We start from the raw sequence: 115343 nt of genomic DNA on the forward strand, positions 1-115343 counted from the left end.
GCGCCACCAGCCCGGCTTTGGCGCCCATTTCGATCGCCATGTTGCACAGGGTCATACGCCCTTCCATGCTCAATGCCTCGATCGCCTTGCCGCAGAATTCCACCACGTGGCCGGTGCCGCCGGCGCTGCCGGTTTTGCCGATCACCGCCAGCACGATGTCTTTGGCGGTAATGCCCTCGGCGGCGTCGCCGGTGACTTCAATCTTCATGGTCTTGGCGCGGCCCTGTTTCAGGGTCTGGGTCGCCAGCACGTGTTCCACTTCGGAGGTGCCGATGCCGAACGCCAACGAGCCAAAAGCGCCGTGGGTGGCGGTGTGCGAGTCGCCGCAGACGATGGTCATGCCCGGCAGCGTCATGCCTTGTTCAGGCCCAATTACGTGCACGATGCCCTGGAACGGGTGGTTCAGGTCATACAGCGAAACGCCGAATTCCGCGCAGTTCTTGATCAGCTCCTGCATCTGGATACGCGCCATTTCGCCGCTGGCGTTGATGTCTTTGGTCTGGGTCGACACGTTGTGATCCATGGTGGCGAAGGTTTTGCCGGGTTGGCGCACCTTGCGGCCCATGGCGCGCAGGCCGTCGAACGCCTGCGGCGAAGTGACTTCGTGCACCAGGTGACGGTCGATATACAGCAACGGCGTTTCGTTCGGTGCTTCGTGCACCACGTGGGCGTCGTACAGCTTCTGGTATAAGGTCTTGGCCATGTTATGCCCCCTGAGCTACAAAGCGGGCGATGATATCGCCCATTTCATCGGTGCTGACGGCTTTGCCGTCACCGGCCAGATCGGCGGTGCGGTAGCCCTGTTCCAACGCCTGGTTGATGGCGCGCTCCACGGCGTCGGCCGCTTCATCGGCGCCCAGGCTGTAACGCAGCAGCAGAGTGGCGGACAGGATCTGCGCAATCGGGTTGGCGATGCCTTTGCCGGCAATATCCGGCGCGGAACCGCCCGCCGGTTCGTACAGGCCGAAGCCTTGCTCATTCAGGCTGGCGGACGGCAGCATGCCCATCGAACCGGTGATCATCGCGCACTCGTCGGACAGGATGTCGCCGAACAGATTGGAGCACAGCAGCACGTCGAACTGGGACGGATCCTTGATCAACTGCATGGTGGCGTTGTCGATATACATGTGCGACAGCGACACGTCCGGGTAATCCCTGGCGACCTGATTGACCACTTCACGCCACAGAATGGAGCTTTGCAGCACGTTGGCCTTGTCGATCGACGTCACCTTGTGGCGGCGCTTGCGGGCGGATTCGAAGGCGATGCGCGCGATGCGCTCAATCTCGAAACGGTGGTATACCTCGGTGTCGAAGGCGCGCTCCTGCATGCCCTGGCCTTCACGGCCCTTCGGCTGGCCGAAGTAGATGCCGCCGGTCAATTCGCGCACGCACAGAATGTCGAAGCCGCGGGCGGCGATGTCGGCGCGCAGCGGGCAGAACGCCTCCAGCCCTTGATACAGGCGCGCCGGGCGCAGGTTGCTGAACAGTTTGAAGTGCTTGCGCAGCGGCAACAGCGCGCCGCGTTCCGGCTGCTCGGCCGGCGGCAGGTGTTCCCATTTCGGGCCGCCCACCGATCCGAACAGGATGGCGTCGGCCTGCTCGCAGCCGGCGACGGTCGCCGCCGGCAGCGGGCTGCCGTGGCGATCGATGGCGATGCCGCCGACGTCGTATTCGGCGGTGGTGATGCGAATGTCAAAGCGTTGACGCACCGCGTCCAACACTTTGCGCGCCTGAGCCATTACTTCCGGGCCGATGCCGTCTCCGGGCAAGACGGCAATGTGATAAGTCTTCGTCATGTTCACACCGTTTCCTGATTATTTTGATGTTTGTTTTGCTGCAGGCGCTGCTTTTCTTTTTCTACCTGCTGTGAGCGCCAAATATTGTTCAACACGTGCACCATCGCCTTGGCGGAGGATTCGACGATATCGGTCGCCAGACCCACGCCGTGGAAGCGGCGGCCGTTGTAAGAGACCACGATATCCACCTGGCCCAGCGCGTCGCGGCCATGGCCCTTGGCGGTCAACTGGTACTTCACCAGCTCGATCGGGTAGTCGGTGATGCGATTGATCGCCTGATAAACCGCATCGACCGGGCCGTTGCCGGTGGCGGCTTCGGCTTTCTCTTCGCCGCCGCAGATCAGTTTCACCGAGGCGGTGGCCATGATGCTGCTGCCGGACTGCACGCTGAAGTAACCCAGGCTGAAGTGCTCAGGCTCTTCCTGCTGTTTGTTGATGAAGGCCAGCGCCTCCAGATCGTAGTCGAACACCTGGCCCTTTTTGTCGGCCAGCTTCAGGAAGGCGGCGTACAGGGTATCCAGGTTGTAATCCTGCTCCTGGTAGCCCATCTCTTCCATGCGGTGTTTCACCGCTGCGCGGCCGGAGCGGGAGGTCAGGTTCAACTGCACATCCTTCAGGCCGATCGACTGCGGGGTCATGATTTCGTAGTTTTCGCGGTTCTTCAGCACGCCGTCCTGGTGAATGCCGGAGGAGTGGGCGAAGGCGTTGGAGCCGACGATCGCCTTGTTGGCCGGGATCGGCATGTTGCACAGCTGGCTGACGATCTGGCTGGTGCGGAAGATTTCCTGGTGGTTGATGTTGGTGTGCACGTTCATGATGTCCTGGCGCACTTTAATCGCCATGATCACTTCTTCCAGCGAACAGTTACCGGCGCGTTCACCAATGCCGTTCAGGGTGCCTTCCACCTGGCGGGCACCGGCCTGCACTGCGGCGATGGAGTTGCCGACCGCCATGCCCAAATCGTCGTGGCAGTGCACGGAGATGATGGCTTTGTCGATGTTCGGCACGCGGTCATACAGGGTAGTGATGATGCCGCCGAACTGGTTCGGGGTGGTGTAGCCGACGGTATCCGGGATATTGATGGTGGTAGCGCCGGCGTTGATGGCGGCTTCGACCACGCGACACAGATTGTCGATCGGCGTGCGGCCGGCGTCTTCACAGGAGAACTCCACGTCGCCGGTGTAGTTGCGGGCGCGTTTTACCGAGCGCACCGCCATCTCCAGCACTTCGTCGAACGAGCGCTTCAGCTTCGATTCGATGTGCAGGGTTGAGGTGGCCAGGAATACGTGGATGCGGAACGCTTCGGCGACGCGCAGCGCTTCGGCGGCCACGTCGATGTCTTTGTCCACGCAGCGGGCCAGGCCGCAGACGCGACTGTTTTTGATTTGGCGAGCGATGGTTTGCACCGACTCGAAGTCGCCCGGCGAAGAGACCGGGAAGCCGACTTCCATCACGTCAACGCCCATTCTTTCCAGCGCCAGCGCAATCTGAATCTTCTCTTTTACGCTCAGGCTGGCCTGCAGCGCCTGCTCGCCATCACGCAGCGTGGTATCGAAAATAATGACTTGTTGGCTCATCGGTGCATTCCTTATCGTGTTGATTTCACGCTAAGCGGGCAAAAAAAAACCCGCGCAGTAGCGCGGGTTTCTTATGGGTGATCGGCTGAGTCAGCTCCGAACGTCGTCCACAGGCATACCGCGCAAACAAGATGCGTTGAGTAGTAGGCCTAGTAGACGGTGAGTACGGATCATAAGGGTTCAGCTTCTCTTAAATTGGGTGTCTGCCTAATTTGATACGTGATTGGCCTGGCGATGTCAACACCTGATTGAATGCGGGGACAATGCATCAGCCCATTAACTAAACAGAGGATCATTCGGCAAAAAAACGACGCCTTAGAGAAAAAAATGGGGCCAGTTTGCGTGCTGCTTAGCATAAACGAATCGAATATATACTGCGCTAATTGCTTCTGGATTTCGTTGCGTTAAGATTTGTGATGAAAAAAGCAAGAGGGATTAATCACGGGGAGCAATAAAATAACATTTTCAATACAAATGGTTTAAATTTAACTCATATGAATAATTGATTGTTTTAGTCATAATATAACAAAATAATGCGTTTTTACACAAAGTGAGCGGTGTTTTTAGATGGTTTGATTGCTTATGATGTGTTTTTATAGTTTGTCTCATACAGTGCGGCGACGTTGTTCAATTGTATTAATCATTGTTGATACCTAATTATTAGTACTACCCAGGTGGCATTCTTCTCGCTGACGGGGAAAGCTGCTGACATGTATTCCATATACGACTTATATCGTGTAGATAACACGAGGTTTTTTATCGATTGATGACGGTAATGGCAGGATTTGTCGTGCAAAGATAAGACAATGCGGCGTTTCATTGTTTGTCGAGCATAAGGATTAGATTATTTACACAGGATTTAGTGGAGTGAAATATGGCTGAATATGATTCAGAAATCGCCATGGTCAAAGAGCCGGCGGACATCCATTTGCGCAGCGTCGATCTTAATTTACTGACGGTGTTTGACGCCGTGATGCAAATGCAAAATATTACGCGAGCCGCTAATTCGTTAGGGATGTCGCAGCCGGCGGTGAGCAACGCGGTAGCGCGCCTGAAGGTGATGTTCAACGACGAACTGTTCGTGCGCTGCGGCCGCGGGATCCAGCCCACCATGCGGGCCAGGCAGCTGTTCGGGCCGGTGCGGCAAGCGCTGCAGCTGGTGCAGAATGAGTTGCCGGGATCTGAGTTTGAGCCGCTGACCAGCACGCGAGCGTTCTCCCTGTCGCTGTGCAGCCCGCTCGATTTGCGTCTGGGCGCCGGGATAATCAATCACGTCAAACAGATAGCGCCGCAGCTTAACCTGCAAATAAAGTCATACATTAACAATAATATTGAACGTCAATTGCGTTATCAGGACGTGGAGTTTGTCATCGGCTACAGCCGTTTCGAGTCGGCGGAGTTTCGCAGCCTGGCGATGTTCGACGACGAATTAGTGCTGGCGGTTGCGCAGGCGCACCCGAGAATAGGCGAGGAGGTGACGCCGGAACACATGCTGGTCGAGCAGCATGCTGCGGTTTCCCTGGAAAGTTTTGGATCGTTCAGTAAACCTTTTTATTTAGACGAGCCGATGCTGCGCGCCGTGACGCAGCAGTGCACGGATCTTTACAGCGTGTTGAATATGGTGTCGCAAACGGAAATGGTAGCGATTGCGCCCGCCTGGTTGGTGCGACAGCAGACGGAGGCGTTGAAAATAAAGGCAGTTCCTTTATGTGGCAACGATAATAAAGCCACCTGCTACCTCTCCTGGCATGAATCCTCAGAGCGGGATAAAGGCCACCAGTGGATGAAATCTGTCCTGATTGAGGCGGGTAACCCAAAGTAAAGCGATAAAGATGGGAACCATATAAAGATAATATTCAACTGAGCGTTTTTTTCTCATGATAAAAACTAAGAACTATCTGCGTTTTTATTAAGATATTTCTTGGTTTTTCGGCGATAGAATAACTTATTCTCAGGATAAATTTGTTCATTTAGCGAAAACAATTAATATAAATTAATATTCTGATTTTTACTTTCCAGCTGGAATTTTAAACTAACTCGATGTGGCGGCCCGAACGGGCCGCGTTTTATGGCCGCCATCAAACCTTTTCCTTCCCGTTTTGTCCAACCCATGAAAGCGCGAAAGCCGGCCTGAGTTTTGGCTCACACTTCTACGCTGAAATCGCTTTTCCCCCTGCCTGAGAGTAGGTAGACTGCGCGGAAAAAAGTAAACACGTGTAAGCTGAGATGAGGGCCGCAAGGCATCGTTCAGGCTTAACTGTATGATTCATTTCAGGCTTAGAGCACTATGATCACTAATCTGCTGCAATACCATTTGATCCATCGTATACAGCATCAAATCACCCACCGAGCCGATCGCACAGCATTTCGCCAATGGTCGCCCAACGGCGAGTTTCAACTGACCTGGGGAGCGGCGGCTGCCCGCATTGATCGCATTGCTGCCGGGCTGCTGGCGCTGGGCGCCGAAGTGCAAGAACGTATCGGTATCTTCGCCAATAACACGGTGGCCTGGTCGTTGACCGATCTCGCGATCCTGCACCTGCGTGGCGTCAGCGTACCGCTCTATTCCACCAATACGCCGGCGCAGGCGGCCTTCGTCATCAACGACGCTGACATTCGCATCCTGTTCGTCGGCGAGCAGGCGCAGCTGGATGCCGCCATCGCACTGCGTGGCGTCTGCCCACAGCTGAGTTATATCATCGTGTTCGACGAGGGCGCCGATCTGCGCGGCTGCGAGATCGCACAACACCTGAGCGCCTTCGAGCGCGCTGCCGATCCGGCGGCTTTTATCGCTCAACGTCGGCAGCGCATTGAAGAGTGCGACCTGCAGGATCTCTTTACCCTGATCTATACCTCGGGCACCACCGGCGAACCGAAAGGGGTCATGCTGGACTACCGCAACCTGGCGGCGCAGCTCTACCTGCACGATGAGAGACTGACGGTCGGCGAAGAGGATGTGTCGCTCAGTTTCCTGCCGCTGTCGCACGTGTTCGAGCGTGCCTGGAGCTTCTTTGTCATGCATTCCGGCGCGCAGAATGTTTTCCTGCCGAACACCGACTGGGTACGGGAAGCGATGGGGCAGGTGCGGCCGACGTTAATGTGCGCGGTACCGCGTTTCTACGAGAAGATTTTCAGCGCGGTGCATGAAAAAGTGGCGCGTGCCCCTTGGCTGCGCCGTGCGCTGTTCCACTGGGCGATCGTCTGCGGGGAGCGCAAGTTCCTGCAAGAGCGGGCCGGCAAACCGTTGGGCAAACTGTTCGAACTCTCTCACCGCTGGGCCGACAAGCTGGTATTGAGCAAGCTGCGCGGCATTCTCGGTGGCCGGGTGCGTTTCTTGCCGGCGGCGGGCGCCAAGCTGGATGACAATGTGATCCTGTTTTTCCAGGCGATGGGCGTCAACATCAAGTACGGCTACGGCATGACCGAAACCTGTGCGACCGTGTCCTGCTGGGAAGAGGGGCATTTCCGCTTCGGCTCTATCGGTAAACCGCTGCCGGAGGTCGAGGTGCGCATCGGTGAAGAAAATGAAATTCAGGTGCGCGGGCCGATCGTGATGCGCGGCTATTTCAACAAACCGTTGGAAACCGCCGCGACCTTTACCGCCGACGGCTGGCTGAAAACCGGCGACGCCGGGGCGATCGATGAAGAGGGCAATCTGTTCATCACCGAGCGCCTGAAAGATTTGATGAAAACCTCCGGCGGCAAATACATAGCGCCGCAGATGCTGGAAGGCACGCTGGCGCAGGACCGCTTTATCGAGCAGGTGGCGATCATCGCCGATGCGCGCAAGTTCGTTTCCGCGCTGATCGTGCCGTGCTTTGAGTCGCTGGAAGAGTACGCGAAGTCAGTCAACCTGAAATACCAGGATCGCCTGGAGCTGCTGCGCAACGGCGAGATCCTCGCGATGTTCGAAAAGCGCCTGCGCGAGATGCAAAAGGAGCTGGCGCGTTTCGAGCAGGTGAAGAAGTTCACGCTGCTGCCGGCGGCTTTTTCCATGGAGTTGGGGGAGCTGACGCCCACGCTGAAGCTGCGCCGCAAAGTGATCCTGCAGCGCTATCAGCGCGAAATCGACTCGATGTACCAGGAACAGGCCTGACGCCGCCGCCGAGCCATGTGCCCGGCGAAAAAAACGGCATATCCATCACCTGATTTAGTTCTGTAATTTCCCTCCTGTTCGAAACAATGCCTAGCCCGACAACCCTGAGGCTAGCGCATTGTTTTTATAAAGCTGCGATCTCCAGCCGCTTGGCAATAACCCCGCCACCGTTAAGCCATTTTGCCGTTTGCCTGCCCCAAATTCTGACGTTATGTTAATTCGATAGCGACAACCCATAAAAACTTTGGGGCATTGCCCCGCAGCAGGCGCTACGTTCCGGCGCCAGAGAAGAATAAGCAAGCCTGGAGGCAAACCCATGGAGATGTTGTCAGGAGCCGAGATGGTCGTCCGATCGTTGATCGATCAGGGCGTTAAACATGTATTCGGCTACCCCGGCGGGGCGGTGCTCGATATCTACGACGCCCTGCATACGGTCGGAGGGATCGATCATATTCTGGTGCGCCACGAGCAAGGGGCGGTGCACATGGCCGACGGCTACGCGCGCGCCACCGGCGAAGTGGGCGTGGTGCTGGTGACCTCCGGCCCCGGTGCCACCAACGCCATTACCGGCATTGCCACCGCCTATATGGACTCGATCCCGATGGTCGTCCTGTCGGGGCAGGTGCCCAGCTCGCTGATCGGCTACGACGCCTTCCAGGAGTGCGATATGGTGGGGATTTCTCGGCCGGTGGTGAAACACAGTTTCCTGGTGAAACGTACCGAAGACATCCCGGCGGTGTTGAAGAAGGCCTTTTACCTGGCTTCCAGCGGCCGCCCCGGCCCGGTGGTGATCGATCTGCCGAAAGACATCGTCGGCCCGGCGGTACGGATGCCTTATGCCTATCCGCAGGACGTGAGCATGCGTTCCTACAACCCGACGGTGCAGGGCCACCGCGGGCAGATCAAACGCGCGCTGCAAACCATCCTGGCGGCCAAAAAGCCGGTGATGTACGTCGGCGGCGGCGCGATCAACGCCGGTTGCGAAACCGAACTGTTGGCGTTGGCGGAGCAGCTGAACCTGCCGGTGACCAGCAGCCTGATGGGACTGGGCGCTTTCCCCGGCACCCATCGCCAGAGTGTCGGTATGCTCGGCATGCACGGCACCTATGAAGCCAACAAAACCATGCACCATGCCGACGTGATCTTCGCCGTCGGCGTGCGTTTCGACGATCGCACTACCAACAATCTGGCCAAATACTGCCCGGACGCCACCGTGCTGCACATCGATATCGATCCGACCTCGATCTCCAAAACGGTGGACGCCGATATCCCGATCGTCGGCGATGCCAAACAGGTGCTGGTGCAGATGCTGGAGCTGCTGGCGCAGGACGAGAAAGCGCAGGATCACGATGCGCTGCGCGATTGGTGGCAGTCTATCGAGCAGTGGCGCGCCCGCGACTGCCTGGGCTACGACAAAAACAGCGGCACCATCAAGCCGCAGGCGGTGATTGAAACCCTGCATCGCCTGACCAAAGGCGACGCCTATGTGACCTCCGACGTGGGGCAGCACCAGATGTTCGCCGCGCTCTATTATCCGTTCGACAAACCGCGCCGTTGGATCAACTCCGGCGGCCTTGGCACCATGGGCTTCGGCCTGCCGGCGGCATTGGGCGTCAAGCTGGCGCTGCCGGAGGAAACCGTGGTGTGCGTGACCGGCGACGGCAGCATTCAGATGAATATTCAGGAGCTGTCCACTGCGCTGCAATATAACCTGCCGGTGGTGGTGGTGAACCTCAACAACCGCTATCTGGGCATGGTCAAGCAGTGGCAGGACATGATTTATTCCGGCCGTCATTCGCAGTCTTACATGGATTCGCTGCCGGACTTCGTCAAGCTGGCCGAGGCTTACGGCCATGTCGGCATCGCCATCCGCACGCCGGATGAGCTGGAAAGCAAGCTGGCGCAGGCGCTGGCGGAAAAAGAGCGGCTGGTGTTCGTCGACGTGACCGTCGATGAAACCGAACATGTCTACCCGATGCAGATCCGCGGCGGAAGCATGGACGAAATGTGGCTTAGCAAAACGGAGAGGACCTGATCATGCGCCGTATTTTATCTGTCTTGCTGGAAAACGAATCCGGCGCCCTGTCGCGCGTGGTGGGGTTGTTCTCCCAGCGCGGTTACAACATCGAGAGCCTGACGGTGGCGCCGACCGATGATCCGACGCTGTCGCGCATGACGATCCAGACCGTCGGCGACGAGAAAGTGCTGGAGCAGATTGAGAAGCAGTTGCACAAGCTGGTGGACGTGCTGCGCGTCAGCGAACTGGTGCAGGGCGCCCACGTCGAGCGAGAGATCATGCTGGTGAAGCTGCAGGCCAGCGGCTACGGCCGTGAAGAGGTGAAGCGCTGCGCCGACATTTTCCGCGGCCAGATCGTTGATGTGACGGCGACGCTGTATACGGTGCAGCTGGCCGGCACCAGCGACAAGCTCGACGCCTTCCTGAGCGCGGTGCGTGAAGTGGCGGAGATCGTGGAAGTGGCGCGTTCCGGCGTGGTCGGCGTGTCGCGCGGCGACAAAATCATGCGCTGAGCGCGATCTGGCGGCGAATAATCGGGGCGCGGCGTGGCTGCGCCCTTTGTTTTTCGGTATTTTTTGCCCGATTGCTGGCACCTTTCGGCAAAAGCGGTTGCTAGGCAGTGTTTTCTGCTGTTAGATCGCAGAGGCTGGATTGAATAACCGTACGGGATGCCATGGTTAATCCGAGCACAGCCTTCACTTCTATTTTCAGCGTCATTAAGGGGTTAATGTGAAACTGGATGAAATCGCGCGTCTCGCGGGCGTTTCGCGCACGACGGCCAGTTATGTCATCAACGGCAAGGCGAAGCAGTATCGTGTCAGCGATAAAACCGTCGAGAAAGTGATGGCCGTGGTCAGGGAGCATAACTATCACCCGAATGCCGTCGCGGCGGGGCTGCGCGCCGGGCGCACCCGTTCTATCGGCCTGGTGATCCCGGATCTGGAAAATACCAGCTATACCCGCATCGCCAACTACCTGGAGCGCCAGGCGCGCCAGCGGGGTTACCAATTGCTGATCGCCTGTTCCGAAGATCAGCCGGATAACGAAATGCGCTGCATTGAGCACCTGCTGCAGCGTCAGGTGGATGCCATTATCGTCTCCACCGCCTTGCCGCCGGAACATCCTTTCTATCAACGCTGGGCCAACGATCCGCTGCCGATCATCGCGCTGGACCGCGCGCTGGATCGCGAGCATTTCATCAGCGTTGTGGGCGCCGATCAGGAAGATGCCTTTGCGCTGGCGCAGGAGCTGCGCACCTTCCCGGCTGAATCGGTGCTGTATCTGGGCGCCTTGCCGGAGCTTTCGGTGAGCTTCCTGCGTGAGCAGGGCTTCCGTCAGGCCTGGCAAGAGGATCCCCGCCACGTCGATTACCTGTACGCCAACAGCTATGAACGCGAAGCCGCCGGCGCGCTGTTTGCCGAATGGCTGAAAACGCACCCGATGCCGCAGGCGCTGTTTACCACGTCGTTCTCTTTATTGCAGGGCGTGATGGACGTGACGCTGAAGCAACTCGGCCGCTTGCCGACCGATCTGGCGATCGCCACCTTCGGCGATCATGAACTGTTGGATTTCCTGGAGTGCCCGGTATTGGCGGTAGCGCAGCGCCATCGCGACGTGGCCGAGCGCGTGCTGGAACTGGTGCTGGCCAGCCTGGACGAACCGCGTAAACCCAAGCCGGGGCTGACGCGCATTCGCCGCAATCTGTTCCGCCGCGGCAGCCTGAGCCGCAAGTAGTTTGCCTGACAGGGGCCCGCGTTGGCGGGCTCCTGCTTTAGACGTAGTCCGCCACCCGGAACAGCCGCCGGCAGTATTCCAGGAAATAGCCATACACCACGCCCATCGCCATGGATACCAGCGCATTGCTGGTTACCGCCGCCAGCATTTGTTGGCCGTCGGCGCCTACGCTCCATAGAATGGCGGCATAAACCGGCGACTGGAAGCTGACGTAGGCCAGCAGATCGGCGAGGTTGCGCAGCAGGAACTGGCCGCGCGGGCAGCGGCGCGCCGTGCGGATAAACAGATCGCGATAGCGGCCGTAAGGCCAGGCGATCAGGATGTTGACCGGGATCGACAACAGGCGTGAAGAGAGGGATTGCTGGAAGCTCATGCCTGAGATCAACACTTCTATCGCCATGCCGGCGATAAAGCAATACACCACCAGTGCGAACGTATCGGCAGCGGCGCTACGCCAGTGAGTAGCGGGCGAAAGCATGTGTCACCCCTTATGGTTAAAACTCTGTTAAATCATTCGTTGTTGGATGTTAAGGCTGGTTTTTTGCCTTTTTTATAGTGTACTCATCTGGATTATGTTTTTTAACTAGGTTTATATTTTTATTTTTAACATTTGTTCGCTTTTTGTCCCGCAGAACAGAGGCGTAGGATGGAGCGGAGAGATTAAAATCGGCGTTTTTAAATAAATCGATTAAAAACATAAGGTTGCGATTTTTCGTTTTTGAAGGGGATTTTTTCCGGCAAAAATTGTGGAAATAAAGGTGTAAGAAAATGAAACCATAATTGTAAACAGGTATTTTGGGAATAATCTTACCAAGTTGATTTGAATCGAAATTACTTCTGCTCGTAATATCCGAGCCATTTATTTTTATCGCGGCCTCATCACGGCGGTGCAAATTGAAGTAAAATAGCGCCCGGTTTTACGGTGAATAACGATTGAGCGTTATTAACTCAAGGAGTTATGGCCTTATTCCGCGATCGGTTCGCCTGGCGCCGAGCCTTGGCGGGCGCGGCTCGCCAGCGGTTACCGCCCTGAGATTGCCGAGCTGAAAAATGAGACATGGCTTGCAGAAGGAAGTAATGAGTTAATTAATCGCCAGTTCGTCAGGTTTTTAATCAGATTCTTTACGCTTAGAAAATTCTCTCCGTTTATCATGGTGTTAATTTTTAATCGTCGAATAATCAGAGTTTCTTTCGCGAGTCAGCTCCCAAAATGACCAGAGAAATATTGCCAAAGCGCTGGCGCTCTGGCTTGACAAGGTTTTCATACCCTCCGTAAACTCCATTGTGTGGGAATTTGTGGGGTAAAGTGGTGAAAACGGTCACTAAGGGGTAGCTCAGGAATGTTCCGTGGAGCGACGATGGTCAACCTCGACAGCAAAGGGCGGCTCGCCGTACCTACCCGATATCGGGAATTGCTCAACGAGGAATCGCAAGGCCAAATGGTCTGTACCATTGACCTCCATCAGCCCTGTCTGCTGCTTTATCCTTTGCCCGAATGGGAAATTATTGAACAAAAATTATCACGTCTGTCGAGCATGAATCCCGCCGAGCGCCGCGTTCAGCGCCTGCTGTTGGGGCATGCCAGTGAGTGTCAGATGGATAGTGCCGGTCGTTTGCTGTTAGCCAGTACGCTGCGGCAACACGCCGGGCTCACGAAAGAAGTGATGCTGGTCGGTCAGTTCAACAAGTTTGAACTGTGGGATGAACAGACCTGGTATCAACAAGTCAAGGATGATATTGACGCTGAACAGTCGGCTCAGGAACCGTTGTCTGAGCGGCTACAGGACTTGTCGCTATAAGCATGTTGGAAAACTATAAACACACCACCGTCCTGCTGGACGAAGCCGTCAACGGCCTCAACATCCGCAGCAACGGCATATATATCGACGGTACTTTTGGTCGCGGTGGCCATTCTCGTCTGATTCTGTCCCAGCTGGGGCCGGAAGGGCGCTTGCTGGCGATTGACCGTGACCCTCAGGCGATTGCAGCCGCCAAATCTATTGAAGATCCTCGTTTTACCATCGTACACGGCCCATTTTCCGAGTTGTCGCACTATGTGCGGGAGCGCGAGCTGGTGGGCAAGATCGACGGCGTTCTGCTCGATCTGGGCGTTTCCTCGCCGCAGCTTGACGACGCGGAGCGCGGGTTCTCCTTTATGCGCGATGGCCCGCTGGACATGCGCATGGATCCGTCCACCGGCCTGTCTGCCGCGGAATGGCTGATGAAGGCCGAAGCGGACGACATCGCCTGGGTGCTGAAAACCTTTGGCGAGGAGCGTTTCGCCAAGCGCATCGCGCGCGCCATCGTGGAAAGAAACCGCGTGGAGCCGATGACGCGCACCAAAGAGCTGGCGGATCTGATCGCCGATGCCAGTCCGTTCCGGGAAAAGCACAAGCACCCGGCGACGCGCAGCTTCCAGGCGATCCGCATCTATATCAACAGCGAGCTGGAAGAGATCGAGCGTGCGCTCGACGGCGCGCTGGAAGTGCTGGCCCCACAGGGCCGTTTGTCGATAATCAGCTTCCACTCGCTGGAAGACCGCATCGTCAAACGCTTTATGCGTCACCATAGCCGCGGCGCCCAAGTGCCGGCCGGCATTCCGTTGACCGAAGAGCAGCTGCGCGGCATGGGCGGCCGGACGCTGAAAGCGCTGGGCAAAATGATGCCGTCGGAAGCGGAAGTGGCGGACAACCCGCGTGCGCGCAGCTCGGTGCTGCGTATTGCTGAGAGGATGCCCGCGTGATCGGCAACGAACGTCACGGTCTGGTTGGGGTCATTGGCGGCGATCTGCTGCGCAACGCCAAGATCCCCCTGATTTTACTGATTGCGTCACTGGTCTCCGCGATTTTCGTGGTGACTACCGCGCACCGCACCCGCCTGCTGACCGCCGAGCGCGAACAGCTGGTTCTGGAGCGCGATGCGCTGGACATCGAGTGGCGCAACCTGATTTTAGAAGAGAACGCCCTCGGCGATCACAGCCGGGTTGAACGTATCGCGACAGAAAAACTGCAGATGCAACACGTTGATCCATCGCAGGAAAATATCATCGTTAAACAATGAATGGTTTAACCGGAATAATGACACGGAGTAGAAAGGAAACGCATGAAAGCAGCGCGCCCCGGTAAGTTGAGACGCCAGGAAGATCAGGCCAGCTTTGTCAGCTGGCGTTTTGCGTTGCTGTGCGGCTGCATTTTGCTGGCGATGGTTGGCCTGATGTTGCGCGTCGCGTACCTGCAGGTCATCAACCCCGATCGTCTGGTGAAAGAAGGCGACATGCGTTCGCTGCGCGTGCAGGAAGTGCCGACCGCGCGCGGTATGATCAGCGATCGCGCCGGCCGTCCGTTGGCGGTCAGCGTGCCGGTGAATGCGGTGTGGGCCGATCCGAAAGAGCTGAACGAGCGCGGCGGCATCACGCTGGACAGCCGCTGGAAAGCGCTTTCCGATGCGCTGAACATCCCGCTGGACCAACTCTCCAACCGCATCAACGCCAACCCGAAAGGGCGCTTCGTTTATCTGGCGCGCCAGGTTAACCCGGCGATCGGCGACTACATCCACAAACTCAAGCTGCCGGGGATCTACCTGCGGCAGGAGTCGCGCCGTTACTATCCGGCGGGGCAGGTGACGTCGCACATCATCGGCGTGACCAACATCGACGGGCAAGGCATCGAAGGCGTAGAGAAGAGCTTCGACCGCTGGCTGACCGGGCAACCGGGCGAGAGAACGGTGCGTAAGGATCGTTTCGGCCGGGTGATCGAAGACATCTCCTCCGTCGACAGCCAGGCGGCGCACAACCTGGTGCTGAGCGTCGATGAGCGCCTGCAGGCGCTGGTGTATCGCGAGCTGAACAATGCGGTGGCGTTCAACAAGGCCGAATCGGGCACTGCGGTGCTGATCGATGTGAACACCGGCGAAGTGCTGGCGATGGCCAACAGCCCGTCTTACAACCCGAACAACATGGCCGGTACGCCGAAAGAAACCATGCGTAACCGCGCCATCACCGATATTTTTGAACCCGGTTCAACCGTGAAGCCAATGGTGGTGATGACCGCGCTGCAAAACGGCGTGGTGAGAGAAAACAGCGTGCTGAACACCATCCCGTATCGCATTCAGGGCCACGAGATCAAAGACGTGGCGCGGTACTCGGAGCTGTCATTGACCGGGATCTTGCAGAAGTCGAGTAACGTCGGTGTTTCAAAGCTGGCGTTAGCGATGCCGTCCTCAGCGTTAGTAGATACTTACTCTCGTTTTGGGCTGGGAAAAGCGACCAATTTGGGGCTGGTCGGAGAAAGCAGTGGCATATACCCAAAAAAACAACGGTGGTCTGACATAGAGAGGGCCACCTTCTCTTTCGGCTACGGGCTGATGGTAACTCCGTTACAGTTGGCGCGAGTCTATGCAACGATCGGCAGCCTGGGCGTGTATCGCCCATTGTCGATCACCAAGGTTGACCCTCCGGTCGCCGGCGAGCGCGTTTTCCCTGAACCTCTGGTGCGCACCGTGGTGCACATGATGGAAAGCGTGGCCTTGCCGGGCGGCGGCGGCGTAAAAGCCGCCATCAAGGGATACCGTATCGCCATCAAAACCGGTACCGCGAAAAAAGTGGGCCCGGACGGCAAATACGTCAACCGATACATCGCTTATACCGCCGGCGTCGCGCCGGCAAGTAACCCCCGTTTTGCCCTGGTGGTCGTCATCAACGACCCGCAGGGTGGGAAATACTATGGTGGCGCAATCTCCGCGCCGGTGTTCGGCGCCATCATGGGCGGCGTATTGCGCACCATGAACGTCGAGCCTGACGCGTTGCCCACCGGTGACAAAAGCGAATTAGTGATTAACAAGAAAGAGGGTTCAGGTGGCAGATCGTAATTTGCGCGACTTACTCGCCCCGTGGGTGCCGACGGCACCCGGGCGCGCGCTGCGGGAAATGACATTAGACAGCCGTGTGGCGGCTGCCGGGGATCTGTTTGTCGCCGTGGTCGGCCATCAAACGGATGGGCGCCGCTATATTCCGCAGGCCATCGCGCAGGGCGTCGCCGCTGTGATCGCCGAGGCTGACGGTCAGGCCGAAGACGGCGCCATCGTTGAGATGCACGGCGTGCCGGTGATCTACCTGAGCCAACTGAACCAGCGCCTTTCCGCGCTGGCCGGGCGTTTTTACCATCAGCCGGGCGAGCGCTTGCGCCTGGTCGGCGTGACCGGCACCAACGGCAAAACCACCACCACGCAGCTGCTGGCGCAGTGGAGCCAACTGCTGGGCGAAACCAGCGCGGTGATGGGCACCGTCGGCAACGGCCTGCTGGGCCAGGTGTGTCCGACCGAGAATACCACCGGTTCTGCGGTGGATGTTCAACACGTATTAAACGAGTTGGCGGAACAGGGCGCGACCTTCGCCGCCATGGAAGTTTCTTCCCACGGTTTGGTGCAACACCGGGTAGCGGCGCTGCCGTTCGCTGCGGCGGTCTTCACCAACCTGAGCCGCGATCACCTGGATTACCACGGTGATATGGCCAATTACGAAGCGGCCAAATGGTCGCTGTTCGCCGCCCACAACGTGGGGCAGGCGATCATCAACGCCGACGATGAAGTCGGTCAGCGCTGGCTCGGCAAATTGCCGGATGCGGTAGCGGTGACGATGCAGGACAACCTGCAGCCGGGCTGCCACGGCCGCTGGCTGAAAACCACGGCGGTCGACTATCACGACAACGGCGCGACTGTTCGTTTCAGCTCCAGCTGGGGCGACGGCGAGATCGAAAGCCGCCTGATGGGCGCGTTCAACGTCAGCAACCTGCTGTTGGCATTGGCGACGCTGCTGTCGTTGGGCTACCCGCTGGAGGCGCTGGTGGAAACCGGCAGCCGTCTGCAGCCGGTCTGCGGCCGCATGGAAGTGTTTAACGCGCCGGGCAAACCGACGGTAGTGGTGGATTACGCCCACACGCCGGATGCGCTGGAGAAAGCGCTGGAAGCCGCGCGTCTGCACTGCCAGGGGCAGCTGTGGTGTGTGTTCGGCTGCGGCGGCGATCGCGACAAGGGCAAGCGTCCGCTGATGGGCGGCATCGCCGAGCAGTTCGCCGATCGCGTGGTGATCACCGATGACAACCCGCGCACCGAAGAGCCGCGCGCGATTATCAACGACATCCTGACCGGATTGCTGGACGCCGGGCAGGCGCTGGTGATCCACGGCCGCGCCGAAGCGGTGACCAGCGCCATCATGCAGGCGCAGGAGCAGGATGTGGTGCTGGTGGCGGGCAAAGGCCACGAAGATTATCAGCTGGTGGGCAACCGCCGCCTGGATTACTCCGACCGCACGACGGTCGCCCGACTGCTGGGGGTGCTGGCATGATCCCTGTCTCTCTTCAGACACTGGCTGAGGTATTGAGCGCTGAACTGGTGGGCGCCGATTGCCAAATTGTCGAGGTGACGACAGACACCCGCAAGGTGACCGCCGGTTGCCTGTTTGTGGCGCTGAAAGGCGAGCGTTTCGACGCGCACGACTTCGCGGCGGATGCCGTAGCCGCAGGCGCCGGGGCGCTGCTGGTCAGTAAGCGCTTATCAGTGGACGCGCCGCAGCTGGTGGTGCAAGACACCCGTCTGGCGCTGGGCCAGCTTGGAGCCTGGGTGCGTCAACAGGTGCCGGCGCGCGTGGTGGCGCTGACCGGTTCCTCGGGCAAGACGTCGGTGAAAGAAATGACCGCCGCCATTCTGCGTGAATGCGGCGAAGTGCTGTATACCGCCGGCAACTTCAATAACGACATCGGCGTGCCGCTGACGCTGTTGCGTCTGGAGCCGCAGCATGATTTTGCCGTGATAGAGCTGGGCGCTAACCACATTGGCGAAATTGCTTACACCACCGCATTGACGCGTCCGCAGACCGCTTTGGTGAACAACCTGGCGGCCGCGCACCTGGAAGGCTTCGGCTCGCTGGCCGGCGTCGCCCAGGCGAAAGGTGAAATCTTTACCGGCCTGCCGGCCGACGGCGTGGCGATCATCAACGCCGATAACAACGACTGGCCGCACTGGCAGAGCATGCTGGGCGGCAAAACCGTCTGGCGCTTCTCGCCGCAGGCGGCCAAAGGCGTGGACTTCTTCGCGGACGAGGTGCGGGTGAACGGCGCAGGCACGCAGTTCACGCTGCACAGCCCGTTCGGCAGCGCCGAGATCGCGCTGCCGCTGCCGGGGCGCCACAACGTGGCCAACGCGTTGGCGGCCACGGCGCTGGCGATGTCGGTAGGCGCCACCCTGGAAGCGGTGCGTCAGGGGTTAAAACAATTGCAGGCGGTGCCGGGGCGTTTGTTCCCGGTGGCGCTGGCCGAAGGCAAGCTGCTGCTGGACGACAGCTACAACGCCAACGTCGGGTCGATGACCGCGGCGGCGCAGGTGCTGGCGGAGATGCCGGGCTACCGCGTGATGGTGGTCGGCGATATGGCCGAGCTGGGCGCAGAAGCGGAAGAGTGCCACCGTCAGGTGGGCGAAGCCGCCCGTCTGGCCGGGGTCGACAAAGTCATCAGCGTCGGCGGGTTGAGCCGCGTGCTGAGCGAAGCCTCCGGCAATGGCGAACATTATCAGGACAAGACAGCAGTGATCGCGCGCGTGGCAGAATTACTGTCGGAACATGCGGTCATCACCGTGTTAATCAAAGGTTCACGTAGTGCCGCAATGGAGCAGGTAGTACGCGCGTTACAGGAGAAAGCACCATGTTAGTTTGGCTGGCCGAGCATTTGGTCAAGTATTACTCAGGCTTCAACGTCTTTTCTTATCTGACGTTCCGAGCCATTGTCAGCCTGCTGACCGCGCTGTTCCTGTCACTGTGGATGGGCCCGCGGGTGATCAAGCGTCTGCAAGAAATGTCCTTCGGGCAGGTGGTGCGCAACGACGGCCCCGAGTCGCACTTCAGCAAGCGCGGCACGCCGACCATGGGCGGCATCATGATCCTGACCTCCATCACCATTTCGGTGCTGATGTGGGCCTACCCGTCCAACCCGTATGTCTGGTGCGTGCTGTTCGTGCTGGTGGGTTACGGTATTGTCGGTTTCGTCGACGACTACCGCAAGGTGGTGCGTAAGGACACCAAAGGGCTGATCGCCCGCTGGAAGTATTTCTGGCAGTCGGTGATTGCGCTGATTGTCGCATTCGCCATGTACGCCGTAGGAAAAGACACGCCAGCCACCGAGCTGGTTGTGCCGTTCTTTAAGGACGTGATGCCGCAGCTGGGCCTGCTGTACATCCTGCTGGCCTATTTCGTCATCGTCGGCACCAGCAACGCGGTCAACCTGACCGACGGCCTGGACGGCCTGGCGATTATGCCGACGGTATTCGTGGCGGCCGGTTTCGCGCTGGTGGCCTGGGCGACCGGTAACATGAACTTCGCCAACTACCTGCATATTCCGTATCTGCGTCATGCCGGTGAGTTGGTGATTGTCTGCACCGCCATCGTCGGCGCCGGCCTCGGGTTCCTGTGGTTCAACACCTACCCGGCTCAGGTGTTTATGGGCGACGTCGGTTCGCTGGCGCTGGGCGGCGCGCTGGGCACCATCGCGGTGCTGCTGCGCCAGGAGTTCTTGTTGGTGATCATGGGCGGCGTGTTCGTGGTAGAGACGCTGTCGGTGATCCTGCAGGTGGGATCGTTCAAGCTGCGCGGACAACGCATTTTCCGCATGGCGCCGATTCACCACCACTATGAATTGAAAGGCTGGCCGGAGCCGCGCGTGATCGTGCGCTTCTGGATCATTTCGCTGATGCTAGTGCTGATTGGCCTGGCAACGCTGAAGGTGCGTTAATCATGGCAGACTATCAGGGTAGAAAAGTCGTCATCATCGGGTTGGGCCTCACCGGCCTGTCCTGTGTCGATTTCTTCATGGCGCGCGGCGTGACGCCGCGCGTGATGGATACCCGTATCGCGCCGCCAGGGTTGGACAAACTGCCTGAAAGCGTGGAGCGCCATCTGGGCGATCTGAACCAGGACTGGCTGCTGGCGGCGGATCTGATCGTCGCCAGCCCGGGCGTCGCGCTGGCGACCCCGGCATTGAGCGCCGCGGCGGAAGCCGGCGTGGAAATCGTCGGCGACGTCGAACTGTTCTGCCGCGAGGCGCAGGCGCCGATCGTGGCGATTACCGGCTCCAACGGCAAGAGCACCGTCACCACCCTGGTGGGTGAGATGGCGAAAGCCGCCGGTTGGGCGGTGGGCGTGGGCGGCAATATCGGCCTGCCGGCGCTGAGCCTGTTGCGCCAGGAATGTCAGCTTTACGTGCTGGAGCTGTCCAGCTTCCAGCTGGAAACGACGCATAGCCTGCGGGCGGCGGCGGCGACCATCCTGAACGTGACCGAAGATCATATGGATCGCTATCCGTTCGGCCTGCAGCAGTATCGCGGCGCCAAGCTGCGCGTGTATGAAAACGCCGCGGTGTGCGTGGTGAACGCGGACGATGCGCTGACCATGCCGGTGCGCGGCGCCGACGAACGCTGCGTCAGCTTCGGGGCGGATGTGGGTGACTATCACCTGAACCGTCAGCAGGGCGAAACCTGGCTGCGGGTGCGCGGTGAGAAGGTGCTGAATACGCGCGAGATGAAGCTGACCGGTCGCCACAACTACACCAACGCCCTGGCGGCGCTGGCGTTGGCGGATGCGGTCAATATCCCGCGTGCCTCCAGCCTGAAGGCGTTGACCACCTTCACCGGCCTGGCGCACCGCTTCCAGCTGGCCTGGGAGAACAACGGCGTGCGTTGGATCAACGATTCCAAAGCCACCAACGTCGGCAGCACCGAAGCGGCGCTGAACGGCCTGCAGGTGGACGGCACGCTGCATCTGCTGCTGGGCGGCGACGGCAAGTCCGCCGATTTCTCGCCGCTGGCGCGCTATCTGCAGGGCGACAACGTGCGGCTGTATTGCTTTGGCCGCGACGGCGCCCAGCTGGCGCAGCTGCGGCCGGAAGTGGCGACGCTGACCGAGACCATGGAGCAGGCGATGCGCACCATCGCCGGCCGCGTACAGCCCGGCGATATGGTGCTGTTGTCGCCGGCCTGCGCCAGTCTCGATCAGTTCCGTAATTTTGAAGTGCGCGGCGATGAGTTCGCCCGCCTGGCGCAGGAGCTTGGCGGATGAAACTACGCTTGCCGAACTTCGGGCTGACAGAACGGCTGAAAGACTGGGTGACCGGCGCGCGCGACAACGACGCGGTCAACATGGTGCTGTACGATCGCACCCTGCTGTGGCTGACCTTCGGGTTGGCGATCATCGGCTTCGTGATGGTGACCTCGGCGTCGATGCCGATCGGCCAACGCCTGGCGGACGATCCGTTCCTGTTCGCCAAACGCGATGCGTTGTACCTCGGCCTGGCGTTCGGCCTGTCTCTGGTGACGCTGCGCATCCCGATGGAAGTTTGGCAGCGCTACAGCAACGTGATGCTGCTGATGTCGATCGTGATGCTGCTGATCGTCCTGGTGGTGGGGAGCTCGGTGAACGGGGCCTCGCGCTGGATCGCGCTCGGCCCGCTGCGTATTCAGCCGGCGGAGCTGTCCAAGCTGTCGCTGTTCTGCTACCTGGCGAGCTATCTGGTGCGCAAGGTGGAAGAGGTGCGCAGCAACTTCTGGGGCTTCTGTAAGCCGATGGGCGTCATGGTGGTGCTGGCGGTGCTGCTGCTGGCGCAACCGGATCTCGGCACCGTGGTGGTGCTGTTCATCACCACGCTGGCGATGCTGTTCCTGGCCGGCGCGAAAATGTGGCAGTTCCTGGCGATCATCGGCTCCGGCGTGTTCGCCGTGGTGCTGCTGATTATCGCGGAACCGTACCGTATGCGCCGCGTGACCTCGTTCTGGAACCCGTGGGCCGACCCGTTCGGCAGCGGCTACCAGCTGACCCAGTCGCTGATGGCATTCGGCCGCGGTGAGTTCTGGGGGCAGGGGCTCGGCAACTCGGTGCAGAAACTGGAGTATTTGCCGGAAGCGCACACCGACTTCATCTTCTCCATTTTGGGTGAAGAACTGGGCTATATCGGTGTGGTTTTAGCCCTGTTAATGGTATTCTTCGTCGCTTTTCGCGCGATGTCCATCGGGCGCCGCGCGCTGGAGATCGACCAACGCTTCTCCGGCTTCCTGGCCTGCGCGATCGGCGTGTGGTTCAGCTTCCAGGCGTTGGTTAACGTCGGCGCCGCCGCAGGCATGCTGCCGACCAAAGGTCTGACGCTGCCGCTGATCAGTTACGGCGGCTCGAGCTTGCTGATTATGTCGACGGCGATCGTGCTGTTGCTGCGAATTGATTATGAAACGCGCCTGACCAAGGCTCAGGCGTTTGTGAAGAGGTAAGGGATGAGCGGGAAACCTAAGCGTTTAATGGTGATGGCAGGCGGTACCGGCGGGCACGTGTTCCCGGGGCTGGCGGTCGCGCATCATCTGATGGCGCAGGGCTGGCAGGTGCGCTGGCTCGGAACCGCAGACCGAATGGAAGCCGATCTGGTGCCGAAGCACGGGATCGAGATTGATTTTATCCGCATCTCCGGCCTGCGCGGCAAAGGCCTGAAGGCCCAGTTGACGGCGCCGCTGCGGATCTGGCAGGCGGTGCGCCAGGCGAAAGCCATCATGCGCAGCTATCAGCCGGATGTGGTGCTGGGGATGGGCGGTTACGTTTCCGGCCCCGGCGGCCTGGCGGCCTGGCAGTGTGGCATCCCGGTGGTGCTGCACGAACAGAACGGCATTGCCGGCTTGACCAACCGCTGGCTGGCGCGCATCGCCGCCAAAGTGATGCAGGCCTTCCCCGGCGCGTTCCCGAACGCCGAGGTGGTGGGCAACCCGGTGCGCACCGACGTGTTGGCGCTGCCGTTGCCGGCGGAGCGGTTGCAGGGGCGCGAAGGCCCGATCCGCGTGCTGGTGATTGGCGGAAGTCAGGGCGCGCGCGTGCTGAATCAGACAGTTCCTGAAGTCGCGGCGCGTTTGGGCGATAGAATTACGCTCTGGCATCAGGTTGGCAAGGGCGCGCTGGAAACGGTGCTGCGCGATTACGAAAGGGTAGGGCAGACGCAGCACAAGGTGACCGAGTTCATCGACGACATGGCCGCCGCCTATGCCTGGGCCGACGTGGTGGTCTGCCGCTCCGGCGCGTTGACCGTCAGCGAAATCGCGGCGGCGGGGCTGCCGGCGATCTTCGTGCCGTTCATGCATAAGGATCGTCAGCAGTACTGGAATGCGCGTCCGCTGGAAGAAGCCGGCGCGGCGAAGATTATCGAACAGCCGCAGTTCAACGCCGATGTGGTGGCCGAACTGCTGGCGAGCTGGGATCGCAAGACGCTGCTGGCCATGGCCGAGAAAGCGCGCGCGGTCGCCATTCCGGACGCCACCGAGCGCGTGGCGGCGGAGCTGGTGCGGCTCGCCAAGTAACGAGTGCAGGGGTTCGGTGCGCCGAACCTGAATAAAAGCAATGTGATGTAGGGCCGGGGTACCGGATCCGGATTAGAGAGAGTGATGAATACACAACAACTGGCGAAACTACGTACTATCGTGCCCGAGATGCGTCGCGTCCGGCACATTCACTTTGTCGGCATCGGTGGCGCCGGCATGGGTGGTATCGCCGAAGTGTTGGCAAACGAAGGGTATCAGATCAGCGGCTCCGACCTGGCGCCGAATCCGGTGACCCAACAGCTGAGCGCGCTCGGAGCGACGATTTATTTCAATCACCGTCCGGAAAACGTGCTGGATGCGAGCGTGGTGGTGGTCTCTACCGCCATCTCCGCCGACAACCCGGAGATCGTCGCCGCTCGTGAAGCGCGCATCCCGGTGATCCGCCGCGCTGAAATGCTGGCGGAGCTGATGCGTTTTCGTCACGGCATCGCTATTGCCGGCACGCACGGCAAAACCACCACCACGGCGATGGTCTCGAGCATTTATGCCGAAGCCCGCCTGGACCCGACCTTCGTCAACGGCGGGCTGGTGAAGGCGGCGGGTACCCACGCACGACTGGGGTCCAGCCGTTATCTGATCGCGGAAGCGGATGAGAGCGATGCGTCGTTCCTGCATCTGCAGCCGATGGTGGCCGTGGTCACCAACATTGAAGCCGACCACATGGACACGTACCAGGGCGACTTCGAGAACCTGAAGCAGACGTTTATCAATTTCTTGCACAACCTGCCGTTCTACGGCCGTGCGGTGATGTGCATTGACGATCCGGTGGTGCGTGAGCTGTTGCCGCGCGTGGGGCGCCATATCACCACCTACGGCTTCAGTGAGGATGCCGATGTGCGCATCGAAGACTACCGGCAGATTGGGCCGCAGGGGCACTTTACCCTGAGCCGTCAGGACAAACCGTTGCTGACGGTGACGCTGAACGCGCCGGGCCGCCACAATGCGTTGAACGCAGCGGCGGCGGTGGCGGTAGCGACCGAAGAAGGCATCGACGACGAAGATATCCTGCGCGCGCTGGCGGGCTTCCAGGGCACCGGGCGCCGCTTCGATTTCCTCGGCGAGTTCCCGCTGGAACCAGTCAACGGCAAAGCGGGCAGCGCGATGCTGGTGGACGATTACGGCCACCATCCGACCGAGGTGGACGCCACGCTGAAAGCGGCGCGCGCCGGCTGGCCGGACAAGCGTCTGGTGATGATCTTCCAGCCGCACCGTTATACGCGCACCCGCGATCTGTACGACGATTTCGCCAACGTGCTGTCGCAGGTGGATGTGCTGCTGATGCTTGACGTGTACGCCGCCGGCGAAGCGCCGATCCCGGGCGCGGACAGCCGTTCGCTGTGCCGCACCATCCGCAGCCGCGGCAAGCTGGATCCGATCCTGGTTTCCGATGCCGATAGCGTGCCGGAAACCCTGGCGCAGCTGCTGCAGGATGAAGACCTGGTGCTGGTGCAGGGCGCCGGCAACGTGGGCAAAATCGCCCGTAAACTGGCCGAGCTGAAGCTGCAGCCGCCGAAGAAAGAGGAGGAGCACCATGGCTGATAAAGTTGCAGTTCTGCTGGGCGGCACCTCCGCCGAACGCGAAGTTTCCCTGCAGTCCGGCGCCGCGGTGCTGGCCGGGTTGCGCGAAGCCGGTATCGATGCGCACGGCGTCGACACCCGCGATTTCCCGGTGACCCAGTTGAAAGAGCAGGGATTCACCAAAGTATTTATCGCGCTGCACGGGCGCGGCGGCGAGGACGGCACCCTGCAAGGGCTGCTGGAGTTCCTCGAACTGCCTTATACCGGCAGCGGCGTGATGGCCTCGGCGCTGACCATGGACAAATGGCGCACCAAGATGGTGTGGCAGTCGATGGGCTTGCCGGTAGCGCCTTACGTGGCGCTGAATCGCCAGCTGTACCTCGGCGCCGAAAAAGCGGCGCTGCTGGCGCGCGTGGCGGATCTCGGTTTGCCGCTGATCGTCAAGCCGAGCCGTGAAGGCTCCAGCGTCGGTATGAGCAAGGTCACCGAAAGCGCGGCGTTGGCAGCGGCGCTGGAAGAAGCCTTCCGCCATGACGACGATGTGCTGGTGGAGAAGTGGTTGAGCGGCCCGGAATACACCGTGGCGATGCTGGGCGACCAGGTTCTGCCGTCAATCCGCATCCAGCCGGCCGGCGTGTTTTACGACTACCAGGCCAAGTACATTTCGGACGACACGCAGTACTTCTGCCCGAGCGGTTTGAGTGCCGAGCAGGAAGCCGAGATGGCGGCGTTGGCGCTGCGCGCCTACCGCGGTCTGGACTGCAGCGGCTGGGGCCGCGTCGACGTGATGCAAGACAGCGATGGCCGCTTCTATCTGCTTGAGGTGAACACCTCTCCGGGCATGACCAGTCATAGCCTGGTGCCGATGGCGGCGCGCCAGTTTGGATTAAGCTTCTCGCAGTTGGTGGCGAGAATTTTGGAGTTGGCCGACTGATATGTCGCAAGCTGCCCTGAATGCGCGCGATCGCGAGGTGGATAACGGCCCGCGCCGCAGCAATGGAACCCAGTTGGCGGGAATGATTTTCCTGCTGATGGTGTTGGGAACGGTCGTGTGGAGCGGTTGGGCGGTGCTTGGCTGGATGAAAGACGCCAGCCGCCTGCCGCTCTCAAGGCTGGTGGTGACCGGCGAACGCCATTACACCACCAACGATGATATTCGTCAGGCGATCCTGGCGCTGGGCGCACCCGGCACCTTTATGACGCAGGATGTGGACGTCATCCAGCAGCAGATCGAACGTCTGCCGTGGATCAAGCAGGCCAGCGTGCGCAAACAATGGCCGGATGAGCTGAAGATCCATCTGGTGGAGTACGTCCCGGTGGCGCGCTGGAACGATTTGCACATGGTGGACGCCGAGGGCAAAGCGTTCAGCGTACCGGCGGAGCGGGCGGGCAAGCAGAAGTTGCCGCTGCTCTACGGGCCGGAAGGGAGCGAGCAGGATGTGCTGGAAGGCTATCGGGCGATGAGCGCCACGTTGGCGGCCAGCAAATATACGCTGAAAATGGCGGCGATGACCGCGCGCCATTCCTGGCAGCTGGCGCTGGACAACGATGTCCGGCTTGAGCTGGGGCGCGATGACCGCAACGGGCGTTTGCAGCGGTTTATCGAGCTTTACCCGGTATTGCAGCAGCAGGGCCAGGCGGAGAGCAAGCGTGTCAGCTATGTCGATCTGCGCTACGAGTCCGGCGCTTCGGTAGGGTGGGCTCCGGTGTTGGTCGATCCGCAGGCGCTTGGCGGTCAGCAAAACAGTAATCAGCAACAGAATCAGGCACAGGCAAAACAACAATGATCAAGTCGACGGACAGAAAACTGGTAGTTGGACTGGAGATCGGTACTGCAAAAGTCTCCGCGTTGGTAGGGGAAGTTCTGCCCGATGGCATGGTCAACATTATCGGGGTGGGCAGCTGCCCGTCTCGCGGTATGGATAAGGGTGGCGTAAACGACCTGGAATCGGTGGTGAAGTGCGTACAGCGCGCCATCGATCAGGCCGAGCTGATGGCGGACTGCCAGATCTCTTCGGTGTACCTGGCGCTGTCGGGCAAACACATCAGCTGCCAGAACGAAATCGGCATGGTGCCGATCTCGGAAGAGGAAGTGACGCAGGATGACGTGGAGAATGTGGTGCACACCGCCAAATCGGTGCGCGTGCGCGACGAACACCGTATCCTGCACGTGATCCCTCAGGAATACGCCATCGATTATCAGGAAGGCATCAAAAACCCGGTTGGGCTGTCCGGCGTGCGCATGCAGGCCAAGGTGCATCTGATTACCTGCCATAACGATATGGCGAAGAACATCGTCAAGGCCGTGGAACGTTGCGGCCTGAAAGTTGACCAACTTATTTTCGCCGGTCTGGCCGCGAGCTACGCGGTGCTGACCGAAGATGAACGCGAACTCGGCGTTTGCGTGGTGGATATCGGCGGCGGCACCATGGATATGGCGGTGTATACCGGCGGTGCGCTGCGCCACACCAAAGTGATCCCTTATGCCGGGAACGTGGTCACCAGCGATATCGCCTACGCCTTCGGCACGCCGCCGACCGATGCGGAAGCGATTAAAGTTCGACACGGTTGTGCGCTTGGGTCGATTGTTAGCAAGGATGAGAATGTAGAGGTGCCTAGCGTCGGGGGACGTCCTCCGCGCAGTCTGCAAAGACAGACGCTGGCTGAAGTCATTGAGCCACGCTACACCGAACTGTTGAATCTGGTTAACGATGAAATTTTGCAATTGCAGGAGCAACTGCGTCAGCAAGGGGTGAAGCATCATCTGGCGGCAGGTATCGTGCTGACCGGTGGCGCCGCCCAGATTGATGGCCTGGCAGCCTGTGCGCAACGGGTGTTCCACACTCAGGTACGCATCGGCCAACCCTTGAACATCACGGGTCTGACGGATTATGCGCAGGAGCCTTACTACTCGACGGCGGTAGGTCTGCTGCACTATGGAAAAGAGTCTCACCTGAGCGGTGAGACAGAAGTAGAAAAACGCGCCTCGGTGGGCAATTGGTTTAAACGCATCAATAGCTGGCTGAGAAAAGAGTTTTAATGTTTCAACAAAGAGATCATGCTGAGTAATCTTTTTATGATCTCGCAGCGACAGGCACAAAACGGAGAGAAACTATGTTTGAACCAATGGAACTAACCAATGACGCGGTGATTAAAGTCATCGGCGTCGGCGGCGGCGGTGGCAACGCCGTTGAACACATGGTGCGCGAGCGCATCGAAGGTGTTGAATTCTTCGCTGTGAACACGGACGCCCAGGCGCTCCGCAAAACGGCGGTTGGCCAAACCATCCAGATTGGTAGCGGTATTACCAAAGGTCTGGGTGCGGGCGCGAACCCTGAGGTGGGTCGCAATTCAGCGGAAGAAGACCGCGAAGCCCTGCGCGCAGCGCTGGACGGCGCAGACATGGTCTTCATCGCAGCCGGCATGGGCGGCGGTACCGGTACCGGTGCGGCGCCAGTGGTGGCTGAAGTGGCTAAAGATTTGGGTATTCTGACCGTGGCCGTGGTGACCAAGCCTTTCAACTTCGAAGGCAAGAAGCGCATGGCATTCGCGGAGCAGGGTATCGCTGAACTGTCCAAACACGTGGACTCGCTGATCACCATCCCGAACGACAAGCTGTTGAAAGTTCTGGGGCGCGGCATCTCTCTGCTGGACGCGTTCGGCGCGGCCAACGACGTGCTGAAAGGCGCGGTGCAGGGTATCGCCGAGCTGATCACCCGTCCGGGCCTGATGAACGTCGACTTCGCCGACGTGCGCACCGTGATGTCCGAAATGGGCTACGCGATGATGGGTTCCGGCGTGGCTTGCGGTGAAGACCGCGCCGAAGAAGCGGCCGAAATGGCGATCTCCAGCCCGCTGCTGGAAGACATCGACCTGTCCGGCGCGCGCGGCGTGCTGGTCAACATTACCGCTGGCTTCGATCTGCGTCTGGATGAGTTCGAAACTGTGGGTAACACCATCCGTGCGTTCGCTTCCGACAACGCTACCGTGGTTATCGGTACCTCGCTGGATCCGGAAATGAACGACGAACTGCGCGTTACCGTGGTTGCAACCGGTATCGGTATGGACAAGCGTCCTGAAATCACTCTGGTGACCAATAAGCAGGCCAGCCAGCCAGTGATGGATCACCGTTATCAGCAGCACGGCATGTCGCCTCTGCCGCAGGAAGTGAAACCTGCCGCCAAGGTGGTCAACGACCAAGCTGCGCAGCCGAATAAAGAGCCCGACTATCTTGATATTCCAGCCTTCCTGCGTAAACAGGCAGACTAAGAATATCCTGAGAATTTGGAATCTCCGCTCTTTGTGCTAAACTGTCCCGCCGGCCATGCTGTATGCTTGGCTGGTAGGATGGATAACATTGCGAGATAAAACGATGATCAAACAAAGGACATTAAAACGTATTGTTCAGGCGACTGGCGTCGGTTTGCATACCGGCAAGAAAGTCACGCTGACAATGCGCCCAGCGCCGGCTAATACCGGGGTCATCTATCGTCGCACTGACTTGAATCCACCGGTTGATTTTCCGGCTGATGCAAAATCCGTGCGTGATACCATGCTCTGTACTTGCCTGGTGAATGAGCATGACGTGCGTATTTCGACCGTTGAGCACCTCAACGCCGCGCTGGCTGGGCTGGGCATCGACAATATCGTCATCGAAGTCGACGCCGCTGAAATCCCAATCATGGACGGCAGCGCCAGTCCGTTCGTGTTCTTGCTGCTGGATGCCGGCATCGAAGAACTGAACTCGGCGAAGAAATTCCTGCGTCTGAAAGAGACCGTGCGTGTTGAAGATGGCGACAAATGGGCCGAGCTGTCCCCGCATAACGGGTTCCGCCTGGACTTCACCATCGACTTCAACCACCCGGCTATCGACGCCAGCTCTCAGCGCTACCGTCTTGATTTCTCGGCTGAGTCGTTCGTGCGTCAAATCAGCCGCGCGCGCACCTTCGGGTTCATGCGCGATATCGAATATCTGCAGTCCCGCGGCTTGGCCCTGGGCGGCAGCTTCGATTGCGCCATTGTGGTAGATGACTACCGCGTGCTGAACGAAGACGGTCTGCGTTTCGAAGACGAGTTCGTACGTCACAAAATGCTGGACGCCATCGGCGACCTGTTCATGTGCGGCCACAACATCATTGGCGCGTTCACCGCGTTCAAGTCTGGGCACGCGCTGAACAACAAACTGCTGCAGGCCGTACTGGCCAAGCAGGAAGCGTGGGAATACGTGACCTTCCAGGACGAAGCCGAAATGCCGTTGGCATTCAAGGCACCGTCTACCGTATTGGCGTAAGGTCTGAATTCCTCGCCTGCTGCGAATAACGGCAGGCGCATCCTCTGAGAGCCTGAGAATTCAGGCTCGTGATGCCGTCTGATGTTTTGCAGTTGTGTCGCTGATTACTTATCACGACTGGTTGTGTTGGTACCCTCTCCGGCCAATGCAGCCAGCCGTTCCAATATCTTGCGCAGTTTCTCCGGGCTACGGCTCGCCAATCCTCTCAGCTCTTCCGCACTTTCCAGACTCAAATGCCGCATCGGCACGGGTTTTTCCGGCGCTTTTTCGGCGTTTTGCACCTGGTTGCTGCCTTTCGCCATCAAGGCCGGATTAATCCTGATGTCGATCGACGACAATGATGGTAGAATTTGCGCTCGTAGTGCAGACAGCAAAGCGGGTTGTTCGTAGCGCAAGCGCATCATCCAACTGGCATTTGCCGTTTCGAGCACTAAAATACCCTGTCGGAAATTCGCGACGCGGCACCAGGGATGCAGGGGAGCGGGCAACAGGCCCTTCACTGCACGGTTAAGCTTGAGCAGCGCCACCGCGCGTTGCTGGACGTTATGCAGCGGCCCTTTGCTGCCGGCAGACGCGTCGTCGAACAGGACATCTAATAATTGTGGACGGCTATCGCGCATAATGGGCTCCGGCGGATTATAAACTCGTGATCGGTATTCTAAATCGTTGGCGACAATTTGGCAGACGTTATTTCTGGCCCCATCTCCTGTTAGGGATGGTTGCGGCCACGCTTGGCGCGTCTTCCAATTTGTCCGGCGCTCCCGATCAGGCCGCACTGCCGAATACGTCGTCCAGCCTTAACCGGCAAAATTCGGCCAACGGCACCTTCACCAGCCTGGCCCTGCTGCAGGACGCGCACCGCCGCCCTACCTTCAGCGTAGATTATTGGCAGCAGCATGCACTGCGCACCGTCATTCGTCACCTCTCTTTCGCGCTGGCGCCGCAGGCGGTTTATGCGCGGGTACAGGAGAGCGAAGCCGAAGCGGAACCGCCTTTGCAGGTAGCGCAACTGGCGCTGCTGTCTACCCTCAATGCGCTGCTGACGCATGAGCCGAAGCCGCCGACCATTATTCGCCACACCCACCTCGAGGTGCTGCCAACGCTGGCGCGGCACCAGACCGGCCTGTGGGTGGCTCAGGTGCAGGGCATTCGCGCCGGGCCCGTCGTTCTCGTCTGACTCCGCCCTTAGGGCACAAAAACCATAAATAATAGCAAGTTGACTGCCGCCTTCGGCCGTCATGACAGAGATATCAAACATCATGTTAGTGAAATTATTAACCAAAGTTTTTGGCAGCCGTAACGATCGTACCCTGCGCCGCATGCGCAAAGTGGTTGAGCAGATCAACCGCATGGAACCGGACATGGAAAAACTGTCCGATGACGAGCTGAAAGCGAAAACCAACGAGTTCCGCGCACGCCTGGAAAAAGGTGAGTCGCTGGAAAGCCTGATCCCGGAAGCCTTCGCCGTGGTGCGCGAGGCGAGCAAGCGCGTGTTCGGCATGCGTCACTTCGACGTGCAGCTGCTGGGCGGCATGGTGCTGAACGACCGCTGCATCGCCGAGATGCGTACCGGTGAAGGTAAAACCCTGACCGCGACGCTGCCGGCCTACCTGAACGCCCTGAGCGGCCGCGGCGTGCACGTGGTGACCGTCAACGACTATCTGGCGCAGCGTGACGCCGAAAACAACCGCCCGCTGTTCGAGTTCCTCGGCCTGAGCATCGGCATCAACCTGCCGGGCATGCCGGCGCCGGCCAAGCGTGAAGCTTACGCCGCCGACATCACCTACGGCACCAACAACGAATACGGCTTCGACTACCTGCGCGACAACATGGCGTTCAGCCCGGAAGAGCGCGTGCAGCGCAAACTGCACTATGCGCTGGTGGATGAGGTGGACTCCATCCTGATCGATGAAGCGCGTACGCCGCTGATCATCTCCGGCCCGGCCGAAGACAGCTCCGAGATGTACATCAAGGTCAACAAGCTGATCCCTAAACTGATCCGCCAGGAAAAAGAAGACTCCGACACCTTCAAGGGTGAAGGGCACTTCTCGGTGGATGAGAAGGCGCGCCAGGTCCACCTGACCGAACGCGGCCTGATCCTGATCGAAGAGATGCTGGTGGAAGCCGGCATCATGGATGAAGGCGAATCGCTGTACTCGCCGACCAACATCATGCTGATGCACCACGTTACCGCCGCGCTGCGCGCCCACGTGCTGTTCACCCGCGACGTTGACTACATCGTGAAAGACGGCGAAGTGATCATCGTCGACGAACACACCGGCCGCACCATGCAGGGCCGCCGTTGGTCCGATGGCCTGCACCAGGCGGTGGAAGCCAAAGAAGGCGTGGAGATCCAGAACGAGAACCAGACGCTGGCTTCGATCACCTTCCAGAACTACTTCCGTCTGTACGAGAAGCTGGCCGGGATGACCGGTACCGCCGATACCGAAGCCTTCGAATTCAGCTCGATCTACAAGCTGGACACCATCGTGGTGCCAACCAACCGTCCGATGATCCGTAAGGACATGCCGGATCTGGTATACATGACTGAGAAAGAGAAGATCGGCGCCATCATCGAGGACATCCGCGAGCGTACCGCCAAAGGCCAACCGGTGCTGGTGGGTACCATCTCAATCGAGAAATCCGAAGTGGTGTCCCGTGAGCTGACCAAAGCGGGCATCGACCACAAGGTGCTGAACGCCAAATTCCACGCCATGGAAGCGGACATCGTCGCCCAGGCCGGCCAGAGCGGTGCGGTAACCATCGCCACCAACATGGCGGGTCGTGGTACCGATATCGTGCTGGGCGGCAGCTGGCAGGCCGAAGTGGCGCTGCTGGAAGCGCCGACCGAAGAGCAGATCGAAGCCATCAAAGCCGCCTGGAAAGAGCGCCACGACGCGGTGCTGGCGGCGGGCGGCCTGCATATCATCGGCACCGAGCGCCATGAATCGCGCCGTATCGATAACCAGCTGCGCGGCCGTTCCGGTCGTCAGGGCGACGCCGGTTCATCCCGCTTCTACCTGTCGATGGAAGATGCCCTGATGCGTATCTTCGCCTCGGATCGCGTGTCCGGCATGATGCGTAAACTGGGCATGAAAGAAGGCGAAGCGATTGAGCACCCGTGGGTGACCAAGGCGATCGCCAATGCCCAGCGTAAGGTAGAGAGCCGCAACTTCGACATCCGTAAGCAGCTGCTGGAGTACGATGACGTCGCCAACGATCAGCGCCGCGCCATCTACAGCCAACGCAACGAATTGCTGGACGTGTCCGACGTGAGCGAAACCATCGCCAGCATCCGCGAGGACGTGTTCAAGAGCACCATCGACAACTACATCACGCCGCAGTCGCTGGAAGAAGAGTGGGACATTCAGGGGCTGGAAGAGCGCCTGAAGAACGACTTCGATCTGGAGATGCCGATCGCCCAGTGGCTGGACAAAGAGCCGGAGCTGCACGAAGAGACGCTGCGCGAACGCATTCTGGAGAACGCCAAAGAGCAGTATCAGCGTAAGGAAGAAGTGGTCGGCAGCGAGATGATGCGCAACTTCGAGAAGGGCGTGATGCTGCAGACGCTGGATTCCCTGTGGAAAGAGCATCTGGCGGCGATGGACTACCTGCGCCAGGGTATCCACCTGCGCGGTTACGCGCAGAAGGATCCGAAGCAGGAGTACAAGCGTGAATCCTTCAACATGTTCGCCACTATGCTGGAATCGCTGAAATATGAAGTGATCAGCGTGCTGAGCAAGGTACAGGTGCGGATGCCGGAAGAGGTGGAAGCGCTGGAACAGCAGCGCCGTGAAGAGGCCGAGCGTCTGGCGCAGCAGCAACAGCTGAGCCACCACGACGAGAACGCGCTGGTGACTGAAGATCCGAACGCGCCGGCGACCGCCGAGCGTAAAGTGGGGCGCAACGATCCTTGCCCATGCGGTTCCGGCAAGAAATACAAGCAGTGCCACGGCCGCCTGCAGTAATGCCGGCCGCTGTTAACCGATAACACCCAGGGGTTCAGCTTGCTGAGCCCCTGTTTTTTGGCACCCATCAGGAGGGTGAGATGAAACATCTGAATATCGCCGTGGGCATTATCCGCAATGCTCAACAGGAGATCTTTATTACCCGCCGCGCCGCCGATGCGCACATGGCCGGCTTTTGGGAGTTTCCCGGCGGTAAGATCGAACAGGGTGAAACGCCGGAACAGGCGTTGAGCCGCGAGCTGCGGGAAGAGACCGGTATCGAAACCGAACGCGCCGAACTGCTGGAGGTGGTGGAGCACCGCTTCAGCGATCGCATCGTGACGCTGAATTTTTATCTGGTAGAAGCCTGGGCGGGTGAGCCGTTCGGCCGCGAGGGGCAACCGATGCGCTGGGTAAAACAGGCGGACCTGCGTGAAGACGAGTTCCCGGAAGCCAACGTCGGCATTATTCAGCTGCTGGTGGCACAGGCGAACGCCGCGCAATAACCAGTTTGGCCTGGCGTCCGCCAGGCCAACAGCGGGCGATCAGCGATCGTCCATTTCGCTCCAGTCTTCGCTTTCCGACAGATCGCTGTTGCTCGGAATGCGCTTCTCTTCATCGGCCCACTCGCCGAGATCGATCAGCTGGCAGCGTTTGCTGCAAAACGGCCGGAATGGACTGACTTCACCCCAAACCACGCCGGTGCCACAGGTTGGGCATTTTACTACGGTCGTCATAACGGTTCCTTACGCCTTCTGACAATACTGAGAAGGCTTTCTTTCATAAGTTCAACAACAGGCCAGTTCGAACGTCAGGCGTTCAGGCACCGCGCCATGTTCGCTGTCCAGCGGCAGGAAACGAATAGCATAACGCGTCTTATGGCCGGAAATCTGCGGATAAAGCTGCGGCGCCAGATGGAGGCGCAGGCGCAGCAGATCCGCCCCTTCGGCGTTGTCCTGGAAAAAACCGTTCAGGCTGATTTGATTGCGGAACGGCCCGGATTGGCGGATCAGATCCAACACCATGATCAGCGCCTGGTTCAGCGGATCCAGCGACTGCAGCCAGGCGGCGACGTCGGCGTCGCGATCTTGCTGCGGCGCGTGCATCCACATGTGCAGGGTCGGCAGATCGAAGCTGCAGCAACCGCCAGGAATGTTCAGCCGCTGACGCACCAGGCCGATCAGCCGATCTTCGCGCAGCGCCTGGCCGAGGCGCGGCGCCGCCATCAGCGCCGATGAGCGCGACTTCAGCTGGCCGCGCAGCTGGTCGATCAGCGCCATATCCACGCCCGGCACATCGGCCCAGGCCAACAGTTTCTGCTGCTGGCGCTCCAGCTCTTTGAGCAGTTCGGTGCGCACTTCGCCGCGCTCCAGCACGTCCAGCAAGTCGGAAACGGTGCGAAAGAAGGTGAGGGCGATGGCGGTTTCACTCAGGGCGCGTTGGCCGTGCAGCTGTTGCAGCAGGAATTCGATGCGCAGCCAGGTGCGCATCTTCTCGTTCAGCGGGTGTTCAAAGAGAACGGTTGGGGAAACATCACTCATGCAGTTTAATCCTGTTGGGGCGCTGTTGCCGCCAGTTCAAGGTAGCGACGATGCAGAGCGGCGACCTGTGGCTCTATCCCCTGAGCGGCGCCGCTGTTGTCAATAATGTCATCCGCCACGGCGAGGCGCTGCTGGCGCGTGGCCTGGGCGGCGAGAATGCTCTGCGCTTGCTCACGGCTTACGCCGTCGCGCGCGATGGTGCGAGCCAGCTGGGTTTCGGCGTCGACGTCGATCACCAGCACCCGATCGGCGCGATCCTGCAGGCGGTTTTCCACCAGCAGCGGCACCACCCACAGCGCGTACGGGCTGGTGGCCTGCGCCAGTTGGCGCTGGGTTTCTCGGTGTATCAGCGGGTGCAGCAGCTGGTTCAGCCAGGTTTTGTCATCGGGATGGCTGAAGATGCGCTGACGCAGCGCAGCGCGATCCAACGCACCGTCCGGCAGCAACATTTCATTACCAAATCGTTCGGCGATCGCGGCCAAGGCAGGGGTGCCCGGCTCGACGACCTGACGGGCGATCACGTCGGCATCGACAAGGGTTGCGCCGTGGCGCGCAAAGGCGTTCGCGACGGTCGTCTTGCCGCTGCCTATGCCCCCGGTCAACGCAACAATGTAGGCCATGGTGTTAGGTGCATCCGATGTTCATAAAAAAATAATAGTCGAATCATAAAGCGATCGCGCAGAAGTGCAAGTCGGCAGGCGGCGCTTGCGCATCGGCACCGATTGGGTGGCGAGAAAAAACGCAGCGGCACGGCAAAAATGAGCGGGCAATCACACTGCGATTATGCAGGTAAATTTGTCGGATTGTAGCGTAAATAAAGGCGAATTCGCAGTCTTGTTCGGCGATTATTAGCGCGTATTATAACGTCACTGGAACTGGCATTAATCTCGCCGCCGTCTTTTTGCGCCACTGGAAAGCCGTCGGGTAGAGGTTCGAATATCCTCCTTGCGATCCGTCGCCATTAACCAGGAAATCATAAGTCATGCGTATTGAAGAAGATTTGAAGTTGGGCTTTAAAGACGTGTTGATCCGCCCTAAGCGTTCCACGCTGAAAAGCCGCTCCGAGGTTGAACTGGAACGTCAGTTTACCTTCAAGCATTCAGGTTGCAGCTGGTCCGGCGTGCCGATTATCGCAGCCAACATGGACACGGTGGGCACCTTCCGCATGGCCGAGGCCCTGGCTTCTTTCGACGTTCTCACCGCCGTACACAAACATTACAGCGTCGAGCAATGGGCTGACTTCGTGCAGCGCATGCCGGAATCGGTGCTGCGCCATGTGATGGTGTCCACCGGCACCTCCGAAGCCGACTTCGCCAAAATGCAGCAAATCCTGGCGCTGTCTCCGGCGCTGAAATTCATCTGTATCGACGTGGCCAACGGCTATTCAGAGCATTTTGTCGCCTTCCTGCAGAAAGCGCGCGAAGCCTGCCCGAACCACGTCATCTGCGCCGGCAACGTGGTAACCGGCGAGATGGTGGAAGAGTTGATCCTCTCCGGCGCCGACATCGTTAAAGTCGGCATCGGCCCGGGGTCGGTATGCACCACCCGCGTGAAGACCGGCGTGGGCTATCCGCAGCTGTCGGCGGTGATCGAATGCGCCGACGCGGCCCATGGGCTGGGCGGCCAAATCGTCAGCGACGGCGGCTGCTCGGTGCCGGGCGATGTCGCCAAAGCCTTCGGCGGCGGTGCGGACTTCGTGATGCTGGGCGGCATGCTGGCCGGCCACGACGAGTGCGAAGGCACCGTGGTGGAAGAGAACGGCGAGAAGTTCATGCTGTTCTACGGCATGAGCTCTGAATCGGCGATGAAGCGCCACGTCGGCGGCGTAGCAGAGTATCGCGCGGCCGAAGGCAAAACCGTCAAGCTGCCGCTGCGCGGCGAGGTGGAGTTTACCGTGCGTGATATCCTCGGCGGCTTGCGTTCCGCCTGCACCTACGTCGGCGCCGAGCGTCTGAAAGAGCTGACCAAGCGCACCACCTTTATCCGCGTGGCGGAGCAGGAAAACCGCGTCTTCGGCAGCAAATAAGCCGCAGCTTGCATTCGGGCGCCGCGCACCGCGGTGCCCGCTATCCTCTTCTTTATCCCAGCACGCTGCCCAGTTGAAAGATAGGCAGATACATGGCGATCACCAAAGCGCCGACAATCCCGCCCACCACCAGCATCAACAGCGGCTCCAGCGTTTGCGCCAGCGTATCGGCCAGCTCGTGCGTCTGCCGTTCATACCACTGCGCCAACTTATCCAGCAAGGCGTCCAGCGAACCGGACTCCTCGCCCACCCGCACCAGCTGCCGGCACAGTGGCGGAAACAGCGGTTGCAAACCCAGGGCCTGATGAAACGCTTCGCCTTCGGCGATCTGCCGTTGCACCTGCTCCAGCGCCTGCCGGTACAGCGGATGATCCGCCGCCAGCGCCGCCGCGTTCAAACCTTCCACCAGCGTCAGCCCGGCGCGTTGGGTCATGGTCAGGATACGAAATGTTTGGCTCAGCGCGCCGCCGCTCACCAGCCGGGCAATCAGCGGCAGGCGCAGCAAGGCGGCCTGTTCGCGTTGGCGCCACGGAGGGCGCGGATGCAGCCAGCGGCAGTAGCCGAACAGCAACGCGCCGAGCAGCAGCGCCAAATAGGGGCCTACGGCGATCAGCAGCGCGGACAACCCCAATAATCCTTGGGTAAACCAGGGCAGCTGCGCATCGAACGACTGATAAACCTTGGCAAATTCCGGCAGCACCATCACCAGCATCAGCACGCTGACCAGCAGCGCCACCGCGCAGATGAAGAGGGGATAACGCAGCGCTTTGGTCACCTTGCGGCGCAGCAGCAACTGGGCCTCCTGTTGTTGCGCCAGCTGCAGGCAGCAGCGATCGAGGTTGCCGGTCAGTTCGCCGATGGCGATCAGTTGGCGATAGATCAGTGGAAAAACGCTTGGTTGTGCGGCAAGGCTTTCGGAGAGCGGCTGCCCTTCGCGCACCTGGTCGGCCAGCTGGCGCAGCAGGCAGCGCCAGGCTGCCGAAGGGTGCTCTGCCGCCAGAAGCTGCAGCGTATTGACCAGCGGCAGCCCGGCCTGCAACAGGGTAGCGAGCTGGCGGGTGAAGTGGATTAAGGGTTCTCCGCGCCATTGGCCGGGCGTGACGCGTTTGCCGTGCCCGATCCGCCAAGGTTGCAGGCCTTGTTCGATCAGCAGCCGGCTCACCTGCCGTTTTTCCTCGCTCATCAGTTCGCCGCGGCGTAAGGTGCCCTGAGCGTCGAAAGCTTGCCACAGAAACAACCGGCGCGCTTTCATGGCGTGGTTACGCCGAGTTGGACGACGTCGATCACGCGGTACAGTTCTTCCAGCGAGGTCGTGCCTTCGGCGGCCAGCGCCAGACCCGCCTGCAGCAGCGAAAGCTGCCCCTGTTCGCGGGCGATATCCGCCAGCAGACTGGGAGCGGCGTTCGCCAGCAATGCCGCCTGAATTTCCGGCGTAATGGCCAACAGTTCATACACGCCGATGCGCCCATAATAGCCGCCGAAGCAGTGCTCGCAGCCGTCGGCGCGCCAGGCGAGCAGCGGTTCCGCCCAGAGCGCGGTGGGAAAATGCGCCGGCTGGCTTTGCGGGTAGCGGCAGTGGCGACACAGCCTGCGCACCAGCCGCTGGGCGACGACCAGCTTCAGGCAGCCGGCGAGCAGGTAGCCGGGGATACCCATGTGCATCAGCCGCGTCAGGGTTTCAGCCGTGGAGTTGGTATGCAGCGTCGACAGCACCAGGTGGCCGGTTTGCGCGGCCTTGACCGCGATCTCGGCGGTTTCCGCATCGCGGATCTCGCCGATCATGATGACGTCCGGATCCTGGCGCAGCAGGGCACGCAGCACTCGGGTGAAGTTCAGCTCGGTTTTGGCGTTGATCTGGGTCTGATTGACGCCGAACAGCGGGATCTCGACCGGATCCTCGACGCTGCACAGGTTGCTTTGCGCATCATTCAACTGGCGCAGCCCGCTGTACAGCGTTACCGTCTTGCCGCTGCCGGTCGGGCCGGTCACCAGGATCAAACCTTGCGGGCAGGCCAACGCTGCCGCGTAGCGCGCCAGATCCGTCCGGCTCATGCCCAGTTGATCCAGCGGTAGCTCTTGCTGCTCGCCCTGCTGAACGCGCAGCACCACCTTTTCGCCGTGCAACGTCGGCAGGGTGGCGATGCGCATGGCATAGCGCGCGCTGTCCAGCGTCAGGCTGAGCTGCCCGTCCTGAGGTTGACGGCGCTCGGCGATATCCAGTTGGCCGAGGATCTTCAGCCGGGCGATGAGGCGCGCAGCCAGCTGCGGCGGCGGTGAGGCAAGGGTTTGCAGCACGCCGTCGATGCGCAGGCGAATGCGAAAATGCTGCCGAAAGGGCTCAAAGTGAATGTCCGAGGCGCGGCGCTGAATGGCCAGGCGCAGCGTCTGGTTGATGAACTGTACCACCGGCGCATCGCCGTCGTCGGGGTAGGCGATGTCGGTCGTGTCCTCTTCGGCCGTCAACGGCGCCGGGAGCGGCTCGTGGTGCTGGTTCAGCGCCATCTCCAGCCTGGCCGCCGGCCATTGTTCCAAATGGATGCGCTTGCCGGTGGCGAAACGTAGTGCCGCCAGCAGCCCCTGCGGCGCTTCTTCGCTGAGCGCGACCGTCAGGGTGGTCGGGTCTTCGCTCAGCGCCAGCGCCTGATAGCGCCGGCACAGGGCGTGAACCTCTTCGCTGATTTGCGCGTTCATCGCCATTACTCCGCCGCGTTGTCGAAGCGGAAGACTTCCTGGCACACCTCAACCAACGTCGCGTTTTCGCTGCTGCACAGCCGGGTCCAGCGGGTCAGCCCATCGGCGTTCGACTTGGGGGTTAATGCCACCGCCAGGCCCTGTAGCGTTTGGCTGCCGGTCAGCGTGATCACGCCTTTGACGACTTTCACCCCGCTGACATAGCGCGACGTGCCGCCGGTGGGAATGCCTTTGCTGCCAGCCTCGCAGCCGGCGGGCGCGCCTTCGTCCAGCACGCACAGCTCGACCGCCATTTTATACGGCGCCATGGTTTGCAGCATGTCGGTCATCGCCGCTTTCTGGATGTAGCGCTGGTAGGCGGGAATGCCGATGGCGCTGAGGATGGCGATGATGGCGATCACCACCATCAGTTCTATCAGGGTAAAGCCGCGTTGTGTTTCCATGCGTTGTTTCCTCCATTGGGGTGTGGAAGACAACGGTAGCGGTTTGCGCGGGGGAACGGCGAGCAGGTTTTACGCGTTTCTCGGCGTACTTCCATCAGTATTGATGTCGTTTGCAGCGGAGGGAAAAACGGTGCGAGGGGCTTCGCAAACTGCGGTAACGCCCCCGGCAGCGGCCGGGGGCGAGGGGATCATTTGAAGCGCATCGACAGATCGAGCGCGGTCACATGCTTGGTCAGCGCGCCGACCGAAATGTAATCCACGCCGGTCTCGGCGAAGGTGCGCAGCGTCTCGCGGGTGACGTTGCCGGACACTTCCAGCTGGGCGCGGCCCTGGGTTTGTGCGACCGCCTGACGCATCATCTCTACGCTGAAGTTGTCCAGCATGATGATGTCGGCGCCGGCATCCAGCGCCTGCTGCAGTTCATCGAGCGACTCGACTTCCACTTCCACCGGCACGTCGGCGTGCAGCCAGAAGGCTTTTTCCACCGCGTTCTTGATAGAACCGGAGGCGATGATGTGGTTTTCCTTGATCAGGAAGGCATCGGACAGCCCCAGCCGGTGGTTGCTGCCGCCCCCGCACAGCACGGCGTATTTCAGCGCGGTGCGCAGGCCGGGTAAGGTCTTGCGGGTATCGAGCAGGCGAGTCCGGGTGCCTTCCAGCAGGGCCACGTAGCGGCTGACTTCGGTCGCCACACCGGAGAGCGTCTGCACGAAGTTCAGCGCGGTGCGCTCGCCGGTCAGCATCACCCGCGCCGGGCCGCGCAGCCGGCAGAGCGGTTGGTTCGGCGTCAGACGGTCGCCGTCCGCCACCAGCCACTCCACCTGCACCTGATTGCCCAACTGAATAAAGACTTCGTTCAGCCAGCGACGGCCACAGAACACGCCGGCTTCGCGGGTGATGACGGTGGCTTCGGCCTGTTTGTCTGCCGGTAACAATTGCGCGGTAATATCGCGCCCGGCGTCGACTTCGCCCCCCAGGTCTTCGCGCAGCGCCTGGGCGACGGCATAGGGAATATCACTTTCAATTCGTTCAAGAAGCTCGGTGCGGCGACTGTCGGCACTGTAGCGGCGTGTCGGCATGGAAAACTCCGAAATGGACGGTTAGATCGTAGGGGAACATGCTACTCTGTTGCAGGAATAAGTACCACCGCAGAGAGGTGTCTGATGCAGTTGGAAAATGGCTGGATTGTTGGGGTGACGCGAGTGCTCTCGCCGCACTGCGATCGGCGCCCGGATGACGAGCCGCCCTCGCTGCTGGTCATCCACAACATCAGCTTGCCGCCCGGCGAGTTCGGTGGCCCCTATATCGACCAGCTGTTCACCGGCACGCTCGACCCTGCGCAGCACCCTTATTTCGCCGAGATCCATCAGCTGCGGGTGTCGGCGCATTGCCTGATTCGCCGCGGCGGAGAGATGGTGCAGTATGTGCCTTTCGACCAGCGTGCCTGGCACGCGGGCGTTTCCCTGTATCAGGGGCGCGATCGGTGCAACGATTTCTCCATCGGCATCGAGCTGGAAGGCACTGACCAGTTACCCTACACCGAAGCGCAATATCGCACGCTGCAGGCGGTCACCGTGCTGCTGGCCGAACGTTATCCGCCGCTGGCGGCCAATATCGCCGGGCATTGCGATATCGCCCCCGGCCGCAAGACCGATCCCGGGCCGGCGTTCGATTGGGATCGCTATCTGGCATCTCTGGAACAACGCGGCGCGCCCGCCGACGCTATGCTTGAGACAAGAAAAAGGGAGAGGAATCGCTAATGACGCTGTTTACGCTGTTGCTGGTTTTGGCCTGGGAGCGCCTGTTCAAGCTGGGAGAACACTGGCAGCTGGATCATCGCCTCGAAGTGGTATTTCAGCGGCTGCATCGGGTTTCGCTGGCACAGACGCTGGCGATGACCGCCGCCTGGATGGTGATCGTCTGGGGCGTTCTGTGGTTGTCGCACGGGCTGTTCTTCGGCGTGGTGACGCTGCTGCTGTGGATCGTCATCGATCTGCTGTGCGTCGGCGCCGGCATCAAGCGCAAACACTACCGCGCCTACCTGAAAGCGGCGCGGCAGGGGGATATCCACGCCAGCGATCAGATGGCGGAAGAGCTGGCGTTGATCCACGGCTTGCCGGTGGACTGCAGCGAAGAGCTGCGCCTGCGCGAGCTGCAAAACGCGCTGCTGTGGATTAACTTCCGTTATTACCTGGCGCCGCTGTTCTGGTTTGTGGTCTTTGGGCCGTACGGGCCGATCGCGCTGGCGGGGTATGCCTTTCTGCGCGCCTATCAAACCTGGCTGGCGCGCCACAATACGCCGCTGGAGCGTTTGCAATCGGGCATCGATCACCTGCTGAACTGGCTGGACTGGATCCCGGTGCGTTTGGCTGGAGTGGCCTACGCGCTGTTTGGCCACGGTGAACGCGCGTTGCCGGCCTGGTTCGCCTCGCTCGGGGATCGGCATTCGTCGTCGTATCAGGTGCTGACGCGGTTGGCCCAGTTCTCGCTGGCGCGCGATCCGCATATGGATCCGGTGCAAACGCCGCGGGCGGCGGTGACGCTGGCGCGCAAGGTGACGATGATCATCGTGGTGGTGGTGGCGCTGTTGACCATTTACGGCACGCTGCTTTAAGCCGCAGAGAAAAAAAACGGGCGCCGAGGCGCCCGTTTTTTTTTGGCCATTCGGCCGGGATTACAGCTTGGCGAAGCAGCGACGCGCGGCGTCGATGGTGCGCTGGATGTCTTCCTTGCTGTGCGCCACGGACATGAAGCCCGCTTCGAAGGCGGACGGCGCCAGATACACCCCTTCTTCCAGCATCAGGTGGAAGAAGCGCTTGAAGCGTTCCACGTCGCACTGCATCACGTCCTGGTAGCAGGTGACCGCCGGCGCGTCGGTGAAGAACAGGCCGAACATGCCGCCGACGTTGTTGACCACCAGCGGAATATTCTCCTCCTGCGCCGCATGCAGTAGGCCTGCGGCCAGCATCTCGGTCAGTTCGGTCAGCGTCTGGTGCACGCCGACCTGTGAGACTTCGGTCAAACAAGCGTAGCCCGCCGCCATGGCGATCGGGTTGCCGGACAGGGTGCCGGCCTGGTAGACCGGGCCGGTCGGCGCCAGCGCGTCCATTACTTCGCGACGGCCGCCGAAGGCGCCCACCGGCATGCCGCCGCCGATGATTTTGCCGAGGCAGGTCAGATCCGGCTCAACGCCGTAATAGGATTGCGCGCCGGCCAGCGCGACGCGGAAGCCGGTCATCACTTCGTCGATGATCAAGAGCGCGCCGTACTTGTCGCATAGGGCGCGCAGGCCCGGCAGGAATTCCGGCAGCGGCGGCACGCAGTTCATGTTGCCGGCGACCGGCTCGACGATGATACAGGCGATTTCGGACGGGTACTGTTCGAAGGCGGCGCGCACCGAATCCAGATCGTTATAGGTGCAGGTCAGAGTGTGCTTGGCGAAGTCGGCCGGCACGCCCGGTGAGTTCGGCTGGCCGAGGGTCAGCGCGCCGGAGCCGGCTTTCACCAGCAGGCAGTCGGCGTGGCCGTGATAGCAGCCTTCGAACTTGATGATTTTATCGCGGTTGGTGTAGCCGCGCGCCAGGCGGATGGCGCTCATGGTGGCTTCGGTGCCCGAGTTCACCATGCGCACCATATCCATCGTCGGCACCAGCTCAGTGACCAGCTGCGCCATTTTGACTTCCATCTCGGTCGGCGCGCCGAAGCTCAGGCCGCGCTGCGCCGCTTCGATTACCGCGTCGCGGATCGCCGGGTGGTTATGCCCCAGCACCATCGGCCCCCAGGAACCGACATAGTCGATATAGGCCTTGCCGTCGGCATCGAACAGGTAAGCCCCGTCTGCCCGCTCGATAAACAGCGGCACACCGCCCACGCCGGTGAATGCACGCACCGGAGAGTTTACCCCGCCGGGGATCAACTGTTGCGCCTGGGCGTACAGACTTTCGGACTTGCTGTGTAGGCTCATAAATCGGCTCCTGGATTCTCTTTTGAATGATTTGACCGCGCTATTCTAGAGGAGAGCGCCGCGTTATGAAACGATCACAGTCAGATACCATTAACGGCAGCGTCCGCCGCCAGGTTGGGGTAGAATTATCGCTCTGCCGATTTGTATTACAAATTACCTGACGAATCACTCGCGATGACAGAATCACAATCACAGCCCGTCGGGACGTTGAGCCCGCGTCTGCGCCGCAGCGATGCGGTGCGTCAGTTTATTCGCCGCGATAAAACCCCGGTGGCGATCCTGGTGATGGCCGCGCTGGTGGGGGCGCTGGCCGGTTTGCTCGGCGTGGCCTTCGATAAAGCGGTGGAGTGGGTGCAGCAGCAGCGGCTGGCTTCGCTGGCGCAGGTCGCCGACTCCTGGCTTCTGGTGTGGCCCCTGGCGTTTATCCTGTCCGCCGCGCTGGCGGCGCTGGGCTATTACCTGGTGCGGCGCTTTGCGCCTGAGGCGGGCGGCTCGGGCATTCCGGAAATCGAAGGCGCGCTGGAAGAGCTGCGGCCGGTACGCTGGTGGCGCGTGATCCCGGTGAAATTCATCGGCGGCATGGGCACGCTGGGGGCGGGCATGGTGCTGGGGCGTGAAGGGCCCACGGTGCAGATGGGCGGCAACGTCGGGCGCATGGTATTGGACGTGCTGCGCATTCGCGGCGCCGAGGCGCGTCATACGCTGCTGGCGACCGGGGCCGCCGCCGGGTTGTCCGCCGCGTTCAACGCGCCGCTGGCCGGCATCTTGTTCATCATCGAAGAGATGCGGCCGCAGTTCCGCTACAACCTGATCTCGATTAAAGCGGTGTTTATCGGCGTGATCATGTCGAGCGTGGTGTTCCAGCTGTTTAACGGCCAGGGGGCGGTGATCGCGGTCGACAAACTTTCTTCGGCGCCCATCAATACCCTGTGGCTCTATCTGGTGTTGGGGGCGATCTTCGGCGCGGTGGGCGTGGGGTTCAACGCGCTGATCTTCCGCACCCAGGACATGTTCGCGCGCCTGCACGGCGGCAGAATGCGCAATGTCTTGCTGATGGGCGGGCTGCTCGGCGGCGTGTGCGGCATTCTGGGGCTGATCCAGCCGGAGGCAGCGGGCGGCGGCTTTGGGCTGATCCCGATCGCCGCGGCGGGCAACTACAGCGTCGGCATGTTGATGTTTATCTTTATCACCCGCATCTTCACCACGCTGCTGTGCTTCGGTTCCGGCGCGCCGGGCGGCATCTTCGCGCCGATGCTGGCGTTGGGCACGCTGTTCGGCACCGCCTTCGGGCTGGCGGGGGCGCATCTGTTCCCGCAGTACGGCATTGAGGCGGGCACCTTCGCCATCGCCGGCATGGGGGCGCTGTTCGCCGCCACGGTGCGCGCCCCGCTGACCGGCATCGTGCTGGTGCTGGAAATGACCGACAACTACCAACTTATTTTACCGATGATCATCACCTGCCTCGGCGCCACGGTGGTGGCGCAGCTGCTCGGCGGCAAGCCGCTTTATTCGTCGATCCTGGCCCGCACGCTGCAAAAGCAGGAGGCGCAGCTGGCGCGGGAGGCGGCGCAGAAAACAAGTAAGGAAAATACAACAAATGCGGTGAATACTTGAACGCAACACTCAGGTATCGGATAATCGTTAATATTAATCAGGCAGCCATAGTCGCGATCTGATGCTGAACAATGTTGGGAGTAAAGAGTATGAGTGATCAAACGGCACTGCCCCTGCAATTTACCGAGGCAGCAGCAAACAAGGTTAAGTTCCTGATTGCTGACGAAGAAAACCCGAACCTGAAGTTGCGGGTTTATATTACCGGCGGCGGCTGCAGCGGATTCCAGTACGGCTTCACTTTTGACGACAAGGTCAACGATGGCGATATGACCATCGAGAAGCAGGGCGTGGCGCTGGTGGTCGATCCTATGAGCCTGCAGTACCTGGTCGGCGGTTCGGTGGACTACACCGAAGGGCTGGAAGGATCGCGCTTTGTGGTGACCAACCCGAATGCCAAAACCACCTGCGGTTGCGGTTCGTCGTTCAGCATCTGAGTTTGCCTGCCAGAATATCAACCCGCTCGCCTTACGGCCGGCGGGTTTTTTTATGCCTATCCTTCCACGAGGATCACTGCCGTGCCGTTCTCCTGCGCCGGCCGGCCGGCCGTGAGTGATGTGCGGCTGCTCAGCGTTCGAGAATAAAGGCGGGCAGCTTGAGATGCCAACGAATGGCCGCCAGCCGAATGGCCAGGGTAATGAGCATGCCCAGCATCATGGCCTGCTGCAGCGGCATGCCGAAGGTGTAAAACGCCGTGGCGTGCACGATGCCGCCGATGATGCAGGCGGTGGCGTAAATTTCGGTGCGCAGGATCATCGGGATCTCGCGCGCCAGCACGTCGCGGATAATGCCGCCGCCGACGCCGGTGATCACCCCCATGCAGATCGCCACCAGCGGGCCGGTGCCGGCCGCGAAGGCCTTGTTGACGCCGATGCCGACGAACACCGCCAGCCCGACGGCGTCCAGCACCGGCAGCACCCACTTCGGCAGGCGGCGCGGCTGGCGCACCAGCAGCAGCGTCAAGACGCAGGTGATCATCGCCACCACCAGATCGGTGGGATCCTTGACCCAGAATACCGGGCCGTTGGCCAGCGCCATGTCGCGGATGGTGCCGCCGCCGACCGCGGTGACCACGCCCAATACCAGCACGCCGAACGGATCCATGCGCAACTTGCCGGCCAGCAGCACGCCGGAGACGGCGAACACCGCCGTGCCGAGAATATCCAGCCAGAACACCAGCATCAGCGGATCTCCGCCAGCTGGCGGCACAGCTGCTGCGCCGCCAACAGTAGGCGCGGCCCGCCGCGATTGAACCAGTCTTCATTCAGCGCGATCACCGGCACCTGCAGCTGCGGCGCCCAGAAGGCTTTCACATTGGCGGCCTCTTTCGCGCCGCCGGTGATGACGATGGCCTGCGGCTGACGCGCCAGTACCTGCTCGCGGCTGATCTGCGGCCAAGGGGGGCGGCTGTCGGCGAAGACGTTCTGCCCGCCGCACAGCGCCAGCACCTGGCTTTGCAGCGTGGCGCCGGAGCTGGTGAACAGCGGCTGGGTGCCGAACTGCAGCAACACACGGCGTGGCACGTTAGTGGCGTACTGTTGCCTGAGAGCGGCGAACTGGCGGCGAAGGCCTTCTGCGGCCTGATGCGCCTGGTCCGGGTGCGGGCTGTAGCGCGCCAGCTTGTCCAGCAAGCCGGCGATCCCTTCGAGATTGTCGGCGTCCGCATAGAAGATCGGGATGCCGAACGCGGCGAGCTGATCCAACGCGCGTTGCGGATTGCCGCCGCGCCAGGCGAGGATCAGATCCGGCTTGAGCGCCAGCACCCGCTCCAGATTGATGCCCTGCCAGGAGGCCACCTGCTCCAGCCTGGCGGCCTGCGGCGGGTAATCGGAATAGGCGCTCGCCGCCACCAGCACATCGCCCATGCCGGCGGCATAGGCGAGTTCGGTGGCGTTGGGCGCCAGGCTGATCACCCGCTGCGCGGCGCCGGCCGGCAGAGCCAGCCAGAGCGCCAACAGGCAGAACATCGAGGTGAAGCACAGTCTCACATCAACCGCGCTTGGCCAGGGTTTGCAGCATGGCGTTGACCATCAGCGTGGACTGCTTGGCCGCTACCACCAGGAACTCGTCAAAGCTCATGTGCGATTCGCTGTCGGCGACGTCGGAAATGGCGCGCACCACCACGAACGGCGTGCCGAACAGATGGCAGACGTGGGCGATCGCCGCTGCTTCCATTTCCACGGCGGCGACGCTCGGGAAGGTGGCGCGGATGCGCGCCAGCGGTTCGGCGCCGTTGATGAAGGCGTCACCGCTGCAGATCAGGCCGCGCACCGCGTGCAGATCCAGCTGTTTGATGCAGCTTTCCGCCAGCGCGATCAGCGCGTCGTCGGCGACGAACGCCGCCGGGCAGCCGGCCATCTGGCCCGGCTCGTAGCCGAAGGCGGTGACGTCGGCGTCGTGGTAGCGCACTTCTTCCGACACCACGATATCGCCCACGCGCAGCGTGCTGGCCAGGCCGCCGGCGGAGCCGGTATTGATCACCACGTCCGGGCTGCAGTGCTCCAGCAACAGGGTGGTGCCCATGGCCGCAGAGACTTTGCCGATGCCGGATTTCAGCAGGGCCACGTCAACGCCGCCGATCTGGCCGGTGTAGATTTCGCAGCCCGCGCGCTGGATGGTTTGACGGTTTTCGATTTGATCGCGCAGCAGGGTGACTTCCTGCTCCATTGCGCCGATGATGCCTACTTTCATAAATAACACTCGCTGATTGGCCGTGAGAATTGCGGCATAGTCTATCATGGCTGTGTAAGAGAGATAATGCGTTGCATCCGCCGCCGGGAATTGTTATCACGGGGGCAGGGCGCAACGGCGGAGAAACAGATGTCCGGGATCGACTTCAAGCAAAAAATCAGCTTCCAACGGCCTTTCAGCAAACCGATCGAGGCCGAGGAAGAGTACGACATCGTGCGGCAGTTCGAGAGCGATCGCGGGCGCATCGTCAACTCGGCGGCCATTCGCCGTCTGCAGCAAAAAACTCAGGTATTTCCGCTGGAGCGCAACGCGGCGGTGCGCAGCCGCCTGACGCACTCGATGGAGGTGCAGCAGGTCGGGCGCCATATCGCCAAAGAGATCCTCAACCGCTTCAAACAGGCGGGGAAGATCGACGAACTCGGCCTGACCCGGTTGCTCGATCCGTTTGAAAGCATCGTGGAAATGGCCTGCCTGATGCACGACATCGGCAATCCGCCGTTCGGTCACTTCGGCGAATCGGCGATCAATGACTGGTTTTCCCAGCGGCTCGATCCCGCCAGCTGCGGCAGCGAGCCGGGCAGCCACGATCGCTGCCAGGTGGCGACGCTGCGCCTGCATGAAGGGGAGAGCGATCTGAACCGGCTGCGCAGCCGGATCCGTCAGGATCTCAGCCACTTCGAGGGCAACGCCCAGGCGATCCGCATGGTGTACAGCCTGCTCAAGCTCAACCTGACCTACGCGCAGGTCGGCTGCATTCTGAAATACACCCGCCCGGCCTACTGGGCGAGCGACATCCCCGCCAGCCACAGTTATCTGATGAAAAAGCCCGGCTACTATCTGGCGGAAGAGGCCTTCGTCGATCGGCTGCGGCGTGAGCTGCATATGGGCGAGTTCGATCGTTTCCCGCTGACCTACATTATGGAGGCCGCCGACGATATCTCGTACTGTGTGGCCGATCTGGAAGACGCGGTGGAGAAGAGCATTTTCACCGTCGAGCAACTGTATCAGCACCTGATTCAGGAGTGGGGCGAGGTGGCGCCGGGCGATCTGTTCGACAAGACCGTCGCCAGCGCGTTTCGCAAGATCGATCGCGGTGGCGCGCGGCGCAGCGCGGAAGATCAGTTCTTCATGTATCTGCGGGTGTTTACCGTGGCGCGGCTGGTGCCGCACGCGGCGCAGCGCTTTATCGACAATCTGGACGCGGTTTATCAGGGCAGCTTCAATCAGGCGCTGCTGGAGGATTCCAGCCCGGCCTACCGGCTGCTGAAAATATTTAAAAATGTGGCGTTCAAGCATGTGTTCAACCACCCGGAGGTCGAACAGCTCGAGCTGCAAGGCTACCGGGTGATCAGCGGCCTGCTGGACATTTACAGCCCGCTGTTGGCGATGTCGCTGGCGGACTTCAGCCTGCTGGTGCGTGAGGACAGCCACCGCGCTTACCCGATCGAAACGCGCCTGTTCCACAAGCTGTCCACCAAGCATCGGCTGGCGTATGCGGAGGCGGTAGAAGGGCTGCAGCATTTATCGCCGGAGCAGCAAGCCATTCGGGAATATTATTTCCGCGCGCGTTTATTGCAGGACTATATCAGCGGAATGACCGACCTTTATGCCTATGATGAATATCGTCGATTAATGGCGGCGGAATAATTAAGCTGAGGAATAATTATCAGCAATTCCAACCGGTTGGCTGTCTTGATTTTTGTAAAGACGGACAATATTTGTTTACTATTGCCAATCATCTGTGCCGGAACTTCAGGCTATTAATTAACTCTGAATAAGCACGCAAGACGGCCATTCTTTTTTGAACGACTTTATAAGAGACACACAGATGAAAAAAACCGCATTAGTTCTGAGCGCATTGGCATTCAGCATCGGCATGGCGATGGGCCCGGTGACGGCCAGCGCCGCTGAAACCGCCTCTTCCAGCACCCAGCAGTTGCCGAGCCTGGCGCCGATGCTGGAAAAGGTAATGCCTTCCGTGGTGAGCATTAACGTTGAGGGCAGCACCACGGTCAATACGCCGCGCATGCCGCAGCAGTTCCAACAGTTCTTCGGTGAAGATTCGCCGTTCTGCCAGGACGGTTCGCCGTTCCAGGGCTCGCCGATGTGTCAGGGCGGTGAACAGCCTGGGCCGGATGGCCAGCCGCAGGGCACGCAGCAGAAATTCCAGGCGCTGGGCGCCGGGGTGGTCATCGATGCCGCCAAGGGCTATGTGGTGACCAATAACCACGTGGTGGATAACGCCAACAAGATCCAGGTGCAGCTGAGCGACGGCCGCCGTTTCGACGCCAAGGTGATCGGCAAGGATCCGCGTTCCGACATCGCCCTGATCCAGCTGAAAGACTTCAAGAATCTGACGGCGATCAAGATGGCGGATTCCGATCAGTTGCGCGTCGGCGATTACACCGTAGCGATCGGCAACCCCTACGGGCTGGGCGAAACCGCCACCTCGGGCATCGTGTCCGCCCTGGGGCGCAGCGGCCTGAACATCGAAAACTACGAAAACTTTATCCAGACCGATGCGGCGATCAACCGCGGCAACTCCGGCGGCGCGCTGGTTAACCTGAACGGCGAGCTGATCGGCATCAACACCGCGATCCTGGCGCCGGACGGCGGCAACATCGGCATCGGCTTCGCCATTCCGAGCAATATGGTGAAAAACCTGACGGCGCAAATGGTCGAGTATGGCCAGGTGAAACGCGGCGAGCTGGGCATCATGGGCACCGAGCTGAACTCGGAGCTGGCCAAGGCGATGAAGGTCGACGCGCAGCGTGGGGCCTTCGTCAGCCAGGTAATGCCGAAATCTTCCGCCGCGAAGGCGGGCATCAAGGCCGGCGACGTGATCGTCACCATGAACGGCAAGGCCATCTCCAGCTTCGCCTCGTTCCGGGCAGAGATTGGCACGCTGCCGGTCGGCAGCAAGATGTCGCTGGGCATTATCCGCGACGGCAAGCCGGTAACGATTGACGTCACGCTGGAGCAAAGCGCGCAGACCCAGGTGGCCTCGGGCAATATCTACACCGGCATTGAAGGCGCCGAGCTGAGCAATACCCAGGTCGGCAACGTGAAAGGCGTTAAGGTCGACAGCGTGAAAGCCGGCAGCGCCGCCGCGCGTATCGGCCTGAAAAAGGGCGACGTGATCCTGGGCGTGAACCAACAGCCGATCCAGAACCTGGGCGAGCTGCGTAAAATCCTCGACAGCAAACCGTCGGTGCTGGCGTTGAATATTCAGCGCGGCGATAGCCAGCTGTACCTGCTGGCGCAGTGATAAACGTCAGGCGCTAAAAGCAACAAAGGCACGCTACGGCGTGCCTTTTTGCATTATGGCCTGAGGATTCAGGCCGGTTGCGCCAGATGCGCGCGCGCCGCGTGGATCACCAGTTCAATCTCATCCAACAGCTCCAGCCACTCCGGCTCCAGTTCGTCGTTGGTGATGCCCTGGCGCAGCTGCCGCTCGAGGTAGAAACACAGCTGCTTGAGGCGCGGCACGCCGCTGTAGCTGCAGCTGCCATGCAGCTTATGGACGAGGTCGAGGATCTCGTCGTCGTGTTGCCCCTCGAGCAGCGCCTGCACCCGCTCGCGCACCTGCGGCAGGAAATCGAGCAGCATTTGCAGCAGATCGCGCGCCAGATCCGGCTTATTGGCCGCCTGGCGCAGCGCCAGCGGCCAGTCGAGCGACAGCGGCGCGTCGTCGGCGACGGCGTTTTCCATTTCGCCACTGTGATAGCGCGACAGCACGCGGGTCAGCATTTTCTCGTCGATCGGCTTGGCCAGGTAGTCGTCCATCCCGGCCTGCAGCAGGTGCTCGCGCTCGCCGCTGGCTGCATGGGCGGTGACGGCGACGATCGGCGTGGAGTTGTGGTGCGGCAACTGGCGGATCAGTTCGCTGGCGTGAATGCCGTCCATCTTCGGCATTTGAATGTCCATCAGGATCAGATCCAGCACGTTGTTGCGCGCCAGCGCCAGCGCTTCCTCACCGCTCTCGCACAGCAGCGTTTTTTCCACCTGTTCGCCCAGCAGCGTGCCGATCAGCTTCAGGTTGGCCGGGTTGTCGTCGACCGCCATCACCGTCAGCGGCAGACGTTTACGCTCAGGCGGGGCGGCGAGCCGATCGGGCGTCTCCATTCTCAGCAGAGGGAACAGACGCGTGCTGGTGATCGGCTTGATCAGGCAGCCGAGCGCGCCTTGTTGTTTAAGCAGCTCGGCATCGATCTGCGCCTGGCACGGCAGCGCCAGAATGACCCTATCGGCCAGCTTCAGCGAGGCCAGCAATTTGTCCTGATGCTGCGCCATGTTGTCGCGGAACGGGATCGGCACGCCGGCCAGCAGGAAGTCATAGTGGCTTGGCGGCAACTGGCCCAGCGTCGGCGAGTGGGTGATCACCAGCTGCGTGACGCTGAGCATGTTGAGCGTCGCCTGCGCCGCCGTCGGGTTAGACTCGATATAGGCCAGCGTTTTGCCGTTCAGATCCGGCAGACTCGGCGCCAGCGACAGCATGCCCTCGTTCAGATCCAGCGTGATATGGAACCAGAAGGTCGAGCCGCGGTTCAACTGGCTGTGGAAGCAGATATCGCCCCCCATCTCTTTCACCAGCTTTTGTGTGATCACCAGCCCCAGCCCGGTGCCGCCGTGGCGGCGGGAGATGCTGGCGTCCGCCTGGCGGAATGCCTGGAACAGCTGCGACTGCTGGCGTTCGGAGATGCCGATGCCGGTATCGTGGATCTGCACTTCCACTTCCACCCGGCGATCCAGCTGTTTGCGCAGCTCGACGCGAATGTCGATATTGCCGGTTTCGGTGAATTTGATGGCGTTGCCCAGCAGGTTGGTGATGATTTGCTGCAGGCGCAGCGAGTCGCCGATCACCTGCTCCGGCACGTCGTTGTGCACATCCAGCGTCAGCTCCAGGCCCTTGTCGTGGGCGCTGGGCGCCAGCAGCACCACCACTTCGTCCAGCGTTTCACGCAGGGCGAACGGAATATGCTCCAGCACCAGCTTGCCGGCCTCCAGCTTGGAAAAGTCCAGCACGTCATTGATGATGGTCAGCAGGTTGTTGGCCGAGCGCTCGATGGTCTGCAAATAGTCGGTCTGGGTTGCGCTCAGATCGGTTTTCAGCATCTGGCGGGTGAAGCCGATCACGCCGTTGAGCGGAGTACGCAGCTCATGCGACATGTTGGCCAGAAATTCGGACTTGATGCGCGCCGCCTCCTGCGCACGTTTTTTCGCCAGATCCAGTTCGACGTTCTGGATCTCCATCTGCTCCAGCGTTTCGCGCAGGTCTGACGTGGCCTGATCGATGTTCTGCTGCATCTCTTCGTGATAGGCGGTGAGCGACATCGCCATCGAGTTGATGCCGTTTTTCAGCATGTGCAGCTCGCCGAGCATGTAGCCTTCCACGCGGCTGTCGAGCTGGCCGCGGCGGATGCGGTCGACGGTGTTCACCATATTGCGGATCGGGCCGGTCACGTCGCGCATCAGCCGGTAAGCGAACAGGATGGCGATACACATGCACAGCAGCAACAGCAGGGTAGAGACAAAGACCTCTTTATATTGCTGCAGCCGCACCGACTGCAGATCCAGCTCGATCGCCACATAGCCCAGGTTGTTGTCGGGATGGCTGCCGCCGTCGGCGGTTTCATCCGGATACTGGCTTTCCGACAGGATCGGCGTGCGCAGGATCAGCGAATCGCCGCGTCGGGTGAGCATCAGATCGGTGGGCAACGGCACGCCTTTCGGCAGCTGCAGCTGAGCGAAGTTGTGATGATAATTGGAGGTGACGAACAAATTGTTCTGCGCATCGAACACGGTGATCGAACGCACGATGTCCGAATGGCGGCGGTGCAACAGGCTGACCAACTGCCTGACCGATTCGCGGCTGCGGAACGTCATGCCGTACTCGCTGGCCACCGCCAGCGGCTCGATGATGCTGGCGCCGGCGTCGACCAGTTGTTCCTGCAGCTCGTTATAGCGGTGCACCACGAAGAAGGTGCTGAGAAGCAAACCAATCAGCAAGGTCGGTGCCAGAATCAGGATCATCATGCGCGCACGCAGGCTGTATTTGGTCATGGGATTCCAATGTGGGAGAATTGACAGCTGACACTAGCTTAATGAACCAGCACACAATCGACAAATATGGCGCAATTCTACTCTCCCAAACGCCGCGTGACGACCCGGCAGAGCTCACAAATCTTCACCGTGACGGTGAGCGATCTCGATCCTTTCGGCCAGGGCGTGGCGCGCCACGACGGCAAAGCGGTGTTCGTGCCGGGCGTCTTGCCGGGCGAGCAGGCGGAAATCCAGCTGACCGAAGACAAGCGTCAGTTCGCCAAAGGCAAGCTCAAACGCCTGCTGAGCCGCAGCCCGCAGCGGGTAGAACCGCGCTGCCCGCATTTTGGCGTGTGCGGCGGCTGCCAGCAGCAACATGCGGATGAGGCGCTGCAACAGCAGAGCAAGGCGGCGGCGCTGGTGCGCATGATCGCCCGCGAAACCGGAGTAACCCCGCAACAGGAACCGGTGATCGCCGGCCCGGAATACGGCTATCGCCGCCGCGCCCGCCTGAGCCTGGCGTGGCAGCCGAAGCAGCAGCGCCTGATGATGGGCTTTCGCCAGGCGGCCTCCAGCGAGCTGGTGGCGGTGGAGCACTGCCCGGTGCTGCGGCCGGAGCTGGAGCAGCTGCTGGCGCCGGTGCGCGCCTGCCTGAGCGGGCTGCAGGCGGTGCGGCGGCTGGGGCATGTGGAGCTGGTGCTGGCGGATAACGGCCCGCTGCTGGTGCTGCGTCATCTCGACGCGCTGAAAGAGGCGGATCGGCAGGCGCTGTTGGCGTTTGGCGAGCGGGAAAAGGTCGCCGTTTATCTGGCGCCGGACAGCGAACGGGTGGAAAAACTGTGCGGTGAAACGCCGTATTATCAGGTTGACGGGCTACGCTTAGACTTCAGTCCGCGCGACTTTATTCAGGTCAATGACGTCGTAAACCAACAAATGGTGGCGCAGGCCCTTGAATGGCTCGACATTCAACCCAATGATCGGGTGCTGGACCTGTTCTGCGGCATGGGTAATTTCACCCTGCCGCTGGCGCGCCGCGCCGCCGCGGTGGTGGGCATCGAAGGTGTTGCCACGCTGGTAGCGAATGGGCAATATAATGCACATAAGAATAAGCTGAATAATGCGTCGTTCTTCCATGAGAATCTGGAGGACAACGTTGCGCGGCAACCTTGGGCAGCACAAGGGTTTGATAAGGTGATGCTGGATCCCGCCCGCGCTGGTGCGGCCGGGGTGATGTCACACATTGTAAAACTGGCGCCGGCGCGGGTGGTGTATGTTTCCTGTAACCCCACCACGCTGGCTCGCGACAGCAACGTGCTGTTGAACGCCGGTTATCGTCTTGCGCGCGTGCGGATGTTGGATATGTTTCCGCACACGGGGCATCTTGAATCAATGGCGCTGTTTATCAACGAGCGTGCGCCAGAGGTCGCTGCAAAGTAGGGAGAAGTTATGGTTGCGGTAAGAAGTGCACATCTGAATACGGCGGGTGAGTTCGCTCTTGATGAGTGGATCGCCGGCTTGGGGCTACCTAACCCGCAGTCATGTGAGCGATTGGCCGCAACCTGGCGTTATTGTGAGCAGCAGACCCAAAACCATCCTGACGCCTCGTTGCTGCTGTGGCGCGGCCTGGAGATGGTGGAAATTCTCTCGACGCTGAGCATGGACAATGACAGCATGCGCGCCGCGCTGCTGTTCCCGCTGGTGGACGCCGGCATCGTGCAGGAAGAGACCCTGACCGAAGCGTTCGGCAAGGGCATCGTCGCGCTGGTGCACGGCGTGCGTGACATGGACGCCATTCGCCAACTGAAAGCCACCCAAAACGACTCGATGGCCTCCGAACAGGTCGACAACGTGCGCCGCATGCTGTTGGCGATGGTGGAGGATTTCCGCTGCGTGGTCATCAAGCTGGCGGAGCGCATCGCCCACCTGCGTGAGGTGAAAGACGCGCCGGAAGACGAACGCGTGCTGGCGGCGAAAGAGTGTTCCAACATCTACGCCCCGCTGGCCAACCGGCTCGGCATCGGCCAGTTGAAGTGGGAGCTGGAGGATTTCTGCTTCCGCTACCTGCATCCGGAAGAATATAAGCGCATCGCCAAGCTGTTGCATGAGCGCCGCATCGATCGCGAACAGTTCATCGACGATTTCGTCGCCGGGCTGCGCGCCGAGATGGCCAACGAAGGCATTCGGGTGGAGATCTACGGCCGGCCGAAACACATCTACAGCATCTGGCGCAAGATGCAGAAAAAACACCTGGCGTTCGACGAACTGTTCGACGTGCGTGCGGTGCGCATCGTGGCGGAGCGCCTGCAGGATTGCTACGCGGCGTTGGGCATCGTGCATACCCACTTCCGCCATTTGCCGGATGAGTTCGACGACTACGTCGCTAACCCGAAGCCGAACGGCTACCAGTCGATCCACACCGTGGTGCTGGGGCCGCGCGGCAAAACCGTAGAGATTCAGATCCGCACGCGCCAAATGCACGAAGACGCCGAACTGGGCGTGGCCGCGCACTGGAAGTACAAAGAGGGCGCAGGCGTGACCGTGCGCTCCGGCTACGAAGAACGCATTGCATGGCTGCGCAAGCTGATCGCCTGGCAGGAAGAAATGGCGGACTCCGGCGAGATGCTCGACGAAGTGCGCAGCCAGGTGTTCGACGATCGGGTCTATGTCTTTACCCCGAAAGGCGACGTGGTGGATCTGCCGGCCGGCTCCACGCCGCTCGATTTCGCCTACCACATTCACAGCGACGTCGGTCACCGCTGTATCGGCGCCAAGATCGGCGGCCGCATCGTGCCGTTTACCTATCAGCTGAAGATGGGCGATCAGATTGAGATCATCACCCAGAAACAGCCGAACCCGAGCCGCGACTGGCTGAACCCAAACCTGGGGTATGTCACCACCAGCCGCGGGCGCTCGAAGATCCACAACTGGTTCCGCAAGCAGGATCGCGACAAGAACATTCTCGCCGGCCGCCAGATGCTGGACAACGAACTGGAACACCTCGGCATCAGCCTGAAAGAGGCCGAAAAGCTGCTGATCCCGCGCTACAACATGAACTCGCTGGACGAGGTATTGGCGGCGATCGGCGGCGGGGACATTCGCCTGAACCAGATGGTGAATTACCTGCAGGGCAAGTTCAACAAGCCGAGCGCCGAAGAACAGGATCGCGAGGCGCTGCGCCAGCTGGTGCAGCAGAAAGCGCCGCCGCCGGCCCGCAACAAGGACAACGGCCGAGTGGTGGTGGAGGGCGTGGGCAACCTGATGCACCACATTGCCCGCTGCTGCCAGCCGATCCCGGGCGACGACATCGTCGGTTTTATCACCCAGGGGCGCGGCATCTCGATCCACCGTGCGGACTGCGATCAGCTGGTCGATTTGCAATCGCACGCGCCGGAGCGCATCGTCGATGCGGTATGGGGTGAAAGCTACTCCAGCGGTTATTCGCTGGTGGTGCGCGTGATGGCCAACGATCGCAGCGGGTTGCTGCGCGACATTACCACCATTTTGGCCAACGAAAAGGTCAACGTGCTGGGGGTTGCCAGCCGCAGCGACACCAAGAAACAGTTGGCCACCATCGACATGGATATCGAAATCTACAACCAGCAGGTGCTGAGCCGGGTGCTGGCGAAGCTGAACCAGCTGCCGGACGTGATAGACGCCAAGCGTCTGCACGGCAACTAAGCTCACATCGCCTTTCGGGCCGTATGCGCTATCGATACGGCCCGAGGTCCATGCATTCGGTGGGCGCTCCCATGCGCCCCCATTCTTTCTCAGAGATTTTTTATGACCCAATCCACTCCGCTGCAGCGCCTGCTGAACATCATGAAAACGCTGCGCGATCCCCAGGTCGGCTGCTCGTGGGACCGCAAGCAAACTTTCGCCACCATCGCGCCCTACACGCTGGAAGAGACTTACGAAGTGCTGGACGCCATCGAGCGGCAGGACTACGCCGATCTGCGCGACGAACTGGGCGATTTGCTGTTCCAGGTGGTGTTCTACGCCCAGATGGGGCAGGAACAGGGGCTGTTCGATTTCGATGAGGTGTGCACCGCCATCAGCGATAAGCTGGAGCGCCGTCACCCGCACATTTTCGGTGACGCCGAGGGGGGGGACAGCGAAGCCGTGGCCGCGCGCTGGGAGCAGCTCAAGGCCGGCGAGCGCGCCGAAAAAGCGCTGCACTCGGTGCTGGACGACATTCCGCAGGCGTTGCCGGCGCTGATGAAGGCGCACAAAATTCAAAAACGCTGCGCCTCGGTCGGCTTCGACTGGAACACCCTGGGGCCGGTGCTGGACAAAGTGTACGAAGAGATCGATGAAGTGATGCACGAAGCCCGCCAGGCGGTGGTCGATGAGAGCAAGCTGGAAGAGGAGATCGGCGATCTGCTGTTCGCCACGGTGAACCTGTCGCGCCATCTGGGGCACAAGGCGGAGAACGCGCTGCAGGCGGCGAACCGCAAGTTCGAGCGCCGCTTCCGCCAGGTGGAAGCGATCGTCCAGCAACGCGGGCTGCGGCTTGAAGACGCCACGCTGGAGCAGATGGAGGACGCCTGGCAGCAGGTGAAACGCCAGGAAAGTTGAATCGCTGCGACGACAATGTTGATCGCCGACAAGGTTCACGAAAGCTGAAACGGTTAAGCTTGCAGTCAGGTCACAGGCACATGGCTGCCGTCGGCAGCAAAAGGCCAACAAACTGAAATCTAAGGCGTTTTATCGCTCCTGAGGGGCGGTAAAAAGAAATTTTCTCCGCTAACTCTTTGTATTTCCTGGAGGGTTTGCGGAGCGCCGGCGGAGTAAACCCTGATGAACACGGGAGGGCGGCCGAGATGATGGACAGCAAAACGATCGTTTGTAGGTCAGGAGAGGTTCGGGTATACTACTTTCCCGTCCTGGTTCTTCCATCGTCTTTAAACCTAAACTCTCAGGTTCAGCATGACAACTAATTATATTTTTGTGACCGGCGGGGTCGTATCCTCTCTGGGTAAAGGCATTGCCGCAGCCTCTCTGGCGGCTATTCTTGAAGCCCGTGGCCTCAACGTTACCATCATGAAACTGGACCCGTACATCAACGTGGATCCGGGCACCATGAGCCCGATTCAGCATGGGGAAGTTTTCGTCACCGAAGACGGCGCAGAAACCGATCTGGATTTGGGTCACTACGAGCGATTCATTCGCACCAAAATGTCGCGTCGCAACAACTTCACCACCGGCCGCATCTACTCCGACGTGCTGCGTAAAGAACGCCGCGGCGACTATCTGGGCGCGACCGTGCAGGTCATTCCGCACATCACCAACGCGATCAAAGAACGCATCATCGAAGGCGGCGAAGGCCACGATGTGGTGCTGGTGGAAATCGGCGGCACCGTCGGCGATATCGAATCGCTGCCGTTCCTCGAAGCCATCCGTCAGATGGCGGTGGAAGTGGGCCGCGAGCACACGCTGTACATGCACCTGACGCTGGTGCCGTACATGGCGGCGGCGGGCGAAGTGAAAACCAAGCCGACCCAGCATTCCGTAAAAGAGCTGCTTTCCATCGGTATCCAGCCTGATGTGCTGATTTGCCGTTCCGATCGCGCGGTTCCTGCTAACGAACGCGCTAAAATCGCGCTTTTCTGCAACGTGCCGGAAAAAGCGGTTATCTCTCTGAAAGACGTTGATTCTATTTATAAAATCCCAGGCCTATTGAAATCTCAGGGGCTGGACGATTATATTTGTAAACGATTCAGCCTGAACGCGCCGGAAGCCAACCTGGCCGAATGGGAACAGGTGATCTACGAAGAAGCCAATCCGGGCGGCGAAGTGACCATCGGTATGGTCGGCAAATACGTTGAGCTGCCGGACGCTTACAAGTCGGTGATCGAAGCGCTGAAGCACGGCGGGCTGAAAAACCGTCTGACCGTGAACATCAAGCTGATCGACTCGCAGGACGTGGAAACCCGCGGCGTGGAAGTGCTGAAAGGGCTGGATGCGATCCTGATCCCGGGCGGCTTCGGTTACCGCGGCGTGGAAGGCAAAGTGATGACCGCACGCTATGCGCGCGAGAACAACATTCCTTATCTGGGCATTTGCCTGGGCATGCAGGTGGCGTTGATGGAGTTCGCTCGCAACGTGGCGGGGATGGAGAACGCCAACTCCACCGAGTTTATGCCAGACTGTAAGTACCCGGTGGTGGCGTTGATCACCGAATGGCGCGACGAAGACGGCAACGTCGAAGTGCGCAGCGAAGAAAGCGATTTGGGCGGCACGATGCGCGTAGGTGGCCAACAGTGCAACCTGAGCGACAACAGCCTGGTGCGCCAGCTGTACGGCGAACCGACCATTGTCGAGCGTCATCGTCACCGTTACGAAGTTAACAACATGCTGTTGAAGCAGATCGAAGCCGCAGGGCTGCGTGTCGCCGGTCGTTCCGCCGACAACAAGCTGGTTGAGATCATTGAACTGCCGAATCACCCGTGGTTTGTAGCCTGTCAGTTCCACCCGGAATTTACGTCTACGCCGCGTGATGGGCATCCGCTGTTCGCCGGCTTCGTGAAAGCCGCTGGCGAGCATCAGAAGCGCCAGGTGAAATAACATATTTGGTAGGCGGCGCGCGGTGAGAACCGCGCGCTGTTTGTCTGGAGTTTTAGTTTAACTTGTACTGAGGAAAACCTAATGTCCAAAATCGTTAAAGTCATCGGTCGTGAAATCATCGACTCCCGCGGTAACCCGACTGTTGAAGCCGAAGTTCATCTGGAAGGCGGTTTCGTCGGCCTGGCTGCTGCGCCGTCAGGTGCTTCTACCGGTTCCCGCGAAGCGCTGGAACTGCGTGACGGTGACAAGTCTCGTTTCCTGGGTAAAGGCGTACTGAAAGCCGTTGCTGCAGTAAACGGTCCGATTGCTCAGGCAGTACTGGGTAAAGATGCCAAAGACCAGGCGAACATCGACAAGATCATGATCGAGCTGGACGGCACCGAAAACAAATCCAACTTCGGCGCCAACGCCATTCTGGCGGTTTCCCTGGCAGCAGCGAAAGCGGCCGCAGCCTCTAAAGGCATGCCGCTGTACGAGCACATCGCTGAACTGAACGGCACCCCAGGCAAATTCTCCATGCCACTGCCGATGATGAACATCATCAACGGCGGCGAGCACGCTGACAACAACGTCGACATTCAGGAATTCATGATTCAGCCGGTTGGCGCGAAGACCCTGAAAGAAGCGGTGCGCATCGGTTCTGAAGTGTTCCACCACCTGGCGAAAGTTCTGAAAGCCAAAGGCATGAACACCGCCGTGGGCGACGAAGGCGGCTATGCGCCAAACCTGGGTTCCAACGCCGAAGCGCTGGCGGTTATCGCTGAAGCGGTAAAAGCGGCGGGCTACGAGCTGGGCAAAGACGTCACTCTGGCGATGGACTGCGCGGCTTCCGAATTCTACAAAGACGGTAAATACGTGCTGGCCGGCGAAGGTAACAAAGCCTTCACTTCCGAAGAGTTCACTCACTTCCTGGAAGAGCTGACCAAACAGTACCCAATTGTGTCTATCGAAGACGGCCTGGATGAATCCGACTGGGCGGGCTTCGCTTACCAGACCAAAGTACTGGGCGACAAAATCCAGCTGGTTGGCGACGATCTGTTCGTGACCAACACCAAGATCCTGAAAGAAGGCATCGAGAAAGGCATCGCTAACTCCATCCTGATCAAGTTCAACCAGATCGGTTCTCTGACCGAAACCCTGGCAGCTATCAAGATGGCGAAAGACGCCGGTTACACTGCGGTGATCTCTCACCGTTCCGGTGAAACCGAAGACGCGACCATCGCTGACCTGGCGGTAGGGACTGCGGCTGGTCAGATCAAAACCGGTTCCATGAGCCGTTCTGACCGCGTTGCCAAGTACAACCAACTGATCCGTATCGAAGAAGCGCTGGGTGACCGTGCGCCGTTCAACGGCCTGAAAGAAGTTAAAGGCCAGTAAGTTCGACCGATTCGGTTGCTAAATAAAAACCCGCCGCGGCGGGTTTTTTTATGTTTTAAATTCGTGATGATTGTCATTTTAATAATAAGTTTTTTATTGAAAGCGTGGTTTTGTTTAACCCGATAATTTCATTAAAGATAGTAAACGCGCTTATTTTATATTCCAATTTTGTTTGCTTTATAACTATTCGTTACTAGACTGCCAATAAGGCAGTTTATTTCTCGCCGTTCTGCCGTAGACCTTGAACATCACCATACCTTAATACTGCCGGCTTGCTGGCCGGTTGAGCGAGGGCTTGATGCGACAGCGAATCATCATTGTCGGCGGCGGAACCGGCGGCACCATATTGGCCAATTTATTGGCCACAAAATTGCACCGGGAAATTATTAATAATAAAGTTGAGTTATTAATGATATCGGATTCACCGCTGCATTATTACAAACCGGCGTTTATGTATGTGGCATTCAATACTTTTTTCAAGCAGGAGCTCACGCGTTCACAGCGGAGTTTATTGCGGCCTGAAATACAGTTTATTATTGATAAAGCGGAATCTTTCGATTTAAAACAGCGAAGTATAGCGACGCAAAGCGGTAAGCTTTACTCCTATGACTTTCTGGTTTTCGCCACCGGCTGCGTACCTTGGCCAGAGCGCATCGAAGGGTTGGCGCAGGCGGGCGATCATTTCTACCAGTATCAGGCCGCGCGGCAGTTGGCGCATAAGCTGGCGACGATCGAGAAAGGCCGCATTTTCATCACCGTGTCCTTCCCTGAAACGCCCAACGTGCCCCATCAGTGCGGCATCGCGCCGATCGAAACCACCCTGATGCTGGACGACTACCTGCGGCGGCGCGGCGTGCGCAAGGCGGTGGAGATCGTTTATACCTACCCAACCATTTCTCAACTGCTGCGTAACTGCCTGTTTTTACAGCGCCCGACCGGCGAAGCGCTGCCCGCCATTTTTGCCGCACGTGACATTCTCCACCAGCGTGGGTTTACCCTCAGCCGGGTAGACGCCCAACGTAACATCGCCTATTCCGCTGAGGGGGAAGAGCAGCCGTTCGACATTCTGATGGCAACGCCGCCGATTCGCGCAGTCGAGGCGGTGCGCAATACCGGGTTGAGCGAGAGTCAAAACGGTGAAGGCTGGCTGCCGACCGATCATCAAACGCTGCAGGTCTACGGCCAACAGGGCGTGTATGTCATAGGCGATACCGTGGATTTGCCGGTCAGCAAGGCCGGCGGCTCTTGCCATAATCAGGCGCCGGTCATTGCCGACAACATCGTGGCGGAAATGCGGCTGGGCCAAACCGTGAGCCATTATGACGGCAAGGTGCAGGCGGTCGCGCAAATGGGGCTGAATGCCGGCATGCCGCTGGTGTACGACTACCGTCACGACGTGCTGCCGACGCCCGCCACCAAGGTGGGCGGCATGCTGCGCAATGGGTTTAACCGCGGCCTTTACTGGGCCACGGTAAGGGGGCTGATATGACGGAAAGCACGGTGCATGCGGCTGACCTGCAATCATTGGCGGCGTTGCTCGAGAAACTGCAGCCGCTGCTGGCGGGTGGCCGGTTGGATAACGTGGTCGATCTGTTGTCGCTGTTGTCGGACGTGGTGGATATTGCCGACAACGCGCTGGTGGAGAAATTAGCCGGCGTCTTTGAAGGTTTGGTGACCCTCGGCTGGGAAGGCGGAACGGCGCTGCAGATGGCGCACAGCGAGCTGCAGTTGAATCCACCACCGGCCAGTTTTCGCGCGCTGTACGCCTTGCTGAAGCAGCCGGATACCCTGCTGGGGTTAACGTTGCTGCTGCGTACTTTACAAATCATCGGCCGGCGCACGCGAGACAGCGCGTTGCCGTCAGCCCTGCCAGATGAATCGTCGAATTAAGCTTCACTCACTCAGGTAAGGAGTTGTGTTATGTCCGCTACAGCAGTTGGCCACGACTTTGCCACCCGGGCTATTCATTACGGCTACGATCCTCAGCGGTATCAGGGGGCACTGTCTCCGCCGGTGTTTATGAGCTCTACGTTTGCTTTTCCCACGGCGGAATACGGCGGCGCCTGCTTTGCCGGCACCGAGCCGGGGTACTTTTACTCGCGCATCGCCAACCCGACGTTAAACCTGCTCGAGCAACGCATCGCCAACCTGGAGGAGGGGGAGGCGGCGGTGGCGTTCGCTTCCGGCATGGGGGCGATCACCGCGTGTTGTTGGACGCTGCTCAGACCGGGTGATGAGCTGATTGTCGACGAAACCGTCTATGGTTGCACCTTCAGCTACTTTCATCATGGTCTGGCGCGCTTTGGCGTCAAGATAACCCACGTTGATTTGACCCGGCCGGAGCGGTTGGCGGCGGCCATTGGACCGCGTACCCGCCTGGTGTATTGCGAAACGCCGGCCAATCCCAATATGCGTTTGATCGATATCGCCGCCGTGGCGGAGATCGCCCATCGGCATCAGGCGCTGTTGCTGGTGGACAACACCTACTGTACGCCCTATCTGCAGCGGCCTTTGGCGCTAGGCGCCGATATCGTGGTGCACTCGGCGACCAAGTACCTCGGCGGGCACGGGGATCTCCTGGCCGGGATCGCGGTGACGCGTCAGGCGTTGGCCGAGGCGATCCGTCTGGAGGGGCTAAAGGACATGAATGGGGCGGTACTGTCAGCGCAGGATGCCGCGCTGGTGCTGCGCGGGATGAAAACTTTGCCGCTGCGCATGGATCGTCATTGCGATAATGCGCAGCGCCTGGCGGAGATGTTGGCGGAGCATCCGGCGGTCGAGCGGGTGTATTACCCCGGCCTGGCGAACTTCCCGCAGCATGCGTTGGCGCAGCGGCAAATGGCGCGCCCCGGCGGCATGCTGGCGTTTGAGCTGCGGGGTGGCCTGCGTGCGGGCATTCGCTTCCTCAACGCGCTGCAGCTCATCTTGCGCGCGGTCAGCCTGGGCGATTGCGAAAGCCTGGCGCAGCACCCGGCCAGCATGACGCACTCGGCCTACACGCCGGAAGAGCGGAAACGGCACCATATCAGCGAGGGGCTGGTGCGGCTGTCCGCCGGGCTGGAGGCGTTTGACGATCTGCAGGCGGATATCCTGCAAGCGCTGGCGCAGGCGCAATAAAAAAACCCGCCGCAGCGGGTTTTAGCCGAAGCGAGCGTTACATCTGTTGCGTCGCTGTGGTCACCGGCGAACCGCCGCCTTTTTTGCGTACCCACAGCCAGTAAGCCGCGGTGAGGAACGCGATCCACACCAGCCCGACATACAGGGCGATGCGGCTCTCTTCGAAGTAGCCGAGCAGGCCGATGACGAACGCCATAAAGGCGGTCGCCAATGCCGGCGCCACCGGCCACCACGGCACCGGGAAGCTCAACTGACGCGTTTCTTCCGGCGACAGCGTGCGGCGCATGACGATCTGCGACAGCAGGATCATCAGCCACACCCAGACGGTGGCGAAGGTGGCGATTGAGGCGATGATCATGAAGACCTTCTCCGGGATCAGGTAGTTGAGCACCACCGCCAGTAGCAGGGCGACCGACATCACCAGCACTGTCATCCACGGTACGCCGCTGGCGGTCAGCTTGGTGAAGCTGCGCGGCGCCTGGCCGTCCTGCGCCATGCCGTACATCATGCGGCCGGCGCCGAAGATGTCGCTGTTGATGGCCGAAATGGCCGCGGTGATCACCACCACGTTCAGCACGTTGGCGGCGGAGCTGATGCCGAGGTTGCTGAAGATCTCAACGAACGGGCTGCCGTTCTGGCCGATGCTGTTCCACGGATAGATCGCCATCAGCACCGTCAGCGTCAGCACGTAAAACAGCAGGATGCGCACCGGTACGGCGTTGATCGCCTTCGGCAGCACTTTGGCGGGGTCTTTCGCCTCGCTGGCGGTGATGCCGATGATCTCGATGCCGCCGAAGGCGAACATCACTACCGCTAATGACGCGACCACGCCGCCGATGCCGTTAGGCATAAAGCCGCCGTGCTGCCACAGGTTGCTGATGCCGGTGGCGTGCTGGGCTTGCCCGAAACCGAACAGCATTACCGCCGCGCCGCCGACGATCATCGCCACGATGGCGGCGACCTTGACCAGCGACAGCCAGAACTCCAGCTCGCCGAAAACCTTGACGCTGCACAGGTTGAGCGCGCCGATAAACAGGATGATGCTGAGCACCCAAACCCACTGGGCGACGTCCGGGAACCACAGCCCCATATAGATGCCGAAGGCAGTGACGTCCGCCAGGGCGACGATCACCATTTCAAAGGTGTAGGTCCAGCCGGTGAGGAACCCGGCCAGCGGGCCGAGGTAGTGGCTGGCGTAGTGGCCGAACGAGCCGGAGACCGGTTGGTGTACCGCCATTTCACCCAGCGCGCGCATCACCATGAACACCGCCGCGCCGCCTACCAGATAGGCCAGCAGCACCGCCGGACCGGCCAGCTGAATGGCGCCGGCGGAGCCGTAGAACAGGCCGGTGCCGATCGCCGAGCCGAGAGCCATGAAACGGATATGTCGCGCGTTTAGTCCGCGTCTGAGTTGTGTTGTTTCGTTACGCATGTTGCTTCCCGTTAAGTGTTTGCCGAACAGGCACGCGCTGCCCGCGCCGGGTGGAACGCACCCGGCGGGGCAGAACAAACTGCGTGATTCAGTGTGTGATGATTATGCCTGGCTAGGCAGCAGCGCCGCAGGCAGCAGCGATGTCAGGTGACCGGCCGCCAAGAGTTGGCTGGCGGCTTCAATGTCGGGGGCGAAGAAACGATCCTTGTCGTAGAAACTGACATGCTCGCGCAGCAGACGGCGCGCCTGCTCCAGACCTTCCGAGGTCTTCAGGCCGTTGCGGAAATCCAGTCCCTGGCAGGCGGCCAGCCACTCGACCGCCAGAATACCGCGTACGTTGTCCGCCATGTTCCACAGGCGGCGGCCGGCGGCCGGCGCCATGGAAACGTGGTCCTCCTGGTTGGCGGAGGTCGGAATGCTGTCGACGCTTGATGGATGCGCCAGCGCTTTGTTTTCGCTGGCCAGCGCTGCGGCGGTGACCTGAGCGATCATGAAGCCGGAGTTCACGCCGCCGTTCTCCACCAGGAACGGTGGCAGCTGCGACATGTGTTTGTCCATCATCAGCGAGATGCGGCGCTCGGACAGCGAACCGATTTCGGCGAATGCCAGCGCCAGGTTATCGGCGGCCATCGCCACCGGTTCGGCGTGGAAGTTGCCGCCGGACAGCACGTCGCCCTGTTCGGCGAACACCAACGGGTTATCGGAGACGGCGTTGGCTTCGATCTCCAGCACCTCGGCGGCCTGACGGATCTGCGTCAGGCAGGCGCCCATGACCTGCGGCTGGCAGCGCAGGGAGTAAGGATCCTGCACTTTTTCACAGTTGCGGTGCGAGTCGGAGACTTCGCTGCGCGCGCCGAGCAGGTGGCGGTAGGCGAGGGCGGCGTCGATCTGGCCGCGCTGGCCGCGCACCTCGTGGATACGCGCATCGAACGGGCTGCGAGAGCCCAGCGCCGCTTCCACCGTCAGGCTGCCCGCCACGGTGGCGGCCGCGAACAGATCTTCGGCATCGAACAGGCCGCGCAGCGCGAAGGCGGCGGAGACCTGGGTGCCGTTCAGCAATGCCAGGCCCTCTTTCGCCGCCAGCGTCAGCGGTTTCAGGCCGGCTTTGGCCAGCGCTTCGGTCGCCGGCAGCCATTGGCCCTGATGGCGTGCCTTACCTTCGCCCAGCAGCACCAGGCTCATGTGCGCCAGCGGCGCCAGGTCGCCGGAGGCGCCGACGGAGCCTTTCAGCGGAATATGCGGATAGACTTCGGCGTTGACCAGCGCGATCAGCGCTTGGATAACTTCCAGGCGAATGCCGGAGAAGCCGCGCGACAGGCTGTTGATCTTCAGCACCATGATCAGGCGCACCAGATTGTCGTCGGTCGGCTCGCCCACGCCGGCGGCGTGTGACAGCACGATCGAGCGCTGCAGATTTTCCAAATCGTCGCGGGCGATGCGCGTCGAAGCCAGCAGGCCAAATCCGGTGTTGATGCCGTATGTGGTGCGGTTTTCTTCAACGATGCGCTCTACGCAGGCCACGCTCTGCTGGATAGGGCCGTAGGCGTTGTCGTCCAGCGTCAGCGTCACCGGATGTTGATAGACGTCGCGTAGCTGGGCCAGCGTCAGTTTGCCCGGGCGAATAGTCAGCGCTTTCATGCTTTTTCTCCTTGGGTGGCGGCAACCATCGGCAGGTTCAGGCCTTGCTCGCGGGCGCAGTCGATAGCGATATCGTAGCCGGCGTCGGCGTGACGCATGACCCCGGTAGCCGGGTCATTGTGCAGCACGCGGGCGATGCGCTCGGCGGCCTCATCGGTGCCGTCGCAGACGATCACCATGCCGGAGTGTTGGGAGAAGCCCATGCCGACGCCGCCGCCGTGGTGCAGGGAAACCCAGGTGGCGCCGCTGGCGGTGTTCAGCAGGGCGTTCAGCAGCGGCCAGTCGGAGACCGCATCTGAGCCGTCTTTCATCGCTTCAGTTTCACGGTTCGGGCTGGAAACGGAGCCGGAATCCAGGTGGTCGCGGCCGATGACGATCGGGGCGGACAGTTCGCCGCGGCGCACCATCTCGTTGAACGCCAGGCCCAGCTTGGCACGCTGGCCGAGGCCAACCCAGCAGATGCGCGCCGGCAGGCCCTGGAAGCTGATGCGCTCGCGCGCCATGTCCAGCCAGCGGTGCAGGTGCTCGTCATCCGGGATCAGCTCTTTCACCATGGCGTCGGTTTTGTAGATGTCCTGCGGATCGCCGGACAGCGCCGCCCAGCGGAACGGCCCGATGCCGCGGCAGAACAGCGGACGGATGTAGGCCGGCACGAAGCCCGGGAAGTCGAAGGCGTTGTCGACGCCGGTTTCTTTCGCCATCTGGCGAATGTTGTTGCCGTAGTCGAAGGTCGGCACGCCCATCTGCTGGAACGCCAGCATGGCTTTGACGTGATCGGCCATCGACTGCTTGGCGGCGGCGACCACCTTGGCCGGCTCGGTCTGTGCGCGCTGGCGATACTCCTCCCAGCTCCAACCCTTCGGCAGATAGCCGTTCAGCGGATCGTGGGCGCTGGTCTGGTCGGTGACCATGTCCGGGCGCACGCCGCGGCGCACCAGCTCAGGCAGGATTTCCGCCGCGTTGCCGCACAGGGCGATGGAGATGGCTTTACCTTCGGCGGTGTATTTTTTGATGCGGGCCAGCGCGTCGTCCAGATCTTTGGCCTGCTCATCGACGTAGCGGGTTTTCAGACGGAAATCGATGCGGCTCTGCTGACATTCGATGTTCAGCGAGCAGGCGCCCGCCAGCGTGGCGGCCAGCGGCTGCGCGCCGCCCATGCCGCCCAGACCGGCGGTCAGCACCCAACGCCCCTGCAGACTGCCGTCGTAGTGCTGGCGGCCCGCTTCGACGAAGGTCTCATAGGTGCCCTGAACGATGCCCTGGCTGCCGATGTAGATCCAGCTGCCGGCGGTCATCTGGCCGTACATCGCCAGGCCTTTGGCGTCCAGCTCGTTGAAGTGTTCCCAGGTCGCCCAGTGCGGCACCAGGTTGGAGTTGGCGATCAGCACGCGCGGCGCGTTGCTGTGGGTTTTGAATACGCCGACCGGCTTGCCGGACTGCACCAGCAGGGTTTCGTCTTCTTCCAGCGTTTTCAGGGTTTCGACGATCTTGTCGTAGCAATCCCAGTCGCGCGCGGCGCGGCCGATGCCGCCGTACACCACCAGCTCGTGTGGGTTCTCCGCAACTTCAGGATCGAGGTTGTTCATCAGCATGCGTAACGGCGCTTCGGTCAGCCAGCTTTTTGCGTTTAATTGTGTGCCGCGTGGCGCGCGTACATCGACATTGCGAACTTTGTTATTTGTAGTCACAGCATTTTCCTCAAACAGTATCGGTGCAGATTCCATGCCGCGGTGGGGATGAGTACCACGGCATAACAATGCGTAGGGCTTATTAACATATACTTGTATGTACAAGCATATGCAACACTGACCAGTTGCCGCTGAAAAGTGGCATAAGAAAAAGTTATTTTCTTTTTATATCAGGTTGATATGCGATTTTTTATCGCCGGTCTCAGATACGGAAAGCCGGAGAAAAGTGAGCTGTTCGGCAAAAATGAATTAAAATTGACTCATTTTTGGGCGGCTAGTCACAATATTTTTACAGACTGATTACAGTTGGCGGCGGAGGATAAACAAGCCCTATCACCGCGGGAAGAAAGCCCGCCGTGGGCGGGCTTGCCAGGCTCAGGCAGCCGGTTGCAGCATCGGCTTGCGGCTCATCTTGCACACCGTGGCGATGGCGGCGATCAGAGCCGGTACGCACAGGAACATCAGGATGCTCTGCACTTCCCACTGCATCGCCAGCAGTTGGGCGCCCATCATGGTGCCGGCGACGCCGCCGAAGCGGCCGATGCCCTGCATCCAGGCGATGCCGGTGGCGCGGCTGTGGGTCGGGTAGAAGGTGGCCGCCAGCGTTTGCAGCCCGGACTGCGCGCCGTTCATGGTGACGCCCATCAGGAAGATGAAGGCGCCCAGCAGCACGATCTGCTTGTCTTCGGTGGCCATCGCCACGATCAGCAGGGCGGTGACGACAAAGCCGCTCGAGACCACTTTGTGCGCATTCCAGCGGTCCATCAGCCAGCCGGCCACCAGGATGCCGAGCGTGCCGCCGAAGGTGAACAGCGAGGTGAGCATCGCCGATTGCTCCAGCTGATAGCCCAAGCCCTGCATCAGGATCGGCATCCAGCTCAGCAACACGTAGTAGATCACCAGCCCCATGAAGTAGGTCACCCACAGCATCAGCGTGCCGAGCAGGTAAGGGCGACTGAACAGCAGCCCGACGCTGGTCTTGGCCTGCGTCAGCTTCTCTTCATACAGGTAAAAACGCGTCACGCCGTCGAGGCTCTGGCTGACGAAGCGTTGCGCAATGCGTTTGATCTTCGCCGCATCCTGCCCGCGGTTGACCATATATTTGACCGATTCCGGCAGCAGCAGGATCAGCAACACCGTCAACGCCAGCGGCGCAATGGCGCCGAGCAACAGCACGCTGTGCCAGCCGTAGCTCGGGATCAGCCACGATGAAATGGCGCCGCCGCCGGCCGCGCCCAGCGGAAAGCCGCAATACATGGTATTGATCGCCAGCGAACGGCAGCGCTGCGGCGCGTATTCGGAGATCAGCGTGATAGCGTTGGGCATCGCCGCTCCCAGCCCGAGGCCGGTGAGGAAACGCCACAGCGTCAGGCTATTGAGCGAGCCGGCGTAGGCGGTGGCCAGGCTCGACAGGCCGAAGAACAGGCAGGAAAACACCAGCACGCGCTTGCGGCCGATGCGGTCGGAGATTGGCCCGGCTATCAGCGCGCCGAGCGACAGCCCCAACAGCGCGGCGCTCAGCACCGGCCCCAGATCCTGCTTCACGATGCCCCAGTCTTTGGCGACCGAGGGGGCGATATAGCCCATGGCGGCGGTATCGAAACCGTCGATGGCGAGGATCAGGAATCCGAGAATGATCAGTGTCCAGTGAAACAGCGAAAACTTGCTGTCGTCGATGGCCTGTTGAATGTTTAACTCGCTGGTGGAATGAGTCATGGCACCCTCTAAACGCAGATGTAGTCGTGATGAATAGTACGTGGCCGAAACTGATGCTCGGCTTGTGTTTGCTTGTATATACATCTGCGCGTCGGCGCTTTATGTCAAATATAATTATCTTATTTGTTAACTTCGTGTTGTTTTCTGTGGAGCAGGTTGCACCGTGGATGAAAGGCCTAAGACCGGTTAACAAATTAAATGAACGCCATTGGCGGTGAGATATGCTGGCGGCGGCGCGGAGGAAAAAATTTAATACAATTTTGGCCGTTTGGTCGCCGAGCCGGAATCTGCGATAATCGTTTTTTACTTTTCCAGATTGAGAAACCGATGCAGTACCCGATCAACGAGATGTTCCAAACCTTGCAGGGCGAAGGCTTTTTCACCGGCGTGCCGGCTATTTTCATCCGCCTGCAGGGCTGCCCGGTAGGGTGCAGCTGGTGCGACACCAAACATACCTGGGAAAAGGAAGCCCATCGGGAAGTCGACCTGCAACGGATCCTGGTCAAAACAGAAGAGAGCGACGCCTGGGGCAATGCCAGCGCCGAGCAGCTGCTGGCGGTGATGCGTCAGCAAGGCTACACCGCGCGTCATGTGGTGATCACCGGCGGCGAACCCTGCATCTACGATCTGGCGCCGCTGACCGAGCTGTTCGAACAGCACGGCTACCGTTGCCAGATTGAAACCAGCGGCACCCACGAAATTCGCTGTTCCGCCAACACCTGGGTGACGGTTTCGCCCAAGGTGAATATGCGCGGCGGCATGAAGGTGTTGGATCAGGCGCTGCGGCGCGCCGACGAGGTGAAGCATCCGGTGGCGCGCGAGCGCGACATCGAGGCGCTGGATGCGCTGCTGGCGACGTTGCAGGATGACAAGGCGCGCATTATCGCACTGCAGCCGATCAGCCAGAAAGAAGAGGCGACCCGTCTGTGTATTGAAACCTGTATCGCGCGCAATTGGCGGCTGTCGATGCAGACCCACAAGTATCTGAACATCGCCTAAAATCAGGGCGCCATTGCGGCGCCCTTTCTTTTAACCTTTATATACGCATCCCGCCGTACAGGTCTCTTTCACCATCACCGCCGTCAATTCCGGCAGCTGGGGCTTGAGCTGCTGCCAAATCCAGGCGGCGAGCACTTCGCTGGTGGGATTTTCCAATCCTGGAATATCGTTCAGATAATGGTGATCCAGCCGTTCCCAGATCGGGGAAAACACAGCCTTGAGCTCGGCGAAATCCATCACCCAACCGGTGTGGGGATCCACTTCACCGGTCACTTCCAGACGCACCATAAACGAATGCCCATGCAGACGGCCGCATTTATGGCCCTCCGGCACGTGCGGCAAGCGGTGTGCGGCTTCAAACTGAAAATCTTTAAACAGCGTGGTTGCCATTATTACGGCCTCATTGACTCAAAAACCGCCGCATAGTACCGGAAAGCGCGTCTGCTTGCCATTTATACCGTTATGGTCTACCGCCGCGCTAACCGCGCCTGGTTAACACTTTTTTTGTTTGGTGTTTGCGGTACCTATCGGCTGGGGTTATGAGCCGAAATGTTGAACGGTGAAAAAACGATGAAAAAAAGCGCTTTAATTTCATCTGGATAAAAAACTTTGTTTAACGGTTTAAGCGTTATGCCTTACCAGAAAAACAGCTTAGTCATTTTGGTTATGATTTATTGCTATCCCTTATTTAATCGTTGCTATTCTGCTCGGTAACCTTACAAACTCTCCTGATCTTTTCCGCACACCCGATGCAGCGAAGAGACAGCGACTGACACTGGCGCGCGCCTGGCAGGAAAGGCGCTAAGTATAGGAAATAAGTACAGCAATGACGACTCAGGCTCCTCCAACATCTTTGCTCCCGCTGACGCCCGAACAGCTGGCGCGCCTACAGGCGACGATCGGCGACTATTCGCCGACGCAGCTGGCGTGGCTGTCCGGTTATTTTTGGGGCATGGTCAATCAACAGCCCGGAGCCGTGGCCATTGCGCCTGTTGCCCCTGCGGCTGCCGCCGGCATCACCATCATTTCCGCTTCGCAGACCGGCAATGCGCGCCGCCTGGCGGAGCAGCTGCGCGACGATCTGCTGGCCGCCAATCTGAGCGCCACGCTGATCAGTGCCGGCGACTACAAGTTCAAGCAGATAGCTCAAGAGCGCCTGCTGGTGATCGTCGCCTCCACGCAAGGGGAAGGTGAGCCGGCGGAAGAAGCGGTGGCGCTGCATAAATTCCTGTTCTCGAAAAAGGCGCCGAAGCTGAATGATACCGCTTTTGCGGTGTTCGGGCTGGGCGACACCTCTTATGAGAATTTCTGCCAGTCTGGTAAGGATTTCGACGGCAAGCTGGCCGAGCTGGGCGCCGAGCGCCTGGTGGAGCGCGTGGACGCCGACGTGGAGTACCAGGAACTGGCCGTCGCCTGGCGCAAACAGGTGGTGTCGGTGCTGAAGGCGCGCGCGCCGGCGGAAAGCGCCGCGCCGGGCGTGTTGGCCAGCGGCGCGGTCGATCTGATCGACAGCAGCCCGTACAGCAAGGAACAGCCGCTCACCGCCCAACTGGCGGTCAAGCAGAAAATTACCGGCCGCGCGTCGGATAAAGACGTGCGCCATATCGAGATCGATCTGGGCGACTCCGGCCTGCGCTATCAGCCGGGCGATGCGCTCGGCGTATGGTTCGATAACGATCCGGCGCTGGTGGACGAACTGGTGCAGCTGTTGTGGCTGAAAGGCGACGAGCCGGTCGAGGTGGAAGGGCAAACCCTGCCGCTGGCGCAGGCGCTGCGCAGCCATTTCGAGCTGACGCAGAACACCACGCCGATCGTCGATAAATACGCCGCGCTGTCGCGCGACGAAACGCTGATCGGCCTGCTGGCGGATAAAGCCGCGCTGCAGCAGTACGCGCACAACACGCCGATCGTCGACATGGTGCGCCAGGCGCCGGCGGATCTGAGCGCCGAACAGCTGGTCGGCCTGCTGCGCCCGCTGACGCCGCGCCTGTATTCCATCGCCTCTTCGCAGGCGGAGAACGAAAGCGAAGTACACATCACCGTGGGCGTGGTGCGTTACGACATCGACGGGCGCGCCCGCAGCGGCGGCGCCTCCGGCTTCCTGGCGGATCGTCTGGAGGAAGACGGCGACGTGCGGGTGTTTATCGAACACAACGATAACTTCCGCCTGCCGGCCAACCCGGAAACGCCGGTTATCATGATCGGCCCGGGCACCGGCATCGCGCCGTTCCGCGCCTTTATGCAGCAGCGCGACGCCGACGGCGCCGGCGGCAAAAACTGGCTGTTCTTCGGCAACCCGCACTTTACCGAAGATTTCCTGTATCAGGTCGAATGGCAGCGCTACGTGAAAGACGGCCTGCTCACCCGCATCGATCTGGCCTGGTCCCGCGACCAACAACATAAAATATACGTACAAGACAAACTGCGCGAACAGGGCGCGGAAGTGTGGCGCTGGATTCAGGAAGGCGCGCACATTTACGTCTGCGGCGATGCCAATCGCATGGCAAAAGACGTGGAAAACACATTACTGGAACTGGTGGCCGAGCACGGTGGCATGGATACCGAGCAGGCGGATGAATTTTTAAGTGAGCTGCGCCTTGAGCGCCGTTATCAGCGAGATGTTTACTGATGAGTGATAAACACCCCGGGCCTTTGGTAGTCGAAGGCAAACTGGCCGATGCGGAGCGCATGAAGAAGGAGAGTAACTTCTTGCGTGGCACCATCGCCGAAGATTTGAACGACGGCCTGACCGGCGGCTTCAACGGCGACAACTTCCTGCTGATCCGTTTTCACGGCATGTACCAGCAGGATGACCGCGACATTCGCGCCGAACGCGCCGAGCAGAAGCTGGAGCCGCGCCACGCCATGATGCTGCGCTGTCGCCTGCCGGGCGGCATCATCAGCCCGCAGCAGTGGCTGGGCATCGACAAGTTCGCCCAGGAGAGCACGCTGTACGGCAGCATTCGCATCACCAACCGCCAAACGTTCCAGTTTCACGGCATTCTGAAAGGCAACGTCAAACCGGTGCACCAGCTGCTGAACCGCCTGGGGCTGGACGCGCTGGCGACCGCCAACGACGTGAACCGCAACGTGCTGTGCACCTCCAATCCGGTGGAGTCCGAGCTGCATCAGGAAGCCTACGAGTGGGCGAAGAAGATCTCCGAACACCTGCTGCCGCGCACCCGCGCCTACGCAGAGGTGTGGCTGGATCAGGAGAAGGTGGCCACCACCGACGAAGAGCCGATTCTGGGGCCGACCTACCTGCCGCGTAAATTTAAAACCACGGTGGTGATCCCGCCGCAGAACGACGTCGATCTGCACGCCAACGACATGAACTTTGTGGCGATCGCCGAAAACGGCAAGCTGGTGGGCTTCAACCTGCTGGTGGGCGGCGGGCTGTCCATTGAGCACGGCAACAAGAAAACCTACGCGCGCCAGGCCAGCGAGTTCGGCTACATTCCGCTCGAGCATACGCTGGCGGTGGCGGAAGCGGTGGTGACCACGCAGCGCGACTGGGGCAACCGTACCGATCGCAAGAACGCCAAAACCAAATACACGCTGGAGCGCGTCGGCGTGGACGTTTTCCGCGCCGAAGTGGAAAAGCGCGCCGGCATCACCTTCGCGCCGATCCGGCCGTATGAATTCACCGGCCGCGGCGATCGCATCGGTTGGGTGAAGGGCATCGACGATCAATGGCACCTGACGCTGTTTATCGAGAACGGCCGCCTGCTGGACTATCCGGGGCGCCCGCTGAAGACTGGCATGGCGGAGATCGCCAAGATCCATAAAGGCGACTTCCGTCTGACGGCGAACCAAAACGTGATCATCGCCGGCGTGCCGGAAAGCGAGAAGACGAAGATCGAAGCCTTGGCGCGCGATCATGGCCTGATCGACGACCAGATCAGCGAGCAACGCAAAAACTCGATGGCCTGCGTGTCGTTCCCGACCTGCCCGCTGGCGATGGCGGAGGCCGAGCGTTTCCTGCCGCAGTTTGTCACTAAGGTGGAAGGGATTATGCATCAGCATGGGGTGGGCGACGAGCATATCGTGCTGCGCATCACCGGCTGCCCGAACGGCTGCGGCCGCGCGCTGCTGGCGGAGCTGGGGCTGGTGGGCAAGGCGGTCGGCCGCTATAACCTGCATTTGGGCGGCAACCGCGAAGGCACGCGCATTCCGCGCATGTACCGCGAGAACATCAACGAAGATGAGATCCTGAGCGAGATCGAACTGCTGGTGGGGCGCTGGGCGAAGGAGCGCAACGCTGGCGAAGGTTTCGGCGACTTCACCGTGCGCGCGGGCGTCGTCAAACCGGTGCTGGATCCGGCGCGAGATTTCTGGGAGTGAGGCCGGGCGGCCCCTGGGCAGAGGGGCCGCACAGATAATTTCAAGTATCAGGAGAGACAACATGGCTGAATTCGATCTGGCGGCGCTGAACGCGTTGCCCAAATCCGGGCAGGCGCTGGCATTGGCGGTGGTCAACGGCCAACTGGAGACCCTCAGCGCCGAACAGCGCGTTGAATGGGCGCTGGAGCACCTGCCCGGCGAGTTCGTACTCTCGTCCAGTTTCGGCATTCAGGCGGCGGTATGCCTGCACCTGGTGACGCGTATCCGGCCGGATATCCCGGTGATCCTGACCGACACCGGTTATCTGTTCCCGGAAACCTATCGCTTTATCGATCAACTGGCCGACCAGCTGAAGCTGAATCTGCAGGTGTTCCGCGCGGAGCAGTCTCCCGCCTGGCAAGAGGCTCGCTATGGCAAGCTGTGGGAGCAGGGCGTGGAAGGGATTGAAAAATACAACCAGATCAACAAGGTCGAGCCGATGAACCGCGCGCTGGAGACGCTGGGCGCGCAGAGCTGGTTCGCCGGCCTGCGGCGCGAGCAGTCCGGCAGCCGCGCCAATCTGCCGGTCCTGGCGGTGCAGCGTGGGGTGTTCAAGATCCTGCCGATCATCGACTGGGACAACCGCAAGATTTACCAGTATCTGACCGAACATGGGCTGAGTTATCACCCGCTGTGGGAGCAGGGCTACCTGTCGGTAGGTGATACACACACCACCCAGAAGTGGGAGCCGGGCATGAGCGAGGAAGAGACGCGTTTCTTCGGCCTGAAGCGCGAGTGTGGCCTGCACGAAGGCTAAACGGCGTGATTGACATGACAGGGCTCAGCAATGCTGGGCCCTGTTTTTTTGCGGGCTACTTTTTCTTCTGTGCTTTCGGCGGGTGCGCCTGCGCCAGCTCTTTGATCAGCGGCAGCAGGATCTGCACGCTGTCGCGGCTGCGTTTGTCGATCCGCCCCGGCAGGTAGCGATCCAGATACTGCAGATTGTCATACTGCGGACGGTGCCAGGTGATGCCCTGCGGGAAGTGCGGGCTGACGGCGCGCTGCTGGTAGCCATCTTTGTCGCCCAGCGACCAGTTGGTGGCCTCCACCGACAGCACCGGGATGCCCGCGGCGTCGAACACCTCTTGATCGGAGCAGCAGCCGGTACCCTGCGGGTGCTGTGCGCTGCCCGGATTGGTGGCGGCGGCGATGCCATAGCGGTGGGCGATATCCAGCGCGCGATCGCGGGAACGCTTCGCCATTTGCGGCGGCGTGTTGCGCCCGGCGTTGAAATACAGACGATCGCCGGTGATCAGGCTGTCGAGGTTGATCACCAGCACGGTGTTGCTTTTCTCTTCCGCGCTCATGCGTTGCAGGTAGTTCTGCGCCCCCAGTGAACCGATCTCTTCGGCGCTGGTGGCGACGAAGCGCAGGCCGTAGGCGGTGGGGATGTTCTTCAGGCGTTCCGCCAGTTCCAGCATCACACCGATGCCGGAGGCGTTGTCGTCGACGCCCTGCAGCGTCAAGCCGCCGAGGTTGTTATCCAGATCCTCGTCGCTCTGCGGCGTATAGGTGTCGAAGTGGGCGACGACCACGATCTGTTTTGGGCTGTCGCCGTTGCGGGCGGCGATCACCGAGCTGGCGGTGACGTTGTTCCAGTTCTTCTTGCCGTCTTTGCTGGTGTAGAGATAGCGCGTATTGACGCTGCGAATGTCGCTTTGGTAACCCATCTTGCTGAATTGCTGCTTGAGATAGTCGGCGGTGAGCAATTCGGCCGGGCTGCCCGCCATGCGGCCGGGGAAGTAAGTGGCGATGTGGCGGGTCTGTTCGGCGGCGAAACGGCCCATTGGCGCGTCTTTTACGGGCTGTGCGGCACAAACGCTGAAGACGCCGCCGAGTGCGAGGGCCAGCAGGCTGGTCTTCAGGTAAAAACGGGAAAACATACCGAAAAATCCTTCTTTGCTATCGGCGCTGCCGATCATTTTTCTTCGGCACCCAGTATGAGACGCCGGACGGCATTACACAATTTCCCTGTCTCTTAATTTTCGCGCGAACGCGCAAACCGCCGCCGTGAGTATTACCGTTTGCCTCCTGCGTTGCGGCCTATATTCCATAAAGGAACTAATCATTCCTTTTCGTCATTTCAGAGGCTAAATCTCAGCCCGTATAGTCACACTATCTTTCTGTTATATGAAAAGGCTGTTGTGGACTATCTACCAATATTCGCCGACCTGAAACAACGCCCGGTGCTGGTCGTTGGCGGTGGTGACGTGGCGGCGCGCAAAGTCTCCCTGCTTCAGCGCGTCGGGGCTGAAATACGGATAGTTGCGCACTCGCTCTCACCGGAACTGGAACAACAACGTCAGCAAGGGCGGGTGCTCTGGCTGGGGAAAACCTTTGATCCGCAGCAGTTGGACGACGTGTTTCTGGCGATCGCCGCCACGGACGACAACGCGCTGAACGCCGCGGTGTTCGCTGAGGCGGATAAACGCCGGGTGTTAGCCAACGTGGTGGACGATCAGCCGCGCTGCTCGTTCATCTTCCCGTCGATCATCGATCGTTCGCCGCTGGTGGTGGCCGTATCGTCCAGCGGCCAGGCGCCGGTGCTGGCGCGACTGCTGCGCGAAAAGCTGGAGGCGTTATTGCCCGCCAGTTTGGGGCAGATGGCGCAGGTAGCGGGCCGCTGGCGCGGCCAGGTCAAACAGCGGTTGGCTTCGATCGGCGAACGTCGCCGTTTCTGGGAGAAAACCTTCGGCGGCCGTTTCGCCACGCTGGTGGCCAACGGCCAGACGGCGCAGGCGGAACGGCAGCTGGAGCAGGATTTACACCGCTTCGCCGCAGGCGATGAAGGCGCACAGGGCGAGATCGCCCTGGTGGGCGCCGGGCCGGGCGACGTGGGGTTGTTGACCCTGCGCGGGTTGCAGGTGATGCAGCAGGCGGACGTGGTGCTGTATGACCATCTGGTCAGCGGCGAGATCCTCGATCTGGTGCGGCGCGACGCCGAGCGCATCTGCGTGGGCAAGCGCGCCGGCGCGCACTCGGTGATCCAGGAAGAGACCAACCGGCTGCTGGTGGAGCTGGCGCAGCAGGGCAAACGGGTGGTGCGCCTCAAGGGCGGCGATCCGTTCATCTTTGGCCGCGGCGGCGAAGAGCTGCAGGTGGCCGCCGCCGCCGGCATTCCGTTCCAGGTGGTGCCGGGCGTCACGGCCGCCGCGGGGGCGACCGCCTACGCCGGCATTCCGCTGACGCATCGCGATCACGCGCAGAGCGTGACCTTTATCACCGGCCACTGCCGCCCGGACGGCGATGGCCTGGACTGGGCCGATCTGGCCCGGACGCGGCAAACGCTGGCTATCTACATGGGCACCATGAAGGCGGCGGACATCAGCCAACGCCTGATCGCCCACGGCCGCGACGCTGCGACGCCGGTGGCGGTGATCAGCCGCGGCACGCGCGCCGATCAGCAGGTGCAGATCGGCACGCTGGATCAATTGGAACACCTGGCCCAACGGGCGCCGTTGCCGGCGCTGTTGGTGATCGGCGAGGTGGTGGAACTGCACCACCAAATAGCCTGGTTCGGGCATCAATCGCAGACGGAAGGGGCCGTGCGCCCGGCCGTCGTGAATTTGGCATAGGCAAGGCTTTTAAGGACCTGTTATGGACGAAAAACGACTCACTCATTTGCGGCAATTGGAGGCGGAGAGTATCCATATCATCCGTGAAGTCGCCGCTGAATTCGCCAACCCGGTGATGCTGTATTCCATCGGCAAGGACTCTTCCGTGATGCTGCATTTGGCGCGCAAGGCGTTCTTCCCCGGCACGCTGCCGTTCCCGCTGCTGCACGTCGATACCGGCTGGAAATTCCGCGAAATGTACGAATTCCGCGATCGCACCGCGAAGGAGTACGGCTTCGAGCTGCTGGTGCATAAAAACCCGGAAGGGGTGGCGATGGGCATCAACCCGTTCGTGCACGGCAGCGCCAAGCATACCGACATCATGAAGACCGAGGGCCTGAAGCAGGCGTTGAACAAGTACGGTTTTGACGCCGCCTTCGGCGGTGCGCGGCGCGATGAGGAGAAATCGCGCGCCAAAGAGCGCATCTACTCGTTCCGCGATCGCTTCCACCGCTGGGATCCGAAAAATCAGCGGCCGGAGCTGTGGCACAACTACAACGGCCAGATCAACAAAGGGGAGAGCATCCGCGTCTTCCCGCTGTCGAACTGGACCGAGCTGGATATCTGGCAGTACATCTTCCTGGAAAAGATCGACATCGTGCCACTGTACCTGGCGAAACCGCGCCCGGTGGTGGAGCGCGACGGCATGCTGATGATGGTGGACGACGATCGCATCGATCTGCAGCCGGGTGAAGTGAGCAGCCAGCGCATGGTGCGTTTCCGCACCCTGGGGTGCTGGCCGCTGACCGGCGCGGTGGACTCGCAGGCGCAAACCCTGCCGGAGATCATCGAAGAGATGCTGGTCTCCACCACCAGCGAACGCCAGGGGCGGATGATCGATCGCGATCAGTCCGGCTCGATGGAGCTGAAAAAGCGTCAAGGGTATTTCTAAGGAGCCGCCGGATGAACAACGCAATTGCACAACAAATCGCTGACCAGGGCGGCGTCGAGTCCTATCTGCACGCGCAGCAGCACAAGAGCCTGCTGCGCTTTCTGACCTGCGGCAGCGTCGACGACGGCAAAAGCACCCTGATCGGCCGCCTGCTGCACGATACCCGCCAGATCTACGAGGATCAGCTGTCGACGCTGCACAGCGACAGCAAACGCATCGGTACTCAGGGCGAAAAGCTCGATCTGGCGCTGCTGGTGGACGGCCTGCAGGCCGAGCGCGAGCAGGGCATCACCATCGACGTGGCCTATCGCTATTTCTCGACCGAAAAACGTAAATTTATCATCGCCGATACCCCGGGGCACGAGCAGTACACCCGCAACATGGCCACCGGCGCCTCGACCTGCGATCTGGCGATCCTGTTGATCGACGCGCGCAAAGGGGTGTTGGATCAGACTCGCCGCCACAGCTTTATCGCGACCCTGCTGGGCATTCGCCATCTGGTGGTCGCGGTAAACAAAATGGATCTGGTGGACTATCAGGAAGCGGTGTTCGAGCAGTTCAAACAGGATTACCTGACCTTCGCCCAGCAGCTGCCTGGCGATCTGGACATCAAGTTCGTGCCGCTGTCGGCGCTGGACGGCGACAACGTGGCGAGCGAAAGCGCCCATATGCCGTGGTACAGCGGCCCGACGCTGCTGGAAGTGCTGGAGAGCGTTGACGTGATCAGCGAGCGAGAAAACCAGCCGCTGCGCTTCCCGGTGCAGTACGTCAACCGCCCGAACCTCGATTTCCGCGGCTATGCCGGCACGCTGTCCGCCGGCGTAGTGCGGGTGGGGCAACGCATCAAAGTGCTGCCTTCCGGCGTGGAGTCCAGCGTGGCGCGTATCGTGACCTTCGACGGCGATCTGCCAGAAGCGGTGCCGGGCGAGGCGATTACGCTGGTACTGAAAGATGAAGTGGACATCAGCCGCGGCGATTTGCTGGTCGACGCCGGCGAAAGTCTGCAGGCGGCGCAGAGCGCGCGGGTGGACGTGGTATGGATGGCCGAGCAGCCGCTGGTGCCGGGCCAGAGCTACGACATCAAGATCGCCGGCAAAAAGACCCGCGCCCGCGTGGAGAGCATTCGCCATCAGGTGGAGATAAACACGCTGGCGCAACACCCGGCCGACACATTGCCGCTCAACGGCATCGGGTTGGTGGAGCTGACCTTCGACGAACCGCTGGTGCTGGACAGCTATCAGAGCAATCACGACACCGGCGGGCTGATCTTCATCGATCGCATGAGCAACGTGACGGTTGGCGCCGGTCTGGTGCGTGAAACGCTGCAGGATGCCCCGGCGGCGCGCGGCGAATTCAGCGCCTTCGAGCTGGAGCTGAATGCGCTGGTGCGCAAGCACTTCCCGCATTGGGGCGCACGCGATCTGCTCGGTGGCCGATAAGGTGGCCGCTGAACTGAGGGTGACCGGGCCGGACGATGAGAACGTGGTTTGGCATCCGCATGCGGTGACGCGTGCGGATCGCGAAGCGCGCAACGGCCACCGCGGCGCGGTGCTGTGGTTTACCGGGCTGTCCGGCTCGGGAAAATCCACCGTCGCCGGCGCGCTGGAGCAGGCGCTGCATGGGCTTGGCGTCAGCACCTATCTGCTGGACGGCGATAACGTGCGTCACGGTCTGTGCCGCGATCTCGGTTTTTCCGACGAGGATCGGCGCGAGAACATCCGCCGGGTGGGGGAAGTGGCCAAGCTGATGGTGGATGCCGGGCTGGTGGTGCTGACCGCATTCATTTCGCCGCACCGCGCCGAGCGGCAAATGGTGCGCGAGATGCTCGGCGACGATCGCTTTATCGAGGTGTTCGTCGACACGCCGTTGGAGATCTGCGAGGCGCGCGATCCGAAAGGGTTGTATAAAAAAGCGCGCGCCGGCGAGCTGCGCAATTTCACTGGTATCGACGCGGTTTATGAGGCGCCGCAGCAGCCGGAAATCCACCTCGACGGCCAACAATTGGTAACAAATTTGATTGCGCAATTGTTAGACGTGTTACGTGGTCAGGCTATTATCAAACCCTGAATTCAAAAAAAGCGTGTGGCGTTTTTCGCCATGCGCTTTTTACTCTAAGCCGCCGCAGAGCGAGCCGAATAACCAGGGATCACTATGCAAAATGTCACGCCTATCTTGATCGACTCCAAGCAGTCAAAACAGGAGAGAGAGGAGCCTTCTTATTCTTTCCTGGGCGGCGTCAGCGGCTTTGTTTTCTACTGGCTGGCGTTCGCGTTGCCGTTTCTGGTTTACGGTTCCAACACGCTGTTTTTCCTGCTCTATACCTGGCCGTTCTTCCTGGCGCTGATGCCGCTGTCGGTGCTGATCGGCATCACCCTCAGCATGCTGTTGCGCGGCCGTCTGATCCTGACGCTGCTGCTGACCGGCGCGATCGTGCTGTGCCTGTTCTGGCTGGTGTTCAGCTTCCTGACCGGGTGGTGAGAGAGCGGGCGCCGATGCCGGCGCCCGAAGGGGAGTAGAGCGGGGCCGAAGGTTACAAAACTTTGCTTAGAAACGCCTGCGTGCGCGGATTGGCCGGCTGGCTGAAGATCTGCTGCGGCGCACCCTCCTCCTGAATGATCCCCTGATCGATAAACAGCACCCGGTCGGCCACCTCGCGGGCAAAGCCCATCTCATGCGTCACCACCACCATGGTCATGCCCTCGTGGGCCAGTGATTTCATCACCGCCAACACTTCGCCCACCAGCTCAGGATCGAGCGCGGAGGTCGGTTCATCGAACAACATGATCTTTGGCTCCATCGCCAGCGCGCGGGCGATCGCTACCCGCTGCTGCTGGCCGCCTGACAGGCTGTTGGGGTAGGCGTCGATCTTGTCGAGCAGGCCGACCTTGAGCAGCAGCTGTTCTGCTTGCGCGATGGCTTCGGCGCGCGGCTGTTTCTTCACGCTCACCGGCGCCATAATGATGTTTTCCAACACCGTCATGTGCGGGAACAGATTGAAACGCTGGAACACCATGCCCACGCTTTCCCGCATTTTGTTCAGGTCGGTTTTCTGATCGTGGACGGCGAAGCCGTTCACCTCGATCTCGCCGCCGGAGAGCGTTTCCAGCGCGTTGATGCAGCGCAGGAAGGTGCTTTTGCCCGAGCCGGAGGGGCCGATGACACACACCACTTCGTTGGCGGCTATCCGGCAGGAAATGCCGCGCAGCACGTGGCTTTCGCCGAACTGTTTTTGCAGGTTATGTACGCGAATCACTTTTACCGAACCTCTTTTCCATATGCTGCACCAGCAGCGAGAGCAGGAAGGTGATGACCCAATAGACCAGCGAAATGGTCAGATAGGGCTCCCAGTAGGTGGCGTAGGCGCCGGAGACGGTACGGGCGGCATAGGCCAGATCCGCCAGGCCGATGGCGGAGGCCAGCGACGAATCCTTGACGATGGCGATGGCGTTGTTGCCCAGCGGCGGCAGCATGCGGCGGAAGGCCTGCGGCAGGATCACCTGGCGCATGGTCTTGCCATAGCTCATGCCCAGCGAGCGTGAGGCTTCCATCTGGCCGCGGTCGATAGACTGGATCCCGGCGCGGAAGATTTCCGACACATAGGCACCGGCGTTGAGTGTGATCGCCACCACGCAGGAGAGAAAGGCGCCGTAGTCGGCGCGCAGCGCGCGAGCGAAATCGACGCTCATCAGACCGCTGGTGACCAGCAGGCCGTCGCGCGGATTGATGAACAACGGCACCAGCGCGAAGTGCACCACCATGATCTGCACGAACAGTGGCGTGCCGCGAAAGGCGCTGATGTAGATGCGTACCGGCCACTGAACGCCGTAATGCAGGATGGGTTTCCAGATGCCGTGCGGCGCCTGCGCCAAACGGCCCAGCCCGAGGATCAAGCCCCAGGTGGTGCCCAGCAGCACGCAGATAATGGTGCATTTGATGGTCATCCAGGCGCCTTCCATAAACAGCGGCGCGTATTCCTGGATGATCTCCCAGCGGAAGTTCAAGGGGTATTCCTTCTTGGTAGGCTGAAACGGTGGTGCGCCGACGCCCTTGCGGGCGCCGGCGACAGGGGATTATTCCGCCGGCAGCGTCGGTACGTTGCTGTCGAACCAGGTTTGGTAGATCTTGGCGTAGGTGCCGTCGGCGACGATTTTCTTCAGGCCGGCGTTGATCTTGTTGCGCAGCTCATCGTTGCCTTTGGCGACGGCGATGCCGAAATACTGGCGCTCGAACTTGGCGTCGGGCACCAGCTTGAAGGCTTTCTCAGGGTGGGTCTTGATATAGAACTTGGCCACGCCGACGTCGCCGACCGCCGCGCCGATGCCGTCTTCATACAGCTCCTGCAGCATCAGCGGGGTATTGTCGAAGCGCTTGATGGCGGTACTGTTTTTACCCAGCGCGTCGGACACCACGATGTCGCCGGTGCTGGAGTTCACCACGCCGACCTTCAGCGCTTTCAGCGCGGCGATGGAGTCCACCTTCGAGTCTTGCGGCACCACGATAGCCTGCTCAGCCGGGAAGTAAGGCGCAGAGAAATCAACCATCTGCTTGCGCTTATCGGTGATGGTGATGCCGGAAATGATGATATCGCGATCGCCGGAGTTCAGTGTGGCGAAGATCCCTTCCCACGGCGTATTGATCAGTTTGATTTGGAAGCCTTCGGCCTTGGCCACCGCCTTGATGATGTCGATGTCGAAACCTTCCAGCTGCTTTTGGCTGTTTTCAAATTCGAATGGCCGATAGGTGCCGCCGGAGCCGACGACGTAGGTGGGTTCAGCCGCCAACGCAGCGATGGAGAAGGTGGCGGCCAGGCAGGCGCCGATCAGAACTAAACGTTTTAACATCGCGATCCCCGATAATGAATGGTTATATATTGGAATTATTTATGCACTATGAGTGCATAAAAATAAGCTTCAATGAATGAAAGTGCAACCGCTGCATGACGATTATTCTCTCTATGGTGTTAAATATTCACTTTTTGCTTTGCTGTGGCGTAAGCGATGTGTCAGGAAGCGGTGATGCAGTGATTCTTGCTGCATAATGGAGGTAGGACAGTGTGTGTCTCATTGGAAAACGCGGCGCGTGCGCCGAGCTAAAGGGGCGTTTTTTGCCGCTTTCGCAGCGGAATTAGGCGATAAACACGGGAACCCTTCATCCGTATTCTGAATTTGGCGTTGAAATGCCGCTCTCAGTGTGGAGTCCAACGAGAAGTTGTGGGATGATTGGTCGGTTTTTCAGGGGGCGGAGATGGGAAAACTTACGCTGCTATTGCTGGCATTGCTCGGTTGGTTACAGTATTCACTGTGGCTGGGCAAAAATGGTATTCACGATTACGTGCGGGTCAATGAAGACGTTGCGGTCCAGCAGGGCAACAACGCCAAGTTGAAAGCGCGTAACGATCAGCTGTTTGCCGAAATCGATGATTTGAACGGCGGACAGGAAGCGATCGAAGAGCGTGCGCGTAATGAGCTGGGCATGATCAAGCCCGGTGAGACTTTCTATCGTCTGGTTCCTGACCAATCCAGGCGCAACGCGGCGTCTTCTTCGCAAAACAACGCACAAAAATAACGCATGAATCACTCCGCAGGTACCTTTCCCTCGGTGATTGCCGTCCTGCCCGCTGCCGGTATCGGCAGCCGCATGCAGGCGGAATGCCCGAAGCAATATTTAACCATCGGCCGGCACAGCATCGTCGAACACGCCATCCACGCCCTGTTGCGCCACCCGCGCATTGAACGGGTGATCGTGGCGATCGGCCCGGAAGATCGTCAGTTCGAACGGCTGCCCATCGCTCAGGATCCGCGGGTGACCGTCACCGAGGGCGGCAAACAGCGCGCCGATTCGGTGATGGCCGGGTTGAAACTGGCGGGTGATGCGGACTGGGTGTTGGTGCACGACGCCGCGCGCCCCTGCCTGCACGCCGACGATCTCGAGCGCCTGCTGGCGATCACCGCACACAGCAAGGTGGGCGGCATTCTCGCCGCGCCGGTGCGCGACACCATGAAGCGCGCCGAACCCGGCCGCGACACCATCGCCCACACCGTTGAACGGCAGGATCTGTGGCATGCGCTGACGCCGCAGCTGTTTCCGCTGCCGCTGCTCAAGCAGTGCCTGCAGCGCGCGCTGGATGAAGGCGCGAACGTCACCGACGAAGCCTCGGCGCTGGAACATTGCGGCTATCATCCGCTGCTGATCGCCGGCCGGGCGGACAACATTAAAGTAACGCGGCCGGAGGATTTGGCGCTGGCGGCGTTCTATTTGACCCAGTTAGACAATTAAGGAGCGCATCATGCGTATCGGTCACGGTTTTGATGTACATAAATTCGGCGGCGAAGGCCCGTTGGTGATCGGCGGTGTTCGCATCCCTTACGACAAAGGCTTGCTGGCCCACTCCGACGGTGACGTCGCGCTGCATGCCGCCACCGACGCCCTGTTGGGGGCGGCGGCGCTGGGCGACATCGGCAAACTGTTCCCCGATACCGATCCGGCCTTCAAAGGCGCCGACAGCCGCGAGCTGCTGCGCGAAGCCTGGAAACGCATCCGCGCCAAAGGTTACCGCCTCGGTAACCTCGATATCACCATCATCGCTCAGGCGCCGAAAATGGCGCCGCACATCCCGCAGATGCGCGTCTTCCTGGCGGAAGACCTGCAGTGCCATATGGATGACGTCAACGTGAAGGCCACTACCACCGAACAGCTCGGTTTCACCGGGCGCGGCGAGGGCATCGCCTGCGAAGCGGTCGCCTTGCTGATCAAGGAATAACCGCATGGATATGGCGAATCTGACCTGGCTGCATGGCCGGCCGCAGAGTTCCGGGGTGTTGAAAGCCAATCCGGAAGATTTTGTGGTGGTCGAAGATCTGGGCTTTGCGCCGGACGGTGAAGGTGAGCACGTGCTGGTAAATATCCGTAAAAACGGCTGCAATACCCAGTTCGTGGCCGACTATCTGGCGCGCTTCGCCGGTATTCACGCCCGTTCCGTCAGCTATGCCGGTTTGAAGGATCGCCACGCGGTGACCGAACAGTGGTTCTGCCTGCATATGCCGGGTAAGGACACGCCGGATTTCTCCCGGTTTACGCTGGAAGGCTGCGAGGTGCTCTCGTTCGCCCGCCACCTGCGCAAAATGCGCATCGGCAATCTGAAGGGCAACCACTTTACGCTGGTGCTGCGCCAGATTTCCGATCGGCAGGACGTGGAACGTCGCCTGCAGGCCATCGCCGCGCAGGGCGTGCCAAACTATTTCGGCAGCCAACGCTTCGGCCGCGGCGGCAACAACCTGGTGATGGCGCGCCGCTGGGCGAACGACGAAATTCGTGTCAAAGAGCGCAGTAAGCGCAGCTTCTACCTGTCCGCCAGCCGCAGCGCGCTGTTCAATCTGATCGCGAGCCAACGCCTGGCTGACGGGCTGCAGCGCACCGTGCTGGAAGGGGATGCCCTGCAGCTGAGTGGGCGCGGCAGCTGGTTCGTCGCCAAAGCCGATGAGCTGGAGACGTTGCAGCAACGGCTGGATGCCGGCGAGCTGGCGATCACGGCTCCCTTGCCGGGCGACGGTGAGCCAGGCACCGCCGGCCAAGCCTTGGCTTTTGAACAACAATGCTTGGCGGAACAACCGGAATTGCTTACGCTTTTAAAGCGCGAGCGTATCGAACCCGCTCGCCGGGCCCTGCTGTTGCAGCCGCAAAATTTGCAGTGGAACTGGTGGGATGACGTTACCGTGGAACTGCGCTTCTGGCTGCCGGCGGGCAGCTTTGCTACCAGCGTGGTTCGCGAGATCATGCAGCAGGATAACAGTGATGCGGATATTGCTGAGTAACGATGACGGCGTCAGCGCCCCGGGCATTCAGGTGCTGGCGGCGGCGCTGCGGGAATTCGCCGAAGTGCAGGTCGTGGCACCGGATCGTAACCGCAGCGGCTCTTCCAATGCTTTAACGCTGGAGTCGCCGTTGCGCACGCAGACGCTGGCCAACGGGGATATTGCGGTGTTGCAAGGGACGCCGACCGACTGCGTTTACCTTGGCGTCAACGCGTTGATGCGCCCGGCGCCCGATATCGTGGTATCCGGCATTAACGCCGGGCCGAATTTGGGCGACGACGTTATCTATTCCGGCACCGTCGCGGCGGCGATGGAGGGCCGGCACCTGGGGTTGCCTGCCTTGGCGGTGTCGCTGAACGGCCACCGGCACTACGCGACCGCAGCCGCCATTACCTGCCGCATCCTGCGCGCGCTGCAGCGCGAACCGCTACGTACCGGAAAAATTCTGAATATTAACGTGCCGGATCTGCCGCTGGCTGAGATCAAAGGCCTGCGCGTTACCCGCTGCGGCAGCCGCCATCCCGCCGACAAGGTCTTCTGCCAGCAGGATCCGCGCGGACAAAATATCTACTGGATCGGGCCGCCTGGTGATAAATTTGATGCCGGGCCGGATACCGACTTTGCGGCGGTGGAACAAGGCTATGTGGCGATAACGCCGCTGCAGGTGGATTTAACCGCCTACGCGGCGCAAGAAGTCGTGAAAACATGGTTAACCAAGGCAGAGGTTAGCGGGGAATGGTGAATAAGCGCATGCAAACATTGCTGACGCAGCTGCGGCAGCAGGGGATCCGAGACGAAAAGCTGCTGCGGGCGATCGAGGCGGTGCCGCGCGAGCGTTTTGTTGATGAAGCGCTGGATCATAAGGCCTACGAAAACACCGCATTGCCGATCGGTTCCGGTCAGACCATTTCCCAGCCTTATATGGTGGCGCGGATGACCGAGCTGCTGAATCTGAAACCTACCTCAAGGGTGCTGGAGATCGGTACTGGTTCCGGTTATCAAACCGCTATCCTGGCGCATCTGGTGCAACACGTTTGTTCCGTCGAACGCATCAAGGGGCTGCAGTGGCAGGCCAAGCGCCGCCTGAAACAGCTCGATCTTCACAATGTTTCCACCCGCCATGGCGATGGCTGGCAGGGTTGGGCGTCGCGCGGCCCGTTCGATGCGATCATCGTCACTGCCGCGCCGCCGGAGATCCCGCAGGCACTGGTGGAGCAGCTGGACGACGGCGGCATTTTGGTGTTGCCGGTGGGCGAGCAGGCCCAAACCCTCAAACGCATTCAGCGTCATGGCAACGATTTCGTTGTCGATGCGGTAGAGGCGGTGCGCTTTGTGCCGTTGGTGAAAGGCGAATTGGCCTAGCGATTGTCTGAATTTTCGACCGTCTGCAAAATCTGTTGCACTTTCATCATGGCCGGATAAGGTTTTCTCGTTCCAATCAGGCTAATTTTCACTAGAATTGGCCTTTCTACGTAGTTGTCTTATGGTGCGGCAACGCCAATGTGGTTAGCATTGGCGCGCGTTTTGATGCTCCGGCGCGAGATGACCTGGCGTTCAGGGATCGGCCGGCGGCGCCTTTACATCGCAGAAACTGGGAAGTGGCAAAAGCTCGGCTACGATGTAAAGGGTATTTTGGATATATCACTGATATTGCTGTCATGGGGGAAGCATGAGCACGGGAAGCCCAATGATTACGTTACGCCGGGTAGCGGTGTGTACGATGGTAAGTTTGTGGTTGGCGGGTTGTACGAATACGGCCTCGACGTCGGCTCCTATCAGCAGCGTGGGGGGCGGCGGTGCCGCTCCATCCGGCAATAATAATGGCGGAGTGCAGCAGGCCAGCCCAGAGGGCCGCATTGTCTATAACCGCAGTTATAACGCCATCCCTAAAGGGAGCTACAGCGGCGGCGAAACTTATACGGTCAAGCGCGGCGATACGCTGTTTTATATCGCCTGGATCACCGGCAATGATTTCCGCGACCTGGCGCAGCGCAACAATATTCCCGAGCCATACAGCCTGAATGTTGGCCAAACCATTCAGCTTGGTAATGGTTCCGCCAACGGCGGCGGCGGCATGTTGGCGACGACAGATGCGACCAAAGGCGGTGTTCCGAAGCCACCTTCCAGCTCCCAGATCCAGACGGCAACGGTTGATTCTCAATCAACTAACGCGTATTCTGAAAACTCGGGTAAACAGAATGTAGGTAAGATGTTACCTGCAGCAGGTGCCGCAGCGGTTGGGACCGCGACTGCGCCTGTTACCGCGCCGGAAGCCGCTCCGCCTGTGAGCAGCACCGTCAGCAACAGCGCTCCGGTCAGTACCTGGAGATGGCCGACTGACGGTAAGGTTATTGATAACTTTTCCTCATCAGAAGGTGGGAATAAGGGTGTCGATATCGCCGGTTCCCGTGGGCAGCCTATCTTCGCTACCGCCGATGGCCGCGTAGTGTATGCAGGCAACGCTTTACGGGGTTACGGTAATCTAATCATCATCAAACATAATGATGATTACCTGAGCGCCTACGCTCATAACGACACAATGCTGGTCCGGGAACAACAAGAAGTGAAGGCGGGTCAAAAAATAGCCACCATGGGTAGCACCGGTACCAGTTCAGTACGTTTGCATTTTGAAATTCGTTACAAGGGGAAATCCGTAAACCCGCTGCGTTATCTTCCGCAGCGATAGATTGGGCAGAATACGCTGAGATTCTGCTCGCGGTATCACGGGTAGGAGCAGCATATGAGCCAAAATACGCTGAAAGTTAACGAGTTACATGATGATGCGGATTTCGACGAGAATGGAGCTGAGGCCGAGTCGTTTGATGAAAAAGCGCTGGTAGAAGAAGAGACCAGCGAGAACGATTTAGCGGAAGAAGAGCTGTTGTCTCAAGGCGTTACGCAACGCGTATTGGATGCGACGCAGCTCTATCTGGGTGAGATCGGTTATTCACCTCTGCTGACCGCAGAGGAAGAAGTCTATTTTGCGCGGCGTGCTCTGCGCGGTGACGTGCCGTCCCGCCGCCGCATGATTGAAAGCAACCTGCGGCTGGTGGTGAAAATCGCCCGCCGCTACAGCAACCGCGGTCTGGCGCTGCTGGATCTGATCGAAGAGGGTAACCTCGGTCTGATTCGCGCAGTGGAAAAATTCGACCCGGAACGCGGCTTCCGCTTCTCCACTTATGCAACCTGGTGGATCCGTCAGACGATTGAACGGGCGATCATGAACCAAACCCGTACCATTCGTTTGCCTATCCATATCGTCAAAGAACTGAATGTCTATCTGCGCACCGCGCGCGAGCTTTCCCACAAGCTGGATCATGAACCGAGCGCTGAAGAAATTGCCGAGCAACTCGACAAGCCGGTGGATGACGTCAGCCGCATGCTGCGCCTGAATGAGCGCATCACCTCGGTGGATACGCCGCTGGGTGGGGATTCGGAGAAAGCGCTGCTGGACATTCTGGCCGACGAGAAGGACAACGGGCCTGAAGACACCACGCAAGATGACGATATGAAGCAAAGCATCGTCAAATGGCTGTTCGAACTGAACGCCAAACAGCGTGAAGTGTTGGCGCGTCGTTTCGGCCTGCTGGGCTATGAAGCGGCGACGCTGGAAGACGTAGGCCGGGAGATTGGCCTGACGCGCGAGCGCGTCCGTCAGATTCAGGTAGAAGGTCTGCGCCGTCTGCGTGAGATTTTGCAGATGCAGGGCCTGAGCATTGAGGCGCTGTTCCGCGAATAACGCCGGTTGTTGAACCGCATCAAATAAAAACGGTGAGCATGATGCTCACCGTTTTTTTATGCCCGCGTTTGGCGCCAGACTACACCATATTTTTCAGCCGGTAGATCCATTCCAGCGCCTGTCGTGGCGACAAGGAATCCGGATCAAGCGCCTCCAGGGCTTCTACCGCCGGCGAGGTCTCTTCCTGCAGCAGCGTCATCTGAGTGGCATCGACGCTGCCCGATGCGGTGTGGCTGGAGATGGATTCCAGCTCGCGCAGTTTCTGACGGGCGCGTTTGATGACGTCGCGCGGCACGCCGGCCAGTGCGGCGACCGCCAGGCCATAGCTTTTGCTGGCGGCACCGTCTTGCACGCTGTGCATGAAGGCGATGGTGTCGCCGTGTTCAAGCGCATCCAGATGCACGTTGACCACGCCTTCCATCTTCTCCGGCAGGGTCGTCAGCTCGAAGTAGTGGGTGGCGAACAGCGTCATCGCCTTGATGCGGTTGGCCAGGTTCTCGGCGCAGGCCCAGGCCAGCGACAGGCCGTCGTAGGTGGAGGTGCCGCGGCCGATTTCATCCATTAACACCAGGCTGTGCTCGGTGGCGTTGTGCAGAATGTTGGCGGTTTCGGTCATCTCCACCATGAAGGTGGAGCGGCCGGAAGCCAGATCGTCCGCCGCGCCGACGCGGGTGAAGATGCGATCCACCGGGCCGATGGTGGCCTTGGTGGCCGGCACGTAGCTGCCGATGTGCGCCATCAGCACGATCAGCGCCGTTTGCCGCATATAGGTGCTTTTACCGCCCATATTCGGACCGGTTATGATCAGCATGCGGCGCTGCGGCGACAGGGTGAGCGGGTTGGAGATAAACGGCTCGCTCAGCACCTGCTCCACCACCGGATGGCGGCCTTCGGTAATGCGGATCCCCGGCTGCTCGCTCATGGTCGGGCAAGCGTAGTTCAGGGTATCGGCGCGCTCGGCCAGGTTGGCCAGCACGTCCAGCTCGGCCAGCGCGGCGGCGCTTTGTTGCAGTTCCGCCAGGTGCGGCAGCAGCAGATCGAACAGCTCGTCGTACAGGCTTTTCTCGATCGCCAGCGCCTTACCCTTGGAGGTGAGCACTTTGTCTTCGTACTCTTTCAGTTCCGGGATGATGTAGCGCTCGGCGTTTTTCAGCGTCTGACGGCGTACATAGTGGATCGGCACCAGGTGGCTTTGACCGCGGCTGACCTGAATGTAATAGCCGTGTACGCCGTTGAAGCCGACCTTGAGCGTATCCAGACCCAGCTTTTCACGCTCGCGGATCTCCAGCCGATCGAGGTAGTCGCTGGCGCCGTCGGCCAGGGCCCGCCACTCGTCCAGTTCGCTGTTGTAACCGGGGGCGATCACGCCGCCGTCGCGCACCAGCACCGGCGGTGATTCAATGACCGCGCGTTCCAGCAGCTCGCGCAGTTCGTCAAACTGGCCCACCTGCGACAGCAGCTGCTGCACGTGCGGCGTTTTCACATCCTGCAGCAGCGCGCGGATGTCCGGCAGTTGCTGGAAAGCATGGCGCATGCGCGCCAGATCGCGCGGCCGGGCGGTGCGCAGCGCCAAACGCGCCAAAATACGTTCCTGATCGCCTACCTGACGCAGCGAAGGCTGCAGATCCGCGAACAGTTCCTGCAATGCGCCGATCGCCTGCTGGCGGGCGGTCAGCACCTTGATGTCGCGGGTCGGCATGTGCAGCCAGCGTTTCAGCATGCGGCTGCCCATCGGCGTGACCGTACGGTCGAGGATCGCCGCCAGCGTGTTGTCGCTGCCGCCGGACAGGCTCTGCGTCAGCTCCAGGTTGCGGCGGGTGGCGGCATCCATGATGATGCCGTCCTGCTGGCGTTCCATGGTGATGCCGCGAATGTGCGGCAGCGAAGTGCGTTGGGTATCTTTGACGTACTGCAGCAGACAGCCGGCGGCGCGCAGCGCCTGGTACGCCTGTTCGACGCCGAAGCCGGTCAAGTCGCGGGTGCCGAACTGCAGGTTGAGCTGTTGGCGTGCGGTCTCAAGCTCGAATTCCCACAGCGGGCGGCGGCGCAGGCCGTGGCGCTGTTCGATCAGCGCCATGTGTTCGAAGGTTTCCGGATAGAGCAGCTCGGCCGGATTGGTGCGCTGCAGCTCGGCGGCCATGGTTTCCAGATCCTGCGGCTCGGCGACGCGGAAGCGGCCGGAGCTGATGTCCAGCGTGGCGTAGCCGAAGCCGCGCGCATCCTGCCAGATCGCCGCCAGCAGGTTGTCCTGGCGTTCTTGCAGCAGCGCTTCGTCGGTGATGGTGCCGGGGGTGACGATACGCACCACTTTGCGTTCGACCGGCCCTTTGCTGGTGGCCGGATCGCCGATCTGCTCGCAGATGGCGACGGACTCGCCGAGCTGCACCAGCTTGGCCAGGTAGTTCTCCACTGCGTGGTGCGGCACGCCGGCCATCGGGATCGGTTCGCCCGCCGAGGCGCCGCGTTTGGTCAGCGAGATATCCAGCAGTTGGGAAGCGCGCTTGGCGTCGTCGTAAAATAGCTCGTAGAAGTCGCCCATGCGGTAGAACAGCAGGATTTCAGGATGCTGGGCCTTGAGGCGCAGGTACTGCTGCATCATCGGCGTGTGCGAATCGAGTTTATCGGTGCTATTCATGCGATTATTTTTCCAATCCATTGAATGTAAAGGGAACTGTGATTTTCATTGTCGTCATTCGCTATCACATTGTTTCAGCAGGCGCCACCCCATTCAGCGCTTGGCGGGCGGCGCAAATCAAGTCATCAAAACGCCAAACGGCGTGTTCAAACCCAAGGTTTGCACAGACGCTTATACTAGCCCAGCGGGCAATCGGCTGTCACAGGTAAAAATGGGAAGCGCTGCGCAAGGCCGGTTTGCAACGAAGCGAGATTGTCGTTCGCCTGCGGGCAACAACGCAAGTGTCGCCGCCCGCTGAGGCGGCGTAGAGGTTATTGTGCGGCGGTGAGAGGCAAGGGCAGTTGATAGAGGCGGAAACTGTCGGGCACTTCGGTTTCATGGCCGGGCAGCAGGCGGTGGCGGATGCGCGATTCGCTGACGAAGGCGCAGCCTTGCGGAGTGATAGTCAGGTTGACCGGCGATTCCATGCCTTCGCGCAAGACCTCAATCCGGTGCATGCCTGCCGCCTTGGGTGACGGGATCCGCAGGATCCGCCCCTGGCCGCTCTGGATCCCGTTTTCCAGCACGATCAGCGCGCCGTCCGGTGCCAATCCCATTCCGTCCGGGTTTTCGATGAGGCGCGGCAGCTGCATTTCCGTCAGCTGCGGCTTTGGAGCGTTATAACTGAGGGTGTAGAGCTTACCGGTACCGAAATTGGCGACAGCCATCAGCCGATCGTCGAGCAGCACGATGCCGGCGGCGCCCAGCCCGCTGGGGGCCGCCAACCGCGCATCCTGAAACAGCGTACGGAATGCCGTCTCGCCCGGCCGCAGGCGCAGGATGCCGCCGCCGCGGGTTTCCGTCACATACACCGTACCGTCTGCGCCGAGTACGATATCGTTGCCCATTTCGCCCGCCGGCAGCGCCAGGCTGCGGTTGAGCGTGCCATCGGCGACGTTCAGCGCATAGATGCGGTTGGCGCGCGTTTTGCCGCCGGAGAGGAAGTCCGGCGAATTGCCCCACAGCAGCCCACGTTTTTCGTCCAGCCGCAGCGCGTTTGAGGCGAACACCGTGTCAGCGCTGGGGAAAAAGGTTTCCCACGCTTGACCCGGCCGCTTGCGCAGCACGTTGCCGCTGGTGACAAAGCCGACATACAGCGTACCGTCCGTCGCACGGGCGATGCCGTTGGGGTAAAGTGCGCCAGGCGGCAGCGTCATGCTGTTTGCGGCGCAGTCTGCGCTGGCGGCAGCCTGCACCGGAGCGCTAAGGGGGAATGCGGCAGCGAGGGCGAGCAACACCGCTCGTGCGGTAAGCGCATATGACATGTCTTCTCTCCTGGAATGACGGAAAAGGGGCTACCAGCGATCGGGGCGGACAGCGTGCGCCATTGGCGCCTCCAGCGCGGCCACATCTTCCGGTGATAGCCTGAGGTCGAGCGCAGCCAGCGCATCCTGCAGATGATGTGGCTTGGACATGCCCACCAGCGGCGACGCCACGCCGGGTTTGGCCAACAGCCAGGCCAGCGCGATTTGCGCTGGTGGAACGCTGCGCGCGGCCGCCACCTCCGCGACCGCCGCGACGGTGCGTTCTACCTCGTTTCTGCCGCCGTACCAACGGGGCGCCTGTTCGTCGGTGGCGGCGCGCAGCGTGCCGCCGCTGCCGGAGCCGGCCAGCACGCCGCGGGCCAGCGGCGACCAGGGGGTCAGACCAAGACCTTCCTCCAGGCACAGCGGGATCAGCTCCTCTTCATCTTCACGCGTCACCAGGTTGTATTGGCTTTGCAGCGAAATAAACGGCGCCAGGCGGTGCTGACGTTGAAAGGCCAGCATTTTCATCAGGCGCCAGGCGTGCAGCGAGGAGGCGCCGAGATAGCGGATCTTGCCCGCCCGCACCAGGCCATCGAGGGTGTCGGCGGTTTCTTCGATCGGCGTTTCGGTGTCGAAGCGGTGCAGCACGAACAGATCGAGGTAATCCGTTCCCAGCCGCTGCAAGGAGGCGTCGACGCTGTGCAGCAGGTGCTTGCGTGATAGCCCCCGGCTGTTCGGCTGCGCGTCCATTGGAAAGTAGGCCTTGGTGGCGATCACCACGTCTTCACGGCGGGCGAACGCCCTCAGCGCGCGGCCGAGAATGCGCTCGCTTTCTCCGCCGGAGTAAATGTTGGCGGTATCGAAAAAATTGATACCCGCCTCCAGCGCCTCGCGGATAAAGGGGCGCGCTTCATCTTCCTTCAGCACCCAGGGCCGCCAGGCCGGATCGCCGTAGGTCATGCAACCCAGGCAGAGGCGGGACACCTTCAGGCCGCTGTCGCCAAGCTGAACGTAGTTCATGGCGTCGCCTCCTCAACGCATGCCGGCGATGGTGTAACCGCCGTCCACCAGCAGGCTTTGGCCGGTGATGAAGCGAGCTTCGTCCGTCGCCAGCCACAGCGCCACATCGCCGATGTCTTCCGATTCACCCAGGCGGCCGGCGGGCGTATGGGCGATAAAGGGCGTGAAGGCCGCGCTGTCAGCCACGCTGCCGCGTGCCATCGGCGTGTCGATGATGCCGGGGTTGATGTTGTTGACGCGGATGCCCTGGCCGCTGTACTCGAGCGCCACCGCGCGGATCATCGCATCGAGCGCGCCCTTGCTGGCGGAGTAGCTGGATGAGCCGGCCAGCGCGCCGTGGGTCAGCCAGGAGGAGGTGTTGATGATCACGCCGCCCGAGCGCTGAGCCAGGAAGGTTTCAATCTCATATTTCATCGCCAGCCAGACGCCCCTGAGGTTAATGGCGATAACCCGGTCAAAATCCTCGCTGGTCTGCTCGGTGATGGGGGCGAAGTTGCCGATGATGCCGGCGTTGTTGAAGGCGACGTCGAGCCGGCCGTAATGGGCGGTCACCGTGGCGATCAGTTGGCGGATATCGCCTTCCTGAGAGACGTCGGCCACGATGGGCAGGGCGTCGCCGCCGGCCAGCGCGATGTCGCGCGCCGTGGCTTCGATTTCCGCCGCGCGTCGGCCGGCCAGCGCGACTTTGGCGCCTTCGCGGGCATAGGCCAGCGCGGCGGCGCGGCCGATGCCGGTGCCGCCGCCGCTCACCAGTACGACTTTGTCCGCCAGACGGCGCGGCGTTTCATGAGTTGGAGCTGTAACATTAATCATCGTATCGATACCTGGTAATGGGGTCGATCGCAATGCTATGTTGTTAGATGACGGATAACTATCCGCTAAAAATTCATCTCACTATTAGATAATTTATATCAATAGCATGAAAAAACCTGAACTGTCCGGCCTGGCGGCCTTCGTGGCTATCGCCAGTGAACGCAGCTTCCGCCGCGCCGCTGCCCGATTGGGCGTGACGCCGCCGACGCTGACCCACACCCTGCGCGAATTGGAAGCGCAGGTGGGCATTCGCCTGCTAAACCGCACCACCCGCAACGTCTCGCCGACGGAGGCCGGTGAGCATCTGCTGGCACAGCTGGTGCCCGCTTTTACCGACATCGACGCCGCGCTGGAGAGCCTGAATGTGTTTCGCGAAGGGCCGCGCGGCCTGGTGCGCATCAACGCGCCGCGTTCGGCCATCGATCTTGCCATCGTGCCGCATCTGGAGCGGTTGGCCTGCGAGTACCCCGGCATTACGCTGGAAGTGGTGGCGGACGAGGGGTTTGCCAACATTGTCGAACAGGGCTTTGACGCCGGTATTAGGCTCGGCGAGGATCTGCACAACGATATGCGCGCGGTGCGTCTGACGCCGGATCTGCGTTTCGCCATCGTCGCCACGCCGGACTATTTTCAACGGCACGGCGAACCGACGCATCCACAGGATTTGCTGCAGCACCGCTGCATCGGTTGGCGCAAGGCCTCTTCGGGCGAGCGCTACAAATGGGCATTTCAGCAGGGCCAGCAGCGGTTTTCCGTGGCGGTTAACAGCCCGTTGATACTCGATGACGGCAGGATGATGGTGCAGGCGGCGCTGGCGCACGTCGGCATCGCTTTCGCCATCGAACAAGAGGTAGAAGAACACCTGGCGAGCGGGCGGCTGCGGCGGGTGTTGGCCGACTGGTGCGCGCCGTTTACCGGTTTTTACCTCTATTACCCCAACCGCAGGAATCATTCCGTGGCGCTGAGCACGGTGATCGAGTTGCTGCGTCTGCCCACCTAATCCTCTTCACCGGCTATCGCGTTCGGATGGCTGTAGGTGAATCAAGCTTGAACTATTTTTATTCCCTTTTCGTTTGTTCAGGCGCAAATAAACCCTTAAATTCTCGGTGAGTTTGTAACTTGCTGTTTATAATTGTTATTTGAATATTTATTACGAATATTCCGAGTTTTTATCGGTTATTTGAGAGCCCGGTCACACTATTTTTTTGTGCGAAATGTGAAGGGGGTCAATCCGTCAGGTCAATGAGAGACGGTTATGTCTCCTCCTGGCTTACCGATCCGTTTTTCATGCTCCGTATACTGTCCGTAACCAGGGCAACGTGACGGAAATTTTCATAAGGAATGTGCGTGAAGCAATCGTGATTGCATCTGGCATACAAATAACACGGGGTTTTTTTGATTATCTGAGGTGCTTGGTATGGAAAAGAAAAAAATCTATCTGTTTTGTTCTGCCGGTATGTCCACTTCCCTGTTGGTATCAAAAATGAAGGCGCAGGCCGAGAAATATGAAGTGCCGGTGATCATCGCCGCCTATCCGGAAGCGCTGGCTGCGGAGAAAGGCGTTGAGGCGGATCTGATCCTGCTGGGGCCGCAGATCGCCTACACCTTGCCGGAAGTGCAAAAACAGCTGCCCAACAAACCTGTGGAAGTCATCGATCCGCTGCTGTACGGCAAGGTCGATGGGCTGGGCGTGCTGAAGGCCGCGGTGGCCGCTATCAAGAAAGCCAATCAATAACAGGAGGCCGCCGTGAATACCCTCATTGCCTCGCTCGAGAAGGTTATCCTGCCTTTCGCCGTAAAAATCGGTAAGCAGCCCCACGTCAACGCCATCAAGAATGGCTTTATCCGCCTGATGCCGCTGACCTTGACCGGGGCGATGTTCGTGTTGATCAACAACGTGTTCCTGAGCTTCGGCGAAGGATCGTTCTTCTATTCGCTGGGCGTAAGGTTGGATGCCTCTACCATCGAGACGCTGAATAGTCTGAAGAGCATCGGCGGCAGCGTTTACAACGGCACGCTGGGGATCATGTCCCTGATGACGCCGTTCTTTATCAGCATGGCGTTGGCGGAAGAGCGAAAGGTCGATCCGCTCGCTTCGGCGCTGCTGGCGGTGGCGGCCTTTATGACCGTCACACCGTTCAATGTCGGCGAGGCCTATGCGGTGGGGGCCAACTGGTTGGGCGGCGCCAACATCATTTCCGGTATGGTGATTGGGCTGGTGGTGGCCGAGATGTTTGCCTTCATCGTGCGGCGCAACTGGGTGATTAGCCTGCCGGACAGCGTGCCGGCTTCGGTGTCGCGTTCCTTCTCGGCGCTGATCCCCGGTTTCATCATCCTCTCCATCATGGGGCTGGTGGCGTTCGCGCTGGCGCACTGGGGCACCAACTTCCACCAGATCATCATGGACGGCATTTCGGCGCCGCTGGCCAAGATGGGCAGCGTGGTGGGCTGGGTGTACGTACTGTTCTCCTCGCTGCTGTGGTTCTTTGGGGTGCACGGTTCCATGGCGCTGGCGGCCCTGGACAGCGGCATCATGACGCCGTTCGCGCTGGAAAACGTGGAGCTGTACAACAAATACGGTTCGGTCGAAGCGGCGGTGGCCGCCGGAAAAGAGTTCCACATGTGGGCGAAACCGTTCGTCGACTCCTACATCTACCTCGGCGGCACCGGCTCGACGCTGGGCTTGATCATCGCCATCTTCATCGCCTCGCGCCGCGAAGATTACCGCCAGGTCGCCAAACTGGCGACGCCATCCGGCATCTTCCAGATCAACGAACCGATACTGTTCGGCCTGCCGGTGATCATGAACCCGGTGATGTTCATTCCGTTCATCCTGGTGCAGCCGGTGCTGACCATTATCACCTCCCTGGCCTACTACTCCGGGCTGATCCCGCCGATCACCAACATCGCACCCTGGACCATGCCGGTCGGCCTGGGGGCGTTCTTCAACACCAACGGCAGCATCATGGCCATGTTGCTGAGCCTGTTCAACCTGGCGGTCGCCACCGTGATCTATCTGCCGTTCGTGGCGATCTCCAACAAGGCGCAGAGCCAGATCGACGCGGCGACGGAAAGCGAAGAAGACATCGCCAAGGCGCTGAAATTCTAACTGTGGAACGGGGCGGTGTGGCCGCCCCGCGAGGGACGCGAGTATGGAATATCAATTTGCCGACGGGTTCTGGTGGGGCAGCGCCACCTCCGCGCCACAGTCTGAAGGGGCGGCCGCGCGGGACGGCAAGAGCCGCAACATCTTCGACTATTGGTACGAGATCGCGCCCGAGCGCTTTCACGAGCGGGTGGGCCCGACCGAAGCCTCGACCTTTTACGACCATTTCCGCACCGATATCGGGCTGCTCAAAACGCTGGGCCACAATACCTTTAGAACGTCGATCTCGTGGTCGCGGCTGATCCCGGACGGCGACGGTGAAGTGAACCCGCAGGCGGTGGCGTTCTATAACGCGATGATCGACGAGCTGCTGGCGCAGGGCATCACCCCGTTTATCAATCTCTATCACTTCGATATGCCGCTGTGCATGCAACAGCGCGGCGGTTGGGAAAGCCGGGCAGTGGTCGAAGCCTATGCGCGTTACGCCGATACCTGTTTCGGCCTGTTTGGCGATCGGGTCACCCACTGGTTCACCTTCAACGAGCCGATCGTGCCGGTTGAAGCCGGTTACCTGAATGACCTGCACTACCCTTGCGTGGTGGACTTCAAACGGGCGGTCACCGTGGCGTATCACAGCGTACTGGCGCACGCCATGGCGGTGCAGCGTTTCAGAGCGCGGGGGCTGCCGGGGAGCATCGGCATCATTCTAAATCTGAGCCCGACCTATCCGCGCTCCGACGCGCCGGAGGATCGGCAGGCGGCACACGACGCCGATCTGCTGCTCAATCGCAGTTTCCTCGATCCGGTCGCCAAAGGGCGTTACCCGGCCGCATTGTTGCACCTGCTGGAGCGGCATGGGCTGATGCCCTACTGCGAACCGCAGGACGCGCAGCTGATCGAAGGCGGCGTGGTGGATATCCTTGGCGTCAACTATTACCAGCCGCGCAGGGTGCAGGCGAAAGAGGGACGGCGCACCGAGGGGCCGATCGCATCGCCGGAGGATTTGTTCAGTTACTATGCAATGCCGGGCCGCAAAATCAATCCGCACCGCGGCTGGGAGATCTATGAGAAGGGGCTGTACGACATCCTGATGGATCTGAAAGAGAACTACGGCAATCTGCCCTGTTATATTTCGGAAAACGGCATGGGCGTCGAGGGCGAAGAAGCGTTTATCGGCGCCGATGGGCGGGTGGAGGACGATTACCGCATCGACTTTATTCGCGAGCACCTGAAGTGGCTGCACCGCGCGCTGGCGGAAGGCTCGCAGTGCAAGGGCTATCATCTGTGGACCTTTATCGATTGCTGGTCCTGGCTGAATGCCTACAAGAATCGTTATGGGCTGGTGCGGCTGGATCGGGCGGATCAGCGGCGCACCATCAAAAAAAGCGGTTACTGGTTTGCCGAGGCGGCCAGACGCAACGGATTTGACTAACGGGAGGCCGGCGCCGTGTCCGATAACCGAATTTCGCTGAGTGCCAACGACGTGAAGCTGATTCGCGAGCAGGATTTCTTTAACTGCAAAGACTTTCACCTGTTCATCTACAACAAGGTGGAAAGCGCCACCGGGCTGCATCAGCACGACTATTACGAGTTCACCATCGTGCTGAGCGGCAAATGCTATCAGGAGATCAACGGCAAGCGGGTGCTGCTGGAGCGCGGGGATTTCGTCTTTATCCCTATCGGTTCCTACCACCAGAGCTTTTACGAGTTCGGCGCGACGAAAATCTTCAACGTGGCGGTCAGCAAAGCGTTCTTTGAAGAACATTACTTGCAACAGCTGCCGCGTTGCTTTGTCGCCTCGCAGGCCTACAGCCTGAGAAGCGAGTTTTTGGCCTATATCGAATCGGTGGTGAGTTCGCCGCAGTTTCGCGAGGATGATTTCGCCGAGTTTCTCGAAACGCTGACCTTCTATGTGATAAGCCGCATTCGTCACCATAAAGAAGAAAACGACGGCGGCGATGATATCCCGCAGTGGCTGAAGAACACCCTGGCCGGCATGCATGACAAGGCGATGTTCGGCGAAAAGGCGTTGGCGAACATGGTGGCGCTGTCGGGGAAAACCCAGGAGTACCTGACCCGGGCGATGCGGCGCTACTACCAGAAGACGCCGATGCAGGTGATCAATGAGATCCGCATCAACTTCGCCAAGACGCAGCTGGAGGTCACCAACTATTCGGTCTCTGACATCGCCTTCGATTCCGGCTATGGCGACGTCAGCTTGTTCATTAAAAACTTCAAGCGGCTCACCGACGTGACCCCAGGCAACTACCGAAAAAAGTGTTACGGCCCTCTTTAGGGCCGCTCCCGATCAGTATCAACGCCGATATGCCGATGAGCTTCAGGGCGCCGGTCGGTTAATCATTTGATTTTTACCTTAACGAGGGGGAATGCCGCGCCGAGCGGTCGGCCTTCCCTTGCCAAAAATCCATCCCGCGGGAGCCTCTATGGAAAAACTACTGATCGTGAATGCCGATGATTTCGGCCTGAGCAAAGGGCAGAACTATGGCGTCATCGAGGCGTATCAGCATGGCGTCGTTTCCTCCACCACGGCGATGGTGAACGGCGGCGGCGCGCAGCACGCGGCGGCGCTCAGCCGGCAATATCCGGGGTTGCCGATTGGGCTGCATTTCGTTTTGACCCATGGCAAGCCGCTGGGCGCCATGCCTTCGCTGGTCAACGAACATGGCGAACTGGGCAAATGGCTGTGGCGCCGCGCCGAGGCCGGCGAGCTGCAGCTGGACGAAATTCACGAGGAGCTGCAGCGCCAGTTCACGCGCTTCGTGACGCTGTTCGGCCGGCCGCCGACGCATATCGACAGCCACCACCATGTGCATATGCAGCCGCAAATTTATCCGCTGGTGGAGGCGTTCGCGCAAGCGCAGGGTCTGCCGCTGCGTCTCGATCGCGAAGAGGCGAAACGGCGTGGCATCACGCTGCATGCCCCCTATAGCACTGACGCTTTTGACGCGGGATTCTACGGTGAGACGATTTCCGAAACGTTGTTCCTGCAAAGGTTGGCGCGCGCCGACGAGCAGGGCGCAGAATCATTGGAAATGATGTGCCACCCGGCGTTCCTCGACGCGACGATCCTGCAGAGCCAATACTGCCATCCGCGCCTCGTCGAGCTGGATGTGTTGACCGCGCCGACGCTGAAAGCGGCGATCGCCGAACGCGGTTTTCTGTTGGGCTCCTTCCAGGATCTGTAACGCCGCCGTTTACAGCATGGCGTGCGCCTTTTTCAGGCCGGTGTCTTCTTCCAGATCGGCGCCCTGAGGCAAGGGCTCCGCCTCTTGTGCTTCGGGCTGCGGCTCGTCGACCTCGGGCGCCGCTTCCGGCGGCGGCATGGTGTCGTGAATGATCTGTTCATCGAAGGTCGGATTGAGCGCCGGCGACAGCGGCGAGCTGGTGAGGCTGTCCGGCAGCGGAATGTGCGGCACCGGCGCGTCCTGCGCCAACTGCGGTTCCTCCGCTTTCGCCGTGCGGCTGAGGGCCGCCAGCAGCACGCCGCACAGGGCGAAAAAGGCGTACAGGATATTGCCGCCCAGCGGCTCGATCAGCGCGCCGACCGCCAATGGCCCGATGCTGGCGCCGACGCCGAACGCCATCAGCAGACAGGCGGCCAGCGAGACGCGGCGTTCCGGCTCGATCAGATCGTTGGCCAGCGCCACCGCCAACGGGTAGAGCGTAAATTGCAACATGCTGACGACGAACCCGACCGCCAGCAGCAGCGGGAAATCGATGTGCGGCAGCAGCGCCAGCGGCAGCGCCGCCACGATCAGAAAAATGGCGTTGAGGCGCATCAGCAACGGGCGATTATAGCGATCCGACAGCCAACTGAGCGGGAACTGCGCCACCAGCCCGGCGAAGATGGCCAGCGCCATGAACAGGCCGGTTTGCTGAGTGGTTAAGGATTGCAGACTGGCGTAGACCGGCGCCAGGCCGTAAAACGAGCCCACCACCATGCCGATCACCAGCGTGGTAGCCAGCACCTTGGGAATGGCGCCGACAAAGTAACGCAGCTCCATCGGGGCCGGCGACATGTGGCGCGCATTGGTGCGGGTGGTGAGAGCGATGGGCACCAGACAAAGCGCGAAGCACAGCGCGATCACCAGCAGCGTGGTGATGCCCAGGTTGCTTTGCAGCATCAGCACTATCTGGCCCAGCGACATGCCGAGATAGGTCGCCGCCATATAGAAGCCGAACACCATGCCGCGCTGGTTGGATTCCGCCTGGTCGTTCAGCCAGCTTTCCAGCACCATATACTGGCACATCATGCACAGCCCGATCACCAGACGCAGCGCGACCCAGGCGGGAATGAACGCCGTCAGACCGTGCCCCAGCACCGCAGCGGTGATGATGCCGGCGCAGGCCACGTAGGCGCGGATATGCCCGACGCGGGCGATGAGAAAGTGGCCGACCTTGCCGCCGATCACCAACCCGATGTAGTTGGCGGCGATGATGGCGCCGATCAGCGCGCTGCTGACGTGGATGGAGGCCAGCCGCAGCGAGACATAGGTGGTGAGCAGGCCTGAGCCCAACAGCAGCAACAGGGTGGTGGTGTACAACGGCAAGAATACGCCCAACGTTTTTTTCACGCTATCATCCTAATCTCTTCTGGTGCGCCCTGAGGCCGCCGCCGCAGCGCGCCGCCTCCGTGATGTTCCTTGTGCTGGTGCGCCGCCGCTCAATGGGGCGCTTCTTTTGATACTAGCAGCTTGGCCGGGCGCTTAAAACCGCACCTCCTGCGAGGCGCTGCGCATTTCTGCGCGCCGGCCGCCGCGTCGCCTTGATAAATGCTACTATCGGGCGCATATACCTGAATTCGCGAGGGAGGGGTTATGAGTGAAAACCAACTGCGCCGGCTCAGCGTGCTGGCGGGGGAAAAACTGAAGGCGCAGGGCCGCTGGATCACCTGCGCGGAATCCTGCACCGGCGGCGGCATCGCCAAGGCCATCACCGATATCGCCGGCAGCTCCGCCTATTTCGATCGCGGTTTCGTCACCTACAGCAATGCGGCGAAACATGATCTGCTGGGGGTGAGCGAAGCGACGTTGATGGCGCACGGCGCGGTCAGCGAAGAGGTGGTGCGCGAGATGGCGATAGGGGCGCTGCGGGCGGCGCAGGCCGATCTGGCGCTGTCGGTGAGCGGCATCGCCGGCCCGGACGGCGGCAGCGTGGAAAAGCCGGTCGGCACCGTGTGGTTCGGCTTTGCCAGCAGCGATGGCCGGGGGCTGTCGCGCAAGATGCAATTCGAGGGCGACCGCGATGCGGTGCGGCTGCAGGCGACGATTTTCGCGCTGCAAACCGCCATCGACGAATTTTTGTAAATTAGGCTTGATACTGTATGACCATACAGTATAATTAGTGACATTTCCTGCACAACATACATTCAGTGGCAGTGTGGGGTAACACCGGCATTGCGAAACGAAGGAGCAAAAATGGCTATTGATGAGAACAAGCAAAAGGCGTTAGCTGCGGCACTGGGCCAGATTGAGAAACAGTTCGGCAAAGGCTCCATCATGCGTCTGGGTGAAGACCGCTCCATGGACGTGGAAACGATCTCCACCGGCTCACTGTCACTCGATATCGCCCTGGGCGCCGGCGGCCTGCCGATGGGCCGCATCGTAGAAATCTACGGCCCGGAATCGTCCGGTAAAACCACTTTGACGCTGCAGGTGATCGCCGCTGCGCAGCGCGAAGGCAAAACCTGTGCGTTCATCGACGCCGAACACGCACTGGATCCTATCTATGCGAAAAAGCTGGGCGTCGATATCGACAACCTGCTGTGCTCCCAGCCGGATACCGGCGAGCAGGCGCTGGAAATCTGTGATGCGCTGACCCGCTCCGGCGCGGTTGATGTCATCATCGTCGACTCCGTGGCGGCGCTGACGCCGAAGGCGGAAATCGAAGGTGAAATCGGCGATTCGCACATGGGCCTGGCGGCGCGCATGATGAGCCAGGCGATGCGTAAACTGGCCGGCAACCTGAAAAACGCCAATACCCTGCTGATCTTCATCAACCAGATCCGTATGAAAATTGGTGTGATGTTCGGCAACCCGGAAACCACGACCGGCGGTAACGCCCTGAAGTTCTATGCTTCGGTGCGTCTGGATATCCGCCGCATCGGCGCCATCAAAGAAGGCGACGAAGTGGTGGGCAGCGAAACCCGCGTGAAAGTGGTGAAGAACAAAATCGCTGCGCCGTTCAAACAGGCTGAGTTCCAAATCATGTACGGCGAAGGCATCAACAGCCGCGGCGAACTGGTCGATCTGGGCGTGAAGCACAAGATGATCGAAAAAGCCGGCGCCTGGTACAGCTATAACGGCGAGAAGATCGGTCAGGGCAAGGCGAACGCCTGTAACTTCCTGAAAGAAAACCCGGCTATCGCCGCCGAGCTGGACAAGAAGCTGCGCGACCTGCTGCTGCACAGCGGCGGTGAGCTGGTGGCTGCTTCCGGTGACGACTTCGAAGATGACGAAGCGGAAACCAGCGAGCAGTTCTAATCGCTGAAGATGTGCGCCGCCGTATATGTGGTGCATATCCTCTGAATTCAGGCTTGAATGATGAATGACTTGCTAAGCCGCGCCATGCGCCTGCTGTCGCAACGCGATCATAGTGAAGCTGAACTGCGCCGCAAACTTGCGGCGCAGCCGTTTGTGGCGAAAGCCCGGTTTGGCGGTAAGGGGCCACATGCGCCGACATCACCGCCGGTGGCCGAAGAGCCAGTGGATCCTGCGCTGATCGATCAGGTTATCGCCTACTGTTACCAGCACAACTGGCTGGATGATAAGCGTTTCGCACACAGCTACATCGGTAGCCGCAGCCGCAAGGGTTATGGCGCGCAGCGCATCCGCAGCGAACTGATGCAAAAGGGCGTGGATAAAGCGCTGGTGCAGGACGCGTTGGCGGAATGCGATATCGACTGGTGCGAACAGGCGAAACAGGTGGCGCAGCGAAAATTTGGCGATGCGTTGCCAACCGACTGGAAAGAGAAAGCCAAAGTGCAGCGTTATCTGCTCTATCGCGGTTTCTTCCAGGAAGAAATTCAGTCAATTTACCGTGATTTTGCGCAATGAGCGCACACGGGGTTTTACTTCCCTCTGAAGAAAATTTATCTTATCCCCACTTTTTGTTCGTGAGCTGGTTGTCATCGTCGGGATGACGCGCCACCGGCTCACGTGTCGTTATTCTAGCCTTTCCAGGAAAATTATGAGCAAGAGCACCGCTGAGATCCGTCAAGCGTTTCTCGATTTCTTTCATAGTAAGGGTCATCAGGTTGTAGCAAGCAGCTCCCTGGTGCCTAACAATGATCCGACATTGCTGTTTACCAATGCCGGCATGAACCAATTTAAGGATGTTTTCCTGGGGCTCGACAAACGCGCCTATTCCCGCGCCACCACCTCGCAGCGCTGCGTGCGCGCAGGCGGCAAGCATAACGACCTGGAAAACGTCGGTTATACCGCTCGTCACCACACCTTCTTTGAAATGCTGGGTAACTTCAGCTTCGGCGATTACTTCAAGCACGACGCGATCAGCTACGCGTGGGAACTGCTGACCGGTGAAAACTGGTTCAACCTGCCGAAAGAGAGACTGTGGGTCACCGTGTATGAAACCGATGACGAAGCATTCGACATCTGGCAGAAGCAAATCGGCGTACCGGCCGAGCGCATTATCCGCATCGGCGATAACAAGGGCGCGCCTTTCGCTTCAGATAACTTCTGGCAGATGGGTGATACCGGCCCATGCGGCCCGTGCACCGAGATTTTCTACGATCACGGCGATCACATCTGGGGCGGCCCTCCGGGCAGCCCGGAAGAAGACGGCGACCGCTACATCGAGATCTGGAACATCGTTTTCATGCAGTTCAACCGTCAGTCCGACGGCACCATGCTGCCGCTGCCGAAACCTTCGGTGGATACCGGCATGGGTCTGGAGCGCATCGCGGCGGTGTTGCAGCATGTGAACTCCAACTATGAGATCGACCTGTTCCGTACCCTGATCGCCGCCGTAGCGAAAGTGACCGGCGCGACCGATCTGGATAACAAATCCCTGCGCGTTATCGCCGACCACATTCGTTCCTGCGCCTTCCTGGTGTCTGACGGTGTGATCCCGTCTAACGAAAACCGCGGCTACGTGCTGCGTCGTATCATTCGCCGCGCGATCCGTCATGGCAACATGCTGGGCGCGAAAGATACCTTCTTCTACAAGCTGGTAGCGCCACTGATCGAAGTGATGGGCCCGGCGGCCGACGAGCTGAAACGCCAGCAATCGCTGGTGGAACAGGTGCTGAAAACCGAAGAGGAGCAGTTTGCCCGCACGCTGGAGCGTGGTCTGGCGTTGTTGGACGAAGAACTGGCCAAGCTGCAGGGTGATACTCTGGACGGCGAAACCGCTTTCCGTCTGTACGATACCTACGGTTTCCCGGTCGATCTGACCGCTGACGTCTGCCGCGAGCGCGGTCTGAAAGTCGACGAAGCGGGCTTTGAAGAAGCGATGGAAGCGCAGCGCCGCCGCGCGCGCGAATCCAGCGGCTTCGGCGCCGACTACAACAGCCTGATCCGCGTGGATGGCAGCAGCCAGTTCAGCGGCTACGATCACGACGAGCAGCAGGCGACGGTGATCGCGTTGTTCCGTGACGGCCAGCCGGTCGAGCAGATCAACGCCGGCGAAGAGGCGGTGGTGGTGCTGGACGAGACGCCGTTCTACGGTGAATCCGGCGGCCAGGTCGGCGATAAAGGCGTGCTGAAAGCCGCCGGCGCCGAGTTTGTGGTCAATGACACCCAGAAATACGGTCAGGCTATCGGCCACCAAGGCAAACTGGCGCAGGGCTCGCTGAAGCTGAACGATCGCGTGGATGCGCAGATCGACGCCGAGCGCCGCAACAGCATCCGCCTGAACCACTCCGCGACTCACCTGCTGCACGCTGCGCTGCGCCAAACGCTGGGCGATCACGTTGCGCAGAAAGGCTCGCTGGTTAACGACAAATACCTGCGTTTCGACTTCTCGCACTTCGAAGCGATGAAGCCGGAACAAATCCGCGCGGTGGAAGATCTGGTGAACCAGCAGGTGCGTCGTAACCTGCCGGTGCAGACCGAGCTGATGGCGTTGGAAGACGCCAAAGAGAAGGGCGCAATGGCGCTGTTCGGTGAGAAGTACGACGACAACGTGCGCGTGCTGACCATGGGCGACTTCTCCACCGAGCTGTGCGGCGGTACCCACGCCAGCCGCACCGGCGATATCGGCCTGTTCCGCATTTTGAGCGAGTCGGGCACCGCGGCGGGCATCCGCCGTATTGAAGCGGTGACCGGCGCAGGCGCTATCGCCACGCTGCACCAGCAAAGCGATTTGTTGCAAGACGTTGCGCAGTTGGTGAAGGGCGACAGCAACAACCTGACCGATAAAGTGCGCTCGGTGCTCGATCGCACCCGCGCGCTGGAAAAAGAACTGCAGCAACTGAAAGATCAGCAGGCGGCGCAGGAAAGCGCGTCGCTGTCCAGCCAGGCGAAACTGGTTAACGGCGTGAAGCTGTTGGTCAGCCAGTTGGACAATGTCGAAGCCAAAATGCTGCGCACCATGGTGGATGACCTGAAAAATCAATTGGGTTCGGCCATTATCGTGTTGGCGACGACGGCTGATGACAAAGTCAGCCTGGTCGCGGGCGTGACCAAGGATCTGACTGACCGCGTGAAAGCCGGCGAGTTGATCGGCAACGTGGCGCAGCAGGTCGGCGGCAAGGGCGGTGGTCGCCCGGATATGGCGATGGCGGGGGGGACGGATATCAACGCTCTGCCAGCGGCGTTAAACAGCGTAGAAGCCTGGGTGGCCTCAAAGCTGTGAACATAAATAAATAGCACGGACAAACGCCATAATACTTTGTTGATTATGGCGTTTTCATACTGTGCTAACACAATTTAGTTACAATTGCGGGAACAAAGTTTTTCTGGTCGGCTAAACTTACCATTATCTGAGGTGGGACCAAGTCTGCTTACACTTATTGTGGATTGCGCGGCTTACGTTTTCACCACATATGATGGATAATGACGGGGAAACTGAGAGACCCGACTCTTTTAATCTTTCAAGGAGCAAAGAATGTTAATTCTGACTCGTCGAGTTGGTGAAACCCTCATGATTGGCGATGAGGTTACGGTCACTGTGCTAGGGGTAAAAGGCAACCAGGTGCGTATTGGTGTGAACGCCCCCAAAGAGGTTTCAGTTCACCGTGAAGAAATCTATCAGCGCATTCAGGCAGAGAAGTCTCAGCAGACGACTTACTGATTCCGAAGCAGCGTCTCGTTGCCAGACGAGACGCTACTGCATCGTTTTACCCACTTCTTTCGTTCTCCCCTCTCTTTTTCGTGATTATTTTCCCGGTGAGTTTCCTGCTTTATTGCTGCAGACGTTGCGGTTGCCTGTTGATTAAACGCCCTTTTTGCCGTGAAATCGCCCATGTTGGGTGCGAATTGTGCAAACGCGCATGAGTTGGGAAAAATTGTTTGACTTAAAAGTCGGAGAAAGTAATATGTGCGCCACGCAGTGCCGATGAGCTTCTCCAAAGCAAGTTAGGCACAATTCGAAAGAAGCGTATGGTGAGGTGGCCGAGAGGCTGAAGGCGCTCCCCTGCTAAGGGAGTATGCGGTCAAAAGCTGCATCCGGGGTTCGAATCCCCGCCTCACCGCCATTTGCATCCGTAGCTCAGCTGGATAGAGTACTCGGCTACGAACCGAGCGGTCGGAGGTTCGAATCCTCCCGGATGCACCATATTTTGCAGTATGGTGGGGTAGTAACAACGTACCATACGGTATCAAAAAAGAATTCCTGTGCATCCGTAGCTCAGCTGGATAGAGTACTCGGCTACGAACCGAGCGGTCGGAGGTTCGAATCCTCCCGGATGCACCATTCTTCAAGTCTGGCTTTATTAGCAAAGCCGGCACGCGGTAAAAATAGTAATGCATCCGTAGCTCAGCTGGATAGAGTACTCGGCTACGAACCGAGCGGTCGGAGGTTCGAATCCTCCCGGATGCACCATCTAAAAGAAGCCCGCCTTAGCGGGTTTTTGCTTTTCTGTTATTCGTGAAACAGACAAGCGGCAAAAACAGTCATGCATCCGTAGCTCAGCTGGATAGAGTACTCGGCTACGAACCGAGCGGTCGGAGGTTCGAATCCTCCCGGATGCACCATGTTTAACCTCCCGTATCGCGAAGAGAAATCGTCATGCGGGTGGTAAAAAGAAAGTGTCCTTGGGGAGGATAACGTTGCTTTAGCAACGGCCCGCAGGGTGAGGCGTTGGCGCCGAATCATCCTCCCGGATACACCATCTAAGAGAAACCCGCCCTGGCGGGTTTTTCGCTTTTCAGCATTTAGCCATTCTCTCTTCCCCCCTTTCCTGCTTTGTACCCGATCGATCACAGCACATTCCGCTATGACGCAGTCAGCGACAACCCAACGGCTTTACGCTAAAGTAGTTTTCTTTCCTCAACGATCATGGAGTAACGATGTACGACCGCTATCAGGGTCTTATTTTCGACATGGACGGCACGATTCTGGACACCGAGCCAACGCACCGCAAAGCGTGGAGTGAAGTGCTGTCACGTTATGGCATGACGTTTGATGAAGCGGCTATGGTGGCGCTGAGCGGTTCACCGACCTGGCGCATCGCTCAGGCGATTATCGCCAGCCACCAGGCCGATCTCGATCCCCATCACTTGGCCGCGGAGAAAACCCGCGCGGTGGAGGCGATGCTGTTGGACAGCGTGCGCCCGTTGCCGCTGATCGAGGTGGTAAAATCCTATCACGGTCGTCGTCCGATGGCGGTCGGTACCGGCAGCGAGCACCGCATGGCGGAAATGCTGCTGCGTCATCTCGGCCTGTTCAACTGCTTCGACGCGATCGTCGGTGCGGACGACGTACAGCGCCATAAACCGGAGCCGGACACCTTCCTGCGTTGCGCCGAACTTATCGGCGTGCCGCCGGAAAAGTGCGTGGTGTTTGAAGACGCCGAGTTCGGCATTCAGGCGGCAAAAAGCGCCGGTATGGACGTGGTAGACGTTCGCACGCTGTGAGTAGTACGCTAGCCGTAATATCGTTATTTGGCAGCAGCTTCCTCAGTGCGACGCTGCTGCCGGGAAATTCAGAAATCGTTCTGGTC

Annotated in this window: 101 protein-coding genes and 5 tRNA genes (2 of these 106 running past the window's edge); 74 read left to right on the plus strand and 32 right to left on the minus strand. The window is 60.3% G+C overall.

Annotated features, from left to right (window positions below; genetic code table 11):
- The 3 genes in view from leuC to leuA are tightly spaced (at most 2 nt apart) and all read right to left on the minus strand, a layout consistent with a single transcriptional unit that may run on beyond the window.
- Window positions 1-703 carry the 5' portion of a 3-isopropylmalate dehydratase large subunit gene (gene leuC / locus GT753_RS15290; RefSeq protein ID WP_044029698.1) on the minus strand. It extends 698 nt beyond the left edge of the window, so 703 of the gene's 1401 nt are visible here — the first part of the coding sequence; the start codon lies at window positions 701-703; the stop codon falls past the left edge of the window.
- Between the two features lies 1 nt (window position 704).
- Window positions 705-1796: a 3-isopropylmalate dehydrogenase gene (leuB, locus tag GT753_RS15295; protein ID WP_004932823.1), complete on the minus strand. Its 1092-nt coding sequence runs from the start codon at window positions 1794-1796 to the stop codon at window positions 705-707.
- Window positions 1797-1798: 2 nt separating this feature from the next.
- Window positions 1799-3373 carry a 2-isopropylmalate synthase gene (leuA, locus tag GT753_RS15300; protein WP_160125738.1) on the minus strand — a complete coding sequence of 525 codons (1575 nt, stop codon included), beginning with the start codon at window positions 3371-3373 and terminating at the stop codon, window positions 1799-1801.
- Window positions 3374-4247: 874 nt separating this feature from the next.
- Here leuA and leuO point away from each other — a divergent pair.
- The 5 genes from leuO (at window position 4248) to cra (ending at window position 11220) form a co-directional block, all read left to right on the plus strand.
- The gene (leuO, locus tag GT753_RS15310) at window positions 4248-5195 is read left to right on the plus strand and encodes a transcriptional regulator LeuO (protein WP_015376641.1); all 948 of its coding nucleotides are present in this window, start codon (window positions 4248-4250) and stop codon (window positions 5193-5195) included.
- 465 nt (window positions 5196-5660) lie between these two features.
- Window positions 5661-7469: a long-chain fatty acid--CoA ligase gene (locus tag GT753_RS15315; RefSeq protein ID WP_015376642.1), complete on the plus strand. Its 1809-nt coding sequence runs from the start codon at window positions 5661-5663 to the stop codon at window positions 7467-7469.
- A gap of 316 nt (window positions 7470-7785) precedes the next feature.
- Entirely contained in the window at window positions 7786-9504 is a 1719-nt protein-coding gene (ilvI, locus tag GT753_RS15320; protein WP_121976312.1) for an acetolactate synthase 3 large subunit, read from the plus strand.
- Window positions 9505-9506: 2 nt separating this feature from the next.
- Complete coding sequence (gene ilvN, locus GT753_RS15325) at window positions 9507-9998, plus strand: acetolactate synthase small subunit (protein ID WP_004932806.1); 492 nt, start codon at window positions 9507-9509, stop codon at window positions 9996-9998.
- Window positions 9999-10215: 217 nt separating this feature from the next.
- Window positions 10216-11220, plus strand: coding sequence for a catabolite repressor/activator (gene cra, locus GT753_RS15330; protein ID WP_044029694.1), 1005 nt, complete (start codon window positions 10216-10218; stop codon window positions 11218-11220).
- Window positions 11221-11257: 37 nt separating this feature from the next.
- Here cra and GT753_RS15335 read toward each other — a convergent pair whose 3' ends face one another.
- A complete protein-coding gene (locus GT753_RS15335) occupies window positions 11258-11698 on the minus strand; it encodes an L-alanine exporter AlaE (protein WP_004932798.1) in 441 nt (146 codons plus the stop codon).
- An 862-nt stretch (window positions 11699-12560) separates the two neighbouring features.
- On the opposite strand from GT753_RS15335, the gene mraZ reads away from it, so the two are divergent.
- From mraZ to lpxC, 16 genes are all read left to right on the plus strand, one after another.
- On the plus strand, window positions 12561-13019 hold the full coding sequence (mraZ, locus tag GT753_RS15340; protein WP_031300396.1) for a division/cell wall cluster transcriptional repressor MraZ: 459 nt from the start codon (window positions 12561-12563) through the stop codon (window positions 13017-13019).
- Window positions 13020-13021: 2 nt separating this feature from the next.
- Window positions 13022-13963, plus strand: coding sequence for a 16S rRNA (cytosine(1402)-N(4))-methyltransferase RsmH (gene rsmH / locus GT753_RS15345; protein ID WP_004932794.1), 942 nt, complete (start codon window positions 13022-13024; stop codon window positions 13961-13963).
- A complete protein-coding gene (gene ftsL, locus GT753_RS15350; protein ID WP_015376645.1) occupies window positions 13960-14280 on the plus strand; it encodes a cell division protein FtsL in 321 nt (106 codons plus the stop codon). Before rsmH ends, ftsL begins: the two co-directional genes overlap by 4 nt.
- A gap of 42 nt (window positions 14281-14322) precedes the next feature.
- Window positions 14323-16086 (plus strand): peptidoglycan glycosyltransferase FtsI, encoded by a 1764-nt coding sequence (locus GT753_RS15355; protein ID WP_004932790.1) that lies wholly within the window; start codon window positions 14323-14325, stop codon window positions 16084-16086.
- On the plus strand, window positions 16073-17560 hold the full coding sequence (gene murE / locus GT753_RS15360; RefSeq protein WP_015376646.1) for a UDP-N-acetylmuramoyl-L-alanyl-D-glutamate--2,6-diaminopimelate ligase: 1488 nt from the start codon (window positions 16073-16075) through the stop codon (window positions 17558-17560). Before GT753_RS15355 ends, murE begins: the two co-directional genes overlap by 14 nt.
- Window positions 17557-18918 carry a UDP-N-acetylmuramoyl-tripeptide--D-alanyl-D-alanine ligase gene (gene murF / locus GT753_RS15365; RefSeq protein ID WP_160125739.1) on the plus strand — a complete coding sequence of 454 codons (1362 nt, stop codon included), beginning with the start codon at window positions 17557-17559 and terminating at the stop codon, window positions 18916-18918. Before murE ends, murF begins: the two co-directional genes overlap by 4 nt.
- The gene (gene mraY / locus GT753_RS15370) at window positions 18912-19994 is read left to right on the plus strand and encodes a phospho-N-acetylmuramoyl-pentapeptide-transferase (RefSeq protein WP_004932782.1); all 1083 of its coding nucleotides are present in this window, start codon (window positions 18912-18914) and stop codon (window positions 19992-19994) included. Before murF ends, mraY begins: the two co-directional genes overlap by 7 nt.
- Before the next feature lie 2 nt (window positions 19995-19996).
- The gene (gene murD / locus GT753_RS15375; protein WP_015376648.1) at window positions 19997-21316 is read left to right on the plus strand and encodes a UDP-N-acetylmuramoyl-L-alanine--D-glutamate ligase; all 1320 of its coding nucleotides are present in this window, start codon (window positions 19997-19999) and stop codon (window positions 21314-21316) included.
- A complete protein-coding gene (gene ftsW / locus GT753_RS15380; RefSeq protein ID WP_015376649.1) occupies window positions 21313-22515 on the plus strand; it encodes a cell division protein FtsW in 1203 nt (400 codons plus the stop codon). The genes murD and ftsW overlap by 4 nt, the downstream gene beginning before the upstream one ends.
- Window positions 22516-22518: 3 nt before the next feature.
- Window positions 22519-23583, plus strand: a complete 1065-nt coding sequence (gene murG, locus GT753_RS15385; protein WP_004932773.1) for an undecaprenyldiphospho-muramoylpentapeptide beta-N-acetylglucosaminyltransferase — start codon at window positions 22519-22521, stop codon at window positions 23581-23583.
- Between the two features lie 84 nt (window positions 23584-23667).
- Window positions 23668-25143 (plus strand): UDP-N-acetylmuramate--L-alanine ligase, encoded by a 1476-nt coding sequence (murC, locus tag GT753_RS15390; protein ID WP_028127852.1) that lies wholly within the window; start codon window positions 23668-23670, stop codon window positions 25141-25143.
- On the plus strand, window positions 25136-26056 hold the full coding sequence (locus tag GT753_RS15395) for a D-alanine--D-alanine ligase (RefSeq protein ID WP_015376651.1): 921 nt from the start codon (window positions 25136-25138) through the stop codon (window positions 26054-26056). The genes murC and GT753_RS15395 overlap by 8 nt, the downstream gene beginning before the upstream one ends.
- Window position 26057: 1 nt before the next feature.
- A complete protein-coding gene (gene ftsQ, locus GT753_RS15400) occupies window positions 26058-26909 on the plus strand; it encodes a cell division protein FtsQ (protein WP_004932761.1) in 852 nt (283 codons plus the stop codon).
- Window positions 26906-28162, plus strand: a complete 1257-nt coding sequence (gene ftsA / locus GT753_RS15405; protein WP_004932758.1) for a cell division protein FtsA — start codon at window positions 26906-26908, stop codon at window positions 28160-28162. The genes ftsQ and ftsA overlap by 4 nt, the downstream gene beginning before the upstream one ends.
- A gap of 74 nt (window positions 28163-28236) precedes the next feature.
- A complete protein-coding gene (gene ftsZ, locus GT753_RS15410) occupies window positions 28237-29391 on the plus strand; it encodes a cell division protein FtsZ (RefSeq protein WP_004932757.1) in 1155 nt (384 codons plus the stop codon).
- 103 nt (window positions 29392-29494) lie between these two features.
- Window positions 29495-30412, plus strand: a complete 918-nt coding sequence (lpxC, locus tag GT753_RS15415) for a UDP-3-O-acyl-N-acetylglucosamine deacetylase (RefSeq protein ID WP_004932754.1) — start codon at window positions 29495-29497, stop codon at window positions 30410-30412.
- 104 nt (window positions 30413-30516) lie between these two features.
- Here lpxC and GT753_RS15420 read toward each other — a convergent pair whose 3' ends face one another.
- Complete coding sequence (locus tag GT753_RS15420; RefSeq protein WP_004932751.1) at window positions 30517-31032, minus strand: DUF721 domain-containing protein; 516 nt, start codon at window positions 31030-31032, stop codon at window positions 30517-30519.
- A 26-nt stretch (window positions 31033-31058) separates the two neighbouring features.
- On the opposite strand from GT753_RS15420, the gene secM reads away from it, so the two are divergent.
- The 3 genes from secM (at window position 31059) to mutT (ending at window position 34865) form a co-directional block, all read left to right on the plus strand.
- A complete protein-coding gene (gene secM, locus GT753_RS15425; RefSeq protein ID WP_076740942.1) occupies window positions 31059-31589 on the plus strand; it encodes a secA translation cis-regulator SecM in 531 nt (176 codons plus the stop codon).
- Between the two features lie 82 nt (window positions 31590-31671).
- Window positions 31672-34380, plus strand: coding sequence for a preprotein translocase subunit SecA (gene secA / locus GT753_RS15430; protein WP_004932741.1), 2709 nt, complete (start codon window positions 31672-31674; stop codon window positions 34378-34380).
- 80 nt (window positions 34381-34460) lie between these two features.
- Window positions 34461-34865, plus strand: coding sequence for an 8-oxo-dGTP diphosphatase MutT (mutT, locus tag GT753_RS15435; protein WP_021505332.1), 405 nt, complete (start codon window positions 34461-34463; stop codon window positions 34863-34865).
- A 39-nt stretch (window positions 34866-34904) separates the two neighbouring features.
- Here the strand turns inward: mutT and yacG are convergent, their stop codons facing one another.
- From yacG to coaE, 3 genes are read right to left on the minus strand one after another with little or no spacing between them, the layout of a single operon-like run.
- Window positions 34905-35096, minus strand: a complete 192-nt coding sequence (gene yacG, locus GT753_RS15440) for a DNA gyrase inhibitor YacG (protein WP_004932737.1) — start codon at window positions 35094-35096, stop codon at window positions 34905-34907.
- Between the two features lie 51 nt (window positions 35097-35147).
- Window positions 35148-35900, minus strand: a complete 753-nt coding sequence (gene zapD, locus GT753_RS15445; protein ID WP_004932732.1) for a cell division protein ZapD — start codon at window positions 35898-35900, stop codon at window positions 35148-35150.
- Window positions 35901-35905: 5 nt separating this feature from the next.
- Entirely contained in the window at window positions 35906-36520 is a 615-nt protein-coding gene (gene coaE / locus GT753_RS15450) for a dephospho-CoA kinase (protein WP_004932729.1), read from the minus strand.
- A 362-nt stretch (window positions 36521-36882) separates the two neighbouring features.
- Between coaE and GT753_RS15455 the strand changes: the two genes are divergently transcribed.
- Complete coding sequence (locus GT753_RS15455; protein ID WP_015376656.1) at window positions 36883-37926, plus strand: GMP reductase; 1044 nt, start codon at window positions 36883-36885, stop codon at window positions 37924-37926.
- Window positions 37927-37978: 52 nt separating this feature from the next.
- On the opposite strand, the gene hofC is transcribed toward GT753_RS15455, so the two are convergent.
- The 4 genes from hofC to nadC all read right to left on the minus strand — a co-directional run bounded on the left by hofC (window position 37979) and on the right by nadC (window position 42139).
- Entirely contained in the window at window positions 37979-39178 is a 1200-nt protein-coding gene (gene hofC, locus GT753_RS15460) for a protein transport protein HofC (RefSeq protein WP_015376657.1), read from the minus strand.
- A complete protein-coding gene (gspE, locus tag GT753_RS15465; RefSeq protein WP_044031906.1) occupies window positions 39175-40617 on the minus strand; it encodes a type II secretion system protein GspE in 1443 nt (480 codons plus the stop codon). The genes hofC and gspE overlap by 4 nt, the downstream gene beginning before the upstream one ends.
- A gap of 5 nt (window positions 40618-40622) precedes the next feature.
- Entirely contained in the window at window positions 40623-41060 is a 438-nt protein-coding gene (gene ppdD / locus GT753_RS15470) for a prepilin peptidase-dependent pilin (protein WP_049242050.1), read from the minus strand.
- 188 nt (window positions 41061-41248) lie between these two features.
- The gene (gene nadC / locus GT753_RS15475; protein ID WP_004932717.1) at window positions 41249-42139 is read right to left on the minus strand and encodes a carboxylating nicotinate-nucleotide diphosphorylase; all 891 of its coding nucleotides are present in this window, start codon (window positions 42137-42139) and stop codon (window positions 41249-41251) included.
- A gap of 84 nt (window positions 42140-42223) precedes the next feature.
- Here nadC and ampD point away from each other — a divergent pair, with 84 nt between their 5' ends.
- Entirely contained in the window at window positions 42224-42820 is a 597-nt protein-coding gene (gene ampD / locus GT753_RS15480; protein ID WP_160125740.1) for a 1,6-anhydro-N-acetylmuramyl-L-alanine amidase AmpD, read from the plus strand.
- Window positions 42820-43674: a beta-lactamase regulator AmpE gene (ampE, locus tag GT753_RS15485; protein ID WP_160125741.1), complete on the plus strand. Its 855-nt coding sequence runs from the start codon at window positions 42820-42822 to the stop codon at window positions 43672-43674. The genes ampD and ampE overlap by 1 nt, the downstream gene beginning before the upstream one ends.
- A gap of 60 nt (window positions 43675-43734) precedes the next feature.
- On the opposite strand, the gene hemL is transcribed toward ampE, so the two are convergent.
- Window positions 43735-45024 carry a glutamate-1-semialdehyde 2,1-aminomutase gene (gene hemL, locus GT753_RS15490; RefSeq protein ID WP_015376661.1) on the minus strand — a complete coding sequence of 430 codons (1290 nt, stop codon included), beginning with the start codon at window positions 45022-45024 and terminating at the stop codon, window positions 43735-43737.
- 174 nt (window positions 45025-45198) lie between these two features.
- On the opposite strand from hemL, the gene clcA reads away from it, so the two are divergent.
- Complete coding sequence (clcA, locus tag GT753_RS15495) at window positions 45199-46638, plus strand: H(+)/Cl(-) exchange transporter ClcA (RefSeq protein WP_033634217.1); 1440 nt, start codon at window positions 45199-45201, stop codon at window positions 46636-46638.
- A gap of 89 nt (window positions 46639-46727) precedes the next feature.
- Entirely contained in the window at window positions 46728-47072 is a 345-nt protein-coding gene (gene erpA, locus GT753_RS15500; RefSeq protein WP_004932708.1) for an iron-sulfur cluster insertion protein ErpA, read from the plus strand.
- Window positions 47073-47202: 130 nt separating this feature from the next.
- On the opposite strand, the gene GT753_RS15505 is transcribed toward erpA, so the two are convergent.
- From GT753_RS15505 to mtnN, 3 genes are read right to left on the minus strand one after another with little or no spacing between them, the layout of a single operon-like run.
- Complete coding sequence (locus GT753_RS15505; RefSeq protein WP_019455092.1) at window positions 47203-47817, minus strand: TRIC cation channel family protein; 615 nt, start codon at window positions 47815-47817, stop codon at window positions 47203-47205.
- Window positions 47817-48602 (minus strand): vitamin B12 ABC transporter substrate-binding protein BtuF, encoded by a 786-nt coding sequence (gene btuF / locus GT753_RS15510; protein WP_160125758.1) that lies wholly within the window; start codon window positions 48600-48602, stop codon window positions 47817-47819. Before btuF ends, GT753_RS15505 begins: the two co-directional genes overlap by 1 nt.
- Before the next feature lie 22 nt (window positions 48603-48624).
- The gene (gene mtnN / locus GT753_RS15515) at window positions 48625-49326 is read right to left on the minus strand and encodes a 5'-methylthioadenosine/S-adenosylhomocysteine nucleosidase (protein ID WP_015376665.1); all 702 of its coding nucleotides are present in this window, start codon (window positions 49324-49326) and stop codon (window positions 48625-48627) included.
- 129 nt (window positions 49327-49455) lie between these two features.
- Between mtnN and dgt the strand changes: the two genes are divergently transcribed.
- Both dgt and degP read left to right on the plus strand, forming a co-directional pair.
- Window positions 49456-50973, plus strand: a complete 1518-nt coding sequence (gene dgt, locus GT753_RS15520) for a dGTPase (protein ID WP_099982107.1) — start codon at window positions 49456-49458, stop codon at window positions 50971-50973.
- A gap of 181 nt (window positions 50974-51154) precedes the next feature.
- Entirely contained in the window at window positions 51155-52594 is a 1440-nt protein-coding gene (degP, locus tag GT753_RS15525; RefSeq protein ID WP_160125742.1) for a serine endoprotease DegP, read from the plus strand.
- Between the two features lie 68 nt (window positions 52595-52662).
- Here degP and barA read toward each other — a convergent pair whose 3' ends face one another.
- On the minus strand, window positions 52663-55389 hold the full coding sequence (gene barA / locus GT753_RS15530; protein ID WP_160125743.1) for a two-component sensor histidine kinase BarA: 2727 nt from the start codon (window positions 55387-55389) through the stop codon (window positions 52663-52665).
- Window positions 55390-55455: 66 nt separating this feature from the next.
- Between barA and rlmD the strand changes: the two genes are divergently transcribed.
- From rlmD to GT753_RS15570, 8 genes are all read left to right on the plus strand, one after another.
- Window positions 55456-56805 carry a 23S rRNA (uracil(1939)-C(5))-methyltransferase RlmD gene (gene rlmD, locus GT753_RS15535; RefSeq protein ID WP_015376669.1) on the plus strand — a complete coding sequence of 450 codons (1350 nt, stop codon included), beginning with the start codon at window positions 55456-55458 and terminating at the stop codon, window positions 56803-56805.
- A gap of 9 nt (window positions 56806-56814) precedes the next feature.
- Window positions 56815-59046 (plus strand): GTP diphosphokinase, encoded by a 2232-nt coding sequence (gene relA / locus GT753_RS15540; protein ID WP_004932686.1) that lies wholly within the window; start codon window positions 56815-56817, stop codon window positions 59044-59046.
- Window positions 59047-59148: 102 nt separating this feature from the next.
- Window positions 59149-59943 carry a nucleoside triphosphate pyrophosphohydrolase gene (gene mazG, locus GT753_RS15545; protein WP_033631803.1) on the plus strand — a complete coding sequence of 265 codons (795 nt, stop codon included), beginning with the start codon at window positions 59149-59151 and terminating at the stop codon, window positions 59941-59943.
- Window positions 59944-60294: 351 nt separating this feature from the next.
- The gene (pyrG, locus tag GT753_RS15550; RefSeq protein WP_004932674.1) at window positions 60295-61932 is read left to right on the plus strand and encodes a glutamine hydrolyzing CTP synthase; all 1638 of its coding nucleotides are present in this window, start codon (window positions 60295-60297) and stop codon (window positions 61930-61932) included.
- Between the two features lie 81 nt (window positions 61933-62013).
- Window positions 62014-63309 (plus strand): phosphopyruvate hydratase, encoded by a 1296-nt coding sequence (gene eno, locus GT753_RS15555; protein WP_004932670.1) that lies wholly within the window; start codon window positions 62014-62016, stop codon window positions 63307-63309.
- 298 nt (window positions 63310-63607) lie between these two features.
- The gene (locus GT753_RS15560) at window positions 63608-64798 is read left to right on the plus strand and encodes an NAD(P)/FAD-dependent oxidoreductase (protein WP_041922186.1); all 1191 of its coding nucleotides are present in this window, start codon (window positions 63608-63610) and stop codon (window positions 64796-64798) included.
- Window positions 64795-65199 (plus strand): hypothetical protein, encoded by a 405-nt coding sequence (locus tag GT753_RS15565; RefSeq protein WP_015376673.1) that lies wholly within the window; start codon window positions 64795-64797, stop codon window positions 65197-65199. The genes GT753_RS15560 and GT753_RS15565 overlap by 4 nt, the downstream gene beginning before the upstream one ends.
- Window positions 65200-65229: 30 nt before the next feature.
- Complete coding sequence (locus GT753_RS15570; RefSeq protein WP_031300382.1) at window positions 65230-66426, plus strand: methionine gamma-lyase; 1197 nt, start codon at window positions 65230-65232, stop codon at window positions 66424-66426.
- A 37-nt stretch (window positions 66427-66463) separates the two neighbouring features.
- Here the strand turns inward: GT753_RS15570 and GT753_RS15575 are convergent, their stop codons facing one another.
- The 4 genes from GT753_RS15575 to GT753_RS15590 form a co-directional block, all read right to left on the minus strand.
- Window positions 66464-67858, minus strand: a complete 1395-nt coding sequence (locus GT753_RS15575; protein WP_015376675.1) for an amino acid permease — start codon at window positions 67856-67858, stop codon at window positions 66464-66466.
- Between the two features lie 102 nt (window positions 67859-67960).
- Window positions 67961-69496: a histidine ammonia-lyase gene (hutH, locus tag GT753_RS15580; RefSeq protein ID WP_015376676.1), complete on the minus strand. Its 1536-nt coding sequence runs from the start codon at window positions 69494-69496 to the stop codon at window positions 67961-67963.
- Window positions 69493-71184, minus strand: a complete 1692-nt coding sequence (gene hutU, locus GT753_RS15585; protein WP_015376677.1) for a urocanate hydratase — start codon at window positions 71182-71184, stop codon at window positions 69493-69495. The genes hutH and hutU overlap by 4 nt, the downstream gene beginning before the upstream one ends.
- Window positions 71185-71559: 375 nt before the next feature.
- The gene (locus GT753_RS15590) at window positions 71560-72900 is read right to left on the minus strand and encodes an aromatic acid/H+ symport family MFS transporter (protein WP_015376678.1); all 1341 of its coding nucleotides are present in this window, start codon (window positions 72898-72900) and stop codon (window positions 71560-71562) included.
- A 327-nt stretch (window positions 72901-73227) separates the two neighbouring features.
- Between GT753_RS15590 and queE the strand changes: the two genes are divergently transcribed.
- The gene (gene queE / locus GT753_RS15595; RefSeq protein WP_004932641.1) at window positions 73228-73899 is read left to right on the plus strand and encodes a 7-carboxy-7-deazaguanine synthase QueE; all 672 of its coding nucleotides are present in this window, start codon (window positions 73228-73230) and stop codon (window positions 73897-73899) included.
- Between the two features lie 30 nt (window positions 73900-73929).
- On the opposite strand, the gene queD is transcribed toward queE, so the two are convergent.
- A complete protein-coding gene (gene queD, locus GT753_RS15600) occupies window positions 73930-74289 on the minus strand; it encodes a 6-carboxytetrahydropterin synthase QueD (protein WP_004932638.1) in 360 nt (119 codons plus the stop codon).
- A gap of 436 nt (window positions 74290-74725) precedes the next feature.
- On the opposite strand from queD, the gene cysJ reads away from it, so the two are divergent.
- The 3 genes from cysJ (at window position 74726) to GT753_RS15615 (ending at window position 79039) form a co-directional block, all read left to right on the plus strand.
- A complete protein-coding gene (gene cysJ / locus GT753_RS15605) occupies window positions 74726-76528 on the plus strand; it encodes an NADPH-dependent assimilatory sulfite reductase flavoprotein subunit (protein ID WP_160125744.1) in 1803 nt (600 codons plus the stop codon).
- Window positions 76528-78243, plus strand: coding sequence for an assimilatory sulfite reductase (NADPH) hemoprotein subunit (gene cysI, locus GT753_RS15610; protein WP_160125745.1), 1716 nt, complete (start codon window positions 76528-76530; stop codon window positions 78241-78243). Before cysJ ends, cysI begins: the two co-directional genes overlap by 1 nt.
- A 61-nt stretch (window positions 78244-78304) precedes the next feature.
- On the plus strand, window positions 78305-79039 hold the full coding sequence (locus GT753_RS15615; RefSeq protein WP_015376681.1) for a phosphoadenylyl-sulfate reductase: 735 nt from the start codon (window positions 78305-78307) through the stop codon (window positions 79037-79039).
- Between the two features lie 55 nt (window positions 79040-79094).
- On the opposite strand, the gene GT753_RS15620 is transcribed toward GT753_RS15615, so the two are convergent.
- The gene (locus GT753_RS15620; RefSeq protein WP_031300380.1) at window positions 79095-80165 is read right to left on the minus strand and encodes an aminopeptidase; all 1071 of its coding nucleotides are present in this window, start codon (window positions 80163-80165) and stop codon (window positions 79095-79097) included.
- 261 nt (window positions 80166-80426) lie between these two features.
- Between GT753_RS15620 and cysG the strand changes: the two genes are divergently transcribed.
- From cysG to GT753_RS15645, 5 genes are all read left to right on the plus strand, one after another.
- Window positions 80427-81857, plus strand: a complete 1431-nt coding sequence (gene cysG / locus GT753_RS15625) for a siroheme synthase CysG (RefSeq protein ID WP_160125746.1) — start codon at window positions 80427-80429, stop codon at window positions 81855-81857.
- 22 nt (window positions 81858-81879) lie between these two features.
- Window positions 81880-82788 (plus strand): sulfate adenylyltransferase subunit CysD, encoded by a 909-nt coding sequence (gene cysD, locus GT753_RS15630; RefSeq protein WP_160125747.1) that lies wholly within the window; start codon window positions 81880-81882, stop codon window positions 82786-82788.
- An 11-nt stretch (window positions 82789-82799) separates the two neighbouring features.
- Window positions 82800-84227 (plus strand): sulfate adenylyltransferase subunit CysN, encoded by a 1428-nt coding sequence (gene cysN, locus GT753_RS15635; RefSeq protein ID WP_075684535.1) that lies wholly within the window; start codon window positions 82800-82802, stop codon window positions 84225-84227.
- Window positions 84166-84855 (plus strand): adenylyl-sulfate kinase, encoded by a 690-nt coding sequence (gene cysC, locus GT753_RS15640; protein WP_230857973.1) that lies wholly within the window; start codon window positions 84166-84168, stop codon window positions 84853-84855. The genes cysN and cysC overlap by 62 nt, the downstream gene beginning before the upstream one ends.
- An 84-nt stretch (window positions 84856-84939) precedes the next feature.
- Window positions 84940-85266, plus strand: coding sequence for a DUF3561 family protein (locus GT753_RS15645; protein WP_004932611.1), 327 nt, complete (start codon window positions 84940-84942; stop codon window positions 85264-85266).
- A 52-nt stretch (window positions 85267-85318) separates the two neighbouring features.
- Here the strand turns inward: GT753_RS15645 and GT753_RS15650 are convergent, their stop codons facing one another.
- From GT753_RS15650 to GT753_RS15660, 3 genes are all read right to left on the minus strand, one after another.
- The gene (locus GT753_RS15650) at window positions 85319-86041 is read right to left on the minus strand and encodes an amino acid ABC transporter ATP-binding protein (RefSeq protein WP_004932608.1); all 723 of its coding nucleotides are present in this window, start codon (window positions 86039-86041) and stop codon (window positions 85319-85321) included.
- On the minus strand, window positions 86025-86744 hold the full coding sequence (locus tag GT753_RS15655) for an amino acid ABC transporter permease (protein ID WP_042706788.1): 720 nt from the start codon (window positions 86742-86744) through the stop codon (window positions 86025-86027). The genes GT753_RS15650 and GT753_RS15655 overlap by 17 nt, the downstream gene beginning before the upstream one ends.
- 114 nt (window positions 86745-86858) lie before the next feature.
- The gene (locus tag GT753_RS15660) at window positions 86859-87629 is read right to left on the minus strand and encodes a basic amino acid ABC transporter substrate-binding protein (RefSeq protein WP_033631812.1); all 771 of its coding nucleotides are present in this window, start codon (window positions 87627-87629) and stop codon (window positions 86859-86861) included.
- Window positions 87630-88032: 403 nt separating this feature from the next.
- On the opposite strand from GT753_RS15660, the gene ftsB reads away from it, so the two are divergent.
- From ftsB to rpoS, 8 genes are all read left to right on the plus strand, one after another.
- A complete protein-coding gene (ftsB, locus tag GT753_RS15665; protein ID WP_016929043.1) occupies window positions 88033-88353 on the plus strand; it encodes a cell division protein FtsB in 321 nt (106 codons plus the stop codon).
- 3 nt (window positions 88354-88356) lie between these two features.
- Entirely contained in the window at window positions 88357-89064 is a 708-nt protein-coding gene (gene ispD, locus GT753_RS15670; RefSeq protein WP_004932598.1) for a 2-C-methyl-D-erythritol 4-phosphate cytidylyltransferase, read from the plus strand.
- Between the two features lie 10 nt (window positions 89065-89074).
- Window positions 89075-89548, plus strand: a complete 474-nt coding sequence (ispF, locus tag GT753_RS15675; RefSeq protein ID WP_004932594.1) for a 2-C-methyl-D-erythritol 2,4-cyclodiphosphate synthase — start codon at window positions 89075-89077, stop codon at window positions 89546-89548.
- Between the two features lie 4 nt (window positions 89549-89552).
- The gene (truD, locus tag GT753_RS15680; protein WP_015376690.1) at window positions 89553-90599 is read left to right on the plus strand and encodes a tRNA pseudouridine(13) synthase TruD; all 1047 of its coding nucleotides are present in this window, start codon (window positions 89553-89555) and stop codon (window positions 90597-90599) included.
- Entirely contained in the window at window positions 90580-91341 is a 762-nt protein-coding gene (gene surE / locus GT753_RS15685) for a 5'/3'-nucleotidase SurE (RefSeq protein ID WP_033631815.1), read from the plus strand. The genes truD and surE overlap by 20 nt, the downstream gene beginning before the upstream one ends.
- Complete coding sequence (locus tag GT753_RS15690) at window positions 91335-91961, plus strand: protein-L-isoaspartate(D-aspartate) O-methyltransferase (RefSeq protein WP_004932585.1); 627 nt, start codon at window positions 91335-91337, stop codon at window positions 91959-91961. Before surE ends, GT753_RS15690 begins: the two co-directional genes overlap by 7 nt.
- Before the next feature lie 325 nt (window positions 91962-92286).
- Entirely contained in the window at window positions 92287-93285 is a 999-nt protein-coding gene (nlpD, locus tag GT753_RS15695) for a murein hydrolase activator NlpD (protein ID WP_015376692.1), read from the plus strand.
- 54 nt (window positions 93286-93339) lie between these two features.
- Entirely contained in the window at window positions 93340-94338 is a 999-nt protein-coding gene (rpoS, locus tag GT753_RS15700; protein WP_004932578.1) for an RNA polymerase sigma factor RpoS, read from the plus strand.
- Between the two features lie 79 nt (window positions 94339-94417).
- Here rpoS and mutS read toward each other — a convergent pair whose 3' ends face one another.
- The 4 genes from mutS to GT753_RS15720 all read right to left on the minus strand — a co-directional run bounded on the left by mutS (window position 94418) and on the right by GT753_RS15720 (window position 100092).
- Complete coding sequence (gene mutS / locus GT753_RS15705; protein ID WP_160125748.1) at window positions 94418-96973, minus strand: DNA mismatch repair protein MutS; 2556 nt, start codon at window positions 96971-96973, stop codon at window positions 94418-94420.
- Window positions 96974-97284: 311 nt separating this feature from the next.
- Window positions 97285-98277 (minus strand): hypothetical protein, encoded by a 993-nt coding sequence (locus GT753_RS15710; protein ID WP_230857974.1) that lies wholly within the window; start codon window positions 98275-98277, stop codon window positions 97285-97287.
- Window positions 98278-98307: 30 nt separating this feature from the next.
- Window positions 98308-99279 carry an aldo/keto reductase gene (locus tag GT753_RS15715; RefSeq protein ID WP_160125749.1) on the minus strand — a complete coding sequence of 324 codons (972 nt, stop codon included), beginning with the start codon at window positions 99277-99279 and terminating at the stop codon, window positions 98308-98310.
- Window positions 99280-99291: 12 nt separating this feature from the next.
- Entirely contained in the window at window positions 99292-100092 is an 801-nt protein-coding gene (locus tag GT753_RS15720) for an SDR family NAD(P)-dependent oxidoreductase (protein ID WP_174242146.1), read from the minus strand.
- Window positions 100093-100198: 106 nt separating this feature from the next.
- Here GT753_RS15720 and GT753_RS15725 point away from each other — a divergent pair, with 106 nt between their 5' ends.
- The 6 genes from GT753_RS15725 (at window position 100199) to chbG (ending at window position 106404) form a co-directional block, all read left to right on the plus strand.
- Complete coding sequence (locus GT753_RS15725) at window positions 100199-101092, plus strand: LysR family transcriptional regulator (RefSeq protein WP_015376695.1); 894 nt, start codon at window positions 100199-100201, stop codon at window positions 101090-101092.
- A 417-nt stretch (window positions 101093-101509) separates the two neighbouring features.
- Window positions 101510-101827: a PTS sugar transporter subunit IIB gene (locus tag GT753_RS15730; protein WP_004932561.1), complete on the plus strand. Its 318-nt coding sequence runs from the start codon at window positions 101510-101512 to the stop codon at window positions 101825-101827.
- Window positions 101828-101839: 12 nt separating this feature from the next.
- Window positions 101840-103201 (plus strand): PTS N,N'-diacetylchitobiose transporter subunit IIC, encoded by a 1362-nt coding sequence (chbC, locus tag GT753_RS15735; protein ID WP_004932557.1) that lies wholly within the window; start codon window positions 101840-101842, stop codon window positions 103199-103201.
- 43 nt (window positions 103202-103244) lie between these two features.
- On the plus strand, window positions 103245-104630 hold the full coding sequence (locus GT753_RS15740; RefSeq protein ID WP_075686334.1) for a glycoside hydrolase family 1 protein: 1386 nt from the start codon (window positions 103245-103247) through the stop codon (window positions 104628-104630).
- A 15-nt stretch (window positions 104631-104645) separates the two neighbouring features.
- Entirely contained in the window at window positions 104646-105494 is an 849-nt protein-coding gene (gene chbR / locus GT753_RS15745; protein WP_015376697.1) for a transcriptional regulator ChbR, read from the plus strand.
- 148 nt (window positions 105495-105642) lie between these two features.
- On the plus strand, window positions 105643-106404 hold the full coding sequence (gene chbG, locus GT753_RS15750) for a chitin disaccharide deacetylase (RefSeq protein ID WP_021505307.1): 762 nt from the start codon (window positions 105643-105645) through the stop codon (window positions 106402-106404).
- A 9-nt stretch (window positions 106405-106413) separates the two neighbouring features.
- On the opposite strand, the gene GT753_RS15755 is transcribed toward chbG, so the two are convergent.
- Window positions 106414-107793, minus strand: a complete 1380-nt coding sequence (locus GT753_RS15755; protein WP_160125750.1) for an MFS transporter — start codon at window positions 107791-107793, stop codon at window positions 106414-106416.
- Window positions 107794-108036: 243 nt separating this feature from the next.
- Here GT753_RS15755 and pncC point away from each other — a divergent pair, with 243 nt between their 5' ends.
- The 3 genes from pncC (at window position 108037) to recX (ending at window position 110274) form a co-directional block, all read left to right on the plus strand.
- Window positions 108037-108525, plus strand: a complete 489-nt coding sequence (gene pncC, locus GT753_RS15760) for a nicotinamide-nucleotide amidase (RefSeq protein WP_015376700.1) — start codon at window positions 108037-108039, stop codon at window positions 108523-108525.
- Between the two features lie 111 nt (window positions 108526-108636).
- On the plus strand, window positions 108637-109701 hold the full coding sequence (recA, locus tag GT753_RS15765) for a recombinase RecA (RefSeq protein WP_004932541.1): 1065 nt from the start codon (window positions 108637-108639) through the stop codon (window positions 109699-109701).
- 60 nt (window positions 109702-109761) lie between these two features.
- Window positions 109762-110274, plus strand: coding sequence for a recombination regulator RecX (gene recX / locus GT753_RS15770; RefSeq protein WP_088381251.1), 513 nt, complete (start codon window positions 109762-109764; stop codon window positions 110272-110274).
- A gap of 40 nt (window positions 110275-110314) precedes the next feature.
- Here recX and GT753_RS25720 read toward each other — a convergent pair whose 3' ends face one another.
- A complete protein-coding gene (locus tag GT753_RS25720) occupies window positions 110315-110458 on the minus strand; it encodes a hypothetical protein (protein WP_162180460.1) in 144 nt (47 codons plus the stop codon).
- Here GT753_RS25720 and alaS point away from each other — a divergent pair.
- The 9 genes from alaS to GT753_RS15815 form a co-directional block, all read left to right on the plus strand.
- Window positions 110408-113035, plus strand: a complete 2628-nt coding sequence (gene alaS / locus GT753_RS15775; protein WP_004932534.1) for an alanine--tRNA ligase — start codon at window positions 110408-110410, stop codon at window positions 113033-113035. The two genes, GT753_RS25720 and alaS, sit on opposite strands and share 51 nt — an antisense overlap.
- A 252-nt stretch (window positions 113036-113287) precedes the next feature.
- Window positions 113288-113473: a carbon storage regulator CsrA gene (csrA, locus tag GT753_RS15780; RefSeq protein ID WP_004091602.1), complete on the plus strand. Its 186-nt coding sequence runs from the start codon at window positions 113288-113290 to the stop codon at window positions 113471-113473.
- A gap of 310 nt (window positions 113474-113783) precedes the next feature.
- Window positions 113784-113876: transfer RNA gene (locus GT753_RS15785), tRNA-Ser, on the plus strand.
- A gap of 3 nt (window positions 113877-113879) precedes the next feature.
- Window positions 113880-113956: transfer RNA gene (locus GT753_RS15790), tRNA-Arg, on the plus strand.
- Window positions 113957-114017: 61 nt separating this feature from the next.
- Window positions 114018-114094 (plus strand) — tRNA-Arg (locus tag GT753_RS15795).
- 52 nt (window positions 114095-114146) lie between these two features.
- Window positions 114147-114223: transfer RNA gene (locus GT753_RS15800), tRNA-Arg, on the plus strand.
- A 75-nt stretch (window positions 114224-114298) separates the two neighbouring features.
- Window positions 114299-114375 (plus strand) — tRNA-Arg (locus GT753_RS15805).
- A gap of 315 nt (window positions 114376-114690) precedes the next feature.
- Window positions 114691-115257: a fructose-1-phosphate/6-phosphogluconate phosphatase gene (gene yqaB / locus GT753_RS15810; RefSeq protein WP_004932523.1), complete on the plus strand. Its 567-nt coding sequence runs from the start codon at window positions 114691-114693 to the stop codon at window positions 115255-115257.
- Window positions 115254-115343 carry the 5' end (the start) of a YqaA family protein gene (locus GT753_RS15815; RefSeq protein WP_004932520.1) on the plus strand. 339 nt of this gene lie beyond the right edge of the window, so 90 of the gene's 429 nt are visible here — the first part of the coding sequence; its start codon is at window positions 115254-115256; its stop codon lies off the right edge, out of view. Before yqaB ends, GT753_RS15815 begins: the two co-directional genes overlap by 4 nt.

Source organism: Serratia sp. Z4 (assembly GCF_009900725.1).
In the GTDB taxonomy this organism is placed as follows: Bacteria; Pseudomonadota; Gammaproteobacteria; order Enterobacterales; family Enterobacteriaceae; genus Serratia; species Serratia nematodiphila.

Bases quoted from the DNA above. Each gene is read 5' to 3' on its own strand.
- relA (WP_004932686.1), top strand. From the start codon at position 56,815: ATGGTTGCGGTAAGAAGTGCACATCTGAATACGGCGGGTGAGTTCGCT.
- pyrG (WP_004932674.1), top strand. From the start codon at position 60,295: ATGACAACTAATTATATTTTTGTGACCGGCGGGGTCGTATCCTCTCTG.
- GT753_RS15505 (WP_019455092.1), bottom strand. From the start codon at position 47,817: ATGCTGGTGTTCTGGCTGGATATTCTCGGCACGGCGGTGTTCGCCGTC.
- murD (WP_015376648.1), top strand. From the start codon at position 19,997: ATGGCAGACTATCAGGGTAGAAAAGTCGTCATCATCGGGTTGGGCCTC.
- leuO (WP_015376641.1), top strand. From the start codon at position 4,248: ATGGCTGAATATGATTCAGAAATCGCCATGGTCAAAGAGCCGGCGGAC.
- mtnN (WP_015376665.1), bottom strand. From the start codon at position 49,326: ATGAAAGTAGGCATCATCGGCGCAATGGAGCAGGAAGTCACCCTGCTG.
- GT753_RS15725 (WP_015376695.1), top strand. From the start codon at position 100,199: ATGAAAAAACCTGAACTGTCCGGCCTGGCGGCCTTCGTGGCTATCGCC.
- GT753_RS15315 (WP_015376642.1), top strand. From the start codon at position 5,661: ATGATCACTAATCTGCTGCAATACCATTTGATCCATCGTATACAGCAT.
- ftsZ (WP_004932757.1), top strand. From the start codon at position 28,237: ATGTTTGAACCAATGGAACTAACCAATGACGCGGTGATTAAAGTCATC.
- ftsB (WP_016929043.1), top strand. From the start codon at position 88,033: ATGGGAAAACTTACGCTGCTATTGCTGGCATTGCTCGGTTGGTTACAG.
- murC (WP_028127852.1), top strand. From the start codon at position 23,668: ATGAATACACAACAACTGGCGAAACTACGTACTATCGTGCCCGAGATG.
- ilvI (WP_121976312.1), top strand. From the start codon at position 7,786: ATGGAGATGTTGTCAGGAGCCGAGATGGTCGTCCGATCGTTGATCGAT.
- recA (WP_004932541.1), top strand. From the start codon at position 108,637: ATGGCTATTGATGAGAACAAGCAAAAGGCGTTAGCTGCGGCACTGGGC.
- ispF (WP_004932594.1), top strand. From the start codon at position 89,075: ATGCGTATCGGTCACGGTTTTGATGTACATAAATTCGGCGGCGAAGGC.
- GT753_RS15720 (WP_174242146.1), bottom strand. From the start codon at position 100,092: ATGATTAATGTTACAGCTCCAACTCATGAAACGCCGCGCCGTCTGGCG.
- clcA (WP_033634217.1), top strand. From the start codon at position 45,199: ATGACAGAATCACAATCACAGCCCGTCGGGACGTTGAGCCCGCGTCTG.
- GT753_RS15715 (WP_160125749.1), bottom strand. From the start codon at position 99,279: ATGAACTACGTTCAGCTTGGCGACAGCGGCCTGAAGGTGTCCCGCCTC.
- yacG (WP_004932737.1), bottom strand. From the start codon at position 35,096: ATGACGACCGTAGTAAAATGCCCAACCTGTGGCACCGGCGTGGTTTGG.
- leuA (WP_160125738.1), bottom strand. From the start codon at position 3,373: ATGAGCCAACAAGTCATTATTTTCGATACCACGCTGCGTGATGGCGAG.
- mraY (WP_004932782.1), top strand. From the start codon at position 18,912: ATGTTAGTTTGGCTGGCCGAGCATTTGGTCAAGTATTACTCAGGCTTC.
- rlmD (WP_015376669.1), top strand. From the start codon at position 55,456: ATGGCGCAATTCTACTCTCCCAAACGCCGCGTGACGACCCGGCAGAGC.
- GT753_RS15615 (WP_015376681.1), top strand. From the start codon at position 78,305: ATGGCTGAATTCGATCTGGCGGCGCTGAACGCGTTGCCCAAATCCGGG.
- GT753_RS15575 (WP_015376675.1), bottom strand. From the start codon at position 67,858: ATGCGTAACGAAACAACACAACTCAGACGCGGACTAAACGCGCGACAT.
- chbG (WP_021505307.1), top strand. From the start codon at position 105,643: ATGGAAAAACTACTGATCGTGAATGCCGATGATTTCGGCCTGAGCAAA.
- GT753_RS15560 (WP_041922186.1), top strand. From the start codon at position 63,608: ATGCGACAGCGAATCATCATTGTCGGCGGCGGAACCGGCGGCACCATA.
- mutS (WP_160125748.1), bottom strand. From the start codon at position 96,973: ATGAATAGCACCGATAAACTCGATTCGCACACGCCGATGATGCAGCAG.
- nadC (WP_004932717.1), bottom strand. From the start codon at position 42,139: ATGCCGACACGCCGCTACAGTGCCGACAGTCGCCGCACCGAGCTTCTT.
- GT753_RS15420 (WP_004932751.1), bottom strand. From the start codon at position 31,032: ATGCGCGATAGCCGTCCACAATTATTAGATGTCCTGTTCGACGACGCG.
- mazG (WP_033631803.1), top strand. From the start codon at position 59,149: ATGACCCAATCCACTCCGCTGCAGCGCCTGCTGAACATCATGAAAACG.
- recX (WP_088381251.1), top strand. From the start codon at position 109,762: ATGAATGACTTGCTAAGCCGCGCCATGCGCCTGCTGTCGCAACGCGAT.
- queE (WP_004932641.1), top strand. From the start codon at position 73,228: ATGCAGTACCCGATCAACGAGATGTTCCAAACCTTGCAGGGCGAAGGC.
- mraZ (WP_031300396.1), top strand. From the start codon at position 12,561: ATGTTCCGTGGAGCGACGATGGTCAACCTCGACAGCAAAGGGCGGCTC.
- GT753_RS15335 (WP_004932798.1), bottom strand. From the start codon at position 11,698: ATGCTTTCGCCCGCTACTCACTGGCGTAGCGCCGCTGCCGATACGTTC.
- zapD (WP_004932732.1), bottom strand. From the start codon at position 35,900: ATGAGTGATGTTTCCCCAACCGTTCTCTTTGAACACCCGCTGAACGAG.
- GT753_RS15620 (WP_031300380.1), bottom strand. From the start codon at position 80,165: ATGTTTTCCCGTTTTTACCTGAAGACCAGCCTGCTGGCCCTCGCACTC.
- cysI (WP_160125745.1), top strand. From the start codon at position 76,528: ATGAGTGATAAACACCCCGGGCCTTTGGTAGTCGAAGGCAAACTGGCC.
- hemL (WP_015376661.1), bottom strand. From the start codon at position 45,024: ATGAGCCTACACAGCAAGTCCGAAAGTCTGTACGCCCAGGCGCAACAG.
- GT753_RS15740 (WP_075686334.1), top strand. From the start codon at position 103,245: ATGGAATATCAATTTGCCGACGGGTTCTGGTGGGGCAGCGCCACCTCC.
- hofC (WP_015376657.1), bottom strand. From the start codon at position 39,178: ATGAAAGCGCGCCGGTTGTTTCTGTGGCAAGCTTTCGACGCTCAGGGC.
- GT753_RS15355 (WP_004932790.1), top strand. From the start codon at position 14,323: ATGAAAGCAGCGCGCCCCGGTAAGTTGAGACGCCAGGAAGATCAGGCC.
- nlpD (WP_015376692.1), top strand. From the start codon at position 92,287: ATGATTACGTTACGCCGGGTAGCGGTGTGTACGATGGTAAGTTTGTGG.
- GT753_RS15645 (WP_004932611.1), top strand. From the start codon at position 84,940: ATGCAAAATGTCACGCCTATCTTGATCGACTCCAAGCAGTCAAAACAG.
- GT753_RS15565 (WP_015376673.1), top strand. From the start codon at position 64,795: ATGACGGAAAGCACGGTGCATGCGGCTGACCTGCAATCATTGGCGGCG.
- murG (WP_004932773.1), top strand. From the start codon at position 22,519: ATGAGCGGGAAACCTAAGCGTTTAATGGTGATGGCAGGCGGTACCGGC.
- ampD (WP_160125740.1), top strand. From the start codon at position 42,224: ATGCAGTTGGAAAATGGCTGGATTGTTGGGGTGACGCGAGTGCTCTCG.
- ftsQ (WP_004932761.1), top strand. From the start codon at position 26,058: ATGTCGCAAGCTGCCCTGAATGCGCGCGATCGCGAGGTGGATAACGGC.
- hutH (WP_015376676.1), bottom strand. From the start codon at position 69,496: ATGAAAGCGCTGACTATTCGCCCGGGCAAACTGACGCTGGCCCAGCTA.
- GT753_RS15655 (WP_042706788.1), bottom strand. From the start codon at position 86,744: ATGGAAGGCGCCTGGATGACCATCAAATGCACCATTATCTGCGTGCTG.
- cysJ (WP_160125744.1), top strand. From the start codon at position 74,726: ATGACGACTCAGGCTCCTCCAACATCTTTGCTCCCGCTGACGCCCGAA.
- GT753_RS15570 (WP_031300382.1), top strand. From the start codon at position 65,230: ATGTCCGCTACAGCAGTTGGCCACGACTTTGCCACCCGGGCTATTCAT.
- GT753_RS15730 (WP_004932561.1), top strand. From the start codon at position 101,510: ATGGAAAAGAAAAAAATCTATCTGTTTTGTTCTGCCGGTATGTCCACT.
- gspE (WP_044031906.1), bottom strand. From the start codon at position 40,617: ATGAACGCGCAAATCAGCGAAGAGGTTCACGCCCTGTGCCGGCGCTAT.
- ispD (WP_004932598.1), top strand. From the start codon at position 88,357: ATGAATCACTCCGCAGGTACCTTTCCCTCGGTGATTGCCGTCCTGCCC.
- yqaB (WP_004932523.1), top strand. From the start codon at position 114,691: ATGTACGACCGCTATCAGGGTCTTATTTTCGACATGGACGGCACGATT.
- erpA (WP_004932708.1), top strand. From the start codon at position 46,728: ATGAGTGATCAAACGGCACTGCCCCTGCAATTTACCGAGGCAGCAGCA.
- GT753_RS15395 (WP_015376651.1), top strand. From the start codon at position 25,136: ATGGCTGATAAAGTTGCAGTTCTGCTGGGCGGCACCTCCGCCGAACGC.
- surE (WP_033631815.1), top strand. From the start codon at position 90,580: ATGCGGATATTGCTGAGTAACGATGACGGCGTCAGCGCCCCGGGCATT.
- ilvN (WP_004932806.1), top strand. From the start codon at position 9,507: ATGCGCCGTATTTTATCTGTCTTGCTGGAAAACGAATCCGGCGCCCTG.
- rpoS (WP_004932578.1), top strand. From the start codon at position 93,340: ATGAGCCAAAATACGCTGAAAGTTAACGAGTTACATGATGATGCGGAT.
- eno (WP_004932670.1), top strand. From the start codon at position 62,014: ATGTCCAAAATCGTTAAAGTCATCGGTCGTGAAATCATCGACTCCCGC.
- GT753_RS15660 (WP_033631812.1), bottom strand. From the start codon at position 87,629: ATGTTAAAACGTTTAGTTCTGATCGGCGCCTGCCTGGCCGCCACCTTC.
- queD (WP_004932638.1), bottom strand. From the start codon at position 74,289: ATGGCAACCACGCTGTTTAAAGATTTTCAGTTTGAAGCCGCACACCGC.
- murF (WP_160125739.1), top strand. From the start codon at position 17,557: ATGATCCCTGTCTCTCTTCAGACACTGGCTGAGGTATTGAGCGCTGAA.
- ftsA (WP_004932758.1), top strand. From the start codon at position 26,906: ATGATCAAGTCGACGGACAGAAAACTGGTAGTTGGACTGGAGATCGGT.
- alaS (WP_004932534.1), top strand. From the start codon at position 110,408: ATGAGCAAGAGCACCGCTGAGATCCGTCAAGCGTTTCTCGATTTCTTT.
- lpxC (WP_004932754.1), top strand. From the start codon at position 29,495: ATGATCAAACAAAGGACATTAAAACGTATTGTTCAGGCGACTGGCGTC.
- rsmH (WP_004932794.1), top strand. From the start codon at position 13,022: ATGTTGGAAAACTATAAACACACCACCGTCCTGCTGGACGAAGCCGTC.
- mutT (WP_021505332.1), top strand. From the start codon at position 34,461: ATGAAACATCTGAATATCGCCGTGGGCATTATCCGCAATGCTCAACAG.
- dgt (WP_099982107.1), top strand. From the start codon at position 49,456: ATGTCCGGGATCGACTTCAAGCAAAAAATCAGCTTCCAACGGCCTTTC.
- GT753_RS15455 (WP_015376656.1), top strand. From the start codon at position 36,883: ATGCGTATTGAAGAAGATTTGAAGTTGGGCTTTAAAGACGTGTTGATC.
- coaE (WP_004932729.1), bottom strand. From the start codon at position 36,520: ATGGCCTACATTGTTGCGTTGACCGGGGGCATAGGCAGCGGCAAGACG.
- GT753_RS15590 (WP_015376678.1), bottom strand. From the start codon at position 72,900: ATGACTCATTCCACCAGCGAGTTAAACATTCAACAGGCCATCGACGAC.
- btuF (WP_160125758.1), bottom strand. From the start codon at position 48,602: ATGTTCTGCCTGTTGGCGCTCTGGCTGGCTCTGCCGGCCGGCGCCGCG.
- pncC (WP_015376700.1), top strand. From the start codon at position 108,037: ATGAGTGAAAACCAACTGCGCCGGCTCAGCGTGCTGGCGGGGGAAAAA.
- secA (WP_004932741.1), top strand. From the start codon at position 31,672: ATGTTAGTGAAATTATTAACCAAAGTTTTTGGCAGCCGTAACGATCGT.
- ppdD (WP_049242050.1), bottom strand. From the start codon at position 41,060: ATGGAAACACAACGCGGCTTTACCCTGATAGAACTGATGGTGGTGATC.
- cysD (WP_160125747.1), top strand. From the start codon at position 81,880: ATGGACGAAAAACGACTCACTCATTTGCGGCAATTGGAGGCGGAGAGT.
- ampE (WP_160125741.1), top strand. From the start codon at position 42,820: ATGACGCTGTTTACGCTGTTGCTGGTTTTGGCCTGGGAGCGCCTGTTC.
- cysC (WP_230857973.1), top strand. From the start codon at position 84,166: ATGCGCTGGTGCGCAAGCACTTCCCGCATTGGGGCGCACGCGATCTGC.
- barA (WP_160125743.1), bottom strand. From the start codon at position 55,389: ATGACCAAATACAGCCTGCGTGCGCGCATGATGATCCTGATTCTGGCA.
- ftsW (WP_015376649.1), top strand. From the start codon at position 21,313: ATGAAACTACGCTTGCCGAACTTCGGGCTGACAGAACGGCTGAAAGAC.
- truD (WP_015376690.1), top strand. From the start codon at position 89,553: ATGGATATGGCGAATCTGACCTGGCTGCATGGCCGGCCGCAGAGTTCC.
- leuB (WP_004932823.1), bottom strand. From the start codon at position 1,796: ATGACGAAGACTTATCACATTGCCGTCTTGCCCGGAGACGGCATCGGC.
- GT753_RS15710 (WP_230857974.1), bottom strand. From the start codon at position 98,277: ATGTCATATGCGCTTACCGCACGAGCGGTGTTGCTCGCCCTCGCTGCC.
- GT753_RS15690 (WP_004932585.1), top strand. From the start codon at position 91,335: ATGGTGAATAAGCGCATGCAAACATTGCTGACGCAGCTGCGGCAGCAG.
- GT753_RS25720 (WP_162180460.1), bottom strand. From the start codon at position 110,458: ATGAAAGAAATCGAGAAACGCTTGACGGATCTCAGCGGTGCTCTTGCT.
- degP (WP_160125742.1), top strand. From the start codon at position 51,155: ATGAAAAAAACCGCATTAGTTCTGAGCGCATTGGCATTCAGCATCGGC.
- cysN (WP_075684535.1), top strand. From the start codon at position 82,800: ATGAACAACGCAATTGCACAACAAATCGCTGACCAGGGCGGCGTCGAG.
- csrA (WP_004091602.1), top strand. From the start codon at position 113,288: ATGTTAATTCTGACTCGTCGAGTTGGTGAAACCCTCATGATTGGCGAT.